This is a genomic window from Arthrobacter sp. cf158 (assembly GCF_900106835.1).
Classification (GTDB): Bacteria; Actinomycetota; Actinomycetes; order Actinomycetales; family Micrococcaceae; genus Arthrobacter.
Map to the genome: position 1 here is coordinate 1 of NZ_FNNR01000014.1, position 115,343 is coordinate 115,343.

A 115,343-nucleotide genomic window follows, 5' to 3' on the forward strand; every position below is an offset into this window, starting at 1 on the left:
CGCCTCAATGGTCACGGATCGAATGGGCCCAACAACTACTCATCCACGCCTACACCAGAACCAGCCCCCAACACGCAGCACCCATCCTCACCACCATCGGATACATCAACTGGTGGGAAGGCCGAGGATCCAAAGCACACCAATACATGCAACTCGCTCTCGACACAGACCCCGGCTACCGCTTCGCACGCCTAACCGATCAAATGCTCGGAGCCGGAATCATCGCCGGCTGGAACACCGACAAAAACACCGCCTACAAAACCCGACTCGACATGCCATAAGTTACTGTGTCCGAGTCCGGAAAGTTTCAATGACGTTGGCCAGTCGCGCCCAGAGAAGAACTCGCTTCCCGAACGGGCCTACTGCCAGGTCACGAATCCGTGGGGACTGTCGATCAGCCTGGCGACCGGGCTGTCATCCAGTGACTAGGCAGCCACTCAGAGGCCGGACGTTCGCCGCATCCTGACCCGCCAATCCAGCGTCATGCATGGCATCGAGAATCATCAGAACCGATTTTGACCAGGGGCAACACTAGGCACCCAGAGCCCTCCATCGGGGCCAATGGCGGTCCTCGTAATCCGCTACGGACGCAACCGCGAGGAGATTAGCCTGCGGCGCCGCACGGGGCCGTTCAACCTTCTGTGAGGCGTCCGCGCTTGAACAAGACCCCGACGAGGTCCGCCAGCACCTTCAACGCTGGCGATGCGAATCTACCCAAACATTTTCGTGAACACACACACGCAATAGAGCAGCAGTCCACTTCGCCGGCTAAAACGGCGGCATTGGAACCCCCTTCGTGCACGCACCCCTCGCCTGGAGCAAGGCTAGCCCGCCGCAAGCGCTGCCGCCCGCTGTCAGCACTCAACAGCCACGGCGTCGGGCACTTCCTTTGCTTCACCGCCACGCAGCAGCAGCCTCGCAACGGACAACCATTCAGAACCATTTAGATACCAAATAGTCCCTGTTCTGCATTATCAGACCGTGGAGTTGCTAAATGGTACTAATCTTGTATCCTAGATCACAGAGACACCGCGACGAAGGAGTCAGTCTTGAAAACCACAATCATTGGTTCTGGCCAAGTCGGCCTGTGCTGGGCTCAGGCGCTCAATGCGCACTCGTCCCACACAATTTCACTATCGGACCCGCAGCCACCTGCGGCTGCCTCGAGTTGGTCTGCGAACTCCGGCGTTCTAATCCGCCCGGTAGTTTCAGAATGGATCACTGATCAGGACATTGTTCTGGTCTGCGTTCCCGGGTCGGTGCTCCCGTTAGTTGCTGGACCATTGGTGCAGCACCTCAACGCGGGTGCCACAATAATTGATATGACTACGGCGGCAGCCCAGGCGAAGCGGGAAGCCGCGGCCTTGGCATCTGCTGCGGGCATCGACTACGTCGACATCGCAATTACTGGAGCGGTGGCCCTAAACGGGGTACGCACACCGCTGCTTTATGCCGGTCAGCCCAACCCCGCTGCCGAGGAATTGCTCCGGGACGCCGGCGCCCCCGTGCGGGTTCTCCCGGACAGCACACCGGGAGACGCCGTAACGGTGAAACTGCTGCGTTCGGTAATCATGAAGGGACTGGAAGCACTGGCCGTCGAGGCCTTCCCTGCGGCCCGGTCCTATGGCGTCTTTGACCAGCTGTGCACCGTTCTGAGCGACGTGGACCAAGCACCATTCACGGATTTGCTTAAGAGCATGGTCGCCACACACCCTGGCCACTCGGTCCGCCGACACGCTGAGGTGCTCGAATCCGCAGCGCAGCTCGACCGCGCGGGATATCCGGCAGAACTGACCGGCAACGTGGCCGCCAAGTACGCGGTCACCGCCGACAACCTCAAGGCCACCGGCGGCCCCAGCGGCTCCACCTTTGAAGACTCGATGGACTGGCTGGACTCCCTGGCCCAGTCCACAACAGCAACGACATCCACGCAGGAGGTGCTGGCATGAGCACCTCAACCGCGCGCCCCCGCGTCGGAGACGCCACCGTCCGCAAGATCAAATTCCGCATCCTGCCACTGTTGGTCATCCTCTACATCATCGCGTTCATCGACCGCGCCAACGTAGGCTTCGTAGCCAAAGAGATGAACGCCGACCTCGGCATCACCACAGCCCAGTTCGGTCTCGCCGCAGGGCTGTTCTCCATCGGATACTTCCTCTTCGAAGTACCCAGCAACATCCTCATGCGCAAGGTCGGTGCACGCCGCTGGATCGCACGGATCCTCGTTTCTTGGGGCATCGTTGCGGTGGCCTGCGGATTCGTACAGGACTTCACTCAGCTGGCGATTATCCGGACACTCCTCGGGGTCGCTGAGGCAGGGTTCTTCCCCTGCGTCATCCTTTACCTGTCCTTCTGGTTCCCCGAGCGTGAACGCGCCCGCGTAGTCGCGCTGTTCATGATCGCACTGCCCCTCGCCACCGTCATCGCGGCTCCCTTATCCGGACTCATCCTCGACAATGTCCACTGGGCCGGAATGGAGAGCTGGCGCTGGGTCTTCATCCTCCAAGGTGCCCCTGCCGTCATCCTGGCAGCTGTCACACTCTTCGTCCTGGTCGATGCCCCCGCCAAGGCCAAATGGCTCACTACCGAAGAGAAGGCGTGGCTGGAAACAACCCTCCAGGCAGAGCGGGACGCCAAGGTCCAGCGCCACGGCCATGTCTCCTTCTGGCGCAGCCTCGCTGGCGGACGTGTCCTAGCATTGTCGCTGATCTACTACAGCAAATCCGTGGCCATCTACGTCCTAGCCTTCTTCACCCCGCAGATCATCGCCGCCGCATCAACTCAGCTCAGCAACACCGCCGTCGGTTACATCAACGCCGTGCCCTACGGCATCGCCGCAATTGTCATGGTCTACTGGGCACGGCACTCAGACAAGAAGCGCGAACGCCGCTGGCACGTCGGTATCCCCCTCATTGCCGCAGGCGGTGGCTTGGCGCTCATGCCTTTCGCGGTGAACAACCTTATCTTGTCCATCGTTCTGCTGACCGTCATCACCGTCGCCGTCTACGCCACCTACGGCCCGTTCTGGTCCTTGCCCTCCCTGTTCCTTACCGGTCAGTCAGCAGCCGTCGGACTTGCAGCGATCAACTCCCTTGCGAACCTTGGTGGATTCATAGGACCGTTCGCCTTCGGCGCTCTCAAGGACTCCACCGGTAGCAATAACTGGGGGCTGGCCATGGTCAGTGCCACGTGCCTCATCGCCGCAGCGATGGTGGTCGGCTTGAAATTCGTCAAGCAGGCCGAAGCCACAGCACGGATCGCAGAAGAAGAAGCCGACGCCAAGGCACAACTCGTCACCACAGGAGATACCAAATGATCCTCAACCAAACCACAGACCCGCGCATGACCAAGCTCGCTGGACTCGGCGCAGCTACCGTCTACGAAGCAAACGGACAGCGTGACGCCATCGACCCCGCCATCAAACCCCTGGACCCAACCTCCCGGGTCGCTGGCCGAGTGGTCACCGTTGACCTTGAACCGGGCGACAACTGGTTCATACACGTCGCACTCCTCGAAGCTGGAGAAGGAGACATCCTCGTAGTCGACGCCAAGGGATACGTTCAGGCTGGCCCCTGGGGCGACGTCCTGACCCTCGCCGCCCAGGAGCGCGGCGTCGCCGCACTCGTCATCGACGGCGCAGTCCGCGACAGCCAGGAAATCATCGCCTCCGGCTTCCCCGTCTTCACCCGGGGAGTGTGCATCCGCAAAACCACGAAGGTGCAAAAGGGCCGGGTCAATGTTCCCGTCACCATTGGAGGGGTTCTGATCAATCCGGGAGACATCCTGGTGGGTGACGCCGACGGACTCGTCCGCGTCGGTCAAAACGACGTGGACACCGCGTTGGCTTCTTCCGAGCAACGCGAACTCAAAGAAGAGACCATGCGCGCACGGATCCGCGAAGGCGCCAGCACGCTCGACCTTCTCGGACTCACCCGGCCATAACACTGCCACCATGACACTAGGCTTGATCAAAAGCATCTAGCATCGTGGCCAGCCGGGATCACGATCAGTTTGGGGAGGGCATGGACACGCAGCGACAGGACGTTCTGGAGGATCTGCGCGCCAAGATCACCACAGGCAAACTACCGCCCGGAAGCCACCTCACCGAGCGCGGACTCTGCGCCGAATACTCCCTCAGCCGCACCCCCATCCGAACGGTGTTACGAGAACTCGCGGACGAGGGCCTAGTAGTTGTCTCACCAAACCGCGGAGTATTCGTAGCAGAGTGGACCAATGCCGACGCTGCGGAGGTAATGTCCATCCGTGCCCTTTTGGAATCCCACGCCGCAGGCCTTGCAGCGCACAGCCGCTCAGACTCCCACCTGGAAGATCTGAACCGGCTGTGCGACCGCATGGACCAACTGGCCAGCAACCGGCCCGAGGGATACCGTGCCGAGATCGCCGATCTAAACCACGAACTCCACCTGCTCATCCTCGAATCAGCAGCGTCACCCAGGCTCTTCAACATCGCAAAAGACCTCGCACTTGCCCCGCTAATGTCAGGATCTTTTCAGTATTACTCCCCCGACGAACTTCACCGCAGCTTGCAGGATCACCGATTCATCGTTGACGCCATCACCCAACGCGACGAACACCGCGCACGGGCACTGATGGAAGGTCACCTCCGCACCTCCTATGCGGCCCTCACCCGCAGACGCTAAAACGGCACGGGCACACAAGAGGGGCACTCAACCATCCTGCCAACCCGGAAGCCCGCAACTTCATGACATCGAAGCAGCCCGAATCCCACAAACACTTCGAATGGTCTCGATTGACCAAAGCACGCGTGGAGATCCGTCTCCACGGCCGCATCCTGCGAACCGGCTTCGTCGACGCCGCCATGCCCGACTCCTCAGCCCTCTGGATCGCGGCCGACCAGCACGGGCCCCGACAGATGTTCGAAGCATGCCTCGGCCATCAGGTCTGGGTCACCCCACAGGAAATGGACGGGGAACTCAGCTACCGAATGACAACCAGCCACATCTTCGGAAAAGTCCAGCCAAGGCCTCGCTGACCGGAGGACCCATCACCACCGAACGTCCGGCCCGACCAGCGCGTTCACGTTCCCGCCACGCGATGACCCACAGCAACACATCCTCTTCGCCCAGACAGAAACTGAACCCCAATGGTCACGGATCTAATGGGCCCGATAATTACTCCTACGCGCATCCAGCAGAACCATCCCCCAGCACCCATCATCACCATCACCGGCTTCATCAACTGGTGGCAGGGGCGCGGTTCGAAAGCAACACTCAGTCAGGGGGCTGCTGCGAGGAAGTCTCGCTGCTTAGCAACTCCAGTTTCCAGCTGACGCCGCTCCCCCGAACCCCCGGCATGAGGTCACCCTTCCGTACGTAACGGAACGGGACTGTCTCGCCGTCGGGCCGCCACCACCCACTGACAGGAGCATGATGGCCCGTCAGAACGAGGGCGGGAACGGTGGCAGCTCCTGGATAGCGCGGTGTCATGACGTACTGTTTCCCGCTGGTGCCCGGCCTTGATCAATCGCTGGACGGTTAGCCAGCACGGGAAGGCTCCCGGTGTAGCCTTCGCGTTCCTTGGCTGCAGCGGCTATTCCCTCCCGCGCAGCAAACCACCCGCCGATCAACAGCGGAATCAGCACCAGCAGCGAGGCCAGGACCCAGCGGCCCGTATCGGAAAAGCCCATGGAGACGAGCACGAAGAGCAGGAACGCCAAGGTCAGGTAAGAGGTATATGGTGCCCCAAACAAACGGAAGTTTGGGCGCGTAATCAGGCCGGACCGCGAGAGCCTGTGAAGTTTCATCTGGCACAGGATGATGGTGGCCCAGCAGCCGATGATTCCGAGCGCTGAGACCTCCAGGACGATCTCGAAGGCTTGTGATGGTACGAGGGCGTTGAGTCCGATGCCAAGCAGGGCCACCACCGTGGTGAACAGGATGCCGCCGTACGGAACACCTTTGCTGTTCATCCGGCCCGAGAATCGTGGCGCGGATCCATTGACGGCCATGGATCGCAGGATTCGGCCGGTGGAGTAGAGGCCTGCGTTCAAGCTGGACAGGGCCGAGGTCAGCACCACGAAGTTCATGATGGATGCGGCCGTTGCACCCGCTTGCGGGTCGCCGAGGTGCGAGAAGAACGTGACAAACGGTGACTCACCGCACTTGTAAGCAGTGAACGGCAAAAGCAGGGAAAGCAGCAGGATGGACCCGACGTAGAACACGGCGATCCGGAAGACGACACTGTTGATCGCCCTGGGCATGACTTTGGCTGGTTCTTTGGTTTCACCGGCGGCCGTGCCGATCAGCTCGATGCCGGCGTAGGCGAAGATGACCCCGCTGGCGGCCAGGAGCGGCGCGATGCCGCCGTTCGGGAAGAACCCGCCGTTGTCTGCGAACAGGACCAAACCTGTAGGGCCGACATCGGTGGCGGCACCACTGAGGAGGAAGACGACGCCGACGACGAGGAAGCTGACCAAGGCAATGACCTTGACCAGTGCGAACCAGAACTCCATCTCACCGAAAAGCTTCACCGAAACCAGGTTCAGGGACAGCACTACCACCAGGGCGATCAGGGCCAATAGCCACTGGGGCGCTTCCTGCAACGGCGGCCAATAGAGTGCCCAGAATTTCAGGTACAGGGCCGCCGCGGTGACATCCACGATGGAGGTCATGGCCCAGTTCAGGAAGTAGAGCCAACCGGCCGCGTAGGCCATCTTTTCACCGTAGAACTCCCGGGCGTAGGAAACGAACGAGCCGGACGATGGCCGGTGCAGGACCAGCTCTCCCAAAGCCCGGAGGATCAGGAAGCCGAAGAATCCGCAGACGGCATATACCAGCACCAGTGCCGGCCCGCTTCCGTTGAGGCGGGCGCCGGCTCCCATAAACAGACCGGTACCAATGGCTCCGCCGATGGCAATCATTTGGATCTGTCGCGGCTTCAGTGACTTGTGATAGCCGTGTTCTTCACTGGCGAAGTCCCGGACGGCCGAAGCAACATCGCCGGTCCGCTCGCGTTCGTTTTCCAGTTCATCCGCGGGGTCGTGTGCGGGTGTATGCATATTTTTCTCCATGGGAACGAACCGCACGTCGTCGTGCGGCTGACAATAGACTGCCCGGAGCCCCGGGCTGGTGGCCCAAGGGCTAGATGCTGGCGTTGGCCACGGGGTTCGCGCGGAACTGTAGGTCGCGGGGACTGATCCAGACCTCGTAGCCTTCCTTGCGAACGAAGGCCCGACGGGGCTGGACCCCGTTGCTTCTTAGCCAGAGCGTGGATGAATCGGCCATGGCGTGGTCCACGATCCCGGAGTGAACGGGTTCCCCGGGCTTGCGGATTTGTACGTGTCCGCCGATCAGGGCCGTCCAATCGTCGTACCGGATGAATTGGGGCGTGTCCCGTCGTTTCATGCCTGCTCGCTGCTGAGGAAGAACGCTGTGAGGCGGTCCCACATTTCGGTGGCGTTCGAGTACATGGGAAAGTGGCCGCTGCGCGGGATTTCGGCCAGTTCGATGCCCTTTTCGGCCAGCAGTGGCAGATAGCTCAGGGTGTTGTTCTGAACGCCGTACATGTACATGCGGGCAAACGGCAGGGCCAGGAATCGGTCCATGAGGCCGCCATGGTCGGACAAATCCACCATGGATTCGAAGATCGGCCGGACCGCTCCGGGGCGAACTTTGTGGGGAAGGCTCGCCGCGTAGAGGCTGCTGGAGTAGAACCGGGATTTCCACACGCGTTCCTGGAAGTCCTTGAAGAATCCCTCCGGGTCGGGATGTGAGTGGCTGATGATCTGTCGGCTCAGGAAACAGTCTTCCGGGGCCACGTTGCCCTCGATGTCCGAGAAACTCACAACGCGGGCTGGGTCTTGATCTGCCAGCAGCAGTGCCGTCAGCCCGCCCATGGAGTGACCTACCAGATGAAAGCGCTCGATGCCTTGGGAGGCAAGGACTTCTTTCGCGACGGCGACAAGAAAATGCACAGAGATGGCGTTCAGGTCCGAGCAGGAGGTTGCGCCGCACCCGGGGGCATCGTAGGCAAGAATGGGACGATCAGCGAGCTCTACCTGTTGGATGACGTCGGCATAGTCCTCTTTGGTGGATCCGAAGCCGTGGAGGAAGACAATTGGGATCCCGGTACCGGCGCGGTACATGCCGGCAACTTTGACGCGGACTCCGTCGAGGTCGAGGGGAAGGGTGAAAGGCTCAAGCTTGGTCAGGCCAGGCAAGGAAATCTCCATTCAGGGTGTTGGCGGCTGAGAGCGCCGGGGCGGCCCAGGCGTGGTGGTTCTTGATGTGTCTTTGGTTGGTGCCCGCATGTGGTTGGTGGTATCGGCGACCGGTTTCGTCGGTAGCCAAACGGCGGCCCCTGAGCGCGAGGACGGCTTCGATGAGATCCACGGACCCGTCGCCAAGACCGACCACCTGGGTCAACAGCTCGTTGCGGGACCAGGTGGTCAGTACTTCGACGGTCCTTATCCCGTGGCGGACCAAGGCGTTCTCGGCCCGTGACGGCAAACCGAGGCTGGATACGGCGGTGGTCAGCCCGGTGTTGCCTGTCACGGGAAGTCCCGGACAGCTGCAGCGAAGCGGCGAAGGCCTTCATCCAGGCTCGCTGCGTCTGTGGCAAAGGAGAGCCTCACATGTCCTTCTCCGGAGGGCCCGAACTCGCTTCCCGAACGCACCAGGACACCGGCTTGGGCAAACCGGGCCACCATTTCGTCCGACCCCAAAGTCGTCGTGATTCGGGGGAATGCGTAGAAGGCACCTTGGGGCGAGAGGATTTCGACGCCGGGAATTCCGTTGAGCGCCTTGATCACCATGTCGCGCCGCTCCTGGTAGGAAGCCGTCACGGTCTGGAGGTCCTCGTCCGGTATTTCCAAGGCTGTCAGGGCAGCATCCTGAACGAAGGTGTTCAACGGTCCGTTGATGGTGCGATGGATCAGGTTGATCTTGTTCGCAAGGGGAACTGGAGCCACGACGAAACCGAGCCGCCAGCCGGTCATGGCATAGGTTTTGGACAGGGTGCTGCAGTAGACCACCTGGGCGGAAACCTCCGCCAAGTCCAAGGCTGAAACAAACGGAAGCTGGTCGAAGACAATGCTGCCGTACGCTTCGTCAGAGAGCAGCAACAGGTCCGGGTGATCTGCCAGGATCTCTCCGACCCCGGCCAAGTCAGCAGCGGGGTAGACACGCCCGGTGGGGTTACCTGGGTTGCACAGGATAATCAGCCGGGCCGTCGCAGCTTCCCTGCGGAGAGCCGCCAGGTTAAGGGAACCGTCCGGGAGGGCTGGAATCCAGACTACTTCCGCGCCGACCATGGCGGCGTGGTCGGCGTACAGGGAATAGGTCGGTTCCGGGATCAGAACCCGATCCCCTGGCTGGATCAGGGCGAGCATGGCCGCGGCCAGCCCCGCACTGCCACCATGCGTGAGTACCACCTCGCCCGCAGTGGTGGGGCGGGGGTGCCCGGCGGAGATCTTCCGCGCGAGCACCTCCCGCAGTTCCGGTGCTCCCGTCATGGGCGAGTACCGGGTCCGTCCCTTAACGAGGGAACGGACGGCACTGTCGACAATCGCGGTGGGGGTACCGGCGTCGGGCTCCCCCATGGCGAGTGAAATGGTGCCCGGGGCTGCCGCGCCCAGGGTGGCGGGGCGGCGGCTGGAGGCGGCGATCCGTTCAGGAGCGCCCATCTGTGGCTGGGACGTGACTGTCATGTGTTCTTCCGTCTAAAAGGAGTACAACTCGAGGGTGGATTTACCGTGTCGGATTTCGTCAAGGATCCGTTGCTCGTCGGCCACCCGTTGGTCTGCCTTGTCCAAAACTGAATCCACGGCGTCGCGCGGGACTACCACGACGCCGTCGGAATCGCCGACTACCAAGTCGCCGGCACGGACGGTCAGGCCGCCCACGCGGACCGGGGAGGAGAATTCCCCTGCGTAGTCCTTGGCGGTTCCGACGACGGTGACGCTGCGGGAGAAGACCGGGAAGTCCATCTGCGCCATTTCGTCGACGTCGCGGACGCCGCCGTCGATGACCAGTCCGGCGATGCCGCGATGCTGGGCTGCAGCGGCGAGGATTTCACCCCAATGTCCGTGTTCGGCACCCTGCATGTCGACCACCAGGACGCTGCCGGCGGGTGCGTTCAGGACTGCGTGGTGCAGGGCGAGGTTGTCGCCGCCGATGCCTCGGACGGTGAACGCCGGTCCGGTGACTTTGGCTCCGGGCCAGGCAGGTTTGAGTCCGGGATCGCAGGCACAGGGCAGTTTGGAGGCTTCATAAAGGGTGGCGGAGGAGTGTCCGCGGGCTGCATTGGTCACTTGTTACCCCACTGGAGGTCGTGGTAGCCGAGGTCTTTGCGGGCCTGGACCAGGGTGGAACCCGCCTTGACTGAGGCGACAATCCGGGTTTCGGTTTCTTCAATCCTTTCGGCCAGGTCGGCGACCTCTTCAGCGCGGGCGCTGGGTACAGAGAGCGCCCCGTCCGCGTCGGCGCAGATGATGTCCGCCGGTGAGATGGTGACATCGTTGATGGTCACCTCGGTCTGTACGGCGACCAGCTGGACACGGTCCTTGCCGGTGCGCATGAACTTACCGCGGCTGAACAGCGGGTAGTTCTGCTGCAGCGACGTGGAGATGTCCCGGCAGACGCCGTTGATGATGGTTCCGGCGATCCCGCGTTCGGCGGCGACCTCGGTCATGATGCCGCCCCAGACGGTGACGTCGGTGCGTCCTTCATTGTCGATGACAATGACTGATCCGGCTGGTACGTCGTCCAGGAAATCTCCCACGCTCCCGCGGGTTTCGCCTGCCGGTGCGTACTGGACGGTGAAAGCCGGTCCGGTGGCGCGGAAGTCATAGGTCAGCGGGGACAATCCGTGCAGGGTCCCGTGCAGGCCGAGGGCGTCCATAGCATCGGAGATCGAGGCTGTCGGCAGTGCTGACAGGCGGTCGGTGACGGACGTTTCTGTGGTGGTGTTCATCAGTGTTCCTCTGTGGTTCCTGCCAGGCGCGCGTCGCGCATGGCTTCGTGAAGTGCGACGCCGGCCCGCAGGTCGGCGGCGATGGCCTGCTCCCGTGCGACCACGCCTTGGGCGCGTTCGAGCACCTCGTCTATGTGGGTAGCGGGGACAACTACGACGCCGGTTTCGTCCGCGAGAACAAGGTCGCCGGGGGTGACTGTCACCTCGCCCAGTTGGACGGGTTCGCCGGTGGAGCGTTGCTGGAGCCGGCCGCGGGCGGTGGCCGGGATGCGGCCTTTGGCGAAGACGGGGAAGCCCATCTCCCTGGCCTCGTGAACGTCGCGTGATGCGCCGTCGGCGACGACGCCGCGGACTCCGTTCAGGGCGGCGCCGAGGCTGAGGAGCCCTCCCCAGCAGGAGACGTCGGTGCGGCCGTCATTGGCGACGACGATGACGTTGGTGTCATTGGCTGCCGAGACGGCCGTTGCGCCGATGTGCGCACCGGAAGGGCCGGGAACGTAAGGCTCCAGCTGAACGGTGACAGCGAATCCGACGATCTTTGGGGTCCCCCAGACGGGCAGGAAACCAGCCTGTCCTGGCGGCAGGCCCAGGGCGTCGAGGGCATCGGAGACAGCAGCTGAATCCAGCGCTGAGTAGTGCTCCAGAAGTGTTGTTTGGGAAGTCATGCTTCCAGTAGACCGCCATCAATCGATATAGTGAAGGTCTGGTTAGCTATAGGTGGAAGAGGTTTTGCGACTCAATGATCGAGGTACGCCAAGCCCGGTACTTTGTTGCCGTGGCAGAGGAGCTGCATTTCGGGCGGGCCGCGGAACGGCTCATGATGTCCCAGCCACCTCTTAGTCAAGCGATCCTGCAGCTGGAAAGGCAGCTTGGAACCAGCCTGTTGACCCGTTCCAGCCGATCTGTGTTGCTCACCGATGCGGGGAAGCTGTTTCTGGACGAATGCCGCTTGCTGGTCCAGGCGTCCGAGCGGGCAGAGGACGTTGCGGCGCGGTCCAAGTCCGGCATGGCCGGGACGTTGCGCCTGGGCTCGGTGACATCCGCTTTCGACGGCCTGCTCCCCGACGTTCTGGACAGATTTCGGGGTGCTTGGCCGGACGTGGAGCTGGAAGTATCGGAGATCGACACTCATCACGGACGCGATCGGCTGCTTCGGCGGGAACTCGACGTAGCCATCATCCGCCAACCGGGTTTTGACAAGGGGCTGCGTTCGGTTCCCCTGCGGCGGGACCGTTTTGTTCTTGCACTCCCGGTGACGCATCCCCAGGCTGCCGACGGGGGCGCGGTGGACCTTGCCAGGTTCCGGGACGACAGCTGGGTGTGGCTTCCGCGTGCGATCTCGCCGGATTACCACGACGAAATGGTGGCGGCCTGCCGTCAGGCAGGCTTCAGTCCGCAGGCCAAGCACGTCGCGAACTCCATCCAGTCTCAACTGGCTATGGTCGGATGCGGCCTGGGGGTCACTCTGGTGCCGCGCTCATCTCTGGGGGCTCGGCGGGGCCTGATGGCAAGGGAATTATCGCAGCGAGTGGACCTCGTGGAGCTGTCGCTGGTCAGCCGAGCAGGCACCTCGGAGACCATCGCGGACAATTTCATCGAGTGCGCACAGGGTGTCGCGGACGGCGATTAGACGCACCAGCGAGCGTACGACGGCGGGAGGTTCCCGCCGTCGTACGCTCTGCTTTTGTTGTTGCCCACCCGGGTTAGTCGAGGGTGAGCCGGCCGAGCTTCTCCCCCGCTTTGATACTGCTTCCTGCTGGAGCCAGGGCTTCTGCCAGAACACCTGACCGGGGCGCTGGAACGACGCTCTCCATCTTCATGGCTTCCAGGACCACCAGCGGGGATCCTGCTTGAACGGTTGCGCCAGCGTTGACGAGCCATTTGACCACTTTGCCGGACATGGGCGATTCAATCAGTCCGGGATCACTCGTTACAGCCGTGACGTTCTCTTGCGGAGCCTCAGTGACTGCTGTGCCAAACAGGCGTGCAAGGTTACCCGGGAAGCCCACCATGACCCGCTTGCCGTCGATGTCCAAGGGAACCGTGACAGTACCGGCGGGGCCGGCCTGGCGGGGGTCAAAAGATGGATCGGACGTGATGCCGTGCTCAAACTCAGTTTCGATCCACCGCGTATGGATGGAGAACGAGTCCGTGAAGTCCGGGGATTCCAGGACTGCACGGTGGAAGGGCAGGAGGGTGGGCAATCCAGAGATGCTGAAGTCCTTCAACGCCCGCCGTGCCCGCCGGATGGCCTGCTGCCGGTCCGATCCTGTGACTATGAGCTTGGCCATGAGGGAATCAAAGTCCCCGGAAATCTCTGAACCTGCCCCAATCCCGGAATCCAGGCGAATGCCGGGCCCGGTAGGCACGGTGATGGACTCCACGGTCCCGGGCGTTGGGAGGTATCCGCGGCCCACGTCCTCGGCGTTGATCCGGAACTCAAAGGAATGGCCGCGCGGTTCGGGATCCTCCGCAAGCGAGAGCGGCAGCCCTTGTGCGATCCTGAACTGCTCCTGCACCAAGTCCACGCCGGAGGTCTCTTCCGTAATGGGATGCTCCACCTGAAGGCGGGTGTTGACCTCCAGGAAAGCAATGGCACCGGATTCGGACACAAGGAATTCCACAGTTCCAGCACCGGCATACGCGGCTTCCGAACAGATGGCCCGGGCTGCCTCGTAAATTGTCAGCCGCTGTTGCTCGCTCAGTAAAGGGGCCGGCGCTTCTTCCACGAGTTTTTGATGGCGCCTCTGGAGCGAACAATCCCGCGTCCCGACCACCACCACCTTGCCGTAGTTATCGGCAAGGATTTGCGCTTCCACGTGCCGGGGCCGGTCCAGGTACTGCTCCACGAAGCACTCGCCACGACCGAACGCTGTGACTGCTTCCCGGACGGCCGAGTCGAAAGCTTCTTCCACGCCGTCCAGGTCACGCACCACTTTCAGCCCGCGTCCGCCTCCCCCGAAAGCGGCCTTGATGGCAATGGGCAGGCCAACCTCCTCCGCGAAGGCCCGGGCCTCCGCGGCATTGGCAACTGGTCCTTTGCTTCCGGCAACCAAGGGCGCGCCGGCGCGGACGGCGATTTCCCTCGCGGTGACTTTGTTGCCCAGCGATCGGATGGCGTCCGGGCTTGGTCCAATCCAGGTCAGCCCTGCATCCATGACTGACTGGGCAAAGTCCGCATTTTCGGAGAGGAAGCCGTATCCGGGATGCACCGCGTCAGCCCCTGAACGTTTTGCGACGTGCAGAATTTTGTCGACGTCGAGGTAAGTCTCCCCGGGGGTCCTGCCTGCAAGACTGTACGCCTCGTCGACTGCGGACACGTGCACGGATCCGGAGTCGTTGTCGGAGTAAACACCCACGGAGGCCAAGCCCGCGTCGGTGCAGGCGGAAGCGATCCGTACTGCGATTTCTCCACGGTTGGCAATAAGGATCTTGCGCATTAGAAAGTACTTTCTGTGATCGGTGGTGCGTGTCTGAAGCGGACCCGGCTGCCGGCGGGAATTTGGGCCGCTTTGTCCAGGTCTTTGGGGGTTACGACGGCGATCACCGGGTAGCCGCCCGTGACGGGATGATCGGACAGGAAAACCACTGGCTGTCCGGTGGGCGGTACCTGGATCACACCGCAGATGGTGCCCTCACTGGGCAGTTCACCGTGCTGCACGCGTTCCAGTGGCGTACCAGCCAGACGCATGCCAATCCGGTTGGAGTCGTTGGTGACCGTCCACACTTGGTCAAAAAGGGACTCCAACGCTTCAGCGGAAAACCAGTCCTGCCGCGGACCGGGGCCGAGTTCCAGTTCCACCACGTCTCCAGCAGGAAAGTCCGGCTGCGTTTCCGGGAGACCAACCGCCTGTGCCGGCGGCGGACCAACTGCCAGGAAGTCGCCCACTGTCAGCGGCTTGGGGCCCAACCCGGAGAGGGTATCGGCAGAGCAACTGCCCAGCACCTCCTCGGCCACAAGACCACCCCGAACTGCCAGATAGCTGCGAACTCCCGCCGAAGGGGCGGACATGGCCAGCGTTTCCCCATCCATGAGGACAAAAGGAGTGGCTACCATCGCAGGCCGTGAGGTGGTGTCAGAACTGATCCGAATCCCGGCAGGAGCTCCGGCGATAGCCACAATCTGCTCGCCGACAGCCTGGACCGTCAGGCCGCCGTCGACGATCTCCAACGCTGGTGCGCTTTCCATGTTGCCGACCAGCCGATTGGCCCGGCGGAGCGAGCCCTGATCGAGTGCTCCGGAACGTGAGACTCCGATGGCCGCATTGCCAGGTCGGCCAAGATCCTGAACCAAGGTCAATGGGAGACTTCGGCGGACCCGGAGACCATGTCCGTGGCTGACCGCTTCCTGCACAGCGGGCAGCTGAACAACTACAGTGTCCCGTACTGCTTTATATCGAACGCCCGTTCCCGGGCTGACCAACGCAGGTTCGGCACGGCCACTGTCCCACATGGCACAGCCAGTGTGGCCGATGATCTGCCAACCGCCAGGCGATTGACGTGGATAGACTCCCGTGTAGCTGCCGCCCAAGGCCACCGATCCTGCGCCAACGTTGGTTCTGGGGCTGGGCCGCCGCGGGACGGTAAGGATGTCATTTTCTCCCCGCATGTAACCGAACCCGGGAACGAAGCCAGTGAAGGCAACCGTCCACAGTTGTCCCGTGTGAGCTGCCACAACGGCTTCAACGCTGATCCCTGCGAGCTCGGCAACGTCCCGGAGATCCTCGCCGTCGTACACGGTGTCAATTTCGACAAGTTTCCTGCCGACCTGGCGGTGCGGCGGGATGGTCAATTTCCCCAGCTGGGACGTGATCCGCAACATCGCTGTGGGGCTTTCAGCAGTAATGAGGACGGTCTCTGCAGCGGGAACCACTTCGCGCTGCCCCGTAAACGGCGTGCGCTTCAGCAGCTCCGTCAATGCCAGGACGTCCTCGGGCGTGTCGAGTTCGGCCAGCACGCCGCGTTCGCCGACGGCCCGCACGGCCGCTATCCGGGACCCGGTTCGGATAAGTGTTTCAGGCGTTGACTTCACGGATGAGCCTCAGGTCTTCTTCGGGTTTGGGATCACGTCCGAGTGCGACACCAGTCATGGTGACCGCAGCGCACACGGCCAGGTAGACGGCGATGAGGTACCAAGTACCGGTAGCAGCATAAAGACCCGTGAAGATCAGCGGAGCTATGGCACCACCGACCACTCCGGCGAGTGTGTAAGCCAAGGAACTTCCTGCATAGCGGAGCCGCGCCGGGAACTGTTCTGTGATGAAGGCAGCCTGCGGGCCGTACATCAGGCCGTTGAAGATCAAGCCGCCCACGACACCGAGGGTGAGGGTTACGACGGAACGGTCCTGGATCATGACGAAGAACAGTGGAATGTAGATGGCGCTGCCTGCTGCGGCGATGCCGTAGAGAAGGCGACGGTTGAAGCGATCAGTAAGCGCGCCCGCCGTCGGAATAATGAAGATCTGCACGGCAGATCCGATCAGGATAGCGGTCAGGACGTTGCCCGTGGTCATGCCCAGTTCCTTGGTGGCATACACGGCCACATACACGGTGAACATGGAGTAGATAACGTCGGGGCTGATGCGGGACAGGGCCGCTGCAATGAGGGCGCGCGGTTCGTTGCGGAATACTTCACGCAGCGGAGCTTCCGAGCGTTCATTGTTTTCCACCAGCGCCTTGAACACCGGGGTTTCTTCCAGTTTCAGGCGAATGATGAGGCCGAAGACCACCAGCAGGGCAGAAGCTAGGAAGGCCACCCGCCAACCCCAGGACAGGAAAGCCTCGGTGCTGAGAGATGCGGCAAGGATGGCGAGAACGCCATTGGCCATAAGGTTACCGGCAGGTGGACCGATCTGTGCGGCCGATGACCAGAAGCCGCGCTTGTCAGGATCGCCGAATTCGCTGGACAGCAGTACCGCTCCGCCCCACTCACCGCCGACGCCGATGCCTTGGGCCAGGCGCAAAAGGACAAGGATGGCCGGCGCCGCTGGTCCGATCGCGTTGTAGTCAGGAAGAACGCCGATGAGGATGGTGGCTGCGCCGATCAACAGCAGCGTGACTACCAGGACGTGTTTGCGGCCGAGCCGGTCCCCCAGCCGCCCGAAGATGATGCCGCCCAGCGGACGCGCCAGGTATCCGACGGCGAATGTGGAGAAGGAAAGCAGGAGGCCAACGAACTCGTCGTTGCCCGGGAAGAAGATCTTAGGGAAGACCAGGGCGGAGGCCACGGAATAGATGGCGAAGTCGTAGTACTCAAGTGAGGTTCCGCTGAGGCTGGCGATGTAGGCCTTGATGGCACTCCTTTTGCGGAGGCGGGTTTCGCTGGGGGAAGTTGCCATTGGTTTCTCCGGTTGGGACGGCTCGGTCACGGCATTGTTGTGATGCGTCACTGGACAAAACTCCTTACGGCGATGCCTGCCGATTCGAGGGATTCACGGACTGCTGATGCGATCTGCACGGCACCTGCTGTGTCTCCATGGACGCAGATACTTTCAGCGCGGACCTTGATTTGTGAGCCGTCGATGGCCTCGATCTTGCCTTCGGTCACCAGCCGAACAATGCGTTTGGTGATGGCCTCGGGATCGTGAAGTACAGCGCCCTCCAGGCTGCGCGGCGCCAGGGAACCATCGCGGGCGTAGGCACGGTCCGCAAAAGCTTCAGGTACGCCACGAAGTCCTGCCTTTTCGGCCCGGCGAAGGACCTCTGAACCTGCAAGGGCAAGGATTGGCAACGTGGGGTCCACTGAGCGGACGGCATCGACGACGGCTTGGGCCTGTGAAGCATGATGAACAATTGCGTTGCCCAGGGCGCCATGGGGTTTCACATACTTCACCGTGGTGCCGGCGATTGCTGCCATGGCTTGCAGAGCCCCGATTTGGTAGGCGACGTCATCGGCCAACTCGTTGGGGGCAATCTCCATGAACCGGCGGCCGAAGCCGGCCAGGTCCCGGTAGCCCGGGTGGGCGCCAATGGTGACACCGCGGCCGGCGGCGAGCTCGCAGGTAGCCCGCATCACCGTCGGGTCTCCTGCGTGGAAGCCGCACGCGACGTTGGCGCTGGACACGGAACGGAAGACGGCGTCGTCCTCGCCCAGGCTCCATCGCCCAAATGACTCTCCCACATCGCTGTTCAGGTCTATGTGTTGCATTGTGATCCTCATCTCAGGGAAACGTGATGAACCCATCATTGCTTAACTTTGGGAATCGTTCAACGATTCTGTGAATGAAAGATACTGAGAGAGTGTAGATTCTTCTTATGGACACAGCTGGGGAACTCTTTGACGACTCGCACTACGAGCTTGGCCCTGCCGCAAGGCTCCGGGTCGCGGTACCGGCTGTCGCGTCCAGGGTTGCGGCAGAGCTGCGCCGCCAACTCATCACGGGTAAGTGGGTCCCCGGGATGCGCCTCAATGAGCCCACCATCGCCGAGGAACTAGGAGTGTCCCGCAATACCCTTCGGGAGGCCTTCGCCGAACTTGGCGCTGAACGCTTGGTGGTCCGCCTTCCCAACCGCGGAGTTTTTGTGGCCGCCCCCGGCGCGGATGACCTTCGCGACTTCTACACGGTCCGCCGCGCAATTGAGGTGAGCGCCGTCCGGAACGGCGGCTCCGCCGTCCGCATCGCGGCCATCCAGGAAGCCGTGGCCGATGGACGGAAGGCGGCCAAAGCCAAGGACAAGGAGTTACTGGCAGATGCCAACCTCAGGTTCCACGGCGCCATCGTTGAGATGGCCGAAAGCCAGAGGCTCAATACCCTCATGAATCAAGTGCTCGCGGAGATGCGGCTGTTCTTCTTCAAAGAGCCCGTAAACGTGGAGTTCTACTCGCGGTATGTGGAGGACAACGAAGAGATCGCGAAGGCCCTGACTGATGGACGCTTCGACGAGGCAGCGTCCCTGCTGAAGGCGTACCTGGATCGTTCGGAGCAGCACCTCTTCGAGATTTACGACGCTTCATAGTGGCCGAGGCCATACGTCGATCCTCTCCCGTCAGCTGGACCAGTTACTGATCCTCAGCACGACCATCGGCAACCTGACGGCGAATCTCGTCCATGGTTGCGTAGATAGCAGAGGTTTGGGCGTGCGTGTGGAGGGGGTGCTCCAGCTTGCCTGCTTGAATCGCCTGACAAACCTCTCGAAGCATTGGAGCATAGCCGAATCCTTGGCGGCTCGTCGTGACCACCTCGTCGTCGCGCTGCCCCCGTTCAAGGGGACGATGGATCGTGAATTCATTCGCATACCAGAAGCCGTTATCAATGGTGATCCACGCTTCGGAGCCCCCGATCATTGCGGCTGAGCCAAGCCAGTCCACCATCGAGAACGCCAGTTGCGCGATGCGATCGTCGTCGTACCCGAGCATGGCGTGGCCGCGAAGATCGACACCGTCGGGCCGTGTTGTTCCGATGGCGCGAACCGAGGTGGGGGTGCCGAACAACATGTGCGCGAGCGTCACAGGATAGATCCCTTGGTCAAGGAGGGCGCTTCCCCCAGGTTGCCATCTGCTCGAATCGTCTCTCGGGAAGGCCGCCCCGAAGCTGGCCTGCAAGCAGCGTACTTCGCCGAGAGCGCCGATGCGGATCATGTCTGCGAGCTTCCTGTGAAGTGGAGTGAACTTCATCCACATGGCTTCCATGAGGAACACCCCCGAGGCTGAGGCCAAGGCAGAAAGAGTCTCGACCTCACGGGAGTTGAGACCCAATGGTTTCTCGCACAGCACGTGCTTTCCGGCGCGGAGTGCCTCTGATGCGAGCGGGAAGTGCGTCACGTGCGGTGTGCCTATATACACTGCGTCGACGTCCGACCCGAGCATGTCGGAGAAGCGGGAGAATCTTCCGGCTATGTCATGTTCCTCGGCAAAAGCATCAGCGGACGCCTGTTGCCGCGAACTCACCGCGGTTACGCGAGCCTCCTCGACCATCGAAAAGTCCGCGGTGACTTGATGGCTGATGCCGCCGGTCCCCACTACGCCCCAGCGGATTCGATCTTCCTGCATGCCAACTCCTATGGCGACTGGTGGAACTGAACATCCCAATTATCAGTTGAAAGCAGTAACCGGCGAGATTGCAGTTGTGTATTCCGCGGATTCGGAAATGTGATGACGTGGTGGATTTTGCAGTGACCCGAAGGTTGTGACCGCGTAGTGGCGCCCAGCGCATCCGGGGTCCCCATTCCCAGGCTAAAAGGTATTCATCCAACGAATATCGTCTATCAAAAAACGATTCTTCCCCAAATAAGTGACCTGCACCATTGTTGTTACAGGACCTGCAGATAACTGTCCGAGCAACCAGCACTTAGAAGGAATTCATCGTGGAAACTCCCCTCTCCCATCTCGCCCACCTCGAGATCACCACCCCGGACGTCGAAGCCTCGGCGAGCTTCTACCAGGAAAAGTTCGGCATGCGCATCATCGACCGCGTGGATGGCAACGTGTACCTGCGCTGCTGGGGCGACTACTACCGCTACAGCCTGGTCATCACCGAAGGCCCCGAAGCGTCGCTCGGCCGGATGGCTTGGCGCACCAACACCCAGGAAGCCCTGGAAGCTGCAGCAGCCCGCGTTGAAGCAACCGGCGTACAGGGTTCGTGGACTGCCGGCGGTCACGGCTTCGGCAAAGCGTACGAATTCACCGGTCCTTACGGACACCACATGCGGCTTTTCTATGACGTGGAGAAGTTCGTTGCCGAGCCCGGCTTCGAATCCACCTACCCAGACCGTCCCGAGCGCCGCAGCAGCCACGCCGCCGCTCCGCGTTTTCTGGACCACGTCACTGTCGCTTCCTCCGACGTCCGCGGATTCGCAAAGTGGTACAACGAGGCCTTGGGCTTCCGTGTCATGGCCTTCGTGGACCTGGACGAAGCACCCATCACAGTGTTCTCGGTCCTGACCACCAATGAGAAGTCCCACGACCTCGGAGTTGTCCTGGATACGTCCAAGCGCGCCGGCCGTGTCAATCACATTGCCTTCTGGGTGGACGCCACCGAAGACCTTCTCCGCACCGCGGACGTCATGATGGAAAACGGCACTCCCATGGAATACGGACCCTCCATCCACGGTGTGGGCGAGCAGAACTTCCTCTACTTCCGTGACCCCTCAGGGCTGCGCGTGGAACTGAACTCCGGCGGCTACCGCAACTACGTGCCGGACTGGGACGCCAACACCTGGAAGCCCTCGGAAGGGTCCAACAACTTCTACAAGAACGGCGCCATGCCGCACTCCATGACCGAATCCTTCCCGCCGGCCGAAGGTTTCACCGCCACCGAGGAAGGCGCTTCCGCCGAAATGAAGGAAGCCCTCCTGAACCCCTACGCAAAGCAGGGCCGCGGCTAATGACGCAGCCACACTACGCGCTGGTCCGCTACCAGGAGTCCGGCGACACCAAAGCAAAAGCGGGCCTTCTGGTGGGCGATCGAGTGCTGCCGTTGGACAGCGACATCAATTCCCTGATCCAGCACTGGGACACCACCGAGGCCGAGCTGGACTCACTGGCCGCCTCGGCCGGTGAGGAGACCGGGCTGGCGCTGTCCGGCGTCGAGGTCCTTGCCCCGGTTGAACCGGCGCAGGTCCTGCAGACCGGCGCCAACTACCGCAAGCACGTCATCGACCTGGCCGTGGCACACCGCGACGCCGGACAGGATGCTGAAGAGGTACGCGCCAAGACCGCCGCGATGATGGACCAGCGTGCCGGCCAAGGAACGCCGTACTTCTTCATCGGCCTGCCGACGGCGATCGCTTCGGCCACCGAGGACCTCACCCTGCCGTCCTACAGCAAGAGCCACGACTGGGAGTTGGAGCTCGCAGCGGTGATCGGGAAGGAAGCATTCCGGGTAACCCCGGAGGAAGCCCTCGAGTACGTCTTCGGCTACACCATGGTCAACGACATCACCACGCGCGAGTATGTGTTCCGCAAGGACATGCCCGCCATCGGTTCGGACTGGTACCGCGCCAAGAACGCTCCCGGCTTCCTTCCCACCGGTCCGCTGCTGGTCCCCGCCAAGTTCTTCGGCGACCCGCAGGATGTCCAGGTCACACTGAAGCTCAATGGCAAGGCCATGCAGGACGAATCGACCCAGGACATGATCTTCGGGGTCGCCAAACTGGTCAGCGAAGCATCCCAGATCATGCCGTTGCGGCCCGGAGATCTGGTCCTGACCGGAAGCCCCGCGGGCAACGGCCAGCACTGGGGACGACTCCTGCAAGACGGCGACGTCATGGAAGGCACCATCACCGGGCTGGGCACACAACTCATCCACTGCAAGGACGAAAAGTGACCACAGAAGCCTCAAACGCTTCCCTGATCCAGCGTTCGGATCCGCTGGCGAGCATCGCTGCCGCCGCGGATCGGTACAACAACTGGGGTCGCTGGGGCGCAGACGACGTCCTCGGGACACTGAACTTCATCGACGCCGCAAAACGGGTCGAGGCAGCGGCACTGGTCACCACAGGCGAGGCGTTCTCCTTGTCCCAGCCTTTCGACACCAACGGCCCACAGAAGGGGTGGCGACGCCGGACCAACCCCGTGCACACCATGACCGACACCGGGGTGGACGCTGAGCGCGGCAACCAAGGGTTCCCGCACGGTTTCGGCGGCGCCGATGACGTCATTGCCATGCCGTTGCAGTGCTCCACGCAATGGGACGGGCTGGGCCACATCTTCGATCGCGGCAAAGCCTGGAACGGCAGGGCCGCCGGGGATGTAGTGACCTCGGAGGGTGACCTGGTCACCGGGATCGAGACCGCCGCGGCCAAGATCGTGACCCGCGGCGTACTCCTGGACGTTGGGCGTGCGCTGGGTCCGGATCTGGGACGGACCGACGGTGAACTGCCTGACGGCTTCGCGATCACCCCGGAACACTTGCAGCGGACCATTGATCGCCAGGGTGCCAGCTCAACTGTTCGTCGTGGTGACATCGTGGTGATCCGCACAGGTCAGTATGCCCGGGTCCGCCGCGACGGCTGGGGCGACTACGCCGGTGGGTCCGCGCCGGGGTTGTCCTTCAGCACCGCTGCATGGCTGCACGAGTCGGAGATCGCTGGAATCGCAACTGACACGTGGGGCTTCGAAGTCCGGCCCAATGAGTTTGAGGGCGCTTTCCAGCCACTGCACCAGATCGCCATCCCCAACATGGGGTTGTTTCTGGGAGAAATGTGGGACCCGGACGCCTTGGCCGTGGCGTGTGCTGACGATGGCAGGTATGACTTCATGCTGACCGCAGCGCCACTTCCCATCACCGGGGCCGTCGGTTCGCCGGTCAACCCCATCGCCGTCCGGTAGTCGGTCAATCAACGGGTTGGGCCAACGAAGGCCCAACCCGTGACAACAGCAGCACCGTTGGAAGTAACGCCGTCACACAAAGGAGTCATCAGATGGCAGCAGTACAGAGGGTCGGAATCGTCGGAGCGGGGGCGGCGGGACTCGCAGCAGCCACACTCCTTGCCGACGCCGGCATTAAGGTTGAGGTTCTGGAGAAGGCCACCGAGCCCCAGACCCTGGGCTCCGGCATCACCCTTCAGGGCAACGCCCTTCGCATCCTGCGCGAACTCGGTGTCTGGGACGAAGTTGAGGCTAGAGGGTACGGTTTCAGCACCCTTGGCCTGCGGGCCCCCGACCCCGCCGGCACCGTGATCGCCGTGTTGGAGGACATCCGGACCGGCGGCGACGACCTTCCGGCCACACTGGGAATGTATCGCCCTGACCTGACGGCCATCCTCCGGGAACGGGCACTTCATGCCGGTGCCGGGATCAGTTACGGCAAGACGGTTACTGACATAGCGGACGACGACGGCAGCGTCACCGTCCGTACCTCCGACGGTGACACCGCCGCCTATGACCTTCTCATCGGTGCCGATGGGCTCAATTCGGCAGTGCGCAAGGCGATCGGCATCGACGTCGAGCCCAAGCCAACCGGCATGGGCATCTGGCGGGCCTTCGTGGACCGGCCGGAGGACGTGGTCCGGACCGACCTGACGTATGGCGGCCCCTGCTTCATTGCCGGCTACTGCCCCACCGGACCTGACACCATCTATGCCTACCTCGTGGAGAAGGCCCAGGAACGCCACCACGACGACGGGCCCCGCGTCATGGCAGAACTGGCTGCAGCCTATGGCGGCCCCTGGAACGAGATCCGCGCCAACTTGGACCACGGTGCGCGCATCAACTACACCTGGTTTACCTCGCATCTGGTGGACGGTCCCTGGAACCGCGGCCGCACCGTGATCATTGGCGACGCCGCCCACAGCTGCCCGCCGACGGTGGCCCAGGGCGCCGCCATGGCGCTGGAAGACGCCGCCGTGCTCGCAGAACTCCTCATCTCTGCCGACCATCTCACCGAGACTCTGTGGAAAGAGTTCGCAGACCGCCGACTCGACAGGGCGACCGCAGTGGTTGAAGCATCCGTTCAGTTGGGCCAGTGGATGCTGGACGGCGTCCGGGACGCCAACGTACCCGGCCTCATGAACTCACTCTCCACCATGCTAAAGGAACCCGCATGAACGCCGCAGCCGCAAGCCAGCACCCCACCGTAGATGTCCACGCCCATGTCCTCATTCCGGCCCTGCAGCAGGCCGTAGCAGAGAACGATCCGGAAGGATTTGCGGCCCTGCAGGCCTTGGAAGTCCGGCGCAATGGCCCCGAGTCCATGGCTAACTCCGGCCTCATGATCAAGGAGCGCTGGCCACAGCTGACGGACCTGAACCGCCGTCTGGCGGACATGGATTCACAAGGCGTGGATGTACAACTTGTCTCACCTTCGCCGTCCCACTTCTACTACTTCGCCGCCGAGGAGCTTTCCGTGACACTGGCCCGGCAGGCTAACGAGGCTGTCCGGGATTACGTCAACAACGTCCCCGACCGGCTCAACGGGCTCGGGCTGGTGCCCTTGCAGCATCCGCACCTCATGGTGGAAGCACTTGACCACGCCGTGGTGGAATGTGGTTTGCTCGGCGTGGAAATCGGTTCGTTCGCAGGGACGCCCGGCGACCCGGAGCGAACCACGGTAGAGCTCTCTGATCCGCGACTGGAACCTTTCTGGAACCGGGCCGAGGACCTGGGTGCCATCGTGTTCCTGCACCCCTTCGGCTGCTCCTTGGACGAACGGCTGGACCGTTTCTACTTGGCCAACACCGTCTCACAGCCCGCCGAAAACGCGGTTGCCCTGTCGCATCTCATCTTCAGCGGCGTGCTGGACCGGCACCCGGACCTCAAGATCCTGGCGGCCCACGGCGGCGGCTACCTGCCCACCACCATCGGACGATCCGACCACGCCTGGAAAGTGCGCCCCGAGGCACAAAGGTGCGCCGAACCGCCGTCGTCATATCTGCGGAAGATCTTCTTTGACTCCCTGGTCCATAACCCTCGTGAGCTGCGTTCGCTCATTGAGGCATCGGGTCCCGGACAGGTGCTGCTCGGTTCGGATTACCCCTTCGACATGGGATCAGAGAGGCCCGTTGGCGAGGTGCACGCCGCCGGGCTTCCCGAGGCCGATACCGCCGCAATTCTCGCTGGCAATGCTGCCCGGTTGGGTATCACCGCCGCGGCAGCGCTCACCACCCGCGCTACGACCCAAGGAGCCTGACATGGTCAAGATCGCCCGCTGGAATCACGACGGCGACACCTGGGAAGGGTTCGTCGACGACGGCAACTGCTTCGCGTTGCCCGCCGGACGCACAGTCAACGCTCTTCTAGCCGCAGGGCTGGAGGAGACACTCGTCATCGCCGCGGAAACTCTCCGCAGCGCCCGCCCGGTGACCCTGCAGGACGTGCAGTTGCTGGCACCGTTGGCACCATCAACCATCCGGGACTTCGTCGCCTTTGAGGAACACGTTGAAGGTGTCCGCAAAAGCATCGACGGCATAGCCGGCGTGGTGGCCGAATGGTACGAAGCACCCACGTTCTACTTCACCAATCCCCATACGGTGACCGGCACCGGCGAGGTGATAGGCATCCCCGCAGGCTGCGAGGACCTGGACTTCGAAACCGAAGTAGCTGCCGTCGTCGGCCACGTACTCGGCAGCGACGGCAGGAACCTGTCCGCGGCCGAGGCGCACCGCCACATCTTCGGCTACACCATTTTCAACGACTGGTCAGCACGGGACCTGCAGCGCCGCGAGATGAAGGTCAGCCTGGGTCCTTGCAAGGGGAAGGACTTCGCCAACACCCTGGGTCCGTGGATCGTCACCGCCGACGAGTTCGAACAGCTTCACGACGACGAAGGCTTCCTGCCCATCTCCATGGAGGTGGAAGTCAACGGTGAGCGGATCGGCCAAGACCTGCTGTCCAACATCGGCTGGCCCTTCGCAGAACTCGTCGCCTACGCATCCCAGGATTCGGTGGTGCGGCCGGGCGACGTTCTCGGCTCCGGAACATGCGGAAGCGGCTGCCTCGCCGAACTCTGGGGACGGAACGGTTCCAAGACGCCCCCGCCGCTAAAGACGGGCGACGTCGTGCGAATGACCGTAGAGGGGATCGGAACGATTGAGAACACGGTGGGCGAACGCCGCGACGCTGTGACGCGGGTGGCTGCACGTTCCCGGCCACGGAACAGGTCTGTCACTGAAGGATCGTCCGCTATCCGTTAGAGTGGCTCCAACGCTTGAATTCATCGGCGAGCAATGGCTAAGGATCTATTCCAAATCCTTAGCCATTGCTCGCCGATTTTTGGGTTGTAGGGGTATCCGTCTATCGACGTAGGTGAAGGCTCCGAACCGCCGCTGCGTCGAGGCCACCGCCCACATGAATTTCGAAGGCCCCTTCCTCTACGACGTAGCGAGCGTCGTTGTCCCAGAAGCCGAAGTCATTCCAGCCGAGTTCGAAAGACAGCGTCCGCGTCTCTCCGGGCTGCAAGCTGGTACGAGTGAAGCCCCTGAGCCGCCGGACGGGCTGTGCAAGGGAGGCGACGAGGTCTCGAATGAAGACCATGGTGACCTCGTCTCCTGAGCGTGAGCCTGTGTTCGAAACTTCGATCTCAACGCCAACGGGTTGCCCGCTTTCAAGGTCCGACAATAAGATCTCCGGAGCGGAAAGCCTCGGTTCCCCGTACTCGAATGAGGTATAGCTCAGGCCATGACCAAAGGGAAACTGAGGGCCAAGGTCCAAGTCCTTGTACTTGGATGTGTAGTGGTCGTCTGTGTTGCCGGGGCCCATCAGAGCAACATCAACGGCACCGGCGTCGAGTGTTCCTGACACCCTTGCCGGACGCCCGGTGTTCTCGTGGTCGTAATAGATGGGTACTTGGCTGGAGGAACGCGGAAAGGTCATTGGTAACCTCCCGCCGGGATTCACCACGCCGCTCAATGCACGAGCCACTGCCTTGGGCCCTTCCAGCCCAAGGTGCCAGGCCTCCATCACTGAAGGCGCCTCATCAATCCACGCACTTGTGACCAGCGGGCGTCCGTTGAACATGACCACAGCGAACGGTTTACCTGTCGCCGCAACGGCCTGGATAAGTTCTTCCTGCACCCCTGGGAGTCGAAGGTCACTCCGTGAACTGGCTTCTCCGGTGAGGGCTGACGGTTCACCGACGGCGACCACAACAACGTCGTAGTCATGAGCGTCACCCACTGCCTGGGCGATCAGATCGGCCTCCCCTCCGAAGAAGCCGGTCCCTTCCCTCACCGTCAGCACCCATTCCGGGCACTCCCGCCGGATGGCGTCGGCCAAGGAACCGGCCGGCTCCGCGAAGGACTGGACCCAGGCTCCAAGATGGTCAGTGCTGTTGGCGTACGGACCGAGAAGCAGGATGCGCTTCGGCCCCGGGCCGAACGGCAGGACGGATTCATTCTTGAGCAGAACCAGCCCCTGTTCGGCAGCCTTGAGCGCTGCACGCCGGCTGGTACTCGTGGGGGATGTCACCTCGGATTCGGGCTCCCGGAAGGGATCATCGAATAGACCGAGGGCAACCTTGAGGCCGAGTACCCTGCGGACGGCGTCATTCACTCTTTCCAGGGGCAGGTCATCGTGGCCAAGGCGCGCATCGCCGTCGTCAGCAACAAGATTCCCACCCATTTCGATGTCAAGCCCGGCAGTAAAGGACTGTCTGAGGGCATCCTGGAGGTCTCCTGCGATTCCGTGGTCGAGGAGGTTCACCACGCCGTCGGCGTCGCCTACCACCGCGCCGGCGAACCCCAGTTCATTCTTGAGGATTTCGGTCAGGAGCTGCTGGTTGGCGTGTGCCGGTCGACCGGAAACCGTATTGAAGGCTGCCATCACTGTGGCCACACCGGCATCCACTGCTGATCTAAATGGCTCAAGATAAACATTCCGGAGCCGCTGTGTGGACACATCCACGGTGTTGTAGTCACGCCCACCTTCGGCCTGCCCGTAGGCCACGAAGTGCTTTGCACACGCAAGGATGGAGTCGCGGTCCCGTAGAGAGCTACCTTGATAGCCGCGAACCTTCGCCGCCCCGAACACGCCGTTGACGTACGTGTCCTCTCCGAAGCCCTCCACAACACGGCCCCAGCGAGGATCGCGGGACACATCGATCATCGGAGAGAAGGTCCAATTGACTCCCCCCGACGCAGCTTCCTGCGCAGTGACGCGGGCGTCGGTTTCCGCCGTCGAGGGATCGAAGCTTGCCGCCTGAGCAAGGGGGACAGGGAACGTGGTCCTCTGTCCGTGAATCACGTCCAAGCCCACTAACAGAGGAATCCCGTGCTGGGTCTCTTCCCGGGCAATCCTCTGGAGTTCGTTGGTGGCTTCCGCGCTGCGAGGCCAAAAGACCGCACCGATGCCGCTCCGGACCAACTCCGCAGCGTCTTCCAAACGGGGCCGAAAGGCTATCTGGAGCTGAGCCAGCTTTTGTTCCCACGTCATCGATGCCACGAGACGGTGGATGACGTCCTCCTGAACCTGGGTTGCTGTCATTTGTGGGCCTTTCAGTGTCGAAGGGTGAGGGTCTTGTGGTCTGTTCCTCCACCTGGCACGGGCATGTAGGAAATTCGAAGCCTTTGCCGAACGGCAACCGAATGCGGTCCCTCAGTAAGGCCACCTGCCTTATCCACGGACACTGTGGCCACCTCCCCCATTTCCCAGCGATCATCAAAGACACCGGGCAGGTCTGTCAGCTTGTACGTATTCCCGTGGACCGTCAGTGACACCGAAGCGCTCGAGGAAGTTTCGCCATCGATGGTCACCTCGATGTCCTCCACCATGGAGAGACCTAGACCGCGATAGTACGGAAGCCGCACGCCAAGCTGGAAGCCCGTGACATCGTCGTCGTCACCTGTATTCCTCAGGGTGTCCTCAACGATGATGTATTTATCGAACATTGCTGCCTCCATCGGCGAAAACGCCGTTGCCTTGCGTTGCCCCGGCGTCGAGCGTTGTTTCTTCACCCAGCAGGCGCTGGAACATGCGGTGCTGCCGACGGACCTGTTCCACGCTGTCTACCTCCACGATGTCCTGGATATGCCGGTTGCCTTCATACTCGCTGGACAGATATCCGTCATAGCCGCCTTCAATGAGCACAGGAATGATCTTGTGGTACGGAATGCTGTATTCCGACCCGTCGTCTGTCATCTCGTAGAACTTCGCTTGGATGTGATGGATCAGCGGCATGTGCTCCAGCATCACGCGGGGTTCATTCCATGTGAGGAAGGTTGAAAGGCGGGCAATTCCTTGCTCTACAGGGTTCGCGCCCATGTAATTGAAGGTGTCCATGAGGCCATGCACGTCCCCGCGGTTGTTGTAGGTCTCCACTGCGAGCTCAACGAACTTCGGCCGGGCACCGTCGCGCAGCGCGCGCTCGGACATTACCCGTGGGAACCGTTCCACGAAGGTACCCATGTCCGGCATGAACCCCAGAGCTGGAGACTGCAGGCGATGCATCACTTCCAAGTGCCGGAGAATCCACGGATGCTCGTAGTGGAACGGTGCATGGACCTCCAAGAGCAGCTTCAGCCCCAGCCTTTCGGCATACGAGGCACAAGCCTCCATGACCTCCGGTGGTGTGTTGATGATGGCGCGGACGAACTGCGCGCCGAGCCGTTTCGCAATGTCCAGGTCTTTGCGAACGGACACGGTCATTTCAGCGAGTGTCATCACCCGTCCGGGGTATCGCTTCGTGTCGAGGAACAGGTCCGTGGCTACCGTGGTGGTGCCGTACTTTTCCATCCACTCATCCCAGTCCCGGTAGAACGCTTCCCCCGGGTGCGGGTAACCGGTCATCGACTGTTCCGGGATGATTTCGACGCCGAATGCTCCAATGGACCCGGCCTCACTGACACAGTCCTCAAGGGTCATTTTCTTGAGAAAGCATTCTTCCTGGTAACTGTAAAAGCTGACTCCACGCTTAATTTGATGGGCGGTATTCAACACCCAGCTCCTCGTGTTTGGCGCGCTTCTGCGCGACATCTCGCACCGACCTACGACGGGCGTATTCCCACGCTACTGTCGTGTCCACGCAAAGGGCAGCGCTGGAAAGATCACGAAAACCGATGCTGCTCATCAATAGATCGAATGCCCACAATCGTCCTGCGCGCCGTCGCAACCGGTACCGTCAATTCAGGTGCCTGCATCGCTTAGTACGCTTCGTGCGTTGATGCTCCCGGGCACTGTGCCTCCGGTTCCATCACCCGAGCACTGAGTAATCCGCGAAGGATTCCCGTGGAAATCGCATCCGACAAAGCACACCAAGCCTTCGATGTCGTTATCGTCGGCAGCGGCCCTGCGGGCGCCGCTTATGCCCGCGTCCTGCATGAAGAAGCCCCACAGCTCCGGGTATTGATGGTTGAAGCTGGCCCTTTACTGTCCGAGCAACCGGGCTTGCATGTTAAGAACTTGCCTGACCCGGCCGCAAGAGCGGCGGCCCAGGTGGCCTCTCAGGGTCCGATGACATCCCTGAATCCGGAAACACCCACACCAGGTCCAGGCCGACCGGGAACCTTCCTGCTGCGTCCCGACGAGTTCGCTCCCCTCGCTGGCATGCCGGCAGCGGCCATGTCCAGCAACGTCGGAGGCATGGGCGCGCACTGGACCTGCGCCTGCCCGAGGCCTGGGGAATCTGAACGGATCGTGTTCCTGGACGATGGCACGTTGGACGCAGCCCTTTCCGAGGCAGAGCGGCTCCTGTCTGTCACTGCGTTGGCGTTCGAGGGTGCACCGTTTTCCGCCGAAGTCCGCCAGCGACTGGCCGGGGAGTTTCACCGCACCGGATCCACGGCCATCCAGTCGATGCCGCTGGCCGTGCAAAAGCTTCCTGATGGAACCATCACATGGTCAGGGACCGACGTCGTCCTTGGCCCGCTGGCCGGACCGGCGACCCGCGGCGACCGCTTCGAACTCCGCGACCGGACCCTTTGCCGACGAGTTCTGATCGACGACGGCCGCGTTACCGGAGTAGCACTCAAGAACCTCACCACTGGGATTGAATACACCACATCAGCGCCGGTTGTTGTCGTCGCAGCGGACGCCCTCCGCACGCCGCAGGTGCTGTTTGCCTCCGGCATCCGGCTCCGCGCTCTCGGCCGCTACCTGAACGACCAGCCGCAAGTGGTCAGCGCCGTCCGGTTGCCCACCGACACGGTGATGGACAAAGACGGAGATGCAGTGGTGGGCGCAGCGCGGCACAGCGGCGTTTCCTGGGTTCCCTACACGGACCACGAGCCGTTCCACGGCCAGGTCATGCAGCTCGATGCATCTCCCATTCCCTTGGCAGACGACGACCCGGTAGTCCCCGGGTCCATCATTGGTCTCGGCTGGTTTTGTGCCACCGAGACCGTTGAAGAGAATCGCGTGGAGTTCGACGAGGACGCGCTGGACCACTATGGGATGCCCGGCATGAGCATCCAGTACAGCCTCACTTGGAAGGACTTGCGGGTTATTGACCAAGCAAAGGAGGCTGTCACACGCGCCGGCAAAGCCTTGGGCACGTTTCTGGATGACAGGCCGCCCTTCCTGCTACCGGCAGGATCCTCGCTCCACTACCAAGGGTCCGTGCGTATGGGCCAGTACGACGACGGTCGCTCCGTCTGCGGCCCGGACAGCCAAGTTTGGGGTACCGACGGTTTATACGTTGCCGGCAACGGAGTCATCCCAACGTCCACAGCGTGCAATCCAACCCTGACCTCTGTGGGGTTGGCAGTTCTGGGTGCTCGCGCGATCTCTAACCGCTTGAGTTGAATCACGCAGACATGAAGAAGGGCGGCACCACCCATAAGGTGGTACCGCCCTGCCTTTGTGCAGCGTCAGTGCTGGAAAACTTCCAGCAGTTTGATGCGGGATGCGCTGATCCTGTCGCCCTGAAGAACCTGCAACCGCTCATCGCCGTTCAGGAGGCGGCCCTCTTGCCAGCCATCGGGTGTCAGCCGAAGCTCCCGCACTGAATCCACTTCAAGCACTGAGCCGCTCTTGTGGAAATCGAACAAAGCACCCTGGCCGACGACGAGGAACTCCAGTGGACCCGTCTCGATGACGAGTCCGAACGGACGGTTGTCGCCTGGAGTGTGACCGTGGGCGGCCCCCTCGGTCTCCCCCGGTAGTTCGGGAGGCGGAGGCAGAACTACCCCTGCGTCCAAGAGCATTGCTGTGTAGAGCTTGGCTGCGTTGCGGATGCTAACGGTGATCTCACCGAACGTGGTGACCACGTCGTCTTCATTTTGTTCCAAAGCGAATCCGAAAATCCGCCCATCCCGCTGTGCGTCGACGATCTCCTGGGTCAGCGAAAGAATCGCCTGGCAGGCCTTACTGTATTGGTTGCCCTCGCGGCCATCCTCCAGGCCGAAGACGTGGTAGCCGAAACCTCCGAATCGCCCCACGGCGAGGAAGGCGTCCCCTGCCCGAAATCGGGCTTCCGGGATGAAGAGAGGATTCTCCGGAGTTGCGTACTGGGCCATGATTTCTGCGGAATGGGGTACGTAGATATCCGGGGCCAGGAAATCGAGGGCGGGGGCAGCCGCCTGCCACACCGGCAGCATCCTGGCCGTCGGCCCGCCACTTGGATAGTTGCCCGGTAGGTCTTGGCCGGGCTGAGGACCGATCCAGGCATTGGCGTAGGCCGGAAGATCCAGCAGCTCCTTGCCAGCGGCGGCAAGCCCACCGACGTATGTTGCAAACGCCCACGCCATGAAGGTTTCCTCAGCGGCTGGGTTGCCGTCGCCAAAGTGATCGGCCCAACTGGCGTCAGAGGAGGTGATGGGACGGAGCGAATCCGCCAATGCGGAATCGAAGGAGTACTCGCTGTTGGCCAGAGCCTTCCTGAGTGTTTCGGGTACGGGCGATTCCCAGGCTGACTGCGCTGCTTCCGAACGGTCTCGTCCGGCCCCGAGGAGCCCCACTTCGTTCTCTACCTGAACCATGATCACGGTGTGCTGCGTATCCGTTTCGGCAAGGTGTGCCATGAGACGGCAATACGCAGTTCTGTCGGCTTCAAAAAGATCGTTCGAAAACACGGTCAGGGTTGGACGGGGCATCGATCCCTTATAGGAGAACGGTGTTTCCATGGGTTTGGATCCCCGATCCGCGCGAGGAAAGCGCGAAGGGTCATGCCGCACCCATGACGGCGCATAGGTGGAAGAGGCATTCTTGAAGGCCCCAAACCAGATCAGCACAAGCTTAAGACCAGCGGATTGGGCGCCTGCTATGAGCCCATCAACAGCGGAGAAATCAAAGACGCCTTCGGTTGGCTCCACTTGGTCCCAGGCCACTGTCGCAATGACTGTGTTGACCTTCGAATCCGCAATCCCTCCCCAGCGTGATGCCATGTAGCCGGGATCTGACGAACTCGAGTTGTGCAACTCTCCGCCAATGCAGAGGAACGGTTCATTGTCGACGATCAATCGGGCATGTCCGGAGTATCGTTCGAGTCTCGGAAGTGGGGGCATGTTCATCTTTCGTTGAGTCTGTCGGGTTAGTTGGTGGCTGAGCCGGATTGCCCAGCGGCGTCAGGATTTCACGCCTCCTGTGAAGCCCTGGATGAACTGCTTTTGCGCAAACAGGAAGAAGGCCATGATGGGGATCATAGAAATAATGATGGCTGCGAAGATCACGTTCCATTCGGAAACGCTCTCGCCGACGAAGTTGTAGATCACCACAGGCAGCGTTACTGCGTCAGAGCCGTTGAGGAAGATCAGGCCCGTGAAGAAGTCGTTCCAGACGATGAGTCCGGTGAAGATCGCCACGGTGCCGGTGGCCGGCGACAGCAGAGGAAAAATGATCTTGCGGAAAACGGTGAACCGGGATGCCCCATCGATCTGGGCGGCTTCCTCGTAATCCCGGGCTATTCCATTGGTGAAACCCATATAGAGGAAGATCGAAATGGGGAGCAGCGCACCGGCGTACATAATGATGGTGCCCGCATGCGTTCCCACAAGTCCAACATTGCGCATGCCCACGTAGATGGGAATGATCGCGGCTTGGGCCGGCAACACCATGGTGACCAAGATGAGCCCCAATGCTGCTTTGCTCAACTTCCCGGTCCGGCGGCTCAGCGTATAGGCGGAGATTGACCCAACAGCTACCAGCACCAGGACGCTACCGGCGGTGATGATGATGCTGTTGAGCATTCCATCCATCAACGTTGCTTGGCGTCCGCCTTGAATGGCTTGCCCAAACGCGTCCAAGGTGGGGTTGGTCACCAATTGCATCGCCGAGGTCGTGAGTGCGTCGCTGCCATTCTTGAGGGCAAGGTTAATCAGGAAGTAGAACGGCAACAGGAAGATGAAGGCAACCAGGATCAGGAGTGCCTCACGGAACAACGTCTTCTTCGTATAACGGAACATGGCTGGCTAACCTTTGGAATTCGTACGGAGGAGGAGGCGCTGAGCCACCGTGAGGATGATGATGATCACGGACATGACCAAGGCAAGTGCGGCACCGAATCCGAATCGGCCCATCACAAAGGTCTCCTTATAGATGGTCACTGCGAGAGTTTCGGACGCGCCATAGGGCCCGCCGCCCGTCAGTGCTTGAATCTGGTCGAAGACACGCAGACCGTTGATCAGCATGAGTGTCATGGCGATCACCACCGAGGGCATGATGGCCGGGAGGACCACATAGTTGAACCTTTGCCACAAGCTTGCCCCGTCAAGGGACGCCGCCTCTTCGAGCTCCGGAGAAACGGTTGCCAGTCCGGCCAGGTACATGACCATGACCAAGCCGACGTTCTGCCAAACCATGACAATGATGATCGCTGGAAGGACGGTTGACGGGTCGCCCAGCCACGTCCGCTGCAAAGACTCCAGTCCGATCGAGGCAAGGAATTCGTTGAGCGGGCCGTCTTGTTCGAAGATGAACTTCCAAATGTAGGAGGTCGCCAACGAGCTGAGCACCACCGGAGCGAAGATCAGCGTACGAATAACATTGCGCGATTTCACGGTCCGGTTAAGGCCGAGAGCCAGTAGCAAACCGAGGACGTTTGTCAGAACCACGAATGAAATGCCGATGATGAAGGTGTTGATCAGTGCTGTGGTGGTCGGGCCACCCTCGGCAATTGCCGCGAAGTTGTCCCAGCCGACAAACTGCCACTTTCCCAAGCCTTTCCAGTTGGTAAAGGCGAAGAATGCCCCAATGGCGCTGGGGGCGTAGTGGATGAGCACCAGGGCCAGGAGTGCGGGGGTGAACCACCACCACGTGGCGAACCGACGCTCTGTGCCGCGGTGATCTTTGCGGCCGTTCTGCTTGCTGGAGCGGGGCTGGCGCCCGGTGACCCGGGCGCCCTCCGCTTTCTGCTCAAGTTGTGCGGTCATGGGATGTTCTTCCAATCGGGTTGGTCGCCGGTGACTAGGCGCCGCGGTCGTACTGCTCGTCCATGGTCTTCAGAACCTGGTCAGGACTAGCCTGACCGGTCAGAAGTCCTTGGATGCCAGTGCCAAGTGAGTCGTAAACACCGCTGTTCGGCCAGAGGTAGTTGGGCTGCGTAACGATCTTCTTCTCAGGTTCGGAGAAGAAGGGCTCAAGCAGTGGGAACTGCGCAGGCACCGTCCCCGAGACTGCGGCAGTGATCGAAACGTTTCCGTTGGCTTTCGCCAGGGCATCCTGGTTGGCCGGCTGGGCGAGGAACTCAAGGAACTTGAGGGTGGAGCCCTTGTGCTTGCCTGCGGCGTTGACGGCCAGGGCGTTGCCCGGGCTCGCGATCAGTCTGGTGTCCTCGGCTTTCTCGCCGGGGATGACTGATACGTCGAAGGATCCATCCTTGACCTGGCCACGAAGGGCAGCGACTGCACCGGCCGGAGCGAATACAGCTGCCACCTTGCCTTGGGCGACGGACGGGAACAGCTGATCGAACCCGGCACCTGCGGCGCCATCCTGGTAGCAGCCGGCGTCCTTGAACTTCACGATCTGTTCCAGCACCTTCTTCCAGTCAGAGTCAGCGAACGTGGTTTCCTTCTTCGCGCGCTTTGCATCCCACTGGGGATCCTTGGCGTACACAAAGGAAGCAGCCAGCTGCATTGCCTGGAGACCCGTGTTGGCACCGGAAGTACCTGCGACTGCGAAGAACGACTTACCCGCCGCCCGTGCCGTTTTGCACTGGGCGATGACTTCGTCCAACGTGGTTGCCTGCTTGAGGCCAAGCTCTTTCAAGACCGCCGTGTTTTGCAGTTCCGTAATGGGAGCAAGGTCGGCAGGAACTGCGAAGATCTTGTCTTCGTCGTAGTACAAGTTCTTTGCCGATGCAGGAATCGCATCTGCTGCCCACTTTTGATCGGTGAGGTCCTGCAGGTAGCCGGCCTCTGCCAATGACGCGAATGACTGGTTGTTGCCCCTGCCTGCCGTGACATAGAAGATGTCGGGTGCGTTGCCGGCTTGCAGCTGCGTACGCATCGTCTGCCCGTGCTGATCGTTAGGCGATTCCACCAATTTGACGGTGATGTTGGGGTTCTTTGCTTTGAAGGCGTCAATCAGTGCCAAGTAGGGGTTTCCCGCGCCGCCGCCTGTGAAGGCGGGAGTTGCGAGACTGATCTCTACTGGACCCGTTTCCTCCGCGATGGGTTCGCTGCTGCTGGCATCTCCGCCGCCGCAAGCGCTCAAAGCCAAAGCGGTCACAGACGCTACCGCCGCGACGGAGAGGAACCTCCGGCCTGCGGGGCTTGTTACTTTCTTCATGGTGTGGCCTTTCATGACGTCGTTGTCCTGTTCGCCGTAGCGATCAGTGGATTCGAGCCTTGCGTCAGTTTGTGTTTCCTGGATCACAAGCTGGCTCCTGTCATTCAAGGTAGGTCAGGAAACTGCGGCCATGGAAATAGTTATCGTCTATGCTCACCATCTTCTCTCCGCATGGCTGTTTTCCCCCATGGGTATTTGCGCGCGTTTGAGGCCCAATTCAGATGTCGCGCGGAAGGACCCGGCCGTGTCCAGGACGAATTCGAAGACAGTCACAGTGGTGAGGGTCCGAGGGACATCACCTTCGACGACGCTGGTCGTGGAGACGCCTAGACGAGATCCGCTAACAGGTACGCGGCGATCATGCCGGAAAGATTATGGAGCATTTCATCCCAGTCGTCCTGCTCGGTGCGTGGAGATGAATGCCCCAGCCCCAGATGACGTGCAAGGACGTCATAGGAAAAGGTGAAGGCCCAATATCGCTTGCGCTCGGACGCTTCAGGAAGCGCAGCGCTGAGCCGCTGCAGGGCGTCGTCGAAGCATGCGCCCAACCTGGAATGGGACGCCGCACCCCGTTCCGAGATGGACTTGTCCCCGACTGCATGGAACATCAAGGCCCTAAGGACGGCCGCCTCTGCTTCCAGTACGGCGGCGAGCCGGGACACGACGCCGCCTACGAACCTCTCGGGTGGAGTGGCAGGTTCATCCTCGGACGCACCGAAGAGCTCGGCGGCATGGGCGTCCATGCGATCCATTACTCTTTCATGGACCGCGTGGACGAGTTCGCTCTTGCCTTTGAACCTGGAGTAGATGGTGCCTGTTGTAACTCCCGCACGGGATGCCACCTCTGCCAAGCTGAAGTCACTCGCGCCGCGGGCGGACAAGGCCTCCTCTGCAGCATCCAGCAGCTTGGCTTCGGACTGCCTGCTGCGTTCTTGCTGCGGAATTTTCCTGCCCGCTCCGACGACGCCCATGAGACTCCCTGTTTCGTATGACCTAGTTCAAGAGTTCCGCCGGTGTCTGCCACTCAGCCGGGGGCTTCCAGTCTCCCAGCGGCGGCGTGGGAACGGGATCGCCAGCATCATTGCGTGACGGCTGTGTGGGATCACAGAATTCGCGGAACTCCTTGATCTTTCCATCCTCCAAGCGAAAAGCCATGACGTAGTGGTTCGCCGCGTTGACAGGTTCATGACCATCTATGCGGATGACACCCCTACCGTCGCACTCCGCCCAGAACCGGTCGTCGTACTGCGTGTCGAAAACTTCCACGCCGCTCCACGTCCAGTCCGTGAAGATTTGGCGGTTGCGCGTGAAGTTGTAGCTGATCTCCCTGATTCCCTCCATGTCGATGGGATGCCCCATCGAGGTCCAGGGAAGCTCCTTGCGCCCATCCACGGCGAAGAGGGCAGCCCTCTCAAGTCCTGAGGTAACGAAGAATCGCTCCACTGTCCGTCGGTTTACTTCCTTGATGCTGCTGTGGGCCATGCCGGCTTCTCCTTGAGCTGTACGAATCAATAATCATAATCGTAATTATGATTATGGTTAAGTTAGCCGCGGGTGACCTGATCGTCAAGAGCCCCCTCTATGCAGTGTCCTTCCGGTCCGCCAAGCGTTGCTCCGGCATGAAGATGGACAGCAGCACCCCCACGGCGAAGATGCACGCCAGAAGGCCGAAGATCGGTAGGAACGCATCTGTGTAGATGGTGGCAACTCCGGATTGGAGCGCCGGCGGGAGCTGTTGGACGGCCTGTGGATCGGTGATCATCGATGGCGGCAGACCAAGCTTGTTGTTAGCCGAACCCTGCGCGAGCATCGTCGCGAACAGCCCACCGAAGACAGCGGTACCTACCGTAACGCCTAGTTCGCGAAGGTAACCAAGAGAAGCTGTCACGCTTCCCACCACCGAATGCGGCATCGCATTTTGCGCTGCCACCACGGTGATTTGCATGAAGCTCCCCACCGCCAACCCCATGAGTGCGAGCAGTATGCCGACGACCGGAAGCGGCGTACCGGGCTGAAGGAACCTAAGGCAGATGGCCACCGCCGCAGCAAGGGCCGAACCGGCCAGGGGGAAAATCTTGTACCTCCCGGTGCGGCTTACAATCCAACCCGTGAGGTTGGTGGACACCATCATTCCCAGGACCATGGGCAGCAGAATCATCCCTGCAACGGACGCTGACGTGGAGTAAACCATCTGCACATAGCTGGGCAGGTACGCCACCACACTGAACAAGCCGGCTCCGATAACCAAGCCCAAACCGGCCGCATTAACCACAGGCCAGCTCCGGAACATCCCCATGGGGATCAAGGCGTGCTCACATCGAATCTCGACGACCACGAACAGCACCCCAGAGACAGCAGTCAGCCCACCGAGCCCCAAAAGAACCCCAGCCGGAGTCCCCGATTCGGTGGATAGCGAGATCATCGCCACCAAGGAACACGTGAAGATCACCATGAGCAGGGTGCCGGCCCAATCCACACCCCCGGCACCGCGGTTGGATTTGAGACGGCGGAGCGAAAACGCCATGGCCAAGGCCAGCAAGCCAACTGGGATGTTGATCCAGAACACCCATCTCCAGCCGACGGTGTCAGTAATGGCGCCACCCACCAAGGGGCTGATGACTGTAGCTACACCAAAAACAGATCCGAGCGGCCCAAGATACTTTGCCCGCTGACGGGGCGGAACAAGGTCCGCGATAATTGCCGGCGGCAGCACAGCCAGCCCCGCGCCGCCAAGCCCCTGCATGCCACGGAATAGTGAGAGTTGAATCATGTCCTGCGCGAAGCCGCACAACACGGATGACCCGAGGAAAATCGTGAGGGCGACCATGAGAAGTACGGGACGGCCGAAGCGGTCCCCCAGGCGCCCGTAGACGGGCATGCCTATTGTCATCGCCAGCGTGTACGCCGTGATGATCCAGGCCATATGGCGCGCGCCATCCAGTTCACCCACCACGGTGGGCAGTGCAGTGGCGACAATCGTATGGTCCAGGGCGCCCAGCAGGACGATGATCAGCAGTGCCGTATAGATGGGGCCAACCCGGACTTTCGGCCCCTGATGACCAGGCTCGGGCGTCTCCACGGACGGACCAGCCGCCGAATATCCGTCGATGCGAGGCTCACCCTGAGCAGGATCCGAATTGGTGAGTGGGGACAAGTTTGGACGGCGCACCGCAACCTCGTTCTGGGAGAGTCAACACATTGACTCGATACCGGCCAGATGCGCGTCCGGAGGAACGTTCACCCCGACCGACGGGCCATGAAGCCCCGGTATCCCAACGAACCTATCATCGGCCTCCGCTTCGGCGCCCAGGCATGGAGCATCGGAATTCGCGATAGCGCACATATTTTGGAACTATTTCCACACCCGCGTCTCCCCCGCGTTTACTGGAGGAAATCTCAACGAAGAGGAGAGCAAAAACGATGACCCAGAGCATCCGCGCTTCTACCGCCGAAACGCACGAAACCAGCCCCGAAAACGCTGCCTGGTTCCGCTACGTCCTCGGCCAATACCCCACAGGCGTCACCCTGGTTACGGCCGCACCCGGTGACGGTGACCGTGCCGGAATGGTGGTGGGGACTTTCAGTTCCGTCTCACTGGATCCACCGCTGGTGGCGTTCATGCCCGATGTCCGCTCGACGAGCTGGCCCAAGATCCGCGAGGCCGGTTCGTTCTGCGCCAACATTCTGACCGCCGGGCAGCAGGATGTCTGCCGGGCTTTTTCGCGCAAAGCCGAGGACCGCTTCAGCGCCAACCGATGGGGAGACACCCCGTCTGGCAGCCCGAGGCTTGAGGGGGCGGCCGCCTGGGTTGACTGCGACATTGAAGACGTCATCCGCTCGGGCGATCACGACATCGTCATCGGCCGCGTCAAAGCTCTGGGAGTGGGTTCATCCAAGGAACTGCCTCTGCTCTTCCTCCGCGGAGGCTATGGATCCTTCTCCATTCCGTCCATCGTTTCTCCGGCAACCGCGCTGACACGCCACGTTAAAGCAGCCGACGCAGCACGACCGGAGATTGAGAGCCTCGCGAAAACGTTGAAGCTCGAAGTCCTGGTGAGTGGCGTCGTCGACGACTCCGTCGTAGTACTTACCGCGGCCGGCGTGGACAGCTCGCCCGGCGGTTCGCCGTCCCGTGTCGGTGTTTCCTTCGGCCTTGCCGCCCCGCTGGCACCGCTTCATGTTGCATGGGCCGGCGAGGCTGCCGAGAAGCGGTGGATCGACAACGCCCGCGAAGTCTTAGGCGACGTCGACGCCACACTTGCCCATGCAGAACTGCAGCAGGTCCGATCCGCAGGTTACGCAATTTCCGTAGACGTGGGCGCGGCAGCCGAGTTTGAGCGAATCGTCCACATCCCGAGCGATACGGCAGCGCCGGATCTCAGCGGCGTTCTGCCTCTCCTCATCGAGCGGGCTGCATCATCCGGCCCCGCATCCTTGGACGATCCTGCAGGAGTAACATCCCTACACGCCCCGGTCTTCGATTCAGAAGGACAGGTTGCTGTGACGCTTACACTCAACGGATTCTCCGGAAACGACCCCCTGGCACGTCTGGAGGAGTGCCGCGACAGGCTTCTTACCTCAGCCAAGGCAATCTCCGCGGCGATCGGAGGTATTCCCCCGAGCCCCGCAGCTTAGGTCCGCGCTGGCTATTGACCCGGGCTGTGACGGCTCTCATAATTAGTATCAGTATTCTAATTCGAATTTGGAGAATCACATGGTCAACCTACTGACTGCGGACCTCAACCTTTTGGTTGCTTTGGACGCCCTGCTCGTAGAACGCAATGTCACGCGAGCTGGTGCAAGGATCGGAATCAGCCAGCCGGCCATGAGCTCGTCCTTGCAGCGCCTTCGCAGGCAGTTCGATGACCAGCTGCTGACGCGCGTTGGATCGTCTTACGAACTCACGCCCTTGGCGCAGGTCCTCAAGGAAGACGTCGCCCAGATCCTGCGCATGGTGGAACGGACGTTTGATGCCCAGGCGGTCTTTGACCCTGCGTTGTCGACCCGCAGTTTCCGGATCGTCACTTCGGACTACTGCCTCACCGCCCTCTCCGGAAAACTGATGACCATGCTCCAAGAGGAGGCGCCGGGTGTGCAGGTTCACTTTGATGCCGTCACACCTCAGGCAGTGGAACGCATCAAGGAGACGCTCCAGACCGCTGATCTCATGCTCATCCCCAAGGGTCATTTTTCCGGCTTCCCCCATATGGAACTGTTTACCGATAACTGGGTATGCGTGACTGGAGCCACGTCACAGGCAGGAACACTGACAGTCGAGGAAATGAGGGACGCACGCTGGGCCAGGCTTTTCGGCGCCGAAGTGGATTCGACACTGGCCGATCGCAGGGTGTACGACCTCCAGCTGGGCGAGAAGACGGACATCATTGTGGACAGCTTCCTGATGTTGCCTTTCGCGGTGGCGGGAACGGCACGTCTGGCCCTCGTCCAGGAGAGGCTTGCACGAATGCTGGCGTCCGTGGCCGGAGTCAGGATTATGCAGCTTCCCATCAGCCTTCCCAGTTTGGTGGAGTGTGCCTGGTGGCATCCTTCAAAAACCGCAGACCCCGGGCATCAGTGGTTCCGACGATTGGTGGCGCGCGCCGCAGCCCAGCTCGACTCCTCACCAACTGACCCTACTGTCCACAGATCTACAGAAAATCCCGAGGCAGAGCACCACGTGGAGCCGCAGACGGCTCAGCACGTTCTCGCCTGACACAACAAAACATTTCAGGAGTTTCCATGCATTTCTCTTTGTTCCTCACCTCCCGTTCCCGCGGCCCCGAGGAAGACCGTCCCGTCATGCAGGCCATGGTGGAGCATGCCGTTGATGCCGAACAGAAGGGATTCGACGCGGTCTTCCTCCCCGACCACCACTTCACCGGCTACGCTCCCCCCGCCAGCGACCCCTTCGTGTTCGCGGCCTACCTCGCTGGCAAGCTCGAACGAATGCACTTCGGATTCTCCGTACAGACCCTTGCGCTCCACCACCCGGTCCGTTTCGCCGAACGCCTGGCACTGCTGGATCAGTTGACTGACGGCAAACTCTTGGTGGGCGTGGGCAGTGGAACGACGCCCGAAGAGATGATCGGCTTCGGCGTGAACTACCAGGACAGCTCACGCCTGGCCAACGAAAACCTTGAGATCGCCGAGCGACTGTGGGCCAAGAAGCCGGGTGACGACCCCGTTGTCTTCGATAACGGCCATTACCGCGGCGCAGTCGTCTCACGCATCGTCCCCACGCCGTACACCAAGCCTGAACCGCGCGTCATGTCTGTCGCTGCGCGCCCCTCCAGCGTCGAGCGCGCCGCCAAGAACGCCCAGCCGGCCTTCATCCTCGCCTTCACACCACCAGTGATCGACAGCGGAAACGCTTATGAGGAAGTCAAGAAAAACTTCAGCATCTACCGCAGTGCCCTTGAGGCAGCCGGCCACTCGGATGAGGCCGTCAAAGCCGCGCTGGAGTGGACCACCCATTCTTACCAGCACGTGCACATTGCGGAAACGGATGAGCAGGCTGCCGCTGAAATGGACATCATCCTCGAGCAGTACCAGGAGACTGTAGAGCGCGAACACGCCGCCAACAAAGCAGCCGAAGAAATCAGCGGCGTAGACTTGCGCCCCACACCGGATGCGCGGACGGAGGGCTACAAGGGAACCTGGTGCCTCTACGGCAGCCCGGAGACCGTTGCGGCAGAGCTTCAGAAGTACGCAGATCTCGGCATTGGCAATGTCCTCATGGCAATCATGGGCGGACCGCTCACCGAAGAACGCCGACGCTTCACTGCCCAAACGATGCGTCTGTTCTCCGAGCGCGTTTTGCCGCTTCTGCCGGCCGCAGAGTCTGCTGATGCCGAGAAGGTCGCTGCGCTGTGACGGCGGGTGCTACCACTAGGGAAGCAGAAGCAAGTGACGCTGCCCCGGACCTCACTGGCGCAGAACTCACCGGCGGCCTGAACGGTTGGAGCACATCCGCAAGTGCAGTCATGGGAGTTGAGGAAATGGTCCTGCTGGACGGCCCCCTGGGGATCGTCAGCAAGGCCATGGACGAACGCGACACCTCACTGATCATGCCCTCCGGAACCGCCCTGGGCGCCACCTGGGACCCGGAACTGGTGTCGGATGTAGGCCAGGTCATCGGTCAGCAGGGCGTGGAACGTGGTGTGTCGGCCATCCTCGGACCCAACCTTAATATGCCTCGCTCGCCACTCACGGGTCGTGGATTTGAGATGTTTTCGGAGGATCCTTTGCTCACCGGCATTCTTGGTGCGGCCTGGGTTGACGGTGTGCAGTCGCAAGGTGTTGGTTCCTGTACCAAGCACGTCGTCGCTAATGACACAGAGACCGAACGACGCCGGATGAACTCCCGTGTGGAGCCGGCAACGTTGCGCGAAACGTACTTGCGGCCATTCGAAACTGCCGTCCGATCGGCCAATCCTTGGATGCTCATGATGGCCTACAACCGCGTCAATGGCACCCACTGCTCCCAGAACGCCGAGCTGATTGGCGTCTTGAAGGATGAATGGAAGTATGACGGCGTTGTAGTGTCCGACTGGTACGGCGTGGACGACACCGTCGCTGCTGCAAACGCAGGGTTGGATCTGGAAATGCCCGGACCGGCCACTCATTTTGGCGCTCGTTTCGGTGAAGCCGTCGCCGCCGGCGACGTTGCGCAACCGCGCCTGAGTGACGCCGTCGAACGTCTGACGCGGCTCGCGGACAGGACGGGGCGCCGCTCTGGCGGCACCTCGCCGGCACCGTCCCGCCTTCGGAGCCAACATGAGCAACGGGCGATCCTGAACAAGGCTGCTTCCCGGTCATTTGTTCTGCTTAAGAACAAGGACGATGTCCTGCCGTTGGATCTCTCGGGTATCAGGACGCTGGCCGTCGTGGGGCCCAACGCGAGCAAACCGTGCTTCCAGGGAGGAACGTTTGCGACGGTCCGCCCGGAAGGCGACGTGGTCTCTCCGCTGGAAGCTATCCGCGCAGCCGTTGGACCCGGCCTTGAGGTTCTCTATGAGCCCGGTGCCGCACCATCGTCGGCTCTGCCCCTGACCGATCTTGGCAGCACAGCACCAGACGGAACTCCGGGCGTTCTACTGGAAGTCCTTCCGGCCGGTGAGGCTGAAGACGTCCTCTACAGCGAGGTGCGCCAAGCATCAGCGTTCGTCTGGTTCGGTCCGGTTCCAGGACTGGGAGCCGGCGTTCCCGGCCGTGCCCGCATCACAGCAAACTTCACCTTTCCAAACGCCACCCGATGGACCCTGGGTGCGGGTGGGACGGGCGTCAGTTCCCTTCGGGTTGATGGGACGGAGGTGCTGGAGGTTCCTCCGCCCGCGCCCGACGACGTCATGGGTGTGGTGGCGCGCGCGGAAACCCAAGAGATTGCCCTCGAATTGCCTCAGGGCAAAGTTGAGGTCGTCGTCGAAATGGCCTTCCAGCCTGGGCGCGTGCAGGCCATCACTGCAGTGGCAACACCGGAAGAAGAGACCGACCCCCTGGCTGCAGCGGTGGACCTCGCGGCCCGTGCCGACGCTGTAGTAGTCGTCATCGGTGACCAGCAAGGGTCATCACGGGAAAGTGCTGACCGCACGACGGCGGCACTGGACACGGCCAGCGACCGGCTGGTTGCGGCCGTGGCTGAGGTGGCGACGGAAACTATTGTGGTGGTCAACGCGTCGCGGGCAGTTTTGCTGCCGTGGGCCGACAACGTCAAGGCCGTCCTGATGGCGTGGTTCCCAGGGCAGGAGTTCGGCCCGGCGTTGGCTGCTGTCTTGGCTGGCAAGGAGGCTCCTTCAGGACGCCTCCCGGTGTCCTTCCCCTGGCGTGATGAAGACATCCCCGGATGGGGCACCGGGCTGGACGCTGAGCTCACGTTGGACTATGCCGCAGGCGAACCCATGGGATACCGGCACTTCGAAGGATCAGGGCGGAAATCCCGTTACTCCTTCGGGTACGGGCTTGGCTACACCACCTTTGAGCTGGTGGACGCCGTAACGTCCACTAGCCCGACTAGGCAGGACCCTGCCGACGGCGTCGACGGGATCATTGTTCGGGCGACCGTCAGCAATACAGGCGACACGCAAGGTCGGGATGTCCTGCAGGCCTATGCCAAGGCGCCCGGCGAAGCGGACTTCAGGTTTGTTGGCTTCAAGGCCATCGATATAGCCCCAGGCGAAGCGGCCGAGGCAAAGATCGCCTTGGACCCCCTCGGGTTCAGGCGGTGGAATTCATCGAATGCGGAATGGTCGATCCCGTCAGGAGAATGGGAGATTCGCGTGGCACGGAATGCCTCCGACATGGGAATCCTCTGTAGGATCGCGTTGTGACCCTTCCGGAGACAAAGTCCCGCGAACCCAAGCAGGCCAGGAGCCGCCAGTCGTTTGAGAAGACGATCGAGGCGGCCCTGGCCCTGCTTGAAGAGCGGGGCAACGATGAATTCACGCTGGCGGACGTCAGCGCCCGCTCAGGTGTCTCCATCGGATCCATCTACGCGCGGTTCGAAGGCAAGGACGACCTCGTCAGCGTCGCCCACGGCCGGAAAATGGACGACATCGATGCCGTTTCCAGCCATTTGTTCGAGTCGCTCCCGTCCCATCCGGAGGATGGATTGCAGGCAATCGTCCGTGAGGCCATGGACAAGACCATTGAAGTACTCAGGCGGTACGCCGATATTCTTCGCCCCTTCATGCTCAGGGCGACCAACGATGAAACCATCTCGCAACGAGGTGCGGCATCACACGCAGTACTTGCGGGAAACTTCGCAACCGTGCTGCGCCAGTGGCCTGGCGGTTACCTCGGCCAGGATGAGATTGACTGGTGCTTTAACGTCGCTTACAGCGTGGTCGCCCGAAGGCTCGGCCTTGGGAGCACCATGGAAGGAAGCGGCAAGCTGGAGTGGCCGGAGATTTCGGAAAAGCTCGCCGGCATGGTGACTTCCTACCTGATGGCCAGTCTGCAGGACCCGATCGACACGGCATAACTGTCAGCAATACCGGCTATGCAAAAGCTCGTCTTCCTGACACTTCCCGCCTCTCGGCATAGTGGAAATAAGCACAAACTCACTGCCGATTGAAAGGAGTCCGCCATGCACGTTCGTGTCAGCCCCGGATCCGTAGCCCTGGACGAGCCCGACGATTGCACCAGCTTCAAGGTGCTGTTGTCCGAGGCGGCGAGGGATAACCTCCCCACTCTGCTAAAGACGACCTCCGCCGGCCAACTCGACGACGGTGACGTTCTAGTGTCTGTCGATTGGATCCGCAGCGAGTGTGCAGGCCGGATCGGTATGGGGTGGAACTACCGCTTCGCCAACATGCTGGTCTATGCGGCCGGCAAGGGTTGGCTGAGCGACGACGGCAGCCATGTTCGTGCCCACATTGAGGCTTACTGACAGGGTCACCGTGGACGAGGCAACCTGGCAGCGCCTCCCTATCCGACACGAAGGACGGGCTTCTGGCGACGGTACGCCGGAGAATGGAGGACCCGAGGATTCGCACCCGACTTTTCTCCTGACAGTCCAGTCCATTGGACGTGTAGCCACGTTCGTATTGCAGCGCGACCAGCCGTGGAGCGGCTGATCGAAGCCTGCCACAAGGCGTCCGCATTCGCGGGCGCCTTTTGTTGTCTATAGACGGACTTCCGGGGCCGCTAATTCGGGCGTTTCACGTCTCCCCCAGTTGGCGGAAAACGCCTTTGGTATTCAAGATACTTATACAGGCCGATATTTTGGCTCCATATCTTGTTAGCAGCGTCACAACATGCCATTTTGTATACCAGATAGCCATCTTGCCGAATTCAGCGGTATGGCTACTGACGAAAGGAATGGCATGACCCATTGCGAGGCCCCACCCCTCAGCACTCTCATCGATGTACATCATCACGCAACCCTTCAGGTAGTGACAAACAAACAAGAAGAGCTCGGCTTGACCGTTCCCGATTGGCTCCCCAAATGGTCTCCCGAGATTGCTGTGGACCGGATGGACGAGATCGGCACGACTGCTTCTGTCCTGTCGTTGCCAACAGATCTTGGGTTTCTACCCTCAAGCGAACGGCCGGCACTTATTCGCGCAATGAACGAAGAACTGACCCGACTCGTCTCGGAGCACCCCAGCCGCTTTGGTGCCTTTGCTTCGCTTCCCATGCTTTCTCCAGATGATGCGACTGCGGAGGCCGTCCGGGCCCTTGATGAGTTGGAACTGGAGGGAATTTGCATCCTTTCCAGTTACGACGGCGCCTACTTGAGCGACCCGCAGTATGTAGAACTGCTTGCCGAGCTCAACAAACGTCGGGCAGTGGTGTTCATACACCCCATTCTGGTGAAAGAGAAAGTGGCGGACCTTCCGCCAGCACTGCTCGAAGGTACTTTTGACACCACCAGGTTCGCCACCAAGATGGCAGCTGCAAACGCCTTCGAGCGTTTTCCAAACATTCGCTTTATCCTTCCCCACACAGGGGGCATGGTTCCGTACATCAAATGGCGCATCGCCATGTACGCACTCCAGGGCGATCTCTGGACGACCGAAACCGACCCTGCAGACTTCGATCGTGAAATTGCGAAGCTCGACGGCCTTTACTACGACACCACCCTGAATCTCGGCCCGCTGCAGCACCTTGAGCGGCCAGACCGCATCCTCTTTGGCACTGACATACCGTGGTGCTCCAAGACGGTCCTGCACCTTCAACGTGACAAGGTCTTCGAGCAGGCGGCCCAACTGGGCCCGGATAACGCCGAAGCGATAGCCTCTGGAAACGCGCTGTCCCTGTTTCCCAGGTTAGCGGAGCGCATCCGATGATCGTCCTTGCTGATTCCGAAGTGCTGCAACTGCTGGACATGCCGGCGGTCATCGATGCCGTCCGGCAGGCCCAGATAGACCACGCCATGGGGACCGCCGCCTTACCCGCTCCTTTGGCTGCAGCACACCCAACCGAAGACTCAATGTTCCTCTCCATGATGGCCGCCTCCAACCGGGACAACCTGGCAGTGGTGAAGCTGCTGGCAGACATTCCGTCCAACAGTAAGCGTGGGCTACCGACGCAACGGTCTACGGTGCTGGCTGTGTCGGCCAGCGACGGAAAGCCGGAAGCCGTTCTCTCGGGTCCGAGTCTGACCCGTTTCAGGACTGCCGCCGCCACTGCTGTGGCAACAAGGGCGCTTGCACGCAAAAACAGCTCAGTTGCGGGTTTCGTTGGAGCTGGCGCCCTGGCACACGCTCACTTGAATGCCTTGTCAACCGAGATGCCCATCCAAAAAGTTCTGGTCTGGAGCAGGTCGACCGAACGCAGACACGAATTCGCCCGCATAGCCAGGGAAAGAGGGTTCGAAGTGGACGTCAAGGAGAGCCCCGAGGAAATTGTGCGCGAAAGCGACATTGTTTGCACTCTCACGCCGTCCAAGGCGCCCGTAGTTCGCGGTGAATGGTTCGGGGCAGGCCAGCATGTCAACGCCGTCGGGGCTCCACCGAGAGCCGATCATCGGGAGATCGACACCGCCGGAATCTCCCGTTCATCGGTCTTTGTCGACAGCCTGCCGGGAGCCTTGGCCGAGTCAGGTGACGTCCTGATTCCGCTCCAGGAGGGGGCAATCTCACACGCCCATTTCAGAAGAGAAATCGGCCAGGTTTTGGCAGGCCATCACCCCGGGCGCGTATCCGATAAGGAAATTACGCTGTACAACTCCCTTGGGACCGGCCTCCAGGATCTTGCTGCTGCCCGCCTGCTTATCGATGCGGCCAAAAAATCAGGACTTGGAACAGAAATAGACCTCCTGAAATGAAACGCATTTCCCAACTCACACCTGCCAGGACCCTGAACGAAAGGTCACCCATGAAGAACCGACACACCAGTTCCCGAACGCAACGGAGTCTCGTTCGCCTTGCACCCGTAACTCTGCTGGCATTATTCCTGAGTGCGTGCAGCGGGACGCCCGAGGCAACGCCCACCGAAGAAACCGGGCCAGTCGAGATATTGCTGGCCACCCCCGCCTACGCGGGCGGCGACACGAACCCTTATGAACCCCTCATGGCGGCGTTTACCAAAGAGAACCCAAACATCACCATCAAGTTGGTGGAGACCCCCAACGATCAGCACGGTCAGACCATCAGGACGCAGCTTCAGGCCGGTAATGCTCCGGACATCTTCTACGTCACCGCGGGGAGGGGTATCAACCAGTCATTCGGCTCATTGGCGGACGCCGGATACCTTGAAGAAATTACCGGCCAACAGTGGGCTGCTGACACCGTGCCGGAATCGGCCCGCAGTCTCTATTTTGAAGACAATAAACTGTTTGCCATGCCTGTGGACCTCGCACCGCTTGGGCAGATAACGAATATCGGAGCTCTTAGGGACCTGGGCCTAGCTCCGGCCACAACGTTCCGCGAAGTTCTTGACCAATGCAAGCTAGCCAGCGCCGCGGGCAAGTCACTTTACGGGCTGGCGGGTGCCTCCGCCGCCAACAATGGTATGCACGCCATGCAGATAGCGGCCTCGACGGTGTACGCCCAGGACCCGGACTGGGATGCCAAGCGCGACAAGGGCGAAGCAAAGTTCGTTGGATCCGACTGGCAAGTTGTTCTCGAGCGCATACTCCAGCTCAAGAGCGCTGACTGTTATCAGGACGGCGTGGCCGGTGCTGGCATGGACCAACTGTTCCCGGCTGTGGCCCAAGGAAAAGTAACCGCGGCTTTTACTCCTGCAGGCGCCGTGGCCGCACTTCGTGCCCAAGTTACCACCGGAGAGTTTGACGTCAGCATTTTTCCGGGTAACGAGGCAGGAGACAGCAGGCTTCTGGCAACACCGGTCAACGCCTTGGCCGTGAATGCTGCAGGTAAACACAAGTCTTCGGCCCTGAAGTTCCTGGAGTTTCTCGCTAAGCCCTCGAATCAGGATGAACTGGCAAAGCTCAACGGCAACGTAGCCATGACGGCCGCACTGTCCGGTTCGATCCCCGCTCAATTCCCAACCCTGGAGTCATATTTCAAGGATGAATCGAGGATTGTCGCTCAGCCGAATCTTGTGTGGCCCAACAGCGGCGTCTTCGATGCTTTGGGCACAGGAGTCCAAGGTCTCCTGACTGGACAGGCAACGCCGGAGCAAGTGCTGAAGGCCATGGATGACGCCTACGACCGCGGAGAGTAGAGCCACAGGATAAAGGAACAACTGAACACATGATGGTCAGGGAGGCTGCGGGCTCTTCCGCAGCCTCCCTGAAGTCGAGAGCAGCGCCGTGTCCAGGGAACTATCCGGAGCGGACAGGCCCTACCGACTCACGGATCACCAGCTCCATAGGATCCAGGGTCAGCGCTTCAGAGGCAGAGTGCGTCCCACGGATTCTGGAGACGAGTTCGCGCATGGACCGCGCACCCAACGCTTCGAGGTCCATGTGGACAGTCGAAAGGGACGGGACCAGGAACGACGATTCCGCCATGTCATCCCATCCAAAGACGCTGACGTCGCGAGGGACCGCGATTCCGTGCTCATGGAGTGCACGCAGGACTCCTATGGCCATCTGGTCATTTGCCGCCACAACCGCAGTGACCTCGCGGAGAGCGGCGATCTTCTTTCCGGCCGCGTAGCCGGAGCCGGGAGACCAATCGCCTGCGGCTACACCCACTGATGTCAGTCCAAGTTCGGCGATCGCTTCCTCATAGGCGACTTTACGGTTCCGCGCGGAAGGCCACGCAGCAGGCCCGGCAACATGGAAGAAGTTCCGGTGTCCCAAGGAGGCCAAGAGCTCCACGATCTTCCCTGCGGCCGTGCCATCGGCAAGACTACCGCGGGCACGCATCTTGTTGTCATACTCTCCAGCCACCACGAGCGGAACAGCTGAATCAATGGCGGCTGACTTCGGCCGCGGGACGAACGACAGAATGCCGGCAATGTCCTCACCCGCGAGCAAGGTCCTCAGCTGAAGGGCCCGGGCTTCGACCGTTCCTTCCATGGCCACGACGTCCACCCGATAGCCAGCAGCGTGGGCCGCACCAGCGGCACCGGTCAGCATCCGTGCCGGGAAGTATAAGGATGCTTCAGGTACCACCACCACTACACGGTAAAGCTCGCGTGAACGCAGTGACCTGGCTGCGAGGTTCGGTGAGTAGTTCAGCTGCGCAAGTGCCTTTTCCACGCGTTCGGAGGTGTTGGCTTTCAGGGAGTCCTTGTTTTTGAGGTAGCGCGACACTGTCTGATGTGAAACACCGGCCAACTCAGCGACGTCATAGATCGTGGGGGCCTTTGCCCGTCCGATTGCTTCCTGCACCATCTCGTGGCTTCCCTTCACTCTTGATCCCGGCTCGGCGGGAGGGACCGGGCTCAAGCCTATCCCTCCCGCCACCGGTCGTGATCCGCTCAAGGTTCAGCGGGCTGGAGTGCGTGGCCTGTATCCCACTTCTGCAGCGTGCCGCACATACCAAAGATGGTTCCCGGACTGTTGGCTTCTGACCTGGCGACGGTCGCCTTGGCGAAATGGCTAGCCTGCCCTTGGGCGAGTTCCTGCAACCAGTCAGCTGTACGCTGGGACTCCGGGGTCACCGTCTCCTCCCACAGTGACTTCCATTCCGGTACCCTCCACTGGATAAGCCGGACGGCGTCCTGATGGAACTTCGCAAGGTACTCACCTTCCCCCGCAATGGCGGCTTCCTTCAAACGCTGGTATCCGGCCAAGGCCGCGTCTCGCCTGAAGCGGGCTGCGTCCTGGAGAGAGTCCGACGGCGACCCTCCAGTCAGCGAAGCAGCCCGCGCGTACCTGACGGGGTCGGCAACAACATCGGAGTCAAAGGTCAGCACGGCATCCCCGGCTTCAGGCAGCCCACCGTTCTGCATGATCGCCAGAATCTCCAGATCGCCGTCATTGACCAGACGATGAATGGTGCCGGGGCTGAACCACAGCAGATCGTTCGGAGCCAAGTCATACGACTCATAGCCTGACGTCCTGATGGTTTCCACCCGACCGGTCCCCGCCAGAACGAAGTAAGCCTCCGTGGAGGCTGTGTGCATATGCGGGGATCCCCCACACACGCCGTCAGCTGTTTCCCATTCGTACACCTTCAACCGGGTCAATCCGACGCCGCCCGGGAAAGCCGCCGAAAGCGTAGTCGTCGTCATGCTCCGACCTTTGCGGGCTCCGACAGCAGAGTCTCAGATGCCAACGACGCAAGGCTGGTCAGCCGCTCTTGGTTGGAGTCGCCGTCGGCAATCACCACAGCGTAACGGTTCACCATGGTGCTGCCAGCAGCGAATGTCACCTCCTGGCTGAAGAACGGGGCCGGACCAAAGCAAGCGAAAGGTTCCGACCTCGCGAACCACTCGGGAGGGTGTTGGGCGTTGGTCGTGGCATCGGCGATCAACACCGTGGAGTGCCGGCAACTGTCATCATGCTGCCCAACGAAGGCGAGCCACGGTCCCCGGGTTCCGCGCAAGGCTTCGCCGCTGGCGCCTCCCGGTCCCTCGATCCGGCCGCCGGCGAATTCGCGGGGGCCACGCCAGAACAAACCACCGTAGCCCGCATTTTCGCGGCCTTCCGTGGTGGGCGAACCGATCTGGATGTCGCGACCGGAGACGTTGGTCATGGCCGTTTCAAACACAAGGATCCATGCATCAGCCTCCGGCCCGGTTTCGATGCGGATGGTGCGGATTTCGTCCACAACGTGTTCGCCGGGCTGGGTCCACCAGCTCAGTTCATGCGAGAACTGAAAGGCGTTACCCGTAGCACTGGCTTCGAGAACGCGTTGGTGGCGCATGCGGCCGTTGTTGGGAAGCCACGTGTAATCGGTCTTTTTGCGGTAGCTTGGGCCACCCCAAAAGTTGTCGTCGCCGAAGTGCGGCAGTGACCACGCGATGCCCTTGTGCCAGACGTGGTCCCATGGACGGTAGACACTGACCACCTCACCTGCGGTGGTCCTCAGCGGGTGGAAGAACGGACGGGGCGATTCCCGCTGTTCGTCGCTGGCGTCATAGGTGTAGGTGGCGATCTCCTGGTCCCCAAGGGACACTGTCAGCGATTTTTCGTCGTCACGCCAGGTAATCGTGTTGCTCATGCGTTCAGTGCTTCCTCTTGTTTCCACGGTTCCAGGTGCCCGTCCATACGGGTGAAGAACGGGTTGGTTTCATTGATTTGCCCGCGGGCGATGGTGGTCCCGCTGACACTCGAGGCATAGATTGCCGCAGCAAGCTCCATGGTGGCGTAGGCGTCCGTAATGGAGACCGGCGGGTGGGTACCGTGCTGGATACTCCGGATCAGCGCTCGATACTGCGCGGCGTGACCGCTGGGGAAGTCTTCGCCGTGATTCCAGAGTTCGACGACGTCCTCCCGCCCGGGCGCCGGCGTGAGAGTCCAGTTGTTGTCGCTGTAGCCGTATAGGTGCTCCAGTTCCACCGTTGCGTTCTCGAAATCCAGGCGCGTGTAGGAGGTCTCGCGTGGTGAGATCACGGAGTTAATGACAGTCGCGATGGCTCCGGATTCGAATCGAACCACTGCGGCGGATGCATCTTCCGTGTCAGTTCTGCGGGCCAGCTTTCCAGCGAATGCCGTGACCTCGGCCCATGGCCCCCACAGGTGCAGGAGAAGATCGAACTGATGGATGCCGTGACCCATCGTGGGTCCGCCACCTTCGACATCCCAAAGGCCCCGCCATGGAACATCGAAATAGGGCTGGTCCCTGAACCACAGGGTATTGCAGGTACCTACTAATGGCTTGCCCAAGGCGCCGGAAGCCTGGAGCTCGAGCAGCCTTTGTGCCCCCGAACCGAAACGGTGCTGGAACACACAGCTGAGGGTTCCCGTAGAGGCAGCTTCTGCCTTCTCAAGTTCGCGCATCTGGCTTAGGGACAACGCCGGTGGCTTCTCGATCACCGCGTGCAACCCGTAGCTGAGCGCCTCAAGCGCCAACGGAAAGTGGCTTGACGGCGGGGTGCAGATGGCAACTAGATCCAGCCCGCCGCCGTCGACCGCTGCCGCAAGGCTTGCCGCCGTGCGGGTGACGCCCCACTTGTCCGCAAATTCCTGAGCTCGGGTTGCGTCCAGGTCAATGGCTACGGTCAGTTCAATCCCTGGTTGTTGCTGCAGGGCTTCGGCGTGGGCATTGGCGATGCCGCCGGTGCCAACAAAAGCGACTCGGATCTTTTTGGTGTCAGTCATAGCTACTTCCGAAGTGAGGAGGAAAGTTCGTCGATGAACGGCTGGGCGGCCTTCTCAGGTGTAGTGCGTTCGAAGAGGATGTCCGAGGTGTAGCGGCTGAGAATGTCCAGGATGGTGCTGCCGCCAGCGGGAGTAATAGGCGGTGCGGGCCGCACAGCGTCGGCGATGGAGTCCGTGAAGTCGATCGCAGCCTTGTCCGTGGCAGACAACTTGGGCCCGATGGCCTCCCGGATTTTGGTGTTGGCCGGGATGCCGCGTTCGGTCAGCATGACATCGCCGGCGGCTTGGCTGTTGGTCAGGTAGTTAAGGAATTTCTCCGCTGCTTTTTGGTGCTTCGTACGGGACGACACAGACCAGAACATGGACGCTTTGTAGTATGCGCCAGGTTCCTTGGCCTGTGATTCACCCGGAAGGCGCAACAACTTCAGCGGCTGTCCGCTGGCTGCAGAGTAGGCGGTGAGTTGGGTATTGAAGGAGCCGGAGAACCCCATCTGGTTCTTGGCGATGGCTGTCTGGTTCAGCGATGCCGTGGCGTTTTCCATAATCACGGAAGGTTTCGCTGCTGCTCCGGACTTGGAAAGGTCCTGGATGTTTTTCCAGAAGGACACCAGTGTCTCGGGCTTGATCACTACTTTGCCGGACTCGTCGTACAGCCTGTCGCCCTGCTGCCGGGCCCAGATGTAGAGGTCCTGGTCACTGTAACCGACACCGACGCCTGTAGCTCCCGCACCGCTTTGGCTGACCTGTTGCCCGATCTTCTTGTAGTCATCCCAACTCCACGTGGAATCGTCGGGCATGGCCACTCCGGCCTTCTCCAGGACAGCCGGGTTGGCAATGATGCAGTACGTGGCAACGCCCGTCACCAGCCCCACCAGTTTTCCGTCAACTTCGCCGCTCTTCAGCGTGTCGCCCTCAATGCTTGACGTGTCCAGATTGAGTTTCTTCAAGTCCAGCAGTGCACCACGGTCGCCGTACTCACGGACGTATTTCTCGTCCATCTGGATAATGTCCGGAGCGTCGTTGGCTGCCACTTGGGTGGCGAGTTTGTCCCAGTAGCCGTTCCAGTCGCCGTACTCCCCCACCACTGTGATGTTGGGGTTTTCGGCGTTGAATGCATCAATAACCTTCTGGGTGGCCTTTTGCCGTGCATCGCCGCCCCACCAGGAAAAGCGGATCGTAACGGGTCCTGTTTCCTCGGCGGCTGGGTTGGCGCCGGCACCACAGCCGGTGAGGAGGAGGGCTGAGGCAGCTGCGGTCGCCGACCATTGGAGGAGTTTGCGGCGGGTAGGTTGAGTCTTCATGAATACACCTTCCTTGGTGTGTTGTGGGGGGTGCCGTCGTTGACACCGAATTGCTCTTATTTGATGCCCGTGGTGGCGATGCCCTTGACCAGGAATTTCTGGCCGAGGAGGAACGCGATGAAGACGGGAAGCAGGGACACGATGGACATTGCGAACATGGCACCCCAGGACGTTGATGCGGTGGCGTCGATGAAAGCCCGGAGCGCCACCGGGACAGTGAACATGTCCGGATCCGTCAGATAGATGAGCTGGCTGAAGAAGTCGTTCCAGGTCCAGATGAAAGTGAAGATGGTGGTGGTGGCCAGCGCCGGGACCATGAGCGGCAGGATCACCTGCAGGAAAATCCGTGGGTGGCCGGCACCGTCAATCCTGGCCGCCTCGTCCAGCTCCCTGGGTATACCGCGGATGAATTGGACCATCAGGAACACGAAGAACGCATCCGTGGCCAGGAGTTTGGGGACGATGATCGGCCAGAAAGTGTTCACCCAACCAATCTGCGAGAACAGAATGTACTGGGGAACAATCACCACATGGAACGGCAGCATGATGGTCAGCAGCATCGCCCCGAAAAGCCACTTCTTTCCCTTGAAATTCAGCCTGGCGAACGCATAGGCTGCCATCGAACAGGAAACAAGGTTGCCGATGATGCACCCGAGGACCACGATCGCGGAGTTCAGCAAATACGTGGAGAAGGGGTTCGCCAGCGCATTCCAGCCGTCGCTGAAGTTGCTTGCCTCGAACGTCGTGAGCCATAGCCCAGGCTCCTTGAAAATCAGGTCGTTGGGTCGAAGAGAAGACACCACCATCCACAACAGCGGATAGATCATCAGCAGAGCCGAGAGAATCAGGATTATGTGCTTCAGTATCGCCCGCATACGAGTGGCTGCGGGGCTTCGTGGCCGCGACACTTTGCGGGGCGGGAGTTTGGCTTCCTTGCGACCCTCACTGGTTGGGGTGGGAAGAGCTTGAAGTTTAGTCATCGTAGAACACCCAGAACTTTGAGGCGTAGAAGTTGATGGCGGTAAAGGCGCCGATGATCAGGAGGAGTACCCACGCCATGGCCGAGGCGTACCCCATATCGAACTGGCCGAAGCCCTTCTGGTACAGGTACAAGGTAAAGAACATGGTGGAATCCGACGGTCCCCCTGTACCACCGGAGACGATGAACGCCTGGGTGAAGGACTGGAATGCTCCCACGATCTGCAGCACCAGGTTGAAGAAGATGATGGGGCTCAGCAGAGGCAGCGTGATGCGGAAGAACTGGCTGACTTTGCTGGCTCCATCCACTTGGGCGGCTTCGTAATACATGTGCGGGATCTGCCTCAGGCCGGCCAGGAAGATGATCATGGGACTGCCGAAGGTCCAGATGTGCAGGAGGATGATGGTGCTCAGCGCTGTGTTGGGGTCCGAGATCCAGCCTGGACCTTCAATACCGATCAATGCAAGGAACTGGTTCACCAAGCCCGTGGTGCCGAAAATCTGCTTCCACAGGATAGCCACGGCTACCGACCCACCCAGCAGGGAGGGCAAGTAGAACACTGAACGGTAGAAGGGCAAGCCCCTGATCCCTCGATCGAGGACCATCGCGATGAGCAGTGCCACTGCAAGCTGCAGGGGTACGCCCACCAGAACGTAGATGAAGGTCACCCGAAGCGAGTTCAACAACCGGGCGTCTTCGAACATTCGGACAAAGTTATCCAAGCCGACGAACGTCGGTTCCTGAAGCAGGTTGTAGTCGGTGAAAGACAAGTACAGGGATATGAGCATTGGGCCCAGCGTGATGGCCACCAGGCCAACCAGCCAAGGCCCCAGAAAGACCAGCGCGGCCTTCGTATCGCGACCCTCCGACTTGGAGCCCTGGCCTTTGAGCTTGCCCAGTTCTGACAATGCGCTCATGGTGCTGCCTGCTCTGAGCGGCACGTAGGTGTGCCCGTTGTTGACGATTTCATGGTTTCCTTACGCGACGGCCAGCCACAGCTTCGTGGGTCTGTCCGTCCTTGAATGCGGTATTTCGCTGTTCGTCCGGGATCTGATGTGATTCGGAGCCTTGAACCGGCGGAAAGTGATCGGTAACACAATTATTTGTGATCGATCACATTAAGTCAACGGGTGATCGATCACTATTTTGATTATCGCCGCCGGCGGGACGATGCAGCTGCCTGCCCCGTCCCGCCAGTAGTGGTTACGGCACAGCCACCTTCAGCGGTTTGGACGAAGTTTCGCCCGCGTGGTTGGCGAAAACGGCGGTTACTACGTGCTCCCCGGATGCCATGGTGAGAGGCGTCTCTACATGCTGCGCATTGGGAGTCGACGGCGCAAGGGCACCTTCGGCAACAAGCACACCATTGTCAAAGATCCGGTAGGAGGAGGCATTGGTGCCCCACCAGAGGTCGGCCACCACCGTGCGCTGCGCTCCGCTTCCTGCGACCCGAACGACGGGCTGGCCCGGCGCCGCGTCCGCTACCTTGACGGCGACCGTTGTCGTTGCTGTGGAACCAGCTGAATTCACCAGTTCACCGGTGTAGGCATATGTCCCGTTGAGACGATTGCTGATGTCAACGGTGGCATTCTGGGCGCTCACCCCGTCGGCGGTCAGAGGAACCGTCGCCATCAATACGCCGTTCTCAAAAAGCCTGAACGTCCGCGCGTTGGTGCCCCACCAGAGGTTCATCGTTACCTGGAAATTGCCATCGTGAAGACCATGGGCCCAGCCGCTCGTGGTGGACAGGACGCCGCATGCAGGCGGAGCAGGATCGGTCACTGGCGGTGCAGGAACCGAGACAATCAACGAATACACAGTGCGCGCGGTGCCATCTGCTGATGCCACAGCGATCTTCACTACCTGCCCGTCAACAACAGCGAGAGCGTGCCCGGTGCCGCTTTGTACCGACGTCCCGTCCACATCAAGTTCTGACTGGGTCGCGGTGGTTGTCGGAATGACCGTCAGGGAGGTACTCCCTGACGGCAGCTCAACCGAGTACTCCTCCGTGTCGGAGGTGAATTCCGGCGAAAGATTGGATCCCGTCACGGACAGTTTGGATAGTGTTGCGTCCGCATCGAGGAATCCGCGCTCAACCACCACGCTGTACTCCTGGCGCGTAGTACCGTCTTCGGCCGTCACCACCACGGGTATGGTGTTGGTTCCTTCCACCAGCGCCAGCGGCTCCGACTCCACACCCGGTTGGACCGGGACGCCGCCAATCGTAATTCCAGCCACGGCGGCCGCCGTCGGGGTCACAGTGATGCGCAAGTGATCCGTGCCGGCTGGAACAGCTGCGTGCCACGTGTTGCCCGAACGAGCTGCTGCAGCGACGTCCGTAGCCAAGGTCGCAATGCCTGCGTCGTTTCGATCCCGGTCGGTCCCTTGGAGGACACGTACGTCGTCGAAGTGCAGTGAGCCCGTATTGGAACTATTGGCATACCACTCAATCCGGGCAACCCCGCCCGTCAGGGGATTGCGGAATCCTACGTCCGTGAAAATCCGCCTGCCGTCGATGAGCAGGCTAAGGCGCTGGTTGACAGTATCCAGCTGGAGCGTGATGGTGTACCACTAGCCCGGCTCATAGGGCTGCAGCTCAGTGGATTGTGTCCCCTGGTAGGCGATGATCTTGCCCTTGCTGAAACCCACGGACGCGGCGATTTTTCCGTCACTCCCATAGATGTAGGGTGCACTGAACCAATTCCCGCCCGACCCTGATGCATCGTTGCGCATGACCCTGGCCTCCACGGTGACCAACCCTGTGAGCGGCTCTGAATAATTGCGCTGGACGCTGGTGGATCCCGTAGTCGAGGTTCGGGTGATCTTGGCCGCACGCTGATCTCCCACATCCACCACCGACACCGATCCCCCGGATGGGTTGACGGTGTACCCGTCCGCGCCGGCGAAGGGCCCAAGTGGCTTGCCTGACATGTCATCTGCGAACAGAACCGTCGGCTCTATGGGCTGCAGTAGCAGCGCCCTGACCGGAGTGTCACCGCCTGGATCAACCACGACGCCGGTAGCCGAGGCAGCGCGACGGTCACCCGCCGTCGCCGTTACTGAGTACCCCTCACCAATGGGGGTCTCCATCCGGTAAGTGCCGGCAGCATCGGTTGTGGTACTGGCCGCCATAACGGTTCCGCTTCGGATTTCGACGGTCGCCCCAGCCAGAGGCGATCCCGTCTCATCGAACACTGCCCCATGAACGGTTCCCACGTTTGATGTGGACTGAAGCGGCAGGTCAGCAACGGACGACGTGCCCTTGGCTACTGAGACGGTGATCGGGCTTCCCTGGTAACCCGGCTTCTCAGCGGCGACTACTGCATCGCCGAACTCAACCTCCGCAAGGCGATACCAACCAGCGGCATCGGATGTCGCCGACCGTCCTTGACCGTTGACGGTCGCCGTGACGGATGCGCCAGCGATACGGCGGCCACTGGCATCCGCTACGAACCCAGCGATGCTCTCGGTCGTTGCAGCCTCGGGTGATACGTATTCAATGGCGCCGAGGTCGCGCGGGCCTACGGGTTCCCGGCCCGCATAATCCTCTGGCGCGGCCTCGGGCACGTCAATACTGCGGTTCACACCCAGCGATCCCGACTGCACGGCATAACCGAGTGCCGTGGCGAGCTGCGGGCCGGATGCAGGCGTTCCGAACGGGCCAGCCACGTTGGGCGCAACAAATCCGGCATCCCCCACGAGTGCCTTGGTATCTCCGGCAGGAATCATCAGCGCCGCTCCGGAATAGAGATTGTTTCGATACGTGATGGTGGGGCTGGTGGTGAGTGTCGCATTGGCCACTGTGGAATGAATGACGTTGTTTGCGATGTCATACTTTGCATCGAGCGAGCTGCCGTAGCCATAGATCAGCTGCTGCGAGATCGTGTTGTAGATCGTGTTGTTGTAAATCCGGGCTGTGGCTGACCGGTCGGAATGCAGGTAGATCGGGTGGCGCTCGTTCTGGGCGATCACGTTGTTACGGATGATCGCGTCACCGAAATCGAATTGGCAGATCAGGATTCCGTCGCCATTGCCGTGCACATAGTTGTACTGTATGAGCTGCTTGGTGGTGGCCCTGTCAGGGTCGATGCCGCTATGGTCCGCCCCGCCAGCCTTCTTTTGTGTTTCGTAGACCTCGTTGTACTGAATGGTCACATCGTCCGCGCTGTAGGTCTCGATTCCCACAGTTCCCGCCCGGTAAACAGTGTTCCGCTCGATCAGACCGCCGCGGACGTTGGTCATATAAATGCCGTTGCAGGCGTAGTCGCTGCCATCCTGACGGATGTAATTGCCCCGGACAGTGACATCGGTGTGCGGAGCAAACTTAGGGTCCGTGGGCGATGTGCGGGTTCCCCAACCGGTTCCCGCTGCGATGAGGTTGCCCTGGGCATCCCGGCCATCGCCGGTGTACTGCTTGATGGTGATGGCGGCAAAAGACGTGTTGATGACGGATGAATTCTGGATCAGGATATCGTTCAAAATTGTCGCCGTGCTTGGTGGATTCAGAACGTCGGGGACCGTGGTATCAAAGACGATGCCGCCTGTCTTCTTGGAGCCGTCCCAACCAGTCTTGAAGTTGATTCCAGGCTCGTTGTTTGCCACAGAACCCGAGATCCAATTAACCTCGCCGGTCACGTCGTGTACGTCCACACCGTCAACGACGAAGCCGGACAGGGAGGCGGAGTTGTCACCCGACACATGGATGCCCCGCAAGTCAGCCAGATTGTCGGCCTCAGACGCCCCGCCGACGCGCTGGTTGCTGATATCCAGATCACGGATGACCCAGTGCTGCTGATTGAAGAGACGAACGGCATCGTTCACCTCGCCGGCGCCGCGAATCGCTGGCTTGGCCCCCTCCCCGTACCTTCCGACTTCGATCGGCGCCGCTTCGGTACCGGAACCCTTGGGCCACAATTGGCCCGTCCATGAGTCGCCGGACTGCAGCAAAATTCGGTCGCCCGGCGTAAATGTTGTTGCCGACACCTTGTCCAGCGTGCGCCATGCACTCTGTGGTGACCGACCATCACCACTGTCATCCCCCTCGGCGTCGAGGTAATAGACGGATGTTGTCGCGGCGCTGCCGACATCCGGCGTCACCGCATGGCTTCCTGCCGGAGTGGGCAGCGAGCCCACCAAACTGAACGCAATGCCAACGAGGGCTGTGGCGCCCGCGCCACGTCTACTTCGGGAATGGGACATCGTTGTTCCTTTTCTTGAAGGGGAATGTTGCCGGCGACGGTTCGGAAAAGACGCCGGAGTTCCAGGCGGGGTTCTGCTGCGAATGGTTGGCGTGAGGGGTGCGGAGGACACTATCGACCACGAAGGCTCGGGTTTGCAGACATGCTTGTGAGCGCTAACATAATTATGGTTATCGATCACTTTCCTGTCAACGGATTCGTACTCGTTGCTTTGGAAAGCCCGACGTTCGCTGTCAAAGGAGAAAGCAATGAGCCGTGTCAGCTTCAATGACGATTGGTCTGTACGGCCAAAGGTCAGCATCTTTGCCGACCAGCCCGGTGTTAGCGCCGGACTGGAGGTGACGCTGCCCCACGACGCCATGATCGGTATGCAGCGCAGCCCGGCCGCCGGCTCAGGATCACACGGAGGCTATTTCCCGGGTGGCGCGGTGGAGTACTCAAAGACCTTCAGAGTTCCCGAGACCTACCGGCAGAAGCGCTTGTCGCTGGAATTCCACGGCGTCTACAGAGACGCCATGGGGTTCGTCAACGGCCACTTCGCCGGACAGCGCCCTTTCGGATACTCAACCTTTGAGATCGCCATGGATCCGTACCTTAAGTACGGGCAGGACAACACCGTGCGGGTTGAAGCGCGGGCACACGAGGACTCACGGTGGTACTCCGGACTGGGCATCCACAGGGACGTCTTCCTTACAGTCGCCAACCTCGTCCACGTGCCACGGAACGGCATACAGATTACGACGCCGGACATCACCGCCGGGCGCGCGGTCACGGTGGTTGCCACTACAGTCCACAACGCCGGTCTGCAAACAGTCACGGTAGACGTCGCCACCGAAATCATGGATGCCCGCCAGCAACAGGCTGCAAGGGACACGACCCCGGTCACGGTGCTTCCAGGCGAACGGGCCGTCGTCCGGCAAAGGATGTACGTCCGCGACCCCAAGCTCTGGGACGTCGAGGCTCCACACCTCTACACGGCCACCACCACCATCCTGCTCCTCGACGAAGTAGTGGATGCGAGCATCACGTCATTCGGCATCCGTTTCCTGCAACTGGACCCGGAGTCCGGCCTGCAAATCAACGGCACCACCATAAAGCTTCGGGGCGCCTGCATCCATCACGACAACGGCATTCTGGGAGCCGCTGCAATCGGTCGTGCCGAGGAACGGCGTATCGAGCTCCTGAAGGAAGCTGGCTTCAACGCAATCCGCAGCTCCCATAACCCGATAAGCCAAGCCATGCTCGATGCCTGCGACAAGCATGGGATGCTGGTGATGGACGAGACCTTCGACGTATGGACCGAGGGTAAGTCTTCTTTCGACTACTCACTCAATTTCGCTGACTGGTGGGAGCGGGACGTCGAAGCCATGGTGGCCAAGGACTTCAACCATCCCAGCGTGATTTTCTACTCCATCGGCAATGAAATCCCCGAGACAGGCACAGGCCATGGTGCTGGATGGGGCCGGAAACTGGCAGAGAAAATCAGGTCCTTGGACAGCACGCGATACCTTACCAACGGCATCAACGGCTTCGTGTCCACCCTCAGGGACGGGACCGCTCCCCCGCGTGAGGACGCATCGGTCGCCCCTACGCAAGGTGTCAACGACGTGATGAACCAGGCCGCCGAATTTATGAACAACGTCAGCGCCTCACCCGTGGTGACGGAAAGAACCGCCGAGTCGCACGCCGTCGTGGATGTCGCGGGCATGAACTACGGCGAGAGCCGTTATCTCATGGACCGCGACCTTTTCCCTCACCGGCTCATCGTCGGCACTGAAACCTATCCGGGGCGGATTGCCGCCAACTGGGAAATGGTGACGGGAAACTCCCACGTGATTGGCGACTTTACCTGGACCGGCTGGGACTACCTCGGTGAAACCGGCATCGGCAGGGTCCGCTATGAGGAGGATAAGGAATTCGGCGCGGCATATCCTTGGATCGCAGCGTGGTGCGGCGACATCGATATCACCGGGCATCGCCGCCCCGCATCATACTTCCGGGAGATTGTGTTCGGACTTCGGGACAGGCCATACATCGCAGTCCACCGCCCTGAACATTACGGTCTCGATGCCGGGGTTGGACAGTGGGCGTGGAGCGACTCCATCTCCAGTTGGACGTGGAACGCCAACATCGGCGCCCCAGTCCGCGTGGACGTCTACAGCTCTGCCGACGAAGTGGAATTGCTGATCAATGGGCGGTCGGTTGGCCGGCTCCCTGCCGGCAGGAACCACTCCTGCCAGGCCTCGTTCGACGCCGTCTATCACCCGGGCGAGCTGACCGCCGTCGCGTACGTCAACGGTAAGGAACAGTCGCGCGAGACCGTCCACACGGCAACCGGGGCCATCCGCCTCCATGCCCGCGCTGAGAGGACCGACATTCATGCCGATAGCAGCGACCTTTGCTACATCACCTTGGAATTCATCGATTTCCAAGGAAACCTGGCCACCACCATCGAAGAACGACTCCACATCACCGTCGAGGGTCCCGCAGTTCTCCAGGCTCTGGGCAGCGCACGCCCGGACACAAAGGAAAGCTACACCAGCAACAGCCACATGGCTTTTGACGGACGCGCCCTGGCGATCATTCGACCAACCGGCACAGGGACGATCGTTGTCACGGCCAAAGCGAACGGGTTCCAAGACGCCATCATCGTTGTGCAATCCATGTTCACAGACAGGCGTGCCTCGCCGTCCACTACGTTCTGATCAGGAACTACCGCCAATGTTCCCTTACATACTGAGGATCCTTGTCTGCGATGACCTCCGTGACGAGCGAAATCTCAGTATCCGAGCCCACCACGGCGATACCTTTGACTGAACCGTAGCCCTGTTTCCAAGCTTCAACAGTGTGCCGGCCGGGCGGCAACGCCAGCACTGCGCCACCCGATTCATCTGTCGTAGCAGCGTGATGACCGGCTCGAACGTGAGTCCCTGGCAGGGGTTCGATCTCCGCGTTAGTCGTGTTGAAAACCGTCACCGTCAGCGTGTGAGCGGGAGCAGGCACTGCTGCAACGCTGAAGGCGAAATGGCTGGTGCCGACGCTCGCATGCCACACGTGAAGTCCGGGCTCGGCAGGCACAGGCACTTCCACGCTGGTCCACCATAGCGCCAGGGTCCCCGGCCAGATGTTCCCGCCAAGTTTTCCACTCCCAACCTCATGGCCAGCAGCACCGCGAACGATAACTGTTTGGCCCGCCAAGGAACCGCCGCTGCGGGACCTCGCCCCAACATGCACTGAAAGCGTAGATCCGACGACGGCAGGACCGTCGGCACCCCATACCGCCAGGGTGATCTCTGGTTGTCCCGCAGCCACGGCTACACACCATCCTTATTGCTCGTTGGGCCGCTGCCGGTTCGGGCCTGCCCCGTCGAGACAGCAGCCCTGGCCGCGATATAGCCGAACGTGAACGCCCGCCCGAGTCCGTGTTGCGTGAAACCACTGGCGCAGTCCCCAGTGGCAAAAAGACCAGGGATCGGTGCCTCTTCCGTATCGATCACTTGTGCAGATCCATTGATCCTGAGTCCTGCGTAGCTGTCATGCACCACCGGGGTGTGCCATGCGGCGTAGAACGGTGGGCGTTGTATCTTGAACCGAGGCGTCGGTTTCTGATGATCAGGATCGACACCCTCGTCGACGCAACGGTTGTAGCGCTCGATTGTGGCCCGTAAGTTCCCGGGCGGCATGGGGCGCCATTGATATTCCATCTGGATTTGACCGGCAAGCTCTTCGATCGTGTCCGCACTGAAGAAGAAGCCATCGGTATCGACGTTTGGTGGCGTGACATTCCAACCTTCGCGCTCCACAGCCTCAGCATCAAAGATCGCCCAGATAGGGCCGCCACCGTTAAGTTTTTCCGGGTCTCCAGACCACGACATGGCTGCCGCAAAGTAGTCGTAGTCCCGCACGCCTGCAGTTTCGTCGTAAAAACGTACGCCACTTTCACGTACCAGGACCAAGTTCTGGTAATCGCTCGGCTTGAGCCCTGTGGCCTTTTCACGGAAGAAGTGGGGGCTGTCAACCGACCATAAAAGCCCATGGTAATTGGAACGCGTCCCCATAAGTCCTTTTGACAATTGCCCGTCGGATTCGTTCGTCTGTCCGGCAAAACCCCAGATACTCGCTCCGACTGCCATTGCAGCGACTTCACCGTCCGCCGTCTTCGGCGCCCAGTTCTGGCCTGTGTACTGATATTCCTCGGTAAGGCGTGGATCGAACATCCTCCGGAACCCAACGTTGCCCGAGTGCCCACCGGTCGCAAGAATCACGCCTTGGCGGGCCTTCACGGAAATCACTTCACCCGTGGGTGTGAAGTAGTCGTCCACCTCCACAATGGCCAATTTTGAGACTCGTCCTTTTGCGCCCTGTGCATCGCGATCGCGATGCAGTGAAACCATCCGATGCTTGAGCAGGATGTGAACACCCAGTTCGCGTGCGGCTTTCTCAAGAGGACGGACAATGCCTGAACCAAACTGCCCGGGCACCACTTGACCGGCGGGCTCTTCCCATTCCAAGGAGAATGCGCGGCGCTTAACCGTGTCGAGTCGGTCTGCAGCGCCCAGCGGTCGCCACTTGACGTTGCCCACCTCGGTCATGAATTCAAACGTGGCTGCCGAGTTGTTGGCATACGCCCACACAACCTCCCGATCGTTGTAACGACCCAGAAGACTATCCGCGCGCACCCAGTCTTGGAAAAGCCTTTCGGGTGAGTCCTCGATGCCCTCGGCACGCTGCAGTGATGTGCCACCACCCAGGTAGGCACCCCCGCCGGAGAGAACTCCGCGTCCGCCGACGTCGAAATTCTGTTCAATCAGCAGCACGCTCGCTCCCAGATGGCGGGCCGTCAGCGCTGCGATCAGTCCGCCAGGGCCACCGCCCACAACCACAACGTCGTAGGACAGATCCTCATTGTTCGCGCTGGAGCTCACGACTTTTCTCCTCATGGCTGCGCGGGCTTTGATTTGGCACGCTTGATGCCCGGAATGGATGCAGCTGAAGGCCCGCGCTGACCCAATCCGTTTCAAGGACCTGACCGTTGTCGGAGTCCGTCACCGCCATTCTCCCAGCGGGCGAAATGGCAATGTTTGTGTACTTCTTTCCATCACCAGGACTGATCGTGTCCAGCAGCGCGCCCTCTGGACTGTACACCTGCAGGTCGCCGGGCGCCTTGCCCGTTATGGCACCGATCACCAGATTGCCATCCACGTCCCAAGCGAATCCGTCAGGGCGGCCGTGGTCAAGTTGCACGTGCACGTCCGGCTTTCCAAGCCTCCCTTCCCCTGTGAAGGGGAAGCGAAGAATGCGGCCCTCACCTCCCTGGGCTACGAAAAGGCTATCGTCGTCGGTGCTGAACCCGATGCCATTGGGATACCAGCCGACAGAAAACAGCAGTTCCGCTTCGCCGGTTGTGACGTCGATCCGCCAAAGCCGGCCGTCGTCGCGGGCGGGACCCCGGCTCGGGTCCGTCACGTAAAGATAACCATCTGGGCCAAAGCACAGATCGTTCGGGTAGATCGGGTCAGTGGTGAGGGTAACCATGGCACCGTCGGGGTAGACAGCTTGAACGCCTCCACTCACGCCCTCGGTCCGGTTTCCGGGCCATTGGCCGCCATTCTGGGCCACGTAGATGATGCCATCCCGGCCCTCTGCGGCACCGTTGGGTCCCCCGCCGGTCCGCGCCAGCGCCTTCGTCGTGCGGGCGGACGTCTCGTAGAGGATGCCTTGGTCCACCGAGACGAAGACCAGGCTTCCGCGTTGGGTAAATACTGGGCCTTCTGTGAATCCGACTCCAGCCGCGGCTGTCTGAAATTCCATGTTCAACCTCGTAAGTGTGGGTGGGGACTGGTCAGACGGAGGCTTCTGCCAAGACACGCAGGAGCCCGCAACGCAGGCATCGTAGGAGTTCCGGCAACGATGCCTGCGTTGTGCTGTGCGGCGCGCTAATCGTCCAGCAGTCGCCTACTCGAGGGAATGCAAGTGAGCGACGTCGTCGTCGTGGAAGTGGCGGTGGGCGGCCGATGGTGACATGCCGTTTTCGATGTCTACTTGGCTGCTCCGGTCGATTTCCTCCCGCTCCTCAGCCAGCTCCAGTACCTTCATCAGGATTTCGCTGGGTACAACTGCAATGCCCGACTCGTCACCCACCAACCAGTCCCCTGGGTTGATGAGGACGCCGTCAATGACGATGGGCACATTGAACCCAACGCTCTGGTAGACACCTTCGGAGGCTCGTAGGGAACGGCCTGCCGCGTGAACCGGCCAGTCGTGCTTCTCGAATTCAGCCACATCCCGAACAGCACCGTTCACCACGGCGGCGGCGAGATTCTGCTTCTTCGCGCCGAGCGCCGCCCGGTCCCCCCAAACAGCAGCATCTGTCAGTCCGTCTGCATCAACGAGGAGGACATCGCCCGGCTTGGCGTGCAATTCCTTGAGCTTTACCAGGCCGCGGGATTCATTGCCGGTCCGGCATTTTGCCAGCCGGAGCGTGGCTGCCGGCCCGGCAAACGCAACGTTGGTCGTGATCGGCTGAATGGCCTGTGACAGGTGTGGAGTCCGGATGCCCACGTGTTCCAAGGCGTCACTTACGTGGCCGGCCAGGACGGCGCGGAAACGCTTCGAGATTTCCTCCACGTCAGCAGCGATTGGCTCCACACTGAGCGTATCGTGCTGGTGGTCGTGGTGGTGATGATCATGGTTGTGCTCGCCCATGTCGGAATGCCTTTCCAATTGAGAGTTTGGGACGGGCACCGTTGGTGTGAGGCTAACGTTGCCCGTAGAAGCAGTGTTCCTCTCAACGCAGCATGTCGGGTAGACCCATTTCGGCCTATACAGCATTCGAATTTTCGAATGGGGCACCTGCTCGGCGGTTCTTCGTGAACCGCGGGCGCTACCGGTTAACGCATGGATCCCAGCTCTTCCGAGAAATCAGCGCCAGGGTCCTGGTCAAGCCATTTCTCTTGCAGTTCTTTGCTGTTTCTGCGCAGAAGCGTCAGCATGTTGTGAGCCAAGGCAGAAACGTTCTCATCCGCGGTTAGTGCGAAAATGGTGCGTTTGAGCGGGGGCTCAACCAGCTGCACATGTATGGCGCCAGCCGTTGGATAACTGGTCAAACGGGACAACAAAGCAATCCCGATCCCAGTGCCCACCAGGGCCTGCGCGACGTGGTAACTGGCAGTTTCCATGACCACATTCGGGACGAATCCCACCGACTCTGCCGCATCATCAAGCTGCTGTCGCGCGGGGTGGCCGGTCGATATCGCAATCCACGCCTCGTCCTTGAGGTCGCGAAGGCGAAGACCCCCCTCCTTCTCAGAAATGGGCACAGCGGGGTGGTCGATTGGAAGGCACAGGACAGTGAAGTCATCCAAAAGGTGGTGCGCCTTCACTCCCGCAATCGCGGGAAAGGCCTCCTCGTAGATGGCGACAAGTGCGATGTCCAGTTCGCCGCGGGCTACCATTTCGGCCCCATTCGGCGAGGAAATCTCAAAGACACTGAGCTTGACTTGCTTGTTCCGGTGGCGAAGCGCTGTGAGGGCCGGGGGCAGCAAGTGCTGACCGGCGGCCCGGAACGTACCTATGCGAAGTTCGCTGGTAAGTGTCGCCAGCAGGGAGTCCACGGTCGCCTCCGCCGTGGCCACTTCAGCTGCAATTACTTCACCCGATCTGGCAAGGGACGCTCCTACAGGGGTCAGTCGCGCGCCCCTTGGTCCACGAAGAACCAGACTGATGCCAACGTCTTTCTCCATCTTTGCCAATTGGCTTGTGACTGCCGACGGCGTTCTTCCCAGTGCGTCCGCGGCTTGCGCCAGGGATCCGAAACGGCCGATCTGCGCCAAGAGTAGGAGCTGGGATGGGGTTAGCATTCAGTAATTCTAACGCTCCATGCCAGCACGGCGGGATTCCCGCAGTGCCTGCTGAGTGCCAGACTCCTTGAAAGCGAGATCCACGTCACAGTCGACTGGATCTCCGTGCGACAAAGAACGTCGCGCCCGGCCTCGCTGGCCGCCGGCACTACCGGAAGGAGCAGTTTCATGCAGATCTTCAGAGCAAGCGATGCTGGTGTTCAAGAATCCAAGCAGCTCAACTCCGGCAAGCTGAACTTTCGTCAGCTTCTTGGAGGGGACCCTCTCGGGGATCCGGCTGGTACCGCGCAGTATGGGCCTCAGGCCTTCCTGGCGACTTTTCTTCCCAACGATCCCGGCGACTCGATTCCACGGCGCTCACACCCTATCCCGCAGTTTCAGGTGGTCGTCAGCGGCGAGGCGACGGTTGGCCGACATCTGGTCCGGCCTGGTTCCTTCCACTATTCCGACGCCGATTCCGCATCTGGACCCATAACCCCACTGGACCCCAAAATCGGGCTGACGTACTTCACTTTGAAGCCCGACTACAACAGCCGACCGGCGTCGGAACATACCGTCGAAGGACAAGACTCGGTGCGAACACCGCGAAGCATCGTCGGTTCCGGCATTCACAGTAAATTAGGCGCCGACGTCCTTGTCACTGAACTGGTCGGCCCCGAAGACGACGGGCTGAGCGTATCTTCCATCTCTGTTCCTGCCCGCACAACCTTCACTCCCCAAAACGGAGCAAGCCACGGCGGGAGGTACTTGATTGTGTTGGAAGGGCGCCTCTCATTCGCAGGGACGGACTTGCCAGCCGGAAGCCTGGTCTTTCTGGCGCCTCATGAAACTGCCGACTTCACCGCTACCCAGGACCGCAGCGAGCTACTCCTCCTTCAGTTTCCAGCACTGGAGCACGCCCCCTGACGGTCCTCGTCCAGCCGCGAACACATGTACACCCCCAACCCCGTGGATCTAACCCCTCTTAACCTAGGAGCAGCAATGAAGCGCTTACTGGCCTACCCCGCCGCCGTCCCGGCAGCTTGTGCGCAATCAGCCAAGCCGTCGTCGGATCAGGCGGAATTGTCCCGCCTCCCGGATCGCCGGACAACGAAGTCCCTGACCCGTCGGGTCGCCCCCTTCGCTGCTGCAGTCATGGCAGCGACACTGCTATCTGCATGCAGCGCATCGGACCTCAACAGCGTGGGGTCACAAGGAACCAGCGCTGGGGGTCAGTGCGCGGCCACTGACATTGCAGGTGTAGAGGAGATGGCCAAGAAGGAGGGCAGTCTGGTCCTCTATACCGCGACACACGACGGGATCAACAAACCAGAGGTGGCAGCGTTTTCGGAAAAATACTCCGGGATAAACGTTCAGGTCACTCGCCTGGCCGGTGGTGACCTCGCAGCACGTTTCGCCAGCGAGCGAGCTGCTGGAGCAAACAGCGCCGACATCATCAAGAGCTCGGACAACCTCATGTTTGAAGAAAACAGTGAATGGTTCAGCCCAATCAACAACTCGGCTGTCCCGAATCTCTCAACCCTGGACGACAGATGGAAGGAGCCGGTGTACTTCTCAACTTTCGCCGGCCCTTTTGTTGTTACAAGTAACAGCAAAGCACTCACCGGCAAAGCTCCCTCCACGTGGAAAGATCTCGCAGCTCCCGAATATGCAGGCAAGGGTGGCCTGGCTGACCCACGGCCGTCGCCTGCTTTTCTCGCAACTTACGAAGAGCTGAGGGAATTGTACGGAGACGATTACTTGAGAACTCTCGGATCAAGTGGTTACGACTTCTGGGAGAGTTCCTCGGCGGCTGTTCAGGACCTTGCCGCCGGTGTGGAGCCGTTCATCGGGCCGAACCAGGAATCGCATTCTTCAACGCTCCGCAAACAAGGCGCCCCGCTCCAGGTCAACGCAATATCGCCTTCAATTGGGATTCTCCACTCGGTTGCGGTGAGTTCAGCAGCGCAACATCCGTGCGCGGCAGCCCTCTATGCCAACTTCCTGCTCTCCCACGAAGGACAAACGGCATCCTGCCAGGGCGAGTACCAGTCCTTGATCTACGGCGACATCCCCAACTGCCGCCAGGTTGACCCCGAAATGATTGTCATCGATATAGCGAAGGGCCAGAAGAACAAGGACCAAATCCTCAGCCTCCTCGGCCTGAAGTGACCCCAATTCCTAAAGGCGCCCCTGTTTGACAGCCGCCGAGAGCATCAGATTGGTATAGACATGATTGTAAAAACTCGCAGCTTACCCAAATCCGCCACGCAAGCGAGGGACACGGCAGCCACGCTGGATAAGTCAGCATCGGCACCCAACGGTAAAGACCTTCGGCTTGAGATCACCGCGTTGAAAAAAGACTTCGTCCGCTCCGGGGGGATGCGCGTTCCAGCCGTCGATGACGTCACACTTGAAGTGCATTCCGGCGAGATCGTAGTGCTTCTCGGGCCCAGCGGCTGCGGTAAATCAACGCTGCTGCGCTGCATCGCCGGCTTGGAAACACCAGATACCGGCACCATCCGCATCTCTGGCGAGACAGTATTTGCCGGCTCCTCAGGGCTGGTGGTTCCCCCGGAACGCCGCGACATCAACATGATGTTCCAGTCCTACGCGTTGTGGCCACACATGACCCTGGAGGACAACGTGTCATATCCCCTCCGGGTTGCGGGCGTCAAAGCCGCCTCTGCCCGCAAACGCGCAGAGGAGTACTTGGACCTGGTAGGCCTTGCGGGGCTCGGCCGACAGCACCCATCGAACATCAGCGGCGGTCAGCAACAGCGCGCTGCCTTGGCCCGAACCCTTATATCCGAACCGGCAGTTGTGCTGTTCGATGAACCTCTGTCCAATGTTGATGCCAAGGTCCGAATCCAGTTGCGGAGCGAGTTGGCACGTATCCACCGCGAGCTCGGCTTTGCGGCCGTCTATGTAACGCACGACCAGGTTGAAGCCATGGGAGTAGGAACGTCCATCGCGGTGATGCGCGGCGGTAAGATCGCCCAACTTGATCAGCCAGTGGAGTTGTACGAGTACCCAACCAGCCGTTACTCCGCTGAGTTTGTCGGAGACGCCAATATCTTTGAAGGTCGCATTGTGGACGTCACCGGGGAGGTATCTATTCTCTCCACTCCTGTGGGAAACCTTCGGGCAAAGGGACTACGCCACCCTCGGCTGTCCGCCGCTAAAACAGACCATGAAAGCGTGATCATCATGGTTCGACCCGAGTACTGCACCTTGGCCGCCCCTGGTGATCATTCAGATCCGGCATCGAACCGAATCCAAGCGGTGGTTGAGAGCGTTCTCTACGGAGGATCCCGCACTGAGTACACCTGCCGGGCAGGGGATCAGGTCATCACAGCTTGGGCATCTGAGCACGTGCTGAGGTTCCAAGCAGGTGACCACGTCACGGTCGGCATCAGCGAGGACTCGCTCCGTATCGTAGATGTGGAGCGCTGACATGGCTGTTATCGATCTCTCCCGACCAAGCACGGATGAGGCTGGATCGGCGCGCCGGCAAAAGCTGCCGAAGCCCTTTACTATTCTCATCGGGGTAGTCGCTCTTGTAATTTTGTTCCTGACAATATTTCCGTTGCTCAAGATTCTGGGCTTCTCCACGACCCTCGTCACTGATGGATCGCTGCAGGAAATCGTTTCGGCACCCTGGTTCTGGCCCATGATCCGGGACACGACGATCGTGGTGGGCGCCCACGCAGTCATTACCGTTGCGATAGCGGCGGGCCTCGCGTGGATCAATGAGCGGACCAATGCTCGTATGGGCGTTCTCAGCGACATTTTGCCGCTTGTACCACTTTTCCTCCCGGCAGTGGCAATGGCGATCGGTTGGTCAGTGCTTGCGGCCCCGGACGTTGGATTCTTGAACGGAGCGCTCAGCAGCGTGCTCGCCCCGCTCGGCATTGACTGGCAACTCAACATCTACAGCTATGCAGGCGTGATCTTCGTTTATGTCCTTCACTCCGTGCCGTATGCCTACCTGCCCATTGCTGCAGCATTCCGAAATGCCGATTCCAGCCTGGAGGAGGCGGCACGCGTTTCGGGGGCCAGCAACTGGACTGTCCTGAGGACGATATCTATCCCCGCTATCATCCCGGCCGTGGTTTCAGCCTTCGTCCTAGTAACGATTGTGGGATTCTCCGTCTACTCCGTTCCGGTTGTCCTTGGCAACAAGGCGGGTCTGCAGATTCTGCAGGTACAGATCGTGAATTCCATTCAGGGGAGCTATCCGGCGCGATACGACCACGCAATCGCCATCAGCACGCTCCTGCTCGTGACATTGGCCCTGTTCTGGTTCGTGCAGAACCGGATCACACGGAAAGGCCACTTCGCCAAGATCGGCGGCAAGACCGGCAAAGCGCTGAGGGTCGAACTCGGACGCAGCCGCTGGGTGTTCCGCAGTCTGCTCGGGCTATATCTCCTCCTGTCGGCCGTACTGCCAGTGGCAGCTCTCATTGTCGTGAGTTTTCAGGCATTCTGGCAACCGAACCTGGTCACGTCCATATGGACTCTGGATCACTTCAAGTCCGTGCTCCTGGACAATCCAATAGCCGGTGCGGCAATCCGGAACTCCTTGGGACTCGGACTGATTGTGGGTGCCATCACGGTGGTTTTGGCGGCACTTGTGGTTGTGTACGCGCAGATTTCGAAGGGTCGCCTTGGCAAGTACGCAAACTGGACCGGCAAAGTGGTGCCCGCCGCAATCCCGAATTCAGTGCTTGCAGTCGGTTTCATTTTGGCGCTCTCCGGTCCACCCTTCTCTCTAGGCGGGACTCTGCTGATCGTGGCTCTGGCCTACTTCATCGCTTTCCTGCCATACGCATCAATCGCCATTGAATCCTCCGCAGCCCAGATTGGCGGGGAACTTCGGGAAGCGTCGGCTCTTTCCGGAGCAGGTCCAGGCAGAACCTTCCGCAGCGTGATCCTGCCTCTCCTGCGCCCCGGACTTTTCGCGGCATGGGCTCTGGTCTTCGTCCGGGGAACCGGCGAACTGGAGATGGCCGTCCTTCTCGGCAGCGGAAACTCTCCGCTCATGGGGTTCTTGCTGCTGGACGTCTTCCAGCAGGGTAGCTACAACCAGATGGCCGCCCTGGCACTCACCATGACGTGCCTAACGATGCCGGTGGTGTTCATCATGATGCTTCTGGGTAAGCCTCGTTGGAAGCGATCATTCAGTGCCTCCAGGAAGAGTAAAGCTTCCTGATCAAGCCCCTGACACGGCCGTGGTATCGCCCTTTCGACGCCTGGCATCCGACCATCACCAATGACTTCAACCACGAGTGCCGCCCCCTGAGCCGGCCGCTGGTGCATCAACCATGGGTAGAGAACGCCCACTTAGCCCCACCGGAGGAACCCAATGTCACAGAAGCCCCCTCTTGACGGACTGCGCGTCATCGAAATTGGAAGCATTTACGCGGGACCGTATTGCTGCCAGCTGCTCGGCGACATGGGTGCCGAGGTGATCAAGATCGAGCGCCCAGGGCTGCCTGACCCCTTGCGCACCTGGGCCCACACGGACGACCGCGGCGTCAGCTATCACTGGTCCGTTGTCTCAAGAAACAAGCATTGCGTAACACTCGACGTAAAGACTGCTGAAGGCCGGGAGATCTTCCTTGACCTGATAGCAAAGGCTGACATTCTGGTGGAAAACTTCCGACCAGGAACGATGGAGAAATGGCAGCTGGGCCCCTCCGATCTGGAGAAGATCAACCCGCGCCTCATCTACGCACGGGTGTCGGGATATGGGCAAACGGGCCCCTACGCTGCCCGCCCCGGCTTTGGCCTCATCGGTGAAGCGATGAGTGGGCTCCGCTCGATTACGGGAGAGCCCGGGAGGGCACCGATCCGAGCCGGTGTCAGCATCGCAGACGCCGTAGCGGGCATGTTCACAGCATACGGTGTGCTCGCTTGCATCCACGAGCTCAAGAGCAGCGGAAAAGGACAGGTGGTGGACACTGCCCTCTATGAATCGTTGTATGCCCTGATGAAGGACTTCACTGCGATGTGGGAAGCAGATGGGATCGTCAAGCCACCTGTAGGGACACGCATCCCCCGCGTCGTGCCCACCGGAATCTATACGACAGCCGAGGATAGCTTCGTGGTCATCGGAGGTGGCACCACCGCTGTCTTCGCCCGCTTGGCTGCTGTCATGGGGCGGCCTGAGCTGGCGCAGAAATACTCCACACCCGGGCTTCGTGCGGACAATGAGGAGGAGATCGAGGCCGCTATCGAAGCCTGGGTTGCTACTCAGTCCGCTACAGAGGTATTGGACATCCTTGAAGATGCCGGAGTTCCCGCTTCGAAAGTTTACGGCCCCCAAGACATCCTTGAGGATCCGCAGTACCAAGCCCGCGATATGTTGCTCCCCGTGGACTGGCCGGGGAAGGGGGTGCTTCATTTTCCGGGGGTGGTTCCGAAACTGTCCCGCACGCCAGGCCGAGTGACGAGCACATTGCCTGAGATGGGCGAGTCCAACGAGTATGTGTTCACAGAGTTGCTGAGCAGAACCCCGGATCAACTCGTGGCCTATGGAGAAAAGGGAGTCATCTGATGGCGTCCTCCTCTGTCATCTCCGGTGTAGGGGACAGCACCTATCAACTGAAGTCAGGCCGGACCGTGATATCTCACATGGGTGAAGCCGTGGCCAGGGCCCTCCAAGACGCCCAGCTTGCCCACAAGGAAATCGACGGACTGATTGTCTCAGGAGGGCTGGACTATGACCTCGTGGCAACTAACCTCGGGTTGGAGACTCGGACCACATTTCAGACCTGGAACCACGGACGCTTCACGGGACCAGTCCTGCAGATGGCAGACGCGGCCGTCCGTACGGGCCAGGCATCAAACATCCTGTGTCTGCATGGACGTTCGGGTACCCGGGCCTTCGGCGGCCCAGCCGAGCGTGAAACCCTCCGTGAAGGCGGGGGCCCGCACGGTGAGGTGAGCCACTACGGCCTTACCGCCCCTGGCTCGGGTGCGGCCATGGCATGGCGGCGATACACAGAGTTATACGATGCAGATCCGGATTCTTTGGCCGCGGTCGCCGTGTCTCAGCGCGCCAACGCGCAGCGAAATCCCAACGCGGTGTTGCGCGATGTGCCGCTCGACGAAGCCACTTACATCGCCAGTCCTTGGATTATTGAGCCTCTGCGCCGGCCTGACTTTGCCTTGCCGAATGATGGTGCTGTGGCGGTTATCGTCAGCAGGGACAGCGGCCAAGGAGTTCGCCTTGTGGAGACGCAGGGGATGCGTGCAGGTCGAAGCGAAGTCCCGTTTGGCTACCCTGGATTGGGCATCGGCTACCAGGATTCGGATGCTGTTCGCGAGTCTTCACAACCCGTTTACCAGAAGACCGGACTCTCCCCGCAGAGTATCGATGTTGTCTCGATCTATGACAGCTTTGCGCCGCAAGTAGTGTTCGACCTGGAACGCTTCGGCTTTTGCGATCCTGGCATGGGCTGGAAATGGATCGCAGATGGAAGAACGAGATTCGACGGCCCCAATCCCGTGAACACTTCCGGAGGACATATCGCAGAGTCCGGCCAAGGGGGCTGGAACCATGTTGTAGAGCTGAGCCGCCAACTACGCGGCCAATGCGGCGCTCGGCAAGTAGCGGGTGCTCGCCTGGGTCAGTACATCGGCCCCATGGGGTCATCAATCATTCTGGAGGCCACTTCGTGAATACGTATCCCTCGGTTCCCCCGGCCTTGCTGCCAGGCCGCACACTCGACAATGAAGGATTCTGGGAGAACGCTCGCCGGCACCAGTTGGTCATTCCTGAGTGCCGGCAGTGTGACCATGTCTATTACCCAATATCGCCGCGTTGTCCGAATTGCTTTTCTGAGGACGTTGGTTGGCAGCGGGCTCCAACAACAGGCATCGTCAGCAGTTGGGTCCGCTACCATAAACGCTATTACCCGTGGATTGAGCCGCCCTACATAGTGGCCCTCGTGGAATTATTGCCTACCGTCCGGATGACCACACTGCTTTGGCCGCCGCCGTCCGGGCAACCGGCGGTTGGAAGTCGGGTTTCGCTTGGGTTTGTTGACCTCTCCGAAGAGGTGACTTTGCCAGTCTTTGCCCTGGATGAATCACCCGAGCAACGGAAGAAACCCGTTTAGAGTCGGTCGAAAGGATGCCAAGCCGGGTCTTGCGCCTTGTGGCATGGCATCCGCGATCCAGCATTGCCAAGCGATCAGCCACGATTCCATCGGCGGGGAGAACTGGTCGGCATTCGCCCGGGCTATCGGTCGATCCGCGAAAGGGCGGCACCTCCAACGAAGGTGCCACCCTTTCAGTTATGCGGCACCGTGTTATGACCAGACGTGCGCTGCAGGGTTACCCACTTAGGCTTCCTCCAGCAACCACTGCCCCTGAGAGGTCGCTACGTCTGGGCGAAGATCTTCGCAACCTCGTCCCGGAGGATAGCCGAAACGGCCGTCGCCGCAATCGAAGGTGTCCCTTTTCCAGGCCAAGCCATGACTACTTCACGGTGCAGGGTCGGATGGATGATTCGAGCCTGTTCGAGGACACCGGCCGCTACTTCTGATCGTACGGCGGAAATCGGCAGCACCGTGATTCCGAGGCCCTGCGCAGCTATTTCCAGGAGGATGCGGAATGAGTCGGCTTCGATGACCACATTCATGGGCGCGTTGGCACGCTCTGCTGCATCGGCAATGATACGCCGCACCCCATGAGAGGCACTCGGAAGGGCAAGTGGTTCGCTCAAGAGCGCCGTCAGTTCCACTTCTGCCAGGTTGGCAAGACGCCCGCCCTTATCGGCAATCGCTACAAGTTCCTCATTCCCAAATGACTCTGTGGGCATTTGCAGCGAATCTCCCGGCCCATAGAGAACCGCGAGATCGAGTTGCCCACGATGCAACCAGTCAACCAAGTGGCCTGTGTAGCTCTCTGACATCACCAAGGACACCCCTGGAAATTCAGCGAGAACCCGCCGGGCAACTGTGCCGGCAACTTGGGCGCTCACGGTCGGCACAAGTCCAACGTGAACATGACCGGTCGGCGCACCGGTGAACGATCGGAGATCATCACGCAGGCGGTCGACATCCCGCTGGAGCTCTGTAGTTCTCTCGAAGAGTAGTTCACCCGCAGGCGTTAGGCGCATGCCGCGCCCGTCCCGGAAGAACAAGGCATTCCGGAGCTCCGCTTCCAACACCTTAATCTGACGGCTGAGGGCCGGTTGGGCGATATGAAGGCGATCCGAAGCCTTAGTGACACTCCCCAGCTCCGCCACTGCGCGAAACGTTTGCAATTCCTTGAGATCCATTGGCGATCACCACCTCCGATAAAGCGTACGACGTGTTCTTGTCATCGTCTGACTGTGATGACAGACCGGGCTCCGTCAACTCTCCGCCGCCCCTGTGATGCAGGCGGTATTCCGAGGCAGCATATCTGAATGATGCGACCGGCATGCCAAATCTCTGGTGACTCGGATCACTCGATGTCTAGGCTCTAGTTACCGCCAAACCAACGAGTGACGCGATCTGCCGTCAGCGATGTGGGCAGCAAGGGAGCTGCCCTCGTTGAGTTCAGATCATAGTCACTGTCGTCCCCTCCATCGATGACTTCGTAGCAAGGAAGTAGCTTGAACAGTTCCTACGCCCCGCCCGTTCACCAGTCCGCGCAAATCCGCCCAACGGACGGCCCTATGGTCTCGCTGAAAGGGGTAAACAAGCATTTCGGACCACTCCATGTCTTGAAGGATGTGGACTTGGAGGTGGACGAAGGACAGGTGGTGGTCCTCATTGGCCCCTCAGGTTCAGGTAAGTCAACGCTCTGCCGGACGGTTAATCGCCTCGAAGCAGTTTCCTCAGGCACAATCCGTGTCGACGGGCAGGTGTTGCCCCAGGAAGGTCGTGAACTGGCTGCCTTGCGTGCCCAAGTCGGTATGGTCTTCCAATCGTTCAACCTGTTTTCTCACATGACAGTGCTCGAAAACGTGACGCTTGGTCCAACCCGGCTGAAGAGAATCAGTAAAGCCGAAGCGGAGAATCAGGCATTGACCCTGCTGGAGCGAGTTGGGGTTGGGCAGCAGGCTCACAAACTGCCCGCCCAACTCTCCGGCGGACAACAGCAGCGTGTCGCCATCGCCAGGGCATTAGCAATGGACCCCAAGGTGATGCTTTTTGACGAACCAACCTCAGCTCTTGACCCGGAGATGATCAACGAGGTTCTCGAGGTGATGATCGAGCTTGCCAAAGAAGGCATGACGATGATCGTGGTGACCCACGAAATGGGATTTGCCCGCAAGGCTGCCGACCGTGTGGTGTTCATGGCAGATGGCGAAATCATCGAGGACCAGACCCCCCAGGGCTTCTTCACCAATCCGACCAGTGAACGTGCCCGCGACTTCCTCTCGAAGCTGATCACTCACTGACCACCTTCGACGCCGGCGCCGTTCAGCGCGCCCAAGTCCATCAATCCTGCTTTGGTGACCGCCGATGCGCTGCGGAAGCCAAGAGCTATGTCCCCATGAATAAGGAGCACAAAAGTGTCAAAGAAATATGCCGCCATTGCCGCCTGTACTGTAGCCCTGTTTGCTTTGGCTGGTTGTTCAGGCGCAGCGGATGGGACGCCGGGCCAGCCTGAGCGTAGCGCGCTGTCGTACACCGTGGCCACGTCAGTGACCCCGGAGGACAGCCCTACCCTCAAACGCGCTCAAAGTCGCGGCCAATTGATCATAGGTGTCAAAGAAGACCAACCCGGGTTCGGATACCTGGATGTTGTAACGGGGGCCCGTAGCGGCTTCGATGTAGAGATTGCACGCTGGACAGCCGCAACGCTGGGCTTCGGAGAAGACAAGATTGCCTATAAGGCCGTCCCGTCGGTGGCACGCGAACAGGCTCTGGCAAACGGAGATGTGGATGTCTATGTGGGGTCGTATTCGATCACGGACAAGCGCAAGCTTGCGGTCGATTTCGCTGGCCCCTACTTCAAGACGGGTCAGGGAATTCTCGTGCAGAAGGAAAATGAGAAGATCAAGGGCGAAGAAGACCTGAAGCAAGGCGTAACCGTTTGTTCCATCACCGGAGGAACACCCATCCAGAACATCCGGGCCAACTACCCGGGGGTAAAGACCACCGAGTTCGACACGTATTCACAGTGCGTGGAATCCCTCAAGGCTGGCCAAGTGGATGCGGTCTCCTCGGATCAAGCACAGTTGCTCGGCTTCGCCTCGCAGGATCCGGACAAGCTCAAGGTAGTTGGGGAAACCTTCACTACGGAGCTCTACGGGATCGGCCTGCCGAAGGACGACACGAGCCTCCGCAAGGCGATCAATACAATGCTCACCGCCGGTACCAGCACCTGGGCGCAGATCTACGACAGCACGCTCGGCAGTACTGGCAAAGCTGGGGAACAACCCCCGGTAAACAACTACTGAGGCTTGAGAGCCCGAGCCATGAACATCATTTTTGACAATCTTGACCTTTGGGGCCTCGCACTCTGGAACACTTTGGTCCTCTTCATTGGAGGAGCCGTAATAGCGGTTTTCCTGGGCACGGTGCTGGGCGTGATGCGTGTGTCTTCAGTACCAGCCGCCCGCGCCATCGGGACCGCGTACGTGAATCTTGTCCGAAACACGCCGTTGACCTTGGTCTTCTTCATCTTCGTCTTCGGCTACCCCTCGCTGGGGCTCCCCCGGCTCGACTACACAGCCCTTGCCATCACGGCAATCGGGCTGTACGCGGCCACCTACGTTACTGAAGTGCTCCGGTCCGGATTCAACACGATTCCTGTCGGCCAGGCTGAAGCAGCCCGCGCCCTCGGGATGACGTTCGGCCAGGTCATGGGACATGTTGTGCTGCCCCAGGCCTTTCGATCAGTTGTCCCACCTCTCATCAGCGCCCTTATTGCGATCCTGAAAATGACAACCATTGCCGCAGGATTCTCCGTACTGGAGCTGGGTGCCGTGCGAGCGAACCTCAGCGAACGCGGAGAAAACGCGCTGGGAGTTCTCTTATGGGTAGCACTGGTCTTCGTCCTTCTGGTCGCGATCATGTCCCTTGCCCAGCGATCCCTTGAAAAGAAATGGAAGATCATTCGATGAGCAATGTCTTTTCTGACCTCCCGGGACCCAAAGCTGTGGCGCGCAACCGATTTCTCGCAATCGTAGCGGTAGTGGTTGTCCTCGGAGTCCTTGGATTCATCGCCTATAGATTGGCCGTCACCGGACAGTTCAGCGAACAGAAGTGGCGGGTGTTTTCCTATCCACAAGTCTGGGAGCAGATCGGGGCAGCAACTCTTCGCACATTGTCCGCGTTTGGTTTGGGCGCAGTGTTCAGTCTGGGGATTGGTTTCGGACTTGCTCTGGGCCGTATGTCTGACAATCCATGGATCAGCAGGTGCTTCGCCTTCATCACAGAAGTCCTTCGGGCCATTCCGGTTTTGGTATTGATGATGATCATGTACTACGGGCTCCCAGTGGTTGGGCAAACGTGGGTAACTCCGTTTACGGCGGTGGTCACGGCCGTCTCTGTTTACAGCGGGGCGGTCCTGGCTGAAGTATTCCGAACCGGCGTCGATGCTGTCCCCCGCGGCCAGTCGGAGGCGGCGTACGCCATTGGATTCCGGAAAACTGCCGTCATGAGGCTTGTCTTGTTGCCCCAAGCGATTCGGGCAATGCTCCCGGTGATCGTTGCCCAAATGGTGGTGGTGTTGAAGGATACAGCGCTCGGCTTCGTCATCACGTATCAAGAGCTGCTCTACCTGGGCAAGCTTGTGGGTAGTTCGGCGAGCTATTCCTCACCCATCATTCCTGCAGCGTTGGTGGTTGGCAGTATCTACATCTGCCTTTGCCTGCTGTTGGCCGGCGTTGCGAAATACTTGGAGGTACGGCTGAAGTCCAACCCCAAATCGAAAGACGTCAAGCCTTCAGCGGACCTTGCCAGCGGCCTTCCGGCCCTGGCCATCAAATAGACCAACTCCGTTCGCTCCCCACCCGCCAACCAAGGATCAGCCGCCCGGTGCAACGCCCGGGCGGCTGATCCTTGTACTCAAGTTCTCTCTAGGCCATGCCGAGTTCGGCGCGAACCTTGGCGGTGTGCTCGCCGAGAGCCGGCACGGCGGCCATGCGGTAATCAACCTCGCGTGACGTTACGGGCGGAATCAAGCTGCGGAGGGGCCCCACAGGCGACTCCACATCCCGCCACCGGTTTCTCGCCGATAATTGCGGGTGTTGCGACAAACCGTGCAAGTCCCGCAACTCCGCATTGGCTATCCCGGCGGCATCCAGCGCCGCAGTTACGGACTCGGTGCTCATGCTCCCCAGGACAGCGTTGATGGCCTCATGCAGTTCAGAGCGGTTTGCCACCCGCTGGCTGTTGCTGGCGAAGCGGGAATCCGTAGAGAGTCCGGAACTACCCAGCACCTTCTGACAGAAAACTGCCCACTCCCGCTCGTTTTGGATCCCCAGAAACACGGTGCCGTCCTGAACATGGAACGGACCGTAGGGCGCGATGCTGGCGTGCTGCGCACCGGCGCGGGCTGGCGGCGCACCTCCGTATTCGGCGAAGAAGTACGGTTGGCTCAACCATTCGGCGAGGGCTTCCAGCATGGAAACCTCCACAACATCCCCTCGGCCGGTGGTGGCGCGGCTCAACAATGACGTGAGGATGCCCGAGTAGGCGTACATGCCAGCGCAGATGTCCGCAATGGAGACCCCCACCTTTGCTGGACTGTCAGGAGATCCAGTGACGCTTAGCAGGCCCGACTCACATTGGATCAGGAGGTCGTAGGCTTTCTTTTGCTCGTGAGTACCGCCACGCCCATAGCCGGAAATGGAGACGTGGATCAGCTTTGGATTCAGCGCCAAGGCGTCATCGGGTCCGAAACCAAGCCGTTCCACTGCACCTGGAGCGAGATTTTGAACCAACACGTCAGCGCTGGACACCAGCTCTTTGAGCACAGCAAGCCCGTCCTCGGACTTCAGGTCCAAAACCACGCTTTCCTTGCCTCGGTTGAGCCAGACAAAGTAACTGGACATGCCGTCAACTTTGGTGTCATACCCGCGGGCGAAATCACCAGCGTCGCGCTCAATCTTGATCACCCGCGCCCCCAAGTCAGCCAGCTGACGGGTGGCGAAGGGAGCGGCAACCGCCTGCTCCAGAGAAATGACTGTCATGCCTGCCAACGGAAGCCGGGACACTAGAACTCCTTTCCGGCCTTGGCCAGAATTCGCTTGGCCCGGTCGGTAACCGGACGGTCAATCATCTTGCCGTCCACTTGGACAGCGGCACCTTCAGCGCCGATCACCGAGCGCGCCCATGCTACTTCGGCTTCCGAGGGAACGAAAGCAACGGTAACGGCGGCGACTTGTCGAGGGTGGATGCACAGTTTTCCCCCGAAGCCGAACTTCCGGGCCAGGAGCGCCGACTCTTCAATCTCACCCTCGTCCTGAATGTCGACGCACGGCGAATCCAACGGTGCGGCAATTCCCGCGGCACGGGACGCCACCACCAACTGTGAGCGGGCGTGGTCCAGGAATCGATCTTCCCCGGATGCGTCAATATCCAGAGCGAAATCGATCGCCCCAAAAGCCAGGCGGGTGACTCCCGGAACTCGCGCCAAGTCAAGAGAATGGACGAGGCCAGCGGCTGATTCGATCAACGGCACAAGAGCAAGGTCCGGTGGAAAAAGCCCACGGATTCCGGCTACAAGCCCGGGATCGTCCGCCTTTGGCAACACCAAACCCAGCAAACCGTGCCCCTCGCGCGCGGTGACGTCGAGCAGCGCCAAGATTTCGGCGTCGTGCGTTTCTGAGTCCTTGGCATTAACGCGTACCAGAGCGCGGATCTCGCCGGCAGTCAGCGCCTCGACGACGGCGGCCAGCGCCGCGTCCTTGCTCGCCGGCGCTACAGCGTCCTCAAGGTCAATGATGACGACGCCGGCGCCGGCACTCGCAGCCTTGACGAACCGTTCGGGACGGTCCCCCGGGACAAACAGCGCGGTAACGGCAGCAGTGGCGATGTCCACGCCGGTGACGTTTGAGGTCAGGGTCCCGGAGCCCATCACTGGAAATCCCCGTGGTCCGGCAGTGAGGATTCATCCGGTCGAGCTGATTCAACGCTGGGGAGGTGGCCCTGACGGTACACCATGAATGTCCTGCGGTAACTGATCACGATCTTGCCGTCCTGGTTGTAGCCCTCAGTTGCGACGGTGACCAAGCCGAGATTGGGCCGTGACTTGGATTCGCGCACGGCCAAAACCTTTGAACGCGAGTAAATGGTGTCGCCTTCAAATACGGGGTTGGGCATCCGCACTTCGTCCCAGCCCATGTTCGCGAAGACGTTCATGGACAGGTCTATGGTGGACTGCCCCGTCACCAGAGCCAGAGTGAACGTCGAGTTGACCAGCGGCAGGCCGAATTCGGTGGCCGCGGCAAAGTTCCTATCGATATGGGTCTTGGCAACATTCTGGGTGACCAGGGTGAATGTCTGGTTGTCGGCCTCGGTGACTGTCTTGCCAAACGGGTGATAGTAGATGTCACCGACGGCAAAGTCCTCAAACAGCCGTCCGGTCCAGCCCGGCACTACCCGGGTCTGGTCAGATGTGTTTCGCGATGTTGTTTGGGTCATCGTTCGTCTCCTTCGACGGTGGAAGTTCACGCTTGTTGGCAGTAAATATATTTTGTACTGATCTAAGCAAACCCGCCATATCACCGAGCTGTCAAGATCTTTGATTACACCTCAGCTCGGATTTGCCCCTTCGCAACCTCTTGTCATGAACTAAATATATTCTGTATTCTCGAAGTCAGGCTACCGAAGACGCACTAGCCAAACACACGAAGGAGCATCCGATGAGCACACCCACCACCCTCGAAGAACTGCGAGCAAAGACTCGAAGCCTCTGCGCCCTCTTCCCGGATGAATACTGGCGCGAGACGGATCGGAACCGGCGTTACCCACAGGAATTCGTTGACCGGCTGACCAAGGAAGGCCTCTTGGCTGCGCTGATCCCCGCTGAGTATGGCGGCCTTGGCGTCGGTCTCACCGAGGCCAGCGTGATCATGGAAGAAATCAACAAGTCCGGCGGCCACTCAGCAGCATGCCATGCGCAGATGTACACCATGGGTGCACTCCTCCGCCATGGCAATGAAGCCCAGAAAAACGCCTACCTGCCGGCAATCGCCTCCGGCGACCTCCGCCTTCAGGCATTCTCCATCACCGAGGACGCAGCCGGCTCGGACACCACCAGCATAGAGACCGCAGCCGTCAAGGACGGAGACCACTACGTCATCACCGGCCACAAGAGCTGGACCAGCCGCATCGATGAATCCGATCTCGCGTTCGTCCTCGCCCGGACATCTGCCAAACCCGAAGAAAAGGGCGGCGACCGGACCTACGGACTCACGCTGTTCCTTGTGGACCTCCGCCAGGTGCGTGCCGAGCAACCTGAGACCCTGGAAGTAGTAAAGGTACGGACGATGTTTAACTACGCCACCAACCAAATCTTCTACAAAGGCATGCGCGTGCCGCAGTCAGCAGTGATCGGGGAGGTCGGCAAGGGCTTCCGTTACGTCATCGACGGATGGAACGCAGAACGAATCCTGCTTGCTTCCGAGGCCATCGGTGACGGCTACTGGTTCACCACCCGTGCAGTGGAATACGCCAACAAGCGTTCCGTTTTTGGCCGGACCATTGGTACCAACCAGGGCGTACAGTTCCCCATTACCGATGCCTACATGAAGGTCCGGGCGGCGGACATGATGCGCTACGAAGCAGCCCGGCTCTTCGATGCCGGCGAGCCCTGCGGCGCGGAAGCCAATATGGCCAAGCATCTTGCCTCCGAGGCCAGTTGGGCCGCCGCCAACGCCTGCCTGGACACGCATGGCGGTTACGGCTTCGTGGATGAGTACGACGTCGAACGCAAATTCCGCGAAACGCGCATGTTCCAGGTGGCACCCGTCAACAACAACATGATCAAGTCATTCGTGGCCACGAAAGTGCTGGGGCTCCCCCGCTCTTACTGAGCGCGGGAGGGACACCACTGTGGATACAACTGCGAGTTGGAGTCGACTGGTTGGCGCCGTGGTGGAAATCAGACAGGGGCACCGGGTTATCCGCTGCGGAACTGTGGAAAGCGCCATGCCCGACTCTTCAGCGCTGTGGTTGGCCGCGGATACAACCCATCAGCGGATGATGTACACGGCAGCGGAAAACTACGAAGTATGGATTCGTCCCCGACAACTGAACGCTCCGATCAAGTTCGGTTAGGAGCATGGGCGTGCCGGACGTCAAACGACCAGGCGCGCGGACGGCCACTTTCCACTGGCAATCCGAGTAAGCACCACATCCTCCAAGAGATCCGCAACCATGCGTCCGGCACCTGGCGCCCGGGTGCCGGACGGCCGGACGAGAACGATTTTCCGTGGTATTTCGGGATTAACGATGGGGGACGAATTGAGGACGCCGCCCGCCGCTTCGTCGGCCACCATAATGCCGGGCAAGACTGTCCATCCCAGGCCGCTCTGCACCAGTTGCTTCTGCACACCGGCGTCGTTGGTTTCCACGGCAATGTCCAGCGGAACATTAAGTCGCGCCGCGGCACTTTCCACAAGGGATCGGATGGCATGCGGGGCACTGGGCATCACCAGCGACTGGAGCAGCAGCTCTGAAAGATCCACTCCTTCTGGCCTCACTGTTGCGGCCGCCGGGGGAGCCACAGCCCAGAGAGCCTCCTCCAAGAGCGGCTTGACGTCAAGGCCGGTGGCGGGTGGCTGGTTGTACGTCAGGGCGACATCCACATCCCCTGCTTCCAACCAGCGGCTCAGATGCCCGCCGTATCCGGTCACTACACGCAGCCGGACGCCGGGGTGCCGTTCAGTCACTGCTGACACCAGTGGGACGGCGAGGAGTGACGCAGTGCTGGCCAGGAGCCCCACCGTGACGATGCCGTGAAGGCCAGCACCGGAAGTTCTCGCTTCCTCCCGCGCACGGTCAAGCTCATTCAATGCCCGCCTTGCCCGTTCAACCACCTGCGCGCCGATCTCCGTCAGCCGCATGCCACTGCGGCTCCTATCGAAGAGGGAGGTCCCAAGTTCTGCCTCAAGGTTGTGGATTTGCCGGGTGACGGCTGGCTGGACGATGTGCAAAAGCTCTGCTGCTTTAGTCACGCTTCCGGTGTCAGCCACCGCTAACAGTGCCTGAAGTTGCCGCATCTCCACGGTATGGTCCCCTCGTCGTCGCCGCCAATTAAGTGCAATCACACCATGACATATAGCCATCACCAAAAGGTATTGGTGCCATCTATCCATAACGAGGACGATGGAATGCAATCCCTCGGGCTGCTACTAGATCCACCCATGGCACCCGACACCTCTGCTGAAAGACAATCACATGCTTCAGAACCTGACCCCCGAATCCAGCCCGACCAACCCGGACTCAACACCCGCGGCAGATTCCCGTAAAGTCCTCCGTGGCCGGGGCGCGGCCATGGCCCGGAATATGGAGGCCAGCCTCAGCGTGCCTACGGCATCCACCATGAGGACCTTTGAGGTCTCTGCACTCATGGCATGGCGTGAACGCCTCCGCGGACAGGGCTTCAACGTCCCGATCGCCGCCGTGCTGGCGACGGCCATGGCCCGCGCCGCCCAGCACGAAGTTCCGGCAGTGCGCCAACGGATCGAATCCGATGGCGCGGACCTTGTCCTCGTACAGGAAGGGGCGGTCAACCTCGGAGTGGCGGTAGACGTCGAGACGTCCGCAGGCCACTCCATCATGGTTCCCGTGATCCACGACGCGGCCAGCCTCACATTCCCTGCGTTGGTGGACCAGCTCGGCCAGCTGTCCCAGGAATGCCGGGCGGGATCCATCGCTGTGACCAAGCTTCGCGGCGCCACGCTCATCCTCACCAGCACCGGCCGTTTTGGTTCGACGACCGGCGTACCGCTGCTTCCTGCCGGGCCTGGCATCATCGTCGCAGCCGGTGCCATTGGCATCCCCGCGGGACTGGAAACTCTCGCTGCCACCCAACCTGTGGACCCTGTCCTCACCTTGTCCTCCACCTATGACCACCGGGCCATCCAGGGCGCCGACTCGGGGAGCTTCCTGGGAGCGGTGGAAAAGCTGCTGCGCTCACAGGACTTCCTGGCTGAACTCGAGCAGGAAATTCTGCGCAACGAGCCTGACCCGCTGCTCGGACTACAGGAGGCGGACTCCGCCGCGGACGGCGACGTGCGGCTTGCCGAGTTCAACAGCGCAGGAAGCGCTACCGTCGCCCGGCTGGAACCCGTGCGAGCACGCGATGAGGGATCTTGGCTGCCGAACGGCGTCGAGATCGAATTTGGACACCTTTCCGACCCCGAAACCCGTAACTGGCTGGCTGACCTGATCCGCCACGGCACTCCCCAGCCAACCGCTGAGCGACGCCTCCAGGCGCTCAAGCTCTCAACCGACATCGACGTCTTCGAAAGCTACCTCCAAACACAATTCCTGGGGCAAAAAACACTCTCAGTGCAGGGTCTCGAATCAACCGTTGTTGCCTTGGCGGAGATGGCGGGACAGGCCGCAGGAAAGGGCTACACAGACACTGTCCTGGGTATGGCCCACCGGGGCCGGCTCAGCATCATGGCTCACATCCTTAACTGGCCTATGGAGCGCATCCTTGCCGAATTTCTCCCGTCAGCCCGGTCCACCGAACTGGCCCGTTCCGGCGATGTCCGCCAGCACCTGGGTGGTAGCGGCACTTTCACCGACACGGATGGCACCTCGATCAGCGTCATGCTGGAACAGAATCCAAGTCACCTCGAATTCGTATCGCCTGTGGCCCTTGGCGCGGCCAAAGCCAAACAGGACCAGTTGATCGCTGACGGTATTGCACCCGAAGTGGCGCGTCGCAGGGTTCTTCCCGTGTTGTTGCACGGTGACGCCGCTTTCACCGGACAGGGCGTCGTCTACGAGACCTTTAACCTGCAGCGGCTTGAGCCCTACAACGTAGGCGGCACCATCCACGTCGTCCAGGACAACAGGCTCGGATTCACGGCCACCCCGTTCCAGCTGCGTTCCACGACATACCCTTCGGACGTCATCCGCGGCTTCGACGTCCCAGTGATCCACACAGACGCAGACGACGTCGACGCAAACCTGGTTGCAGCCAGGATTGCCTTCGAATACCGCGAGCGCTTTGGCACGGACATCGTCATCCACGTCCAGGGTTACCGTCGGCATGGACACAATGAGACTGACGAGCCCCGCTACACACAGCCCGTATATTACGACGACATCGACCAGCACCCTCCGGTCCACGAAATCTACGCCGGCACTTTGGAAGCGGCCGGCCTTGTGACCAACACCTACGTCGCTGAAACCCGGGCTGCGGCCAAGGAGCACCTCGTCGGAGCCTTGGAAAAGGCACGGGTCTTTGATCTGAACTCCGTCGTGACGCAGGAGTTCGCACCCCGCCCCGGCGTCGTGGATAAACTGCGGGACATTACGGCCACGTGGCTCGCCGACGTGCTCGACGCGGCAGAACAGTCGCGTGACGACGTCGCAATCCACCCGAAGCTGATGCGTCAATTCGATAAGAAGCGCGCCTTGCGTGACCAGGAGTTCCTGGTGGACTGGGGACAGGCGGAACTCCTGGCTTTGAAGCATATCAATGAGGCCGGCGTGCCCGTACGGCTTACGGGTGAGGACGTGGAGCGCGGCACCTTCAGCCACCGGCACATCGTGGTGCACGATGCCCAGACCGGCGACAAGGCGGAGCGTCTCACGTTCGAGGACGCACCCTTCCTTGTGGCTAATACTCCGTTGACCGAGGTTGCCACGGTGGGGTTTGAGTATGGCTACGGCCGGACGAACACGGACTCACTCCAGTTGTGGGAGGCCCAGTTCGGTGACTTCGTGAACGTTGCACAAGTTATTTTCGATCAGTTCATCATGGCCGGGCGTGACAAGTGGGGCCGCGAAAGCCGCTTTGTTGCGCTCCTCCCCCACGGCTGGGAAGGTGCAGGTCCGGAACACTCCTCGGCACGCCTTGAGCGGTTCCTCCAGCTCGCAGCGCGCGACAATGCCCGTATCCTCATCCCGACCACGGCGGCGCAGTACTTCAACGCCCTGGTGAATGCAGCAGCCATGGAGGAGCCCCGGCCGCACATCATTTTCACGCCAAAGTCACTGCTGCGGGCTGAATCCGCGAAATCTGCTGTGGAGGATTTCACCGCAGGCACCTTTCACAACGTCTTGGCATCCGGTGCTCCCAGCCACGAGGCAACACGCCTTCTCCTCTGCACCGGGAAGGTGGGGGTCGAGGCCAAGGAACGCCTGGGCGACGGCGTGCGCCTGCTTCGCCTCGAACAGCTGTACCCCTTCCCCCATGAAGAGATCATGCGCGAAGTGGCGGCGGCCGGTGGGCTGGAGGAAGTCGTCTGGGTCCAGGAAGAACCCGAGAACATGGGTGCGTGGACATATGTGCTGCCCAAGCTGCTCAAGATGGGTCTGATCCGATTCCGTCTCGGTTATGTCGGCCGGCCGGAGGCAGCTTCACCTGCGGAGGGCTATTCGGCAGAGCACAAAGCAGCCCAGGACCGTCTGCTGACGGCGGCGGCCCAGTCCGGCGTCGTCGATTTCCGGATCGGCTAGCGATCCTACCTCGTTCTGACGGATCGAGGAGCTTAGAGTAACCAAAGAGACGAAGGTCGGGCGGTGCGGGATTTCCCGTACCGCCTGAACCAGTGAAAGGAACCTGATACATGCGGATAGGTGTTGTCGAAGACGACGACGGCGTTGCCAGCGCACTCGTGGACGCGTTGGAAGCAAACCGGATCACGGCGCACCGCATGGCCCGTGGAACTGAGCTCTTGACCCGGCACCCCGACTTCGACCTGGTCCTGCTCGACTTGGGACTTCCTGACATGGACGGAATCGAAGTCCTCAGGCGCCTCCGACAGGTTTCAGCGGTGCCCGTCATCGTGTTGACCGCTCGGGACGACGAGCGCTCGGTGGTTCGTGGTTTGCGGAACGGGGCCGATGACTATCTGGTTAAGCCGGCCCGCATCACTGAGTTGTTGGCCCGGATTGAGGCCATCCGACGGCGGGCGCAGCGTGCCTCTGCCTCATCGACGGATCTTCGGGAGTTTGGCGATGTCCTCGTCGACCTTTCGGGGAGAACCTTGGAAGTTGGCGGAGAGCAGATCCAGCTGACCACCAAGGAGTTCCAGTTGCTGGCGATGCTGGTTGACAGCCCTGGGACAGCTGTCAGCCGCCAGCACATGATGGACCATATTTGGGGCGACGCCTTCGTCACGGTGTCGCGGTCACTGGATGTCCATATGACTGCCCTCCGGTCCAAGATCGGACGCCCAGGGTTGATTGAGACCATTCGCGGTTTTGGGTATCGCTGGACCGGCGAGCAGTGAGAACCAGGCTGCTGTTGGTCCTTGCCATCCTCGGTGCCATCGTCGTGGCAGGATTCGCGGTCCCCCTGGCGTTGTCGTCCGCTGACCTTCGCACCCGCCAGTTCGTCCTCAGCAGGGACGGGGACCTTCAACGGTTCGCCGACTTGGCCGACAGCTACGTGCGAAACGCAGGTTCCGGCCTGCTTGTGGAGGAAGTTGCCGCTTACAACGGACTCTATGGTGATGCCGTCGTTGTAGTGTCCACCAGGGGCGCTTCCCCCCAAACAGTTGGAACCACTTTGAACGACCCGGAAGTCTCTGCCGCCGTCGGCCGGGCGCTGCGCAACGAACGCTCATCCGGCCTAGAACTCCTCACGCCGTGGAGTCCCCCGACGGCAGTCTTCGCAAAGCCAATTGGTTCCGGCGCGCAAGTCAACGGCGCCGTGGTCATCGTTGCGTCCACGGACGGCCCGAGGGGCGACATCCTGCGAATATGGTTGCTCATCGGCGCAGGGTCCATCACGGCAGTGGCGATTTTCAGCCTCCTGGCCTTAGCTGTGAGCCGGTGGATCCTTCGTCCCTTGGACAAAGTGGGCCAACGCATGCAGGAACTGACGGAAAGCCTGCCCGTCGCCAAAGCGGCCGGCAGTGACTTTGCGCCTCTACCTCAACAGGTGGCGGGAGGCCCGCCGGAGTTCCGATTGCTGTCCAAAGCCTTTGAACGAATGGCCACCACCGTTCACGCCTCGGCAGACGCCCAGAGCCGACTGGTGGCCGATACAGCCCACCAACTGCGAAACCCCCTGACAGCTCTCCAGCTGCGCTTGGACCTCTTGGAACCGCAGGTCCATAGCGTCGGCGCAAAGAGCTACCAGCGAGCTCTCAGCGAAACTCTTCGCTTGGAGGAAATCCTTGACGATCTTCTGGCCTTATCCGTGGCTGAAACACCTCGTGCCCGCCAACCTGGTCACCAATACTGCCGGCCACTTTCCGTCGCTCAAGAACGGGCGGATTATTGGGTGGAAACTGCTGCTGCCGCCGGGGTTGCCATAGAAGTTCGAGACTCCTCTACCGGTCCCGCCGCCTCCATCAGCACCGGCGACCTTGAACAGTCTCTCGACGTCCTCCTGGATAATGCCTGCAAGTACGCTGGCCACGGCGCCATGGTCAGGATTTCAGTCGACGCCGACGATGCCTCCTGGGTCATGGTCACCGTGGCAGATAACGGCGCGGGCGTCGAACCAAGCGAACTGGCGTTGATCACCAGGCGGTTCTTCCGCGGAACAGGCCAGCGGCCGGAAAAGCCCGGGGGAACCGGATTGGGGCTGTCCATTGTGGAGGCACTCGTAGAACGAAATGGTGGCCGCATCAACACGAAGGAAACCCCTGGCGGCGGTCTTACCGTCGTGCTGGCACTGCCTGCAGCTCATGAAGAGGCTGCGCCATGACAGACCGGAACATCTCCCGCCAGCAGCTATCACGACGGCGGCTACTCACCGCAGCTGCGGCCGCTACAGCTGGCGGCTTGCTGGGCGGTTGCAGCGCACCTGTGCAACAGTTCACCTTGGGCACCGCAGAAAACCGAGGATTCTTCTACGATTTCGGCCAGTCACTGACTGCCGCCGTATCCCGCGCCGACGTTGGCTTCACCTTGGATCCCAGGATCACCGATGGTTCAGTGGAAAACCTGGACAGCATCTTGGCAGGCAAACTCGACTTCGCCTTGGTTTTGGCCGACGTCGCACTGCCCGAACGCGGGAATTTGCAAGCTGTGGGTCGACTCTACTTGAACTACCTGCAGTTCGCCGTTGCCGGGAATTCGTCCGTGCGAACCGTGTCCCAGCTCAGAGGTAAGGTCATCAGCCTCGGCGCAAGCTCCGCCACTATCCGGGCAGGCCGCCTACTTCTCGAGGCTGGAGGGCTCAAAGAGTCTGAGGTGACTGTCCGCCAAGTACCCATCACAGAGGTGCTCGAAGCCCTGGCCACTGGCGCCGTTGACGCCGCCCTCTTTGCAGGCGGAGTGCCGCATCCCCAGATGGACACCAGTTCCGGCCGCGGTCCTTCATCCGGGATCCGCTTGCTGGACCTCGCCGCCGAACAGCGCGCGCTGCAAGCGCAGTTCGGTCCCGTGTACCAGCCAGTGACCCTGCCGAAAAGCCTCTATGCCTCGGCAACAGAAATCGCGTCGGTGGGAATTTCCACCATTCTCCTGGCCAGGCCCAGCCTTCCCAACGATGTGGTCAGCAGGGTTGTAGACGTCTTGGTCACCAGATCCGCGGAACTCGTACCTCCGGGAGCCGTGGGCATTCAGTTCCTGGACGCCCGATCACTGATCTACACGTCCGGGATTCCCTTGCATCCGGGTGCCGCCGAGGCATACAAGCGCAACCATGCCTAGGGTTCGACGCGCCATAACCGCTATGAAAGCTGCGACAATTCTTCCCGGGCAATGCCGTAGTTTTGGATGTAGTAAGCAGAAAGTGACATGACCATGAATGAGCGCAAACGTGTTCGTCCGCAACTGAGCGACGAGGCTTCCTCCTACGTCCGCGCCCTCATCATGTCCGGCAGCCTCCGGCCAGGAACACAGGTTCGGCCAGAGGTCTTGGCCGAGGCCCTCCAAATCTCCACCACACCGGTCCGGGAGGCTCTTCAGTCCCTGCGGGTGGAGGGCTTCCTGGAACTGGTCCCGCGGAAGGGCTTCCAAGTTGCGCCGCTGACTGGGAAGGACATCCGGGACATCTTCCGGGTCCAAGCACTGATTGGTGGCGAGCTGGCGGCGCGGGCCACGCACAATGCCACCGAGAAGGATTTGGCCGAACTTGAAGCGCTGCATCACGAACTCATTGCTGCCGCAGCCCGCCATGACGATGCCTTGCTGGAAGAAAAGAACCATGCCTTCCACCGCGAGATCAATCTCTTGGCGGATTCGCGGAAGATTATTTGGGCCATGGGCCTCGTCTCACGTTATGTTCCACGAAGGTTTTACTCCAGCATTGAAGGCTGGCCCAAAGCTACTGTCGACGACCATTCAAAGCTCTTGGAAGCCATCCGATCCAAGGACGCCACCACGGCCCGGGCGGAGATGGAGGAGCACCTGATGCACTCAGGAGAGCTTCTGGCCGCTCATTTTGATGATCGCGTAGCCGCCGAAGGGACCAGCGACGAATCGCCGGGCCTCGCCCGCGTCTAGTTCCCCGTAAGACCGGTCGTGCCGGGTCCGCAGTTGCTGCGGGCCCGGCTTTTTCGTGCCTTCCAAACGCTCACAGAAGAACCGTCTTAAGGGACGGCTAAGAAATCGCCAATTCGCTATTCAGGCCCGGGTGACCTGAGACACATTGGAGGTAGTTCCACGGCGAAAGCCCCGAACCGGCGGCGACGGCAGCAGAAGCCCAACGCCACCGACACGAACAAAGGAGTTCAAGTGAACACTCAAAGCACGCAAGCTGCACCGGTCAAGTCCCGTGTGGTGAGCAACGTCGTCAAGGGGTGCCTCGGTAACCTGATCGAGTGGTACGACTGGTTCGTCTACGCTTCGTTCAGCATCTACTTCGCTGCCGAGTTCTTCCCCAGCGGCAACCCCACCGCCCAGTTGCTGTCAACCGCAGCCGTTTTCGCCGTCGGCTTCCTCATGCGTCCCCTCGGCGGCTGGTTGCTGGGCATGTACGCGGACCGCCACGGACGCCGAAACGCCCTCGCGGCTTCAGTCCTTCTCATGAGCGCAGGATCGCTGACGATCGGCCTCACCCCATCCTTCGACACGATCGGGATTTGGGCACCTATCCTCTTGGTCTTCGCACGGCTCATTCAGGGCCTGAGCGTCGGCGGGGAATTCGGCTCCAGCGCCACGTATCTTTCAGAGGTCGCAACGCCTGGCCGCCGCGGCTTCTTCTCCAGCTTCCAGTACGTCTCCATCATCATCGGCCAACTCTCCGCTCTGCTGGTGATGATCCTGCTGCAACGCATCCTGACACCCGAACAGATGGGCGAATGGGGTTGGCGCATCCCGTTCATCATCGGCGCCGTAGCCGGACTCCTGGTCATGGTCCTCCGCCGCTCCATGGACGAATCCGAGCACTACAAGCTGGAGAAGGCACGCAGCGAAGCAGAGACCGCATCCACCGGTAAGAAGCCTGTTGGATCCCTGCGCGCTCTCCTGCAGTACCCCAAGCAGCTCATCGCCGTCTTCTGCCTGGCCATCGGTGGCACAGTCAGCTTCTACGTCTACACCACCTACATGCAGAAATACATGGTCAACACCTCCGGCATCGCCAAGGAAGACGCCAGCGTCATCAGCTTTGTGGCACTGTTCCTCTTCATGTTCCTGCAGCCGATCGCCGGCGGCCTCTCGGACCGTTACGGACGCCGCAAGGTCATGCTTTTCTTCTCCATCGGCGGCACCATCGTTACCGTGCCGGTTCTGACCATCCTCGCCGACACCACCAACGTCTTCGCCGCGTTTGGCCTGATGATGCTCTGCTTGGTCTTCGTCTCCGGCTACACAGCCTGTGCTTCGATCGTCAAAGCTGAAATGTTCCCCACCCGGGTCCGCGCACTCGGCGTCGGGCTGCCGCACGCACTCGTTGCAGCATCCTTCGGCGGAACCGTTGAACCCATCGGATTGGCGCTCAAGCAGGCGGGCATGGAATCCACGTTCTTCTGGTACGTCACCGGCTGCATCGCATTGACTCTGGTTGCCTCGTTCATGGTCAAGGAACCGTCGAAGAACTCCAGCCTCGAGGCCGACCTTGTCCAGACAACTCCTCACACTGAAGGCGCCACATCACGCAGCGGTGCTCACAGCCCCGAAGCTCCCGAGCTTAGCCCCGCCGGCTCCGGATCAGCGCGAAACTAACTCACCACCACAGCAGTGGCCGGTCTCCAACGGAGACCGGCCACTTTTCTTGTCCTTTTCCGCGAGGCCGCCAAAGCCCACAACGGCGTCCTGATACTGGTGCCCCCATTGCGTCATCTCGGGATTGGCGCAGCGCATCATGGCCCACCTGGCGCAGGATATGCGAGCCCTTCAGGCGCTCCAGTTAGCAGTGGATGTTGGCCGTGTCAGGTCTCAGTGTGGGCCGCAAACTCGCAAAATAATGCACTCTTAATCGCCTGTAGTATCTCGACATAGCAGCAAGGAGTGGGCTCCCATCAGCGTGGAGGTCACGGCCAAAGACAGCGCCCTAATGGCATACACAGTGGATGCCCGGCTTCCAACGCCGATCAACGACAACGCTTGCAGAAGTGTCGGCAAGCGAATCCATTGCAATCGATGCCTTGGGCACCGACGGCGCCAAACCTTGGCCAACTCTGGCAAGTCAACTAGTGGACACACAATCAAATGCCAGGGCAGCCTGACTGCCCTTGGCAGTCCATCGGTAGCTGCTAGTCCTTGAAACGATGGTGGGGGCCAAGGGCTTCTCGCCCGCTCAGTTCACTACCCTTTCCGCTCTGCTCTATAGCTTGTGGGACTCATTCCATGAGTCCGGCTGAATTGGCGGGAGAAGTAGAACTGGTCCGTCATTCCTACTCGGCGGCCCACCTCGGCAATGGAAAGTTCCGTCGTGTCCAATAGATGCCTGGCGTGGGCCATCTTCAAGACGAGATGGTGGGCAACGACGCCGCCGCCTGTTGAGTCCCGAAAGAGCCTGCCCAATCGAGTCGTGGATACACCGAGCATGGCTGCCAGGTCCGGCACCCGAACGGTGCCCTCGATGCGTGATCGGAGGTAGGTCAGCGCACGCTCCATGGGCTCATCAGGGGCGGGTATCCGGCGGTCCGTTGCTAGCTGGGTTAGCAGCCGCCATGCGGCACCCGAAGATTCGATCAGCCCGGTTGGTCCTTGGTCATTTTCGAGGGTGGATACGATCTCATCCAAGCTTGCGGCAAGACGGTCAACGCTGGCCAGAGGCACCACACTCCCGGGAGCTTTGACACCGGCCACTTCGAGCAGTTCAGGAACGTCAGTGCCGCGGAGATGGCACCACCAAATAGTCCATGGATCTGCCTCCGATGCACCATAGGAATGCGGTACGCCGGTCCCGCCCGGCAACACCACCACATGGGCTGGGCCTACCTCCGTCCGCATCCCTCCTGTCTCAATCCATCCACTGCCGGCGACGCACACTATGACGACGGTTCCCCCGGCGCCGCGCCGGCGATTCCGTCCATGGCCGGCAGCGCGGGGAAAGTAGCCGGCATCCGTGACCACCATCCTTCGGGTCAGCGGTCGGTCGAGCGCCTCAACGATCACCGGACGTGGCACCACCACAAGTCGCTGATCAGCGAAACCGGCCGGAGATCCGATGAAATCTTTGGGGTTGACCGAATCATCCATATAGATCATCTTATCTGCCATGTCTGAGGTTCTCCTTGGTGCCTAGAATCTTCATCTGTGAACAACCTTTCCGAGGCCACGAGCCGAATTTCCCTGCCTGATGCCCCGCCCGCCCAGGAGAGCATCCTGGCCGCCGGAGGTGTGGCCTGCTGGAGCGAGCCGGTTTGGATAGATACTTACGCAACCGGTGAGCCGGATCGTTATCCGATGTTTTTGGACCGTCGCGTCTACCAAGGCTCCAGCGGCAAGGTCTATCCCCTGCCCTTCATCGACAGTGTGGCCGTAGCCAAAGAACCTCGGCTGTGGCGTGCGATTCACCTGGAGAACGAATTTGTGCGGCTTATGCTGCTCCCTGAGATCGGGGGCCGCATCCATGTCGGCTACGACAAGACAGCCGACTACGATTTCTTCTATCGCAACAATGTCATCAAGCCTGCATTGGTGGGCCTTGCCGGTCCGTGGATCTCAGGCGGCGTTGAATTCAACTGGCCGCAGCACCACAGGCCGGCTACTTACCTTCCGGTCGAAACGTCCATAAGTCGCGATCCTGATGGTTCCGTCACGGTGTGGCACAGCGATCTGGATCCCTTGCAACGAATGCAAGGGAACCACGGGGTCACGCTTCGCCCCGGACAGTCGCTCCTTGAGGTCCAAGGGCGCCTGCACAACAGGACGGACGAGCCTCAGACTTTCCTGTGGTGGGCAAATGTCGCGGCCCGGGTCCACGAGCACTATCAGTCCTTCTTCCCGACGGACGTCAGGTACGTGGCCGACCACGCCCGACGTGCCATCACAGCTTTCCCCCATGCCGACCGGCCCTACTACGGTGTTGACTACCCGGCCCTGGCCGCGGTTCAGCCTGGCTCGGACCGTGTTGATTTCTACTCCAACGTTCCTGTCCCTACCTCTTACATGATCACCGATACCCAGGACAGCTTCTTCGGAGGCTATGACCACCTGAAGAAGGCTGGTTTTGTCCATTGGGCGGACCGTGCCATTTCCCCGGGAAAAAAGCAGTGGACTTGGGGCGACGGGCCCGTAGGCCATGCCTGGGATGGACAATTAACCGACGACGACGGCCCTTACGTTGAGTTGATGGCTGGTGTCTTTACGGACAACCAACCGGACTTCAGCTATCTTGCCCCCGGGGAAACCCGCAGGTTCAGCCAATACTGGTATCCCATCCGGGAGATGGGCCCGGCGCAGCAGGCAAACCTGGATGCCGCGGTCAGCCTGCGGCTGGTGAAGGAAGGGACCGAAGTCCATCTTGGCGCTTCCGCCACCCGGAACCTGAACAACGCTTCGGTAGTGCTCTCACGGGCCGGTCGGACGGTGCTTACTCAACACGTCCGGCTGTCCCCTACCCACCCGTTTACCGGCGTTGTCATCCTTCCCACCGCTGCGCGGGCGGCCGAACTGACGGTCGACATCCTTGAGGATGGCAAGAAGCTCATCTCCTGGACACCCAGGGAGATCACAACCAACGCTGAGGAGCCGTGGATCGCCACGGAACCACCCCACCCTGAAAAGATCAGCAGTACCGACGAGCTTTACGTCACGGGACTGCACCTCACCCAAAACCGGCATGCCACAAGGTCACCGCTGCCCTACTTTGAAGAGATCCTCAGACGCGATCCCCACGACTCGCGCGCCGCCGTGTCACTCGGAACCGCCATGTACCGGCAGGGCCGTTACATCGAAGCCGGGAGCTGTTCCAGGCTGCACTCTCTCGTCTCACCCGAAGGAACCTGAACCCGGCAACGGGCGAGGCCGGCTATTGGCTGGGACTGGTGGAAGAAAGGTTGGGTCATTTCGACGAGGCCAGGAAACACCAGGGCAAGGCGGCGTGGGATGCAGCCTGGGCGCACCCCGCGCAGCTGGCGCTGGCCAGGATGTCGCTCAGGACCTCCGACTACGAGCAAGCGTTGCTCCATGCCGAAGAAGCCATCCGAAGAGATGCCCTCAGTCCTGCGGGACATGCTTTGCAGGTCATGACATTGCGCAGGCTCGGCAGGGCTGCCGAGGCCGAGAGCGTCCTACGGGAGCTGCTCCTCAACAATCCCCTCGATCCCCTGGCTCTGGCACTGGACGGACGACTCACGCCCGCAGATCCGAAAACGGCACTGACCATAGCCTCCGATTTTGCCCGCGCTGGTCAATGGCGGGACGCCTTGGACCTCACTGCCGAGCCATCCCCCGCCGGTACCGTCCGGGCGTTCGGCGCTACGGAACCACTGCGCCGCTACTTGCGCGCAGCGTGGCTGGAGCACCTCCAACGTTTCGAGGCCGCCGCCGCCGAAAGGACCGCTGCCCGCGGGTCAGACACCACGCTCGCTTTTCCTTACGGCCTCGATGACTACGATGCGCTGAAGCTGGCCATCGTTGCCGACCCGCACGATGAGGTGGCCCACTCCTTGATGGGATGTTGGCTGCTGGATGCCCGCAGGACCGGCGACGCTTACCATCATTTGCACACGTCCACCACGTTGGGTTCGGCGGATCCTTCAACGTGGCGCAACACGGCCATTGCTGCGGTCAATCTGGGAAGGAACCCGAATGAGGCTGACACTTTCCTGGATCGCGCCCTTCATCTCAGTCCCAATGACCCCCGGCTGGTCTTTGAACGGGCCGTCCTTGCGCAGCACCGCGGGGTCGGTGCTGCGCAGCAACTGGAGTCGCTGGAACGCCATGGCGATGTCCTCTTGGAACGGCACGATCTCGCTTTGCTCTACGCAAACCTGCTCGTGGACGTCGGACGCGTCCACGAAGCCCTCGGCATCATGACCACGCGCGTATTCCAACCATTCGAAGGAGGAGAAGGGCTCGCCATCGCTGCTTACGACCGTGCATCCCTTCAGGTGGCAAGGGACCTGCTCACTTCGGATCCGACGGCGGCCGTCGCCTTGCTTCGTCAAGGAATGGCAGCCCCTCCGAACCTAGGCGAAGGGTGGCATCCAGCCAACAGTATGGCCGAACGCCTGGTACTGCTGGGAGACGCCCTGTCCCTCGCCGAGGACCACCAGGGGGCCGCCGCGGCCTGGCAGTTAGCCTGCTGCGGCGACAACTCCGCCGCCCCGGAGGACGCCCGGGCCACTCCGGCGGACTTCTGGCGCGGGATAGCCTTCGCGCGACTCGGCCTGCCTTCCGAAGCCAATCGGGTCTGGGACTTTTTGAGCGCAGGTGCCGATGACTTGGAGACCGAACCATCCGGTGTCGAATACTTCGCAACCTCGGTCCCTGAGCTTCTCCTGTTTGACACCGATACCACGGCAAGCCGGGCCCGCACAGCGGACAGGCTCCGTGAGCTTGCAGCGAAGGGCCGGGCCGGGCTCCATCAAGGGGCACGACCATGAGCGGACAATCCCGGTACCTGGGGTCAGGAACCATCAAAAGGGACACTGCGGAGCTGACAGGAGTTGTCCCAGCGCATCTGCCGCAGAGGCTCACCATCACGCTCTGGGACTTCTCCTGGTACACGCGTGCCGAGAGCGGCGGACCCTACGCCGATCTGGATGCCGCATGTTCTCAGGCCGCAGAGCTGGGCTACAACACCATCAGAATTTGCGCAGCGCCCCTACTTCTTTTCGGTGACCTCGGACTTGAAGATCTGGCCATTGATGTAGAGATCGAAGGGATGGGAAAAGCTCCGGACGGGGGCATCTATGGACGGGGCACCCGCTGGTATGACGCCCCCGGCGGCTATCGTTTGAACCTTCAGCGCCGGCTGTTTGAGCTCTTCGAAGCTGCCGAGCGGCACGGCCTGGTGGTCATTCTGGCGAGCTGGGAGTTTCAGCAATCCCCGGCTTTTGCTGCCACGTCCCAGTGGTTCAACGCCATCGACGCCGTCCCCCTCACCAAGCGGTACGCCGCGCTGGCCACCGCGTGGGATCGGATGATCACGGCTTTGACAGCCTCTGGACATCGGGAACGCATCGCACTGGTGGAACTGCACAACGAAGTGGACTTTTCCATCCTGCCGGCCCTGGCCGACGGCGGCACACAGGAGCTCTCACGCCTGCAGTCTCTCCACCCGGACCTCTTATTCACAGCGAGCTATGGAAAACCACCCCACCTCGCCATGCACACAGTGCCTGGCCATCACAGCGCTGCACAGTTCCATGTATATAGCTATGGCGTCCTGGACGCTCTCCAGCGACGCATCGACATCCGTTCCGAAAGAACCGAGTCCTTTCCCAACGAGGAATTAAGGTCCCTGCTGCACGCCACAGCTCCCAGCGTTGAAGACTATGGCCGTTTGGCTGGGTGGAAATATGAGGCCACCGTTGTCACGGACCAGATGTTCTACGGCTACGACTGGATCGACGAAATCGCGTGGGACAACTGGCTCAACAGCCACTACGGAAAGTATCGGGAAGTCATGCTCCGCGAGATCGAATCCCGGGTGATCGCCATCTCTGAATGGGCCAGGTGGAAGAAGATCCCGGCACTTGTAGGGGAAGGCTGGATAGGTTACACACCGCTCCTGGGTACTTTTGAAGAAGGTCCCATCGGCAGGGAGCTGGCGGAAAAAGGTATCCGGACCGCCCTGGCGCACGGAGTTTGGAGCATGGTTCTTTGCTCCAACGCAGCGCCGCACCACCCCATGTGGGGCAACCAGGACTGGCAACGCCACATGAACAACATCATCCTCGCTACGCCAACCACAACGGAGAACTAGATTGGCCACGTCAAACATTGTCACGAGTCCGCTGTCGATCACCTACACGTCATCGGGTGACCCCGGGCCATCACCGACCATGAGTACTGCGGAGGACGTTCATGAAAGATGGCAGCTTACCCCACAGTTAATCGAGAACTCCGGGCGTGCGGTCATCCCTGTATCGGGTGAAATTCACTTCAGCAGGCTGCCCCGCGCGCGCTGGGAGGACCGCCTGCGTTTGATGAAGGCCGGCGGCATCACGGTGGTGGCCTGTTATGTCTTCTGGCTTCATCATGAGCAGCAGCAAGGTTTGGTCCGATTCGACGACAATTTGGACGTGGCTGCGTTCGTGCAGCTCTGCGGTTCGGTGGGCTTGGACGTGGTCCTTCGCATCGGTCCGTGGGCACACGGCGAGGCCCGCAACGGCGGGTTCCCTGACTGGGTCCAGGCAGCAAACGTGAAGCACCGCACCAACGATCCAGCGTATCTGGCCCTCGTGACGGCGTGGTTTTCACGTCTTGGCCACGAACTCACGGGATTGATGGGGCCGGCCAGCAACGTCGTCGGTATCCAGTTGGAAAATGAACTATATGACCAGCCGGCCCACATCCAGGAACTCAAGAAGATCGCCCGCAGAACAGGATTTAGCGCCCCCGTGTGGACGGCAACAGCATGGGGAGGGGCAGAGCTTCCGGTGAAGGAAGTCATGCCTGTCTATGGCGGGTATGGAGACGGATTCTGGGTAGACGCCGAAGCTCCGTGGGATCCCACCTTCAGGCAGCACTACTTCTTCAGTCATGAGTGGGACGATCCCGGCATCGGCGCGGACGTCCGCAAGAATCTGGGTGGGGAAAGCACTGAAGGTTCCGGGACCGGGACCGGGACCGGGACCGCAGGCTACCCCGCCGCTACCTGCGAGTTGGCCGGTGGAATGGCCACCGCCTACCACCGACGTCCCTGGCCAGATGCCCGGGACGTAGCGGCCATCGCCCACAACAAGATCGGCAATGGCTCGGCATGGCAGGGCTACTACATGTTCACTGGCGGGGCCAATCCCGCAGCGCACCTTCAGGAATCACAGGCGACCGGTTACCCCAATGACTTCCCGAACTTTGACTACGACTTCCACGCACCTGTGGGCGCTGCGGGCCGGCTGGCCGGAAGCTTTGCCCAGCTACGCAAACAGCACGCGTTCCTGGCCGCCTTCGGCGACCAACTCGCGCACATGTCCTCTGCTCTGCCAGACAGGCAACCTGAGGACGTGTACGACACGACAACACTCCGCTGGGCGCTCCGAAGCGACGGCACCGCTGGCTTCGTGTTCATCACCTGGCACCAGCCTCATGTCCCATTGGAGACCCACCAGCCCACGCAGTTCACTCTTGACCTGAACGACCAGACCCTCACGTTACCCAGCCACCCAGTTGCCATCCCTCCGGGCACCATCGCCCACTGGCCGATCAACCTCAACTACAACGGCGTACATCTGTCTTGGGCCACCGCTTCTGCGCTCACCGTGGTAGGCGCAGCCTCCCACCCCACGCTGGTGCTGACAGCGGAAGCGGGAATCCCCGTAGAACTCCGTTTCGGGCCGGACACACACGTGCCGGGCCGAACTCCAGCCCCGGACGGCACCTTCGACATCGACCACGCTGAACTTCCCTTCACCCTCACGGCATCCTCGGGAAACAGTTCGCTACCCATCCTCATCCTGCCTCCGCACCTCGGAGATGAGGCGTGGGCACTGGAGTCAGAGAGAGGGCGGGAACTCGTTCTCAGCGCCGAACCCGTTTGGATATCGGCCGCAGGAACGCTAAGCGGCCGCTCTACAGGCAGACCCGCCGTCCAACGCTATAACCCATCATCGGCCAGTTTCGATGACCTCCACCTCACAGCTCACGCAGGCACAATTGGACTGCATACCATCAACACGGAAGCACTCTCCACGGCCAAGACCGTGCCCGCCTCGTACGGCTCGTCCGGCGGCCGGGCCGCAGCGCCCGACGAATACAGCATGGCTGGCTTGGCAGCATCCTTCCGGCTCCATCTGCCCCCGGTGCTCCTCGAGGAAGGGCAGGCCACCATGCAACTTGAACTGGAGATTGGCTGGACCGGCGATGTCGCCAGGCTCATCGTCGATGGCGAGGTGGTCAACGATCGATTCTGGGACGGCTCACCCTGGATCGTGGAAGTTCACGACGCAGGCATCGTCCCCGGTTCCGACGTAGTCCTCCAGATCCTCCCGCTGGCCAAAGACGCGGAGGTTGGGCTGCCGAAGGATGCCCAACGTCTGCGTGATTCGAACGCGGGAGCCCTGCACTCACTCGATTACGTCCACCTTCAAGGGTGGCAATCCTGGGAAGAGCGCGACGTCGAGAATTCACCCTGACAGGTGACCGGCTTCGTGTCCCTCACGGTGGCCAACGGATGTAACGCACGACGGCGGCAGCACGCCGTCGTGCGGTACGGTCCTTTTGACGTCGGTTCGCCTAGGCCTAACGGCGACCAGCAGTCCATGCTCCATCCGGATTATCAGGGAGTCGCGGTGTATCTCCCTGCACGGATCAGGGCGTGGAGCTCTACCGGCTGCGGTAAGAGGCGGTCCTTGGGCAGCGGGGCGGGCCCGCAGGCGGCGCTGCCAATGCCATCGATGCCCAAGGAAGCGAGTTTGGCGGGATCGTAGTAGACCGCGAAGACGTTGGTGCTGGTAGGGATGCCGTAGGTCTTGCCCTTGATCTGGCCCGAGGGAAGGAGGGACTTCTCGAAAGCATCCGTGTTGACCTTCACGGTGCCAAGATCCAGGAGCTGGTTCCGCTGGCCGTAATCACGCAGGTAGGACAAGTCGAACTGCATCACGTCCGGCAAGCCACCGCCGGCAGCTTCCGTGGCCCGCTTCTGCCAATAGCCTCCAAAGTCAGTGAAGTTGCCGTTGACCTTGATATCCGGGTTCTTGGACTCGAACAACGCAATAGCCTTACGGGTACGCTCCGCACGGTCGTCATTGCCCCACCAAGAGTAGTTGAGTGTTACGGGGTTTTCCGCGGAACCCGCCTGCCCGGGAGCCGGTGCGCCGCAAGCGGCTAAGGCCGCCGCGGACACGGTACCGATAGCAACGGTCGTGAGGAAATGCCTTCTGTTGATCATTGGAGCCTCCTTGCTCAGATTGCGTCCTCCAACGGACGCAGGTCCAGGGTTCCTACACACGCCGGCGCTCGAACTCTCATGTTCCAAATACCGACGTAGGTCTGTAATGCGGATGTTTACAGCGACGGATGTCTACACCGCATTCCGTGACCGGTCACGAAACTGCTGGTAATCATTCGAGAGTCTCCGTGACCGGTCACGAAATCGTAGGAAATCGCCGGACTTCCTGTCAATAGAGCCCAGGGATTCTGAGGGACAGACCTGGGACGCGCGCCCGACGGGATCGTTCCACTCACATCCAGCATCGCCGTTATAGTTTGGGCATGTGCAAATCCTGTGCGCCCGGGAACAGACGGGCTACCACCAGCGCCACCGAGGTTTCACCAACGGCTCCCCATGCCCAAGTCTGAAAGCGCCCCGCCGCGACGGGTCACCATACGGGATGTTGCCCTGGCCGCGGGAGTCTCACGACAGACTGTCACCCGCGCGGTCAATGAGATGCCGGAAATCAGCGAGGAAACACGGCAACGTGTTATGCGTACAGTCGAGGAACTCGGGTACAGACCGAACAGGTTCGCCATAGACCTCTCACGTCAACGCTCGCTTGCGATCGGGCTGATCGTTGGAACGTTCCACAATCCCTACTATGCGCAGCTCGCAGATGCGTTCGTCACTGAACTGCGAAGACGTGACTGGCAGGTAGTGGTCGGAACTGCAGACCAAGGCGAGGCCGCGGCCGTCCGATCCATGGCATCCCAAGCCGATGCCATCATCGGCTACTTCGTTGAGCCTCAGTCGGCGTTCGCACCTGCCGCTCGTGGGGTGCCCATCATCACCCTGGAAGAACGGGCCACCATACCAGGTGTTCATTCGGTTGAGCTCGACTTCCGAACGGGAATTGCGGACCTGGTCACGGCCCTTCGAGCCAAGGGGGCGAGTCGCTTCGCGATGATCGATGCCGCAAACCCCATGCCCGATGGAACTACTACGAGTTCGCCTCGTCGACTCCTGTTTGAGGAGGCAGTCGGCGAGTCCTGCCTTGTGGTCACCGAACCCGAATCGATCGCCGGGGGCGTCAACGGTTTCAAGAGAATACTTGACGAGAACCCTCACATCGACGCCATTCTTGCATTCAACGACCTCATGGCCATGGGAGCTATTCAGGGCGCGCACACTCTAGGAGTCGACGTGCCTGGTCGGGTAAGGATCGCCGGCATCGACGGCATATCCCTCGGTGAGGCCATCAGCCCGACGCTGACCACCCTGTCCCTTCAAACCCAGGCTGTCGCGGCTGAGGCAGCATCCATAGTGGCGCAACTTTTCACAGCTGAACACATGCCCACGGCGTCAATAACCCGCGCTGTCACGCCTGTGGTTGTTTGGCGGGAATCCGCCTGACCCTCGGCGTATTACGCTGCGCCTATTGACAGCCACTCATGGCTTTACCTAGTCTGACGTGACCCGTCACGGAACCCCATCGAGTCCTAAGAACTAATTTCCGTGACCGGTCACGGCAACTGCTGCCAGCTCTCTGAACGCATCCCACCTCATGACAAGATCCAGAGAAGGATTCGACGATGAATCGTGTACGACACCTGATCCCTGCTTTGCTTGCGGCGGGGGTGATGCTCTCCGGCGGAGTCCAGCCAGCGGCTGCCTCGCCCGATCCGCCGTCCGGCGTTGCCGCCAATAGCGGGTCCCAGATCCGGGGAAATTCCCCGGCGGGCCAACCTTTCCAATTGGAGAAACTGGATCGTGGGCTTGTTGCGGTGGGCACGGATGAAGGCGTGTTCCTCAGCTGGCGCCTGCTCGGCTCAGAAGCAACAGGTTCCACGGCGACCGGCCTGGCCGGACCAGACTTCAAGGTCTACCGCGACGGCCAGGCCGTGGACACTGTCACGGACAGCACCAACTTCGCCGATCCTGATGGTACGCCGTCATCTCGCTACGCCGTTGCACCGGTAGTGAACGGGGTTGAACTTCCTGCAAGTGCCACGGTGACCGCATGGCAGAACGGGTACCACGACGTGCCGCTGCAGAAGCCCGCAGACGGCGTGACTCCAGCGGGTGAGACCTTCACTTACCATGCATACGACGCCTCTGCGGCTGACGTCGATGGCGATGGCGCCTACGAGCTCGTGGTGCTCTGGAACCCCTCTAATCAAAAGGACGTGTCGCAAAAGGGCTACACCGGTACCGTCTATGTCGATACCTACGAACTCGACGGCACGCTCCTCAACCGTCTCGATCTCGGCCCCAACATCCGCGCCGGCCAGCACTACACCCAGTTCATGGTCTATGACTTCGACGGCGATGGCCGTTCCGAAACCATGCTGAAGACCGCCCCCGGGACAAAAACCACCGGCTACAACGCAGACGGCACAGTGACAAATGAAGGCTACGTCACGATGCCGAAATCCGACGTGGACGCGGGCTACGCCCACACCGACGATTACCGACTCAGCGCAGAGGGCTACCATGCCCACTTGGTAGCCATGCTGCAAGGCTGGAGCGAGCACCCTGAGGTGAAGGCGGGGAACTGGCCAGCCACCGTTGAGGAGGCTCTCGGCATTCCCGTGACTCACGACTACCCGCTCACCAAGCAGAGCGCGACCGAGCTGACCGACTACTTCATTGACGTCTATGCACCGTCCCGCAGTCCACGAAACTTGCTGCGGCAGTTCGAGGGTTTCATCCTCGACGGTCCCGAGTACCTCACCGTGTTCGACAGCGCCACAGGCAAGGAACTGCAGACCATCCCGTACAAGCCAGGGCGCGGTGATGACGGCCTGCTGTGGGGCGATTACGCGTACGGCGTCATCGAACCGGGCAACAGGGTCGACCGATTCATCGCCGGCGTCGCCTACTTGGACGGTAAACGCCCCTCGGCTGTTTTCGCCCGCGGTTACTACACCCGAATGACCATGGTGACATATGACTGGGACGGCAAATCGCTCAAGGAGCGCTGGTTTGTCGACAGCGGCCACGTACCAATGACAAATCCGTTCAATGACACACCGCACGGTCGGGAGGGAACCGATCCGACGTGGGGCAACATGTCCTCGCAGGGCTTCCACTCACTGAGTGCCGCTGATGTCGACGGCGACGGCAAACACGAGATCGTCTACGGCTCAGCCACCCTGGACGACGACGGAAGCATCCTCTACAGCTCCTACGCCACGCTTCCTGAAGGAAGCGCAGCACCCGGAACCCGTGCGAAACTCGGACACGGTGACGGCATGTATGTGACGGACATCGACCCGAAACGCCCTGGCCTGGAGATCTTCTCCGTCCACGAAAGTGCACGTAACGCCCCGTACGGAGCAGCTATGCGTGATGCTGCAACAGGCGAGGTGCTGTTCGGCGCATATTCCGGTAAGGACACCGGCAACGGACTGATCGGCGATGTGCGGCCGGACGTGCCCGGCTTGGAAGTATGGGCCTCAATGCCGTCCGGAACCACTGCAAGCGGGCTGCTCAGCGCGAAAGGCGAGATCCTGTCGACCGCCAAACCGGATCTGGTGGATGCCACCATACATTTCGCTGCCGAACCTACTACCCAGACAATCTCCGGAGACCGGGACGGCGCCAAGCACATTGTCGACTGGCAGCGGGGCACCCTGCTGACGGAGCAAGACACTGCAGGGAATCCGCCCTTGGTGGCCGACATCCTGGGTGACTGGCGTGAAGAGCTCCTTATCCGCACCAAGGACTCAACCAAGCTACGTATCTTCACGAGCACTGAGCTGACAACGCACAAACTGACAACCCTTATGCACGATAAGCAATACCGCGCTGAGATCGCCCGGCAGAACACGGTCTACAACTACCCGAGTCAAGTCGGCTTTTATCTGGCAAGTGATATGGATTGGTCTACCGTACCGATCCTCACCACTCCTGTGACACCGAAGGCACCGAAGTTCGTCGACCCCAGCGGTGTGATCGTGATCCCGCCGAGCGACGACGTCGACTACTACATCAACGGCCAAAAGGTGGGCCCAGGTGGGCACAAGGCACAAAACGCCGAGGCGACAGTCGCGGCCGTTCCGAAGCCTTACCTCGCAGTGGCTGAAGGCGCAGCCGCTAAGTGGACCCACACCTTCAGCACACATTAGTAAGTCCGGGCACCCGCCCGTCAAAACCACCGCTCCGAACGCCGCCACCTCCTTGCCGGCGTTCGGAGCGGTCCCCTCCCCCAACAAACGGAGAACACTGTGAAACAAAAAAGCAGAAACGGCAGGGTGGGCAGCGCAGCCATTACCGCCCTCGCCCTCGGAGCCGCCTTCGTCTCGGTCCCGGATACGGCACATGCGGCCCAACCAGACCTAAAGTTCGATTTCGGCGGGCCCGCATCGCCGGTCGAGGCAGGCTGGAACCAAGTGGCAGCCGGCAGCACCTACTCAGCCACACTCGGGTATGGCTTTCTCTCAGGCGGAACAACCTTTCGGGACCGCACCAGCGGGGGCTCGTCAATGGAGCGCGACTTCGTCAACGGCGCCTGGGAATTTGGGGTCGACCTTCCCAACGGAACCTACGAGGTAACAACGTGGAGCGGTGACCTCATTGCCGGCAACGCCACCGACTTCACGGTCGAAGGTGTGAAGTACACAAGCAAGACCGCCACCGGCGCCCTGGACAAGCACGTGACGACCGTGCAAGTCGCAGATGGCCGGTTGAACGTCATGGGAGCGCGCGACGGCCGGATCAACGGCCTGATGGTGCAGGCACCTGTCGCCGTCCCTGCCTCCCTCGCCGCAACCGTCGATACCTCCGAGAACCCCAGCGTCTCTCTGAGGTGGGGTGCGGTGGACGGGGCGAGCAGTTACGAGATCTACCGTTCGACCGAATCAACCGAACTCGAATCAGTAGGCACGACAACCGAGCCGACCTTCCTCGATGAGAACGTGGAAGTCGGCGAGCCGTACAGCTACGTCGTCCGCGCGATTTCCGGTGACCGCCAGTCCCAGCAAAGCGGAACATTGGCAGTGAACGTGGTCGATCCCGGCGCACCCGCACCGGCTACACCAGTTGGCCTGTCCGTCTCGTCGATCGCAGAACGCGAACTGACAATCACATGGAATGACGACCCCGCAGCCCAGCGTTGGCGCGTCTACCGGAGCACACGCGAAGACATTCCGTTCTCGCTGGTCGCAACCACCACCGATCCGACTTGGACCGATAAAACTGTCCTGACGACACGGCCCTACCTTTACCGCATTGTGGCGGTCAATGAGGGCGGCTACTCGACCACGTCGGACACGCTGAGCACAGCAGTGACCACCACGCTTGTTCGCAACATGGAGTATCTCGACCGGGCCCCTGTAGGTGTCGTCGTCGAGGGTGGCGTCTACCTCGGCTGGCGCCTCCTCGGCGCCGACGATCGCCAGCTTGGCTTCAACATCTACCGCGACGGTACGCTGATCACCCCCGTTCCCCTCACCGGTGCCACGAACTTCGTGGACCCCAGCGGCGGAACAGATTCGCACTACCTTGTGACGGCCATCGAAAGCGGACAAGAAATCATCGTCACCGATGAATTCCAGCCGCGTACCGAACAATACATAGACATCCCGATCAAATCTCCTGGCGAGGGCTACCGGGCTGCCGACGCAAGCGTCGGGGACCTCGACGGCGACGGAACGTACGAGATCATCTTTTCCTGGAACCCCTCCAACTTCCCGGACAACTCAATCGCCGGCTTCACCCAAAACCAGTATCTGGATGCCTACAAGCTCGACGGAACCCAGCTCTGGCGTATTGACCTCGGCAGAAACATCCGGGCCGGTGCCCACTACACGCAGTTCCAAGTGTTCGATTACGACAGCGACGGCCGCGCCGAAATCGCCTTCAAAACCAGCGACGGCGTCGTTGATGGAACCGGACAGGTTCTGGGAGACCCGAACGCCGACCACCGCGACGCCACCGGCCGCGTCCTCTCCGGACCGGAATGGCTCTCGATCTTCGACGGTCGCACCGGCGCCGAAATCGACACAGTCGACTTCATCCCGCAGCGCGGCAACGTGGCTGACTGGGGCGACGCCTACGGCAACCGCGTGGACCGCTTCCTCGGCGCCACAGCCTACTTGGACGGTGTACACCCAAGTCTCATCATGAGCCGTGGCTACTACACCCGCACCGTCATCGGGGCATGGGACCTCGTGAACGGGAAACTGAAGTCGCGCTGGGTCTTCGACAGCAACGACTGGGGCAAGGACTACGAGGGTCAAGGCAATCACAACCTCGCCCCCGCCGACGTCGACCGCGACGGGCAAGACGAGATCGTCTTCGGTGCCATGACCATCGACGACGACGGAAAGCCGCTCTACAACACCCGACTGTTCCACGGTGACGCTTTGCACGTAGCCGACCACGACCCATCGCGTCCCGGCCTGGAGGTGTTCAGCGCCTTCGAAGACATCCCGCAGAACGGTGGCATCGGCTCAGCGTTGAGAGACGCAGAAACCGGTGAGGTACTCTACTCAACGCCGGCCACCGAAGACACCGGCCGGGCATCTGCAGGCGACATCGACCCGAACTACCCGGGCAACGAAACCTGGGCTGTCCGCGGCGACGTCTACAACTCACCCGTGGGCACCATGAAGAGTGCAACCGGTGAAGTGATCACCGAAGCCATACCGCCAGCACTGATGATGGCTTGGTGGGATGGCGACCTCCTCCGCGAAATCCCTGACCTGACAGACTGGAATGCCGAAACCCAGCGAGGGATCCCCGTGGTCAAAAAATGGAACCCTACGACGAAGACCACGGACATCATCCTTCAGGACAACGAACTGTGGTCGATCGACGGCACCAAGGCAACGCCGATGATCATCGCCGATCTCCTCGGTGACTGGCGCGAGGAACTGCTGTGGCCGAACACGGACTACAGCGCGATGCGGCTCTACACAACCGTGGACGTCACCGAGACGCGGCTGCCCACTCTCATGCACGACTCCCAATACCGCACAGGGGTTGCGTGGCAGAACACTGCTTACAACCAGCCGCCCTGGCCGAGCTTCTTCCTTGGCACGGACATGCAGGCACCACCTGTAGCAAATATCCAGTACGTCGGAGCTGATCGGTTCCCCGCTGAACCTTACAACCCCCGACCCACCAGTGACCCTGCGCCGCCGGCGAAGAAGGCGCTCAAGAAGGAAAATCAGGTAAATCTCGGATTGGGCAAGGAAAAATTCCCTCGCGGCCAGTCTTTGGTGACCCTGAAGAACCTTGAACCCAAACAGTGGTACTACGTCTATCTCAACGAGACCGGACTGGGTTGGCACAAAGCATCCCAAGAGGGTTCCGTTCAGGTTACAACGCCTGAAGATACGAGACCCGGAAACAACCAGATCGCGGTCTTCAGCGGCGACGGTGTGATCCGAGGTTGGGACGACCTCAAGGTCACAGGACCCCAGTAACCAAGGGCCAGCGTTGGAGGGGCGGAAGAAGAAATTCTTCCGCCCCTCCTCTGTTCCCCGAGCCCGAAAAAGCTCGACCATGGCTTTAGCCAGCGGCATGCACATCAGGGTGAGAGCACAGGGTTTCGTCATCGGTTGAGACCATAAGGGACTGGGTTCGCCCAAAATTGGGGCCCAAAATGCTCGCCAACTTTGGATGGCACCGCCGTCCCCTCCGGACACTGCCCCATGCATTCGTATTTACGCGTCGACGACACCGAAAAGACCTCCCCTAAGCACCCGGTCGCCCGTGGCGGCTGCACTCTCATGTCGCTGCGGCCCTGCAGAAGGTGCGCTTGCGAAGGGGCGTCATGTCGCTCGAGTCCTCACACGCGATGAATAGATGTAGGGCGAACGAGAGGGAGGAAATGGCTGTGATCAGGCTCGATAAAGAAGATTTAAGTGTGGACAATGTCCACACCCCTTTGGGCTGACAGAGCTCCCCTGAGTCAAGCCTCTTGACTCCATCAAACGAGCCAAAACCAAGAATCTTGACGCAGGATCTCGAAGTCATGTTGCGCTCAGTCCCTCTACCCATGAAGGGGTGTAGGACAACAACGTCCTACCGGACGAACCAAGAGAGGAACACATAACCCCAGTACAGAGCCAGCGGAGGGACAACCAGCCACGACCCTGAACCCGCTCCCCCACAACTAAACAGGCGACCCGCGGCGCCAGGCACACCCCGCGACCAGTGTCAGAGGGACCTGACCAACCAGAATGTACACACGTTAAAGCAAAAACCCCCTCTGACGAGGGGGTATGCCGTGCCCGAGGTGGGACTCGAACGGGATTCCAAGCCTTGCGAACACTGGGAAGTGCCGGAAACCCGCGGAATCCGGGCCAATCCGGTGACTGTACGAAGCAGTCCGGAGCGGGATGTGTGGACAATGTCCACACCCCCTTTCGGGGGCGACGGAGGACTACCGGGGCACCAGATGCCTGGAAATCTCTGCGGCA

The 115,343-nt window shown here is 60.8% G+C and carries 96 protein-coding genes (1 of these 96 running past the window's edge); 51 read left to right on the top strand and 45 right to left on the bottom strand.

Annotation, left to right across the window (positions count from 1 at the left end; genetic code table 11):
- The 6 genes from BLW08_RS21560 to BLW08_RS21585 form a co-directional block, all read left to right on the top strand.
- Window positions 1–281: DUF4192 family protein (locus tag BLW08_RS21560; RefSeq protein ID WP_139244935.1), on the top strand; the 281-nt coding region annotated here is incomplete at its 5' end.
- 768 nt (window positions 282–1,049) lie between these two features.
- Window positions 1,050–1,949, top strand: a complete 900-nt coding sequence (locus BLW08_RS21565) for an NAD(P)-binding domain-containing protein (protein WP_091328036.1) — start codon at window positions 1,050–1,052, stop codon at window positions 1,947–1,949.
- Window positions 1,946–3,316: an MFS transporter gene (locus BLW08_RS21570; protein ID WP_091328039.1), complete on the top strand. Its 1,371-nt coding sequence runs from the start codon at window positions 1,946–1,948 to the stop codon at window positions 3,314–3,316. Before BLW08_RS21565 ends, BLW08_RS21570 begins: the two co-directional genes overlap by 4 nt.
- The gene (locus BLW08_RS21575; protein WP_091328041.1) at window positions 3,313–3,942 is read left to right on the top strand and encodes a 4-carboxy-4-hydroxy-2-oxoadipate aldolase/oxaloacetate decarboxylase; all 630 of its coding nucleotides are present in this window, start codon (window positions 3,313–3,315) and stop codon (window positions 3,940–3,942) included. The genes BLW08_RS21570 and BLW08_RS21575 overlap by 4 nt, the downstream gene beginning before the upstream one ends.
- An 80-nt stretch (window positions 3,943–4,022) precedes the next feature.
- Complete coding sequence (locus BLW08_RS21580; RefSeq protein ID WP_091328043.1) at window positions 4,023–4,661, top strand: GntR family transcriptional regulator; 639 nt, start codon at window positions 4,023–4,025, stop codon at window positions 4,659–4,661.
- A gap of 62 nt (window positions 4,662–4,723) precedes the next feature.
- Window positions 4,724–5,014, top strand: a complete 291-nt coding sequence (locus BLW08_RS21585; protein ID WP_091328045.1) for a hypothetical protein — start codon at window positions 4,724–4,726, stop codon at window positions 5,012–5,014.
- 450 nt (window positions 5,015–5,464) lie between these two features.
- On the opposite strand, the gene BLW08_RS21590 is transcribed toward BLW08_RS21585, so the two are convergent.
- From BLW08_RS21590 to BLW08_RS21625, 8 genes are all read right to left on the bottom strand, one after another.
- Complete coding sequence (locus tag BLW08_RS21590) at window positions 5,465–7,039, bottom strand: amino acid permease (protein WP_091328046.1); 1,575 nt, start codon at window positions 7,037–7,039, stop codon at window positions 5,465–5,467.
- 82 nt (window positions 7,040–7,121) lie between these two features.
- The gene (locus BLW08_RS21595; protein WP_091328048.1) at window positions 7,122–7,385 is read right to left on the bottom strand and encodes a hypothetical protein; all 264 of its coding nucleotides are present in this window, start codon (window positions 7,383–7,385) and stop codon (window positions 7,122–7,124) included.
- The gene (locus tag BLW08_RS21600) at window positions 7,382–8,200 is read right to left on the bottom strand and encodes an alpha/beta fold hydrolase (protein ID WP_254780009.1); all 819 of its coding nucleotides are present in this window, start codon (window positions 8,198–8,200) and stop codon (window positions 7,382–7,384) included. The genes BLW08_RS21595 and BLW08_RS21600 overlap by 4 nt, the downstream gene beginning before the upstream one ends.
- Window positions 8,178–8,534 (bottom strand): DNA-directed RNA polymerase subunit alpha C-terminal domain-containing protein, encoded by a 357-nt coding sequence (locus BLW08_RS21605; RefSeq protein ID WP_091328049.1) that lies wholly within the window; start codon window positions 8,532–8,534, stop codon window positions 8,178–8,180. Before BLW08_RS21605 ends, BLW08_RS21600 begins: the two co-directional genes overlap by 23 nt.
- On the bottom strand, window positions 8,531–9,688 hold the full coding sequence (locus BLW08_RS21610; protein ID WP_091328051.1) for a pyridoxal phosphate-dependent aminotransferase: 1,158 nt from the start codon (window positions 9,686–9,688) through the stop codon (window positions 8,531–8,533). Before BLW08_RS21610 ends, BLW08_RS21605 begins: the two co-directional genes overlap by 4 nt.
- A 12-nt stretch (window positions 9,689–9,700) precedes the next feature.
- On the bottom strand, window positions 9,701–10,291 hold the full coding sequence (locus tag BLW08_RS21615) for an RraA family protein (RefSeq protein ID WP_091328052.1): 591 nt from the start codon (window positions 10,289–10,291) through the stop codon (window positions 9,701–9,703).
- On the bottom strand, window positions 10,288–10,953 hold the full coding sequence (locus BLW08_RS21620) for an RraA family protein (protein WP_091328054.1): 666 nt from the start codon (window positions 10,951–10,953) through the stop codon (window positions 10,288–10,290). Before BLW08_RS21620 ends, BLW08_RS21615 begins: the two co-directional genes overlap by 4 nt.
- Window positions 10,953–11,618, bottom strand: coding sequence for an RraA family protein (locus tag BLW08_RS21625; protein ID WP_091328055.1), 666 nt, complete (start codon window positions 11,616–11,618; stop codon window positions 10,953–10,955). Before BLW08_RS21625 ends, BLW08_RS21620 begins: the two co-directional genes overlap by 1 nt.
- A gap of 74 nt (window positions 11,619–11,692) precedes the next feature.
- Between BLW08_RS21625 and BLW08_RS21630 the strand changes: the two genes are divergently transcribed.
- Window positions 11,693–12,583, top strand: a complete 891-nt coding sequence (locus tag BLW08_RS21630; protein WP_091328057.1) for a LysR family transcriptional regulator — start codon at window positions 11,693–11,695, stop codon at window positions 12,581–12,583.
- 73 nt (window positions 12,584–12,656) lie between these two features.
- Here the strand turns inward: BLW08_RS21630 and BLW08_RS21635 are convergent, their stop codons facing one another.
- From BLW08_RS21635 to BLW08_RS21650, 4 genes are read right to left on the bottom strand one after another with little or no spacing between them, the layout of a single operon-like run.
- Window positions 12,657–14,393: an acetyl/propionyl/methylcrotonyl-CoA carboxylase subunit alpha gene (locus BLW08_RS21635; RefSeq protein WP_091328058.1), complete on the bottom strand. Its 1,737-nt coding sequence runs from the start codon at window positions 14,391–14,393 to the stop codon at window positions 12,657–12,659.
- The gene (locus BLW08_RS21640) at window positions 14,393–15,985 is read right to left on the bottom strand and encodes a 5-oxoprolinase subunit B/C family protein (protein ID WP_091328060.1); all 1,593 of its coding nucleotides are present in this window, start codon (window positions 15,983–15,985) and stop codon (window positions 14,393–14,395) included. The genes BLW08_RS21635 and BLW08_RS21640 overlap by 1 nt, the downstream gene beginning before the upstream one ends.
- Window positions 15,969–17,291 (bottom strand): MFS transporter, encoded by a 1,323-nt coding sequence (locus tag BLW08_RS21645; protein ID WP_091328221.1) that lies wholly within the window; start codon window positions 17,289–17,291, stop codon window positions 15,969–15,971. The genes BLW08_RS21640 and BLW08_RS21645 overlap by 17 nt, the downstream gene beginning before the upstream one ends.
- Window positions 17,292–17,338: 47 nt before the next feature.
- Window positions 17,339–18,100 carry a LamB/YcsF family protein gene (locus BLW08_RS21650; protein WP_091328061.1) on the bottom strand — a complete coding sequence of 254 codons (762 nt, stop codon included), beginning with the start codon at window positions 18,098–18,100 and terminating at the stop codon, window positions 17,339–17,341.
- A 107-nt stretch (window positions 18,101–18,207) separates the two neighbouring features.
- On the opposite strand from BLW08_RS21650, the gene BLW08_RS21655 reads away from it, so the two are divergent.
- Window positions 18,208–18,909, top strand: coding sequence for a GntR family transcriptional regulator (locus BLW08_RS21655; RefSeq protein WP_091328063.1), 702 nt, complete (start codon window positions 18,208–18,210; stop codon window positions 18,907–18,909).
- Between the two features lie 43 nt (window positions 18,910–18,952).
- On the opposite strand, the gene BLW08_RS21660 is transcribed toward BLW08_RS21655, so the two are convergent.
- Window positions 18,953–19,942, bottom strand: coding sequence for a Gfo/Idh/MocA family protein (locus BLW08_RS21660; RefSeq protein ID WP_091328065.1), 990 nt, complete (start codon window positions 19,940–19,942; stop codon window positions 18,953–18,955).
- Between the two features lie 314 nt (window positions 19,943–20,256).
- Here BLW08_RS21660 and BLW08_RS21665 point away from each other — a divergent pair, with 314 nt between their 5' ends.
- The 6 genes from BLW08_RS21665 to BLW08_RS21690 all read left to right on the top strand — a co-directional run bounded on the left by BLW08_RS21665 (window position 20,257) and on the right by BLW08_RS21690 (window position 26,523).
- Window positions 20,257–21,276, top strand: coding sequence for a VOC family protein (locus BLW08_RS21665; protein WP_091328067.1), 1,020 nt, complete (start codon window positions 20,257–20,259; stop codon window positions 21,274–21,276).
- A complete protein-coding gene (locus BLW08_RS21670) occupies window positions 21,276–22,217 on the top strand; it encodes a fumarylacetoacetate hydrolase family protein (protein WP_091328069.1) in 942 nt (313 codons plus the stop codon). The genes BLW08_RS21665 and BLW08_RS21670 overlap by 1 nt, the downstream gene beginning before the upstream one ends.
- Window positions 22,214–23,221 (top strand): cyclase family protein, encoded by a 1,008-nt coding sequence (locus BLW08_RS21675; RefSeq protein WP_217639262.1) that lies wholly within the window; start codon window positions 22,214–22,216, stop codon window positions 23,219–23,221. Before BLW08_RS21670 ends, BLW08_RS21675 begins: the two co-directional genes overlap by 4 nt.
- A 92-nt stretch (window positions 23,222–23,313) precedes the next feature.
- Window positions 23,314–24,438 (top strand): FAD-dependent monooxygenase, encoded by a 1,125-nt coding sequence (locus BLW08_RS21680; protein WP_091328071.1) that lies wholly within the window; start codon window positions 23,314–23,316, stop codon window positions 24,436–24,438.
- Window positions 24,435–25,520, top strand: a complete 1,086-nt coding sequence (locus BLW08_RS21685; protein WP_091328073.1) for an amidohydrolase family protein — start codon at window positions 24,435–24,437, stop codon at window positions 25,518–25,520. Before BLW08_RS21680 ends, BLW08_RS21685 begins: the two co-directional genes overlap by 4 nt.
- A gap of 1 nt (window position 25,521) precedes the next feature.
- On the top strand, window positions 25,522–26,523 hold the full coding sequence (locus BLW08_RS21690) for a fumarylacetoacetate hydrolase family protein (RefSeq protein WP_091328075.1): 1,002 nt from the start codon (window positions 25,522–25,524) through the stop codon (window positions 26,521–26,523).
- A gap of 100 nt (window positions 26,524–26,623) precedes the next feature.
- Here BLW08_RS21690 and BLW08_RS21695 read toward each other — a convergent pair whose 3' ends face one another.
- Genes BLW08_RS21695 through BLW08_RS21705 form a run of 3 tightly spaced genes read right to left on the bottom strand, consistent with a single transcriptional unit; the run spans window position 26,624 to window position 30,187 of the window.
- The gene (locus BLW08_RS21695) at window positions 26,624–28,810 is read right to left on the bottom strand and encodes a glycoside hydrolase family 3 N-terminal domain-containing protein (RefSeq protein ID WP_091328078.1); all 2,187 of its coding nucleotides are present in this window, start codon (window positions 28,808–28,810) and stop codon (window positions 26,624–26,626) included.
- Between the two features lie 11 nt (window positions 28,811–28,821).
- On the bottom strand, window positions 28,822–29,214 hold the full coding sequence (locus BLW08_RS21700) for a C-glycoside deglycosidase beta subunit domain-containing protein (protein WP_091328079.1): 393 nt from the start codon (window positions 29,212–29,214) through the stop codon (window positions 28,822–28,824).
- Window positions 29,204–30,187 carry a sugar phosphate isomerase/epimerase family protein gene (locus BLW08_RS21705; protein WP_254780010.1) on the bottom strand — a complete coding sequence of 328 codons (984 nt, stop codon included), beginning with the start codon at window positions 30,185–30,187 and terminating at the stop codon, window positions 29,204–29,206. Before BLW08_RS21705 ends, BLW08_RS21700 begins: the two co-directional genes overlap by 11 nt.
- Before the next feature lie 363 nt (window positions 30,188–30,550).
- Here BLW08_RS21705 and BLW08_RS21710 point away from each other — a divergent pair, with 363 nt between their 5' ends.
- Window positions 30,551–32,065 (top strand): GMC oxidoreductase, encoded by a 1,515-nt coding sequence (locus tag BLW08_RS21710; RefSeq protein ID WP_254780011.1) that lies wholly within the window; start codon window positions 30,551–30,553, stop codon window positions 32,063–32,065.
- Window positions 32,066–32,130: 65 nt separating this feature from the next.
- Here BLW08_RS21710 and BLW08_RS21715 read toward each other — a convergent pair whose 3' ends face one another.
- The 7 genes from BLW08_RS21715 to BLW08_RS21745 all read right to left on the bottom strand — a co-directional run bounded on the left by BLW08_RS21715 (window position 32,131) and on the right by BLW08_RS21745 (window position 40,154).
- Window positions 32,131–33,771 carry a DUF5597 domain-containing protein gene (locus BLW08_RS21715; RefSeq protein ID WP_217639263.1) on the bottom strand — a complete coding sequence of 547 codons (1,641 nt, stop codon included), beginning with the start codon at window positions 33,769–33,771 and terminating at the stop codon, window positions 32,131–32,133.
- Between the two features lie 54 nt (window positions 33,772–33,825).
- Entirely contained in the window at window positions 33,826–34,662 is an 837-nt protein-coding gene (locus BLW08_RS21720) for a carbohydrate ABC transporter permease (RefSeq protein ID WP_091328086.1), read from the bottom strand.
- 6 nt (window positions 34,663–34,668) lie between these two features.
- A complete protein-coding gene (locus BLW08_RS21725; RefSeq protein ID WP_091328088.1) occupies window positions 34,669–35,628 on the bottom strand; it encodes a carbohydrate ABC transporter permease in 960 nt (319 codons plus the stop codon).
- A gap of 34 nt (window positions 35,629–35,662) precedes the next feature.
- On the bottom strand, window positions 35,663–37,072 hold the full coding sequence (locus BLW08_RS21730; protein WP_091328089.1) for an ABC transporter substrate-binding protein: 1,410 nt from the start codon (window positions 37,070–37,072) through the stop codon (window positions 35,663–35,665).
- A gap of 239 nt (window positions 37,073–37,311) precedes the next feature.
- The gene (locus BLW08_RS21735; RefSeq protein ID WP_091328091.1) at window positions 37,312–37,956 is read right to left on the bottom strand and encodes a TetR/AcrR family transcriptional regulator; all 645 of its coding nucleotides are present in this window, start codon (window positions 37,954–37,956) and stop codon (window positions 37,312–37,314) included.
- A 22-nt stretch (window positions 37,957–37,978) separates the two neighbouring features.
- The gene (locus BLW08_RS21740; RefSeq protein ID WP_091328092.1) at window positions 37,979–38,467 is read right to left on the bottom strand and encodes a PhzA/PhzB family protein; all 489 of its coding nucleotides are present in this window, start codon (window positions 38,465–38,467) and stop codon (window positions 37,979–37,981) included.
- 97 nt (window positions 38,468–38,564) lie between these two features.
- Window positions 38,565–40,154 carry an MDR family MFS transporter gene (locus tag BLW08_RS21745; protein ID WP_091328094.1) on the bottom strand — a complete coding sequence of 530 codons (1,590 nt, stop codon included), beginning with the start codon at window positions 40,152–40,154 and terminating at the stop codon, window positions 38,565–38,567.
- Between the two features lie 251 nt (window positions 40,155–40,405).
- Between BLW08_RS21745 and BLW08_RS21750 the strand changes: the two genes are divergently transcribed.
- From BLW08_RS21750 to BLW08_RS21790, 9 genes are all read left to right on the top strand, one after another.
- Entirely contained in the window at window positions 40,406–41,620 is a 1,215-nt protein-coding gene (locus BLW08_RS21750; protein WP_091328095.1) for a flavin reductase family protein, read from the top strand.
- 79 nt (window positions 41,621–41,699) lie between these two features.
- Window positions 41,700–42,698: a LysR family transcriptional regulator gene (locus BLW08_RS21755; protein ID WP_091328097.1), complete on the top strand. Its 999-nt coding sequence runs from the start codon at window positions 41,700–41,702 to the stop codon at window positions 42,696–42,698.
- A gap of 26 nt (window positions 42,699–42,724) precedes the next feature.
- A complete protein-coding gene (locus BLW08_RS21760) occupies window positions 42,725–43,858 on the top strand; it encodes an LLM class flavin-dependent oxidoreductase (RefSeq protein ID WP_091328098.1) in 1,134 nt (377 codons plus the stop codon).
- A complete protein-coding gene (locus tag BLW08_RS21765) occupies window positions 43,855–46,311 on the top strand; it encodes a beta-glucosidase family protein (RefSeq protein WP_217639264.1) in 2,457 nt (818 codons plus the stop codon). The genes BLW08_RS21760 and BLW08_RS21765 overlap by 4 nt, the downstream gene beginning before the upstream one ends.
- Window positions 46,308–46,964 (top strand): TetR/AcrR family transcriptional regulator, encoded by a 657-nt coding sequence (locus BLW08_RS21770; protein WP_091328100.1) that lies wholly within the window; start codon window positions 46,308–46,310, stop codon window positions 46,962–46,964. Before BLW08_RS21765 ends, BLW08_RS21770 begins: the two co-directional genes overlap by 4 nt.
- 105 nt (window positions 46,965–47,069) lie before the next feature.
- The gene (locus BLW08_RS21775) at window positions 47,070–47,372 is read left to right on the top strand and encodes a hypothetical protein (RefSeq protein WP_091328102.1); all 303 of its coding nucleotides are present in this window, start codon (window positions 47,070–47,072) and stop codon (window positions 47,370–47,372) included.
- Between the two features lie 367 nt (window positions 47,373–47,739).
- Window positions 47,740–48,774, top strand: coding sequence for an amidohydrolase family protein (locus BLW08_RS21780; RefSeq protein WP_091328103.1), 1,035 nt, complete (start codon window positions 47,740–47,742; stop codon window positions 48,772–48,774).
- The gene (locus tag BLW08_RS21785; RefSeq protein WP_091328105.1) at window positions 48,771–49,754 is read left to right on the top strand and encodes an ornithine cyclodeaminase family protein; all 984 of its coding nucleotides are present in this window, start codon (window positions 48,771–48,773) and stop codon (window positions 49,752–49,754) included. Before BLW08_RS21780 ends, BLW08_RS21785 begins: the two co-directional genes overlap by 4 nt.
- A gap of 50 nt (window positions 49,755–49,804) precedes the next feature.
- Window positions 49,805–51,115 (top strand): ABC transporter substrate-binding protein, encoded by a 1,311-nt coding sequence (locus BLW08_RS21790; RefSeq protein ID WP_217639265.1) that lies wholly within the window; start codon window positions 49,805–49,807, stop codon window positions 51,113–51,115.
- A 100-nt stretch (window positions 51,116–51,215) separates the two neighbouring features.
- On the opposite strand, the gene BLW08_RS21795 is transcribed toward BLW08_RS21790, so the two are convergent.
- The 9 genes from BLW08_RS21795 to BLW08_RS21835 all read right to left on the bottom strand — a co-directional run bounded on the left by BLW08_RS21795 (window position 51,216) and on the right by BLW08_RS21835 (window position 62,588).
- Window positions 51,216–52,235: a LacI family DNA-binding transcriptional regulator gene (locus tag BLW08_RS21795; RefSeq protein ID WP_091328108.1), complete on the bottom strand. Its 1,020-nt coding sequence runs from the start codon at window positions 52,233–52,235 to the stop codon at window positions 51,216–51,218.
- Between the two features lie 86 nt (window positions 52,236–52,321).
- Window positions 52,322–53,077, bottom strand: coding sequence for a cupin domain-containing protein (locus BLW08_RS21800; RefSeq protein WP_091328110.1), 756 nt, complete (start codon window positions 53,075–53,077; stop codon window positions 52,322–52,324).
- Complete coding sequence (locus BLW08_RS21805; protein ID WP_091328112.1) at window positions 53,074–54,009, bottom strand: DUF6807 domain-containing protein; 936 nt, start codon at window positions 54,007–54,009, stop codon at window positions 53,074–53,076. The genes BLW08_RS21800 and BLW08_RS21805 overlap by 4 nt, the downstream gene beginning before the upstream one ends.
- Window positions 54,006–55,109 carry a Gfo/Idh/MocA family protein gene (locus tag BLW08_RS21810; RefSeq protein ID WP_091328113.1) on the bottom strand — a complete coding sequence of 368 codons (1,104 nt, stop codon included), beginning with the start codon at window positions 55,107–55,109 and terminating at the stop codon, window positions 54,006–54,008. Before BLW08_RS21810 ends, BLW08_RS21805 begins: the two co-directional genes overlap by 4 nt.
- 2 nt (window positions 55,110–55,111) lie before the next feature.
- Window positions 55,112–56,410, bottom strand: a complete 1,299-nt coding sequence (locus BLW08_RS21815) for an ABC transporter substrate-binding protein (RefSeq protein ID WP_091328115.1) — start codon at window positions 56,408–56,410, stop codon at window positions 55,112–55,114.
- Between the two features lie 56 nt (window positions 56,411–56,466).
- Entirely contained in the window at window positions 56,467–57,390 is a 924-nt protein-coding gene (locus BLW08_RS21820; RefSeq protein ID WP_091328117.1) for a carbohydrate ABC transporter permease, read from the bottom strand.
- The gene (locus BLW08_RS21825) at window positions 57,383–58,306 is read right to left on the bottom strand and encodes a carbohydrate ABC transporter permease (protein WP_091328231.1); all 924 of its coding nucleotides are present in this window, start codon (window positions 58,304–58,306) and stop codon (window positions 57,383–57,385) included. Before BLW08_RS21825 ends, BLW08_RS21820 begins: the two co-directional genes overlap by 8 nt.
- 286 nt (window positions 58,307–58,592) lie before the next feature.
- Window positions 58,593–59,735 (bottom strand): cadherin-like beta sandwich domain-containing protein, encoded by a 1,143-nt coding sequence (locus BLW08_RS21830; protein WP_175538797.1) that lies wholly within the window; start codon window positions 59,733–59,735, stop codon window positions 58,593–58,595.
- Window positions 59,736–59,960: 225 nt separating this feature from the next.
- Window positions 59,961–62,588, bottom strand: coding sequence for a carboxypeptidase regulatory-like domain-containing protein (locus BLW08_RS21835; RefSeq protein ID WP_091328120.1), 2,628 nt, complete (start codon window positions 62,586–62,588; stop codon window positions 59,961–59,963).
- 247 nt (window positions 62,589–62,835) lie between these two features.
- On the opposite strand from BLW08_RS21835, the gene BLW08_RS21840 reads away from it, so the two are divergent.
- Window positions 62,836–65,292, top strand: coding sequence for a glycoside hydrolase family 2 TIM barrel-domain containing protein (locus BLW08_RS21840; protein WP_091328122.1), 2,457 nt, complete (start codon window positions 62,836–62,838; stop codon window positions 65,290–65,292).
- Window positions 65,293–65,299: 7 nt separating this feature from the next.
- On the opposite strand, the gene BLW08_RS21845 is transcribed toward BLW08_RS21840, so the two are convergent.
- The 5 genes from BLW08_RS21845 to BLW08_RS21865 form a co-directional block, all read right to left on the bottom strand.
- Entirely contained in the window at window positions 65,300–65,899 is a 600-nt protein-coding gene (locus BLW08_RS21845; RefSeq protein ID WP_091328123.1) for a carboxypeptidase-like regulatory domain-containing protein, read from the bottom strand.
- 2 nt (window positions 65,900–65,901) lie between these two features.
- A complete protein-coding gene (locus BLW08_RS21850; protein ID WP_175538798.1) occupies window positions 65,902–67,512 on the bottom strand; it encodes an FAD-dependent oxidoreductase in 1,611 nt (536 codons plus the stop codon).
- On the bottom strand, window positions 67,490–68,398 hold the full coding sequence (locus BLW08_RS21855; protein ID WP_091328144.1) for an SMP-30/gluconolactonase/LRE family protein: 909 nt from the start codon (window positions 68,396–68,398) through the stop codon (window positions 67,490–67,492). Before BLW08_RS21855 ends, BLW08_RS21850 begins: the two co-directional genes overlap by 23 nt.
- Window positions 68,399–68,542: 144 nt before the next feature.
- A complete protein-coding gene (locus BLW08_RS21860; RefSeq protein ID WP_175538799.1) occupies window positions 68,543–69,292 on the bottom strand; it encodes an RraA family protein in 750 nt (249 codons plus the stop codon).
- Window positions 69,293–69,477: 185 nt separating this feature from the next.
- Window positions 69,478–70,446, bottom strand: a complete 969-nt coding sequence (locus tag BLW08_RS21865) for a LysR family transcriptional regulator (RefSeq protein ID WP_091328150.1) — start codon at window positions 70,444–70,446, stop codon at window positions 69,478–69,480.
- A gap of 168 nt (window positions 70,447–70,614) precedes the next feature.
- On the opposite strand from BLW08_RS21865, the gene BLW08_RS21870 reads away from it, so the two are divergent.
- The 7 genes from BLW08_RS21870 (at window position 70,615) to BLW08_RS24380 (ending at window position 78,554) form a co-directional block, all read left to right on the top strand.
- Window positions 70,615–71,352 carry a hypothetical protein gene (locus BLW08_RS21870; protein WP_091328152.1) on the top strand — a complete coding sequence of 246 codons (738 nt, stop codon included), beginning with the start codon at window positions 70,615–70,617 and terminating at the stop codon, window positions 71,350–71,352.
- Window positions 71,353–71,427: 75 nt separating this feature from the next.
- Entirely contained in the window at window positions 71,428–72,597 is a 1,170-nt protein-coding gene (locus tag BLW08_RS21875) for an extracellular solute-binding protein (protein WP_175538800.1), read from the top strand.
- 60 nt (window positions 72,598–72,657) lie between these two features.
- On the top strand, window positions 72,658–73,881 hold the full coding sequence (locus BLW08_RS21880; protein ID WP_091328158.1) for an ABC transporter ATP-binding protein: 1,224 nt from the start codon (window positions 72,658–72,660) through the stop codon (window positions 73,879–73,881).
- Window position 73,882: 1 nt separating this feature from the next.
- Window positions 73,883–75,640, top strand: a complete 1,758-nt coding sequence (locus BLW08_RS21885) for an ABC transporter permease (RefSeq protein ID WP_175538801.1) — start codon at window positions 73,883–73,885, stop codon at window positions 75,638–75,640.
- A 153-nt stretch (window positions 75,641–75,793) separates the two neighbouring features.
- The gene (locus BLW08_RS21890) at window positions 75,794–76,987 is read left to right on the top strand and encodes a CaiB/BaiF CoA transferase family protein (protein WP_091328163.1); all 1,194 of its coding nucleotides are present in this window, start codon (window positions 75,794–75,796) and stop codon (window positions 76,985–76,987) included.
- The gene (locus BLW08_RS23990; RefSeq protein WP_175538802.1) at window positions 76,987–78,114 is read left to right on the top strand and encodes a thiolase family protein; all 1,128 of its coding nucleotides are present in this window, start codon (window positions 76,987–76,989) and stop codon (window positions 78,112–78,114) included. The genes BLW08_RS21890 and BLW08_RS23990 overlap by 1 nt, the downstream gene beginning before the upstream one ends.
- Window positions 78,027–78,554 carry a Zn-ribbon domain-containing OB-fold protein gene (locus tag BLW08_RS24380; protein WP_368086907.1) on the top strand — a complete coding sequence of 176 codons (528 nt, stop codon included), beginning with the start codon at window positions 78,027–78,029 and terminating at the stop codon, window positions 78,552–78,554. The genes BLW08_RS23990 and BLW08_RS24380 overlap by 88 nt, the downstream gene beginning before the upstream one ends.
- A 263-nt stretch (window positions 78,555–78,817) precedes the next feature.
- On the opposite strand, the gene BLW08_RS21900 is transcribed toward BLW08_RS24380, so the two are convergent.
- Window positions 78,818–79,720, bottom strand: coding sequence for a LysR family transcriptional regulator (locus BLW08_RS21900; RefSeq protein ID WP_091328169.1), 903 nt, complete (start codon window positions 79,718–79,720; stop codon window positions 78,818–78,820).
- A 381-nt stretch (window positions 79,721–80,101) separates the two neighbouring features.
- Between BLW08_RS21900 and BLW08_RS21905 the strand changes: the two genes are divergently transcribed.
- The 4 genes from BLW08_RS21905 to BLW08_RS21920 all read left to right on the top strand — a co-directional run bounded on the left by BLW08_RS21905 (window position 80,102) and on the right by BLW08_RS21920 (window position 83,370).
- A complete protein-coding gene (locus tag BLW08_RS21905) occupies window positions 80,102–80,830 on the top strand; it encodes an amino acid ABC transporter ATP-binding protein (RefSeq protein WP_091328233.1) in 729 nt (242 codons plus the stop codon).
- Window positions 80,831–80,944: 114 nt separating this feature from the next.
- Window positions 80,945–81,835, top strand: coding sequence for a glutamate ABC transporter substrate-binding protein (locus tag BLW08_RS21910; RefSeq protein ID WP_175538804.1), 891 nt, complete (start codon window positions 80,945–80,947; stop codon window positions 81,833–81,835).
- Between the two features lie 18 nt (window positions 81,836–81,853).
- The gene (locus BLW08_RS21915) at window positions 81,854–82,501 is read left to right on the top strand and encodes an amino acid ABC transporter permease (RefSeq protein WP_091328175.1); all 648 of its coding nucleotides are present in this window, start codon (window positions 81,854–81,856) and stop codon (window positions 82,499–82,501) included.
- Window positions 82,498–83,370: an amino acid ABC transporter permease gene (locus tag BLW08_RS21920; protein WP_091328178.1), complete on the top strand. Its 873-nt coding sequence runs from the start codon at window positions 82,498–82,500 to the stop codon at window positions 83,368–83,370. The genes BLW08_RS21915 and BLW08_RS21920 overlap by 4 nt, the downstream gene beginning before the upstream one ends.
- A gap of 88 nt (window positions 83,371–83,458) precedes the next feature.
- Here the strand turns inward: BLW08_RS21920 and BLW08_RS21925 are convergent, their stop codons facing one another.
- Genes BLW08_RS21925 through BLW08_RS21935 form a run of 3 tightly spaced genes read right to left on the bottom strand, consistent with a single transcriptional unit; the run spans window position 83,459 to window position 86,027 of the window.
- Window positions 83,459–84,598, bottom strand: a complete 1,140-nt coding sequence (locus BLW08_RS21925) for a CaiB/BaiF CoA transferase family protein (protein WP_217639266.1) — start codon at window positions 84,596–84,598, stop codon at window positions 83,459–83,461.
- Window positions 84,598–85,461, bottom strand: a complete 864-nt coding sequence (locus BLW08_RS21930; RefSeq protein WP_091328181.1) for an HpcH/HpaI aldolase/citrate lyase family protein — start codon at window positions 85,459–85,461, stop codon at window positions 84,598–84,600. Before BLW08_RS21930 ends, BLW08_RS21925 begins: the two co-directional genes overlap by 1 nt.
- Window positions 85,461–86,027, bottom strand: a complete 567-nt coding sequence (locus BLW08_RS21935) for a MaoC family dehydratase (RefSeq protein ID WP_091328184.1) — start codon at window positions 86,025–86,027, stop codon at window positions 85,461–85,463. The genes BLW08_RS21930 and BLW08_RS21935 overlap by 1 nt, the downstream gene beginning before the upstream one ends.
- Window positions 86,028–86,248: 221 nt before the next feature.
- Between BLW08_RS21935 and BLW08_RS21940 the strand changes: the two genes are divergently transcribed.
- On the top strand, window positions 86,249–87,421 hold the full coding sequence (locus BLW08_RS21940; RefSeq protein ID WP_091328187.1) for an acyl-CoA dehydrogenase family protein: 1,173 nt from the start codon (window positions 86,249–86,251) through the stop codon (window positions 87,419–87,421).
- A gap of 115 nt (window positions 87,422–87,536) precedes the next feature.
- Window positions 87,537–87,665, top strand: a complete 129-nt coding sequence (locus BLW08_RS24305) for a hypothetical protein (protein WP_302846938.1) — start codon at window positions 87,537–87,539, stop codon at window positions 87,663–87,665.
- Window positions 87,666–87,685: 20 nt separating this feature from the next.
- Here the strand turns inward: BLW08_RS24305 and BLW08_RS21950 are convergent, their stop codons facing one another.
- A complete protein-coding gene (locus BLW08_RS21950; RefSeq protein WP_302846939.1) occupies window positions 87,686–88,675 on the bottom strand; it encodes a LysR family transcriptional regulator in 990 nt (329 codons plus the stop codon).
- 112 nt (window positions 88,676–88,787) lie between these two features.
- On the opposite strand from BLW08_RS21950, the gene BLW08_RS21955 reads away from it, so the two are divergent.
- The 6 genes from BLW08_RS21955 (at window position 88,788) to BLW08_RS21980 (ending at window position 97,640) form a co-directional block, all read left to right on the top strand.
- Window positions 88,788–92,030 (top strand): 2-oxoglutarate dehydrogenase E1 component, encoded by a 3,243-nt coding sequence (locus BLW08_RS21955; RefSeq protein ID WP_091328195.1) that lies wholly within the window; start codon window positions 88,788–88,790, stop codon window positions 92,028–92,030.
- A gap of 110 nt (window positions 92,031–92,140) precedes the next feature.
- Window positions 92,141–92,806, top strand: a complete 666-nt coding sequence (locus BLW08_RS21960; protein ID WP_091328198.1) for a response regulator transcription factor — start codon at window positions 92,141–92,143, stop codon at window positions 92,804–92,806.
- Entirely contained in the window at window positions 92,803–94,233 is a 1,431-nt protein-coding gene (locus BLW08_RS21965) for a sensor histidine kinase (RefSeq protein WP_091328201.1), read from the top strand. The genes BLW08_RS21960 and BLW08_RS21965 overlap by 4 nt, the downstream gene beginning before the upstream one ends.
- The gene (locus BLW08_RS21970; protein WP_091328203.1) at window positions 94,230–95,183 is read left to right on the top strand and encodes a TAXI family TRAP transporter solute-binding subunit; all 954 of its coding nucleotides are present in this window, start codon (window positions 94,230–94,232) and stop codon (window positions 95,181–95,183) included. The genes BLW08_RS21965 and BLW08_RS21970 overlap by 4 nt, the downstream gene beginning before the upstream one ends.
- Window positions 95,184–95,270: 87 nt before the next feature.
- Window positions 95,271–95,978 (top strand): GntR family transcriptional regulator, encoded by a 708-nt coding sequence (locus tag BLW08_RS21975; RefSeq protein ID WP_254780014.1) that lies wholly within the window; start codon window positions 95,271–95,273, stop codon window positions 95,976–95,978.
- A 231-nt stretch (window positions 95,979–96,209) separates the two neighbouring features.
- Window positions 96,210–97,640 carry an MFS transporter gene (locus tag BLW08_RS21980; RefSeq protein WP_091328205.1) on the top strand — a complete coding sequence of 477 codons (1,431 nt, stop codon included), beginning with the start codon at window positions 96,210–96,212 and terminating at the stop codon, window positions 97,638–97,640.
- A gap of 582 nt (window positions 97,641–98,222) precedes the next feature.
- Here BLW08_RS21980 and BLW08_RS21985 read toward each other — a convergent pair.
- Window positions 98,223–99,143: an AraC family transcriptional regulator gene (locus BLW08_RS21985; protein WP_254780015.1), complete on the bottom strand. Its 921-nt coding sequence runs from the start codon at window positions 99,141–99,143 to the stop codon at window positions 98,223–98,225.
- Between the two features lie 36 nt (window positions 99,144–99,179).
- On the opposite strand from BLW08_RS21985, the gene BLW08_RS24215 reads away from it, so the two are divergent.
- From BLW08_RS24215 to BLW08_RS22000, 4 genes are all read left to right on the top strand, one after another.
- Window positions 99,180–100,874, top strand: a complete 1,695-nt coding sequence (locus BLW08_RS24215) for a DUF5107 domain-containing protein (RefSeq protein ID WP_254780016.1) — start codon at window positions 99,180–99,182, stop codon at window positions 100,872–100,874.
- A gap of 38 nt (window positions 100,875–100,912) precedes the next feature.
- Window positions 100,913–102,475, top strand: coding sequence for a tetratricopeptide repeat protein (locus BLW08_RS24220; protein WP_254780017.1), 1,563 nt, complete (start codon window positions 100,913–100,915; stop codon window positions 102,473–102,475).
- Complete coding sequence (locus BLW08_RS21995; RefSeq protein ID WP_091328208.1) at window positions 102,472–103,800, top strand: cellulase-like family protein; 1,329 nt, start codon at window positions 102,472–102,474, stop codon at window positions 103,798–103,800. The genes BLW08_RS24220 and BLW08_RS21995 overlap by 4 nt, the downstream gene beginning before the upstream one ends.
- A 79-nt stretch (window positions 103,801–103,879) precedes the next feature.
- Entirely contained in the window at window positions 103,880–106,171 is a 2,292-nt protein-coding gene (locus BLW08_RS22000) for a beta-galactosidase (protein WP_091328241.1), read from the top strand.
- A gap of 143 nt (window positions 106,172–106,314) precedes the next feature.
- On the opposite strand, the gene BLW08_RS22005 is transcribed toward BLW08_RS22000, so the two are convergent.
- Entirely contained in the window at window positions 106,315–106,926 is a 612-nt protein-coding gene (locus BLW08_RS22005; protein ID WP_254780018.1) for an ABC transporter substrate-binding protein, read from the bottom strand.
- A gap of 396 nt (window positions 106,927–107,322) precedes the next feature.
- Between BLW08_RS22005 and BLW08_RS22010 the strand changes: the two genes are divergently transcribed.
- The 3 genes from BLW08_RS22010 (at window position 107,323) to BLW08_RS22020 (ending at window position 114,344) form a co-directional block, all read left to right on the top strand.
- Window positions 107,323–108,324 carry a LacI family DNA-binding transcriptional regulator gene (locus BLW08_RS22010; RefSeq protein WP_091328210.1) on the top strand — a complete coding sequence of 334 codons (1,002 nt, stop codon included), beginning with the start codon at window positions 107,323–107,325 and terminating at the stop codon, window positions 108,322–108,324.
- 179 nt (window positions 108,325–108,503) lie between these two features.
- Complete coding sequence (locus BLW08_RS22015; protein ID WP_091328213.1) at window positions 108,504–111,041, top strand: rhamnogalacturonan lyase; 2,538 nt, start codon at window positions 108,504–108,506, stop codon at window positions 111,039–111,041.
- 99 nt (window positions 111,042–111,140) lie between these two features.
- A complete protein-coding gene (locus tag BLW08_RS22020; protein WP_139244937.1) occupies window positions 111,141–114,344 on the top strand; it encodes a rhamnogalacturonan lyase family protein in 3,204 nt (1,067 codons plus the stop codon).
- 962 nt (window positions 114,345–115,306) lie between these two features.
- On the opposite strand, the gene BLW08_RS22025 is transcribed toward BLW08_RS22020, so the two are convergent.
- Window positions 115,307–115,343, bottom strand: the end of a protein-coding gene (locus tag BLW08_RS22025; RefSeq protein WP_091328217.1) for a type II toxin-antitoxin system death-on-curing family toxin. Its footprint extends 332 nt past the window's final position; only the last 37 of its 369 coding nucleotides appear in the window; its start codon lies off the right edge, out of view; its stop codon occupies window positions 115,307–115,309.

What these genes read in the sequence shown, in the direction of transcription:
- BLW08_RS21570 (WP_091328039.1), top strand. Translation starts at nt 1,946, where the DNA reads ATGAGCACCTCAACCGCGCGCCCCCGCGTCGGAGACGCCACCGTCCGC.
- BLW08_RS21575 (WP_091328041.1), top strand. Translation starts at nt 3,313, where the DNA reads ATGATCCTCAACCAAACCACAGACCCGCGCATGACCAAGCTCGCTGGA.
- BLW08_RS21580 (WP_091328043.1), top strand. Translation starts at nt 4,023, where the DNA reads ATGGACACGCAGCGACAGGACGTTCTGGAGGATCTGCGCGCCAAGATC.
- BLW08_RS21585 (WP_091328045.1), top strand. Translation starts at nt 4,724, where the DNA reads ATGACATCGAAGCAGCCCGAATCCCACAAACACTTCGAATGGTCTCGA.
- BLW08_RS21590 (WP_091328046.1), bottom strand. Translation starts at nt 7,039, where the DNA reads ATGCATACACCCGCACACGACCCCGCGGATGAACTGGAAAACGAACGC.
- BLW08_RS21595 (WP_091328048.1), bottom strand. Translation starts at nt 7,385, where the DNA reads ATGAAACGACGGGACACGCCCCAATTCATCCGGTACGACGATTGGACG.
- BLW08_RS21610 (WP_091328051.1), bottom strand. Translation starts at nt 9,688, where the DNA reads ATGACAGTCACGTCCCAGCCACAGATGGGCGCTCCTGAACGGATCGCC.
- BLW08_RS21620 (WP_091328054.1), bottom strand. Translation starts at nt 10,953, where the DNA reads ATGAACACCACCACAGAAACGTCCGTCACCGACCGCCTGTCAGCACTG.
- BLW08_RS21625 (WP_091328055.1), bottom strand. Translation starts at nt 11,618, where the DNA reads ATGACTTCCCAAACAACACTTCTGGAGCACTACTCAGCGCTGGATTCA.
- BLW08_RS21630 (WP_091328057.1), top strand. Translation starts at nt 11,693, where the DNA reads ATGATCGAGGTACGCCAAGCCCGGTACTTTGTTGCCGTGGCAGAGGAG.
- BLW08_RS21635 (WP_091328058.1), bottom strand. Translation starts at nt 14,393, where the DNA reads ATGCGCAAGATCCTTATTGCCAACCGTGGAGAAATCGCAGTACGGATC.
- BLW08_RS21645 (WP_091328221.1), bottom strand. Translation starts at nt 17,291, where the DNA reads ATGGCAACTTCCCCCAGCGAAACCCGCCTCCGCAAAAGGAGTGCCATC.
- BLW08_RS21650 (WP_091328061.1), bottom strand. Translation starts at nt 18,100, where the DNA reads ATGCAACACATAGACCTGAACAGCGATGTGGGAGAGTCATTTGGGCGA.
- BLW08_RS21655 (WP_091328063.1), top strand. Translation starts at nt 18,208, where the DNA reads ATGGACACAGCTGGGGAACTCTTTGACGACTCGCACTACGAGCTTGGC.
- BLW08_RS21660 (WP_091328065.1), bottom strand. Translation starts at nt 19,942, where the DNA reads ATGCAGGAAGATCGAATCCGCTGGGGCGTAGTGGGGACCGGCGGCATC.
- BLW08_RS21670 (WP_091328069.1), top strand. Translation starts at nt 21,276, where the DNA reads ATGACGCAGCCACACTACGCGCTGGTCCGCTACCAGGAGTCCGGCGAC.
- BLW08_RS21680 (WP_091328071.1), top strand. Translation starts at nt 23,314, where the DNA reads ATGGCAGCAGTACAGAGGGTCGGAATCGTCGGAGCGGGGGCGGCGGGA.
- BLW08_RS21685 (WP_091328073.1), top strand. Translation starts at nt 24,435, where the DNA reads ATGAACGCCGCAGCCGCAAGCCAGCACCCCACCGTAGATGTCCACGCC.
- BLW08_RS21690 (WP_091328075.1), top strand. Translation starts at nt 25,522, where the DNA reads ATGGTCAAGATCGCCCGCTGGAATCACGACGGCGACACCTGGGAAGGG.
- BLW08_RS21695 (WP_091328078.1), bottom strand. Translation starts at nt 28,810, where the DNA reads ATGACAGCAACCCAGGTTCAGGAGGACGTCATCCACCGTCTCGTGGCA.
- BLW08_RS21700 (WP_091328079.1), bottom strand. Translation starts at nt 29,214, where the DNA reads ATGTTCGATAAATACATCATCGTTGAGGACACCCTGAGGAATACAGGT.
- BLW08_RS21705 (WP_254780010.1), bottom strand. Translation starts at nt 30,187, where the DNA reads ATGACCCTTGAGGACTGTGTCAGTGAGGCCGGGTCCATTGGAGCATTC.
- BLW08_RS21715 (WP_217639263.1), bottom strand. Translation starts at nt 33,771, where the DNA reads ATGAACATGCCCCCACTTCCGAGACTCGAACGATACTCCGGACATGCC.
- BLW08_RS21720 (WP_091328086.1), bottom strand. Translation starts at nt 34,662, where the DNA reads ATGTTCCGTTATACGAAGAAGACGTTGTTCCGTGAGGCACTCCTGATC.
- BLW08_RS21725 (WP_091328088.1), bottom strand. Translation starts at nt 35,628, where the DNA reads ATGACCGCACAACTTGAGCAGAAAGCGGAGGGCGCCCGGGTCACCGGG.
- BLW08_RS21735 (WP_091328091.1), bottom strand. Translation starts at nt 37,956, where the DNA reads ATGGGCGTCGTCGGAGCGGGCAGGAAAATTCCGCAGCAAGAACGCAGC.
- BLW08_RS21740 (WP_091328092.1), bottom strand. Translation starts at nt 38,467, where the DNA reads ATGGCCCACAGCAGCATCAAGGAAGTAAACCGACGGACAGTGGAGCGA.
- BLW08_RS21750 (WP_091328095.1), top strand. Translation starts at nt 40,406, where the DNA reads ATGACCCAGAGCATCCGCGCTTCTACCGCCGAAACGCACGAAACCAGC.
- BLW08_RS21755 (WP_091328097.1), top strand. Translation starts at nt 41,700, where the DNA reads ATGGTCAACCTACTGACTGCGGACCTCAACCTTTTGGTTGCTTTGGAC.
- BLW08_RS21760 (WP_091328098.1), top strand. Translation starts at nt 42,725, where the DNA reads ATGCATTTCTCTTTGTTCCTCACCTCCCGTTCCCGCGGCCCCGAGGAA.
- BLW08_RS21775 (WP_091328102.1), top strand. Translation starts at nt 47,070, where the DNA reads ATGCACGTTCGTGTCAGCCCCGGATCCGTAGCCCTGGACGAGCCCGAC.
- BLW08_RS21780 (WP_091328103.1), top strand. Translation starts at nt 47,740, where the DNA reads ATGCCATTTTGTATACCAGATAGCCATCTTGCCGAATTCAGCGGTATG.
- BLW08_RS21785 (WP_091328105.1), top strand. Translation starts at nt 48,771, where the DNA reads ATGATCGTCCTTGCTGATTCCGAAGTGCTGCAACTGCTGGACATGCCG.
- BLW08_RS21790 (WP_217639265.1), top strand. Translation starts at nt 49,805, where the DNA reads ATGAAGAACCGACACACCAGTTCCCGAACGCAACGGAGTCTCGTTCGC.
- BLW08_RS21795 (WP_091328108.1), bottom strand. Translation starts at nt 52,235, where the DNA reads ATGGTGCAGGAAGCAATCGGACGGGCAAAGGCCCCCACGATCTATGAC.
- BLW08_RS21800 (WP_091328110.1), bottom strand. Translation starts at nt 53,077, where the DNA reads ATGACGACGACTACGCTTTCGGCGGCTTTCCCGGGCGGCGTCGGATTG.
- BLW08_RS21805 (WP_091328112.1), bottom strand. Translation starts at nt 54,009, where the DNA reads ATGAGCAACACGATTACCTGGCGTGACGACGAAAAATCGCTGACAGTG.
- BLW08_RS21810 (WP_091328113.1), bottom strand. Translation starts at nt 55,109, where the DNA reads ATGACTGACACCAAAAAGATCCGAGTCGCTTTTGTTGGCACCGGCGGC.
- BLW08_RS21815 (WP_091328115.1), bottom strand. Translation starts at nt 56,410, where the DNA reads ATGAAGACTCAACCTACCCGCCGCAAACTCCTCCAATGGTCGGCGACC.
- BLW08_RS21820 (WP_091328117.1), bottom strand. Translation starts at nt 57,390, where the DNA reads ATGACTAAACTTCAAGCTCTTCCCACCCCAACCAGTGAGGGTCGCAAG.
- BLW08_RS21825 (WP_091328231.1), bottom strand. Translation starts at nt 58,306, where the DNA reads ATGAGCGCATTGTCAGAACTGGGCAAGCTCAAAGGCCAGGGCTCCAAG.
- BLW08_RS21835 (WP_091328120.1), bottom strand. Translation starts at nt 62,588, where the DNA reads ATGTCCCATTCCCGAAGTAGACGTGGCGCGGGCGCCACAGCCCTCGTT.
- BLW08_RS21840 (WP_091328122.1), top strand. Translation starts at nt 62,836, where the DNA reads ATGAGCCGTGTCAGCTTCAATGACGATTGGTCTGTACGGCCAAAGGTC.
- BLW08_RS21855 (WP_091328144.1), bottom strand. Translation starts at nt 68,398, where the DNA reads ATGGAATTTCAGACAGCCGCGGCTGGAGTCGGATTCACAGAAGGCCCA.
- BLW08_RS21860 (WP_175538799.1), bottom strand. Translation starts at nt 69,292, where the DNA reads ATGGGCGAGCACAACCATGATCATCACCACCACGACCACCAGCACGAT.
- BLW08_RS21865 (WP_091328150.1), bottom strand. Translation starts at nt 70,446, where the DNA reads ATGCTAACCCCATCCCAGCTCCTACTCTTGGCGCAGATCGGCCGTTTC.
- BLW08_RS21870 (WP_091328152.1), top strand. Translation starts at nt 70,615, where the DNA reads ATGCAGATCTTCAGAGCAAGCGATGCTGGTGTTCAAGAATCCAAGCAG.
- BLW08_RS21875 (WP_175538800.1), top strand. Translation starts at nt 71,428, where the DNA reads ATGAAGCGCTTACTGGCCTACCCCGCCGCCGTCCCGGCAGCTTGTGCG.
- BLW08_RS21880 (WP_091328158.1), top strand. Translation starts at nt 72,658, where the DNA reads ATGATTGTAAAAACTCGCAGCTTACCCAAATCCGCCACGCAAGCGAGG.
- BLW08_RS21885 (WP_175538801.1), top strand. Translation starts at nt 73,883, where the DNA reads ATGGCTGTTATCGATCTCTCCCGACCAAGCACGGATGAGGCTGGATCG.
- BLW08_RS21890 (WP_091328163.1), top strand. Translation starts at nt 75,794, where the DNA reads ATGTCACAGAAGCCCCCTCTTGACGGACTGCGCGTCATCGAAATTGGA.
- BLW08_RS23990 (WP_175538802.1), top strand. Translation starts at nt 76,987, where the DNA reads ATGGCGTCCTCCTCTGTCATCTCCGGTGTAGGGGACAGCACCTATCAA.
- BLW08_RS24380 (WP_368086907.1), top strand. Translation starts at nt 78,027, where the DNA reads ATGCGGCGCTCGGCAAGTAGCGGGTGCTCGCCTGGGTCAGTACATCGG.
- BLW08_RS21900 (WP_091328169.1), bottom strand. Translation starts at nt 79,720, where the DNA reads ATGGATCTCAAGGAATTGCAAACGTTTCGCGCAGTGGCGGAGCTGGGG.
- BLW08_RS21905 (WP_091328233.1), top strand. Translation starts at nt 80,102, where the DNA reads ATGGTCTCGCTGAAAGGGGTAAACAAGCATTTCGGACCACTCCATGTC.
- BLW08_RS21915 (WP_091328175.1), top strand. Translation starts at nt 81,854, where the DNA reads ATGAACATCATTTTTGACAATCTTGACCTTTGGGGCCTCGCACTCTGG.
- BLW08_RS21920 (WP_091328178.1), top strand. Translation starts at nt 82,498, where the DNA reads ATGAGCAATGTCTTTTCTGACCTCCCGGGACCCAAAGCTGTGGCGCGC.
- BLW08_RS21930 (WP_091328181.1), bottom strand. Translation starts at nt 85,461, where the DNA reads ATGGGCTCCGGGACCCTGACCTCAAACGTCACCGGCGTGGACATCGCC.
- BLW08_RS21935 (WP_091328184.1), bottom strand. Translation starts at nt 86,027, where the DNA reads ATGACCCAAACAACATCGCGAAACACATCTGACCAGACCCGGGTAGTG.
- BLW08_RS21940 (WP_091328187.1), top strand. Translation starts at nt 86,249, where the DNA reads ATGAGCACACCCACCACCCTCGAAGAACTGCGAGCAAAGACTCGAAGC.
- BLW08_RS24305 (WP_302846938.1), top strand. Translation starts at nt 87,537, where the DNA reads ATGCCCGACTCTTCAGCGCTGTGGTTGGCCGCGGATACAACCCATCAG.
- BLW08_RS21950 (WP_302846939.1), bottom strand. Translation starts at nt 88,675, where the DNA reads ATGGCTATATGTCATGGTGTGATTGCACTTAATTGGCGGCGACGACGA.
- BLW08_RS21955 (WP_091328195.1), top strand. Translation starts at nt 88,788, where the DNA reads ATGCTTCAGAACCTGACCCCCGAATCCAGCCCGACCAACCCGGACTCA.
- BLW08_RS21960 (WP_091328198.1), top strand. Translation starts at nt 92,141, where the DNA reads ATGCGGATAGGTGTTGTCGAAGACGACGACGGCGTTGCCAGCGCACTC.
- BLW08_RS21970 (WP_091328203.1), top strand. Translation starts at nt 94,230, where the DNA reads ATGACAGACCGGAACATCTCCCGCCAGCAGCTATCACGACGGCGGCTA.
- BLW08_RS21975 (WP_254780014.1), top strand. Translation starts at nt 95,271, where the DNA reads ATGACCATGAATGAGCGCAAACGTGTTCGTCCGCAACTGAGCGACGAG.
- BLW08_RS21985 (WP_254780015.1), bottom strand. Translation starts at nt 99,143, where the DNA reads ATGGCAGATAAGATGATCTATATGGATGATTCGGTCAACCCCAAAGAT.
- BLW08_RS21995 (WP_091328208.1), top strand. Translation starts at nt 102,472, where the DNA reads ATGAGCGGACAATCCCGGTACCTGGGGTCAGGAACCATCAAAAGGGAC.
- BLW08_RS22000 (WP_091328241.1), top strand. Translation starts at nt 103,880, where the DNA reads ATGAGTACTGCGGAGGACGTTCATGAAAGATGGCAGCTTACCCCACAG.
- BLW08_RS22005 (WP_254780018.1), bottom strand. Translation starts at nt 106,926, where the DNA reads ATGATCAACAGAAGGCATTTCCTCACGACCGTTGCTATCGGTACCGTG.
- BLW08_RS22010 (WP_091328210.1), top strand. Translation starts at nt 107,323, where the DNA reads ATGCCCAAGTCTGAAAGCGCCCCGCCGCGACGGGTCACCATACGGGAT.
- BLW08_RS22015 (WP_091328213.1), top strand. Translation starts at nt 108,504, where the DNA reads ATGAATCGTGTACGACACCTGATCCCTGCTTTGCTTGCGGCGGGGGTG.